The sequence below is a fragment of the Romboutsia sp. 1001216sp1 genome (assembly GCF_039841805.1).
In the GTDB taxonomy this organism is placed as follows: domain Bacteria; phylum Bacillota; class Clostridia; order Peptostreptococcales; family Peptostreptococcaceae; genus Romboutsia_C; species Romboutsia_C hominis.
The window spans coordinates 1-115,343 of record NZ_JBDPHA010000002.1 but is presented as its reverse complement, the minus strand read 5'-3'; the positions used below and the strand labels follow the sequence as shown (position 1 = coordinate 115,343).

At 25.8% G+C, this 115,343-nt stretch carries 107 protein-coding genes, 5 tRNA genes, 1 pseudogene and 3 riboswitches (1 of these 116 running past the window's edge); of the genes and pseudogenes, 20 read left to right on the top strand and 93 right to left on the bottom strand.

Features of this window, described 5'->3' with window-relative positions; genetic code table 11:
- Nucleotides 1–796: the 5' portion of an HAD family hydrolase gene (locus ABHC41_RS03715; RefSeq protein WP_092925350.1), read on the bottom strand. Its footprint begins 2 nt before the window's first position; only the first 796 of its 798 coding nucleotides appear in the window; the start codon lies at nt 794–796; the stop codon is cut by the window's left edge — 1 of its three bases falls inside, at nt 1.
- Nucleotides 797–892: 96 nt separating this feature from the next.
- Here ABHC41_RS03715 and ABHC41_RS03710 point away from each other — a divergent pair, with 96 nt between their 5' ends.
- On the top strand, nt 893–1,246 hold the full coding sequence (locus ABHC41_RS03710; RefSeq protein WP_166505583.1) for a hypothetical protein: 354 nt from the start codon (nt 893–895) through the stop codon (nt 1,244–1,246).
- A gap of 158 nt (nt 1,247–1,404) precedes the next feature.
- The gene (locus ABHC41_RS03705) at nt 1,405–1,608 is read left to right on the top strand and encodes a hypothetical protein (RefSeq protein ID WP_092925346.1); all 204 of its coding nucleotides are present in this window, start codon (nt 1,405–1,407) and stop codon (nt 1,606–1,608) included.
- Nucleotides 1,609–1,734: 126 nt separating this feature from the next.
- Here ABHC41_RS03705 and msrA read toward each other — a convergent pair whose 3' ends face one another.
- The 3 genes from msrA to ABHC41_RS03690 form a co-directional block, all read right to left on the bottom strand.
- Nucleotides 1,735–2,688: a peptide-methionine (S)-S-oxide reductase MsrA gene (gene msrA, locus ABHC41_RS03700; protein WP_271893460.1), complete on the bottom strand. Its 954-nt coding sequence runs from the start codon at nt 2,686–2,688 to the stop codon at nt 1,735–1,737.
- Nucleotides 2,689–2,810: 122 nt separating this feature from the next.
- Nucleotides 2,811–3,626: a CPBP family intramembrane glutamic endopeptidase gene (locus tag ABHC41_RS03695; protein WP_092925344.1), complete on the bottom strand. Its 816-nt coding sequence runs from the start codon at nt 3,624–3,626 to the stop codon at nt 2,811–2,813.
- Nucleotides 3,627–3,844: 218 nt separating this feature from the next.
- On the bottom strand, nt 3,845–5,038 hold the full coding sequence (locus ABHC41_RS03690) for a pyridoxal phosphate-dependent aminotransferase (protein WP_092925342.1): 1,194 nt from the start codon (nt 5,036–5,038) through the stop codon (nt 3,845–3,847).
- A gap of 248 nt (nt 5,039–5,286) precedes the next feature.
- On the opposite strand from ABHC41_RS03690, the gene ABHC41_RS03685 reads away from it, so the two are divergent.
- Nucleotides 5,287–6,129 carry a sulfurtransferase gene (locus ABHC41_RS03685; RefSeq protein WP_166505585.1) on the top strand — a complete coding sequence of 281 codons (843 nt, stop codon included), beginning with the start codon at nt 5,287–5,289 and terminating at the stop codon, nt 6,127–6,129.
- A 52-nt stretch (nt 6,130–6,181) separates the two neighbouring features.
- Here the strand turns inward: ABHC41_RS03685 and ABHC41_RS03680 are convergent, their stop codons facing one another.
- From ABHC41_RS03680 to ABHC41_RS03665, 4 genes are all read right to left on the bottom strand, one after another.
- The gene (locus ABHC41_RS03680) at nt 6,182–7,894 is read right to left on the bottom strand and encodes a GGDEF domain-containing protein (protein WP_166505586.1); all 1,713 of its coding nucleotides are present in this window, start codon (nt 7,892–7,894) and stop codon (nt 6,182–6,184) included.
- A 172-nt stretch (nt 7,895–8,066) separates the two neighbouring features.
- Nucleotides 8,067–9,968 (bottom strand): endonuclease MutS2, encoded by a 1,902-nt coding sequence (locus ABHC41_RS03675; RefSeq protein ID WP_166505587.1) that lies wholly within the window; start codon nt 9,966–9,968, stop codon nt 8,067–8,069.
- Nucleotides 9,969–10,269: 301 nt separating this feature from the next.
- The gene (locus ABHC41_RS03670; protein ID WP_092925334.1) at nt 10,270–10,995 is read right to left on the bottom strand and encodes a TIGR02206 family membrane protein; all 726 of its coding nucleotides are present in this window, start codon (nt 10,993–10,995) and stop codon (nt 10,270–10,272) included.
- A 112-nt stretch (nt 10,996–11,107) separates the two neighbouring features.
- The gene (locus tag ABHC41_RS03665; RefSeq protein WP_166505588.1) at nt 11,108–12,226 is read right to left on the bottom strand and encodes a 4-hydroxybutyrate dehydrogenase; all 1,119 of its coding nucleotides are present in this window, start codon (nt 12,224–12,226) and stop codon (nt 11,108–11,110) included.
- 394 nt (nt 12,227–12,620) lie between these two features.
- Here ABHC41_RS03665 and ABHC41_RS03660 point away from each other — a divergent pair, with 394 nt between their 5' ends.
- Nucleotides 12,621–13,112 carry a DUF308 domain-containing protein gene (locus ABHC41_RS03660; RefSeq protein ID WP_092925328.1) on the top strand — a complete coding sequence of 164 codons (492 nt, stop codon included), beginning with the start codon at nt 12,621–12,623 and terminating at the stop codon, nt 13,110–13,112.
- Between the two features lie 108 nt (nt 13,113–13,220).
- Entirely contained in the window at nt 13,221–13,550 is a 330-nt protein-coding gene (locus ABHC41_RS03655; protein WP_166505590.1) for a hypothetical protein, read from the top strand.
- A 289-nt stretch (nt 13,551–13,839) separates the two neighbouring features.
- Here ABHC41_RS03655 and ABHC41_RS03650 read toward each other — a convergent pair whose 3' ends face one another.
- From ABHC41_RS03650 to ABHC41_RS03640, 3 genes are all read right to left on the bottom strand, one after another.
- On the bottom strand, nt 13,840–15,078 hold the full coding sequence (locus tag ABHC41_RS03650) for a chloride channel protein (RefSeq protein WP_271893453.1): 1,239 nt from the start codon (nt 15,076–15,078) through the stop codon (nt 13,840–13,842).
- Nucleotides 15,079–15,317: 239 nt separating this feature from the next.
- Nucleotides 15,318–16,247 (bottom strand): LCP family protein, encoded by a 930-nt coding sequence (locus ABHC41_RS03645; RefSeq protein ID WP_166505593.1) that lies wholly within the window; start codon nt 16,245–16,247, stop codon nt 15,318–15,320.
- Between the two features lie 76 nt (nt 16,248–16,323).
- Nucleotides 16,324–16,956 (bottom strand): cyclase family protein, encoded by a 633-nt coding sequence (locus ABHC41_RS03640; protein WP_271893451.1) that lies wholly within the window; start codon nt 16,954–16,956, stop codon nt 16,324–16,326.
- Between the two features lie 200 nt (nt 16,957–17,156).
- Between ABHC41_RS03640 and grpE the strand changes: the two genes are divergently transcribed.
- Nucleotides 17,157–17,741 carry a nucleotide exchange factor GrpE gene (grpE, locus tag ABHC41_RS03635; protein WP_195238199.1) on the top strand — a complete coding sequence of 195 codons (585 nt, stop codon included), beginning with the start codon at nt 17,157–17,159 and terminating at the stop codon, nt 17,739–17,741.
- 35 nt (nt 17,742–17,776) lie between these two features.
- Here grpE and ABHC41_RS03630 read toward each other — a convergent pair whose 3' ends face one another.
- The 4 genes from ABHC41_RS03630 to ABHC41_RS03615 all read right to left on the bottom strand — a co-directional run bounded on the left by ABHC41_RS03630 (nt 17,777) and on the right by ABHC41_RS03615 (nt 20,643).
- Nucleotides 17,777–18,454, bottom strand: a complete 678-nt coding sequence (locus ABHC41_RS03630) for a DUF3298 and DUF4163 domain-containing protein (protein ID WP_195238200.1) — start codon at nt 18,452–18,454, stop codon at nt 17,777–17,779.
- A gap of 93 nt (nt 18,455–18,547) precedes the next feature.
- Entirely contained in the window at nt 18,548–19,396 is an 849-nt protein-coding gene (locus ABHC41_RS03625) for a hypothetical protein (protein WP_195238201.1), read from the bottom strand.
- Nucleotides 19,396–20,271, bottom strand: coding sequence for an ABC transporter ATP-binding protein (locus tag ABHC41_RS03620; protein WP_092925312.1), 876 nt, complete (start codon nt 20,269–20,271; stop codon nt 19,396–19,398). The genes ABHC41_RS03625 and ABHC41_RS03620 overlap by 1 nt, the downstream gene beginning before the upstream one ends.
- A complete protein-coding gene (locus ABHC41_RS03615) occupies nt 20,272–20,643 on the bottom strand; it encodes a GntR family transcriptional regulator (RefSeq protein ID WP_092925310.1) in 372 nt (123 codons plus the stop codon).
- Nucleotides 20,644–20,824: 181 nt separating this feature from the next.
- Here ABHC41_RS03615 and ABHC41_RS03610 point away from each other — a divergent pair, with 181 nt between their 5' ends.
- On the top strand, nt 20,825–21,241 hold the full coding sequence (locus tag ABHC41_RS03610; RefSeq protein ID WP_195238202.1) for a DUF3783 domain-containing protein: 417 nt from the start codon (nt 20,825–20,827) through the stop codon (nt 21,239–21,241).
- Between the two features lie 176 nt (nt 21,242–21,417).
- Here the strand turns inward: ABHC41_RS03610 and ABHC41_RS03605 are convergent, their stop codons facing one another.
- On the bottom strand, nt 21,418–22,302 hold the full coding sequence (locus ABHC41_RS03605) for a sigma-70 family RNA polymerase sigma factor (RefSeq protein WP_092925306.1): 885 nt from the start codon (nt 22,300–22,302) through the stop codon (nt 21,418–21,420).
- Between the two features lie 697 nt (nt 22,303–22,999).
- On the bottom strand, nt 23,000–23,503 hold the full coding sequence (locus ABHC41_RS03600) for a type I restriction enzyme HsdR N-terminal domain-containing protein (protein ID WP_092925304.1): 504 nt from the start codon (nt 23,501–23,503) through the stop codon (nt 23,000–23,002).
- 301 nt (nt 23,504–23,804) lie between these two features.
- On the opposite strand from ABHC41_RS03600, the gene ABHC41_RS03595 reads away from it, so the two are divergent.
- The 3 genes from ABHC41_RS03595 (at nt 23,805) to aspD (ending at nt 28,622) form a co-directional block, all read left to right on the top strand.
- Nucleotides 23,805–24,665, top strand: coding sequence for a CAP domain-containing protein (locus tag ABHC41_RS03595; RefSeq protein WP_271893445.1), 861 nt, complete (start codon nt 23,805–23,807; stop codon nt 24,663–24,665).
- Between the two features lie 206 nt (nt 24,666–24,871).
- Nucleotides 24,872–26,167, top strand: coding sequence for a DUF1002 domain-containing protein (locus ABHC41_RS03590; protein ID WP_195238205.1), 1,296 nt, complete (start codon nt 24,872–24,874; stop codon nt 26,165–26,167).
- Nucleotides 26,168–26,996: 829 nt separating this feature from the next.
- Nucleotides 26,997–28,622 carry an aspartate 4-decarboxylase gene (gene aspD, locus ABHC41_RS03585; RefSeq protein WP_195238206.1) on the top strand — a complete coding sequence of 542 codons (1,626 nt, stop codon included), beginning with the start codon at nt 26,997–26,999 and terminating at the stop codon, nt 28,620–28,622.
- A gap of 52 nt (nt 28,623–28,674) precedes the next feature.
- Here aspD and ABHC41_RS03580 read toward each other — a convergent pair whose 3' ends face one another.
- The 3 genes from ABHC41_RS03580 to ABHC41_RS03570 all read right to left on the bottom strand — a co-directional run bounded on the left by ABHC41_RS03580 (nt 28,675) and on the right by ABHC41_RS03570 (nt 32,478).
- Nucleotides 28,675–30,294: a hypothetical protein gene (locus tag ABHC41_RS03580; RefSeq protein WP_271893442.1), complete on the bottom strand. Its 1,620-nt coding sequence runs from the start codon at nt 30,292–30,294 to the stop codon at nt 28,675–28,677.
- 1 nt (nt 30,295) lies between these two features.
- Nucleotides 30,296–31,069, bottom strand: coding sequence for an ABC transporter ATP-binding protein (locus ABHC41_RS03575; RefSeq protein WP_092925294.1), 774 nt, complete (start codon nt 31,067–31,069; stop codon nt 30,296–30,298).
- A 143-nt stretch (nt 31,070–31,212) separates the two neighbouring features.
- Nucleotides 31,213–32,478 carry a SulP family inorganic anion transporter gene (locus ABHC41_RS03570; protein WP_330383727.1) on the bottom strand — a complete coding sequence of 422 codons (1,266 nt, stop codon included), beginning with the start codon at nt 32,476–32,478 and terminating at the stop codon, nt 31,213–31,215.
- Between the two features lie 186 nt (nt 32,479–32,664).
- Between ABHC41_RS03570 and ABHC41_RS03565 the strand changes: the two genes are divergently transcribed.
- Nucleotides 32,665–33,279 (top strand): hypothetical protein, encoded by a 615-nt coding sequence (locus ABHC41_RS03565; RefSeq protein ID WP_092925292.1) that lies wholly within the window; start codon nt 32,665–32,667, stop codon nt 33,277–33,279.
- A 135-nt stretch (nt 33,280–33,414) separates the two neighbouring features.
- On the opposite strand, the gene ABHC41_RS03560 is transcribed toward ABHC41_RS03565, so the two are convergent.
- The 13 genes and pseudogenes from ABHC41_RS03560 to ABHC41_RS03500 all read right to left on the bottom strand — a co-directional run bounded on the left by ABHC41_RS03560 (nt 33,415) and on the right by ABHC41_RS03500 (nt 48,270).
- Entirely contained in the window at nt 33,415–34,329 is a 915-nt protein-coding gene (locus tag ABHC41_RS03560) for a HAMP domain-containing sensor histidine kinase (protein WP_092925290.1), read from the bottom strand.
- A gap of 31 nt (nt 34,330–34,360) precedes the next feature.
- Nucleotides 34,361–35,158: a hypothetical protein gene (locus ABHC41_RS03555; protein ID WP_195238210.1), complete on the bottom strand. Its 798-nt coding sequence runs from the start codon at nt 35,156–35,158 to the stop codon at nt 34,361–34,363.
- Entirely contained in the window at nt 35,158–36,075 is a 918-nt protein-coding gene (locus ABHC41_RS03550; RefSeq protein WP_092925286.1) for an ATP-binding cassette domain-containing protein, read from the bottom strand. The genes ABHC41_RS03555 and ABHC41_RS03550 overlap by 1 nt, the downstream gene beginning before the upstream one ends.
- 77 nt (nt 36,076–36,152) lie before the next feature.
- Nucleotides 36,153–36,851, bottom strand: coding sequence for a response regulator transcription factor (locus ABHC41_RS03545; protein ID WP_092925284.1), 699 nt, complete (start codon nt 36,849–36,851; stop codon nt 36,153–36,155).
- Between the two features lie 52 nt (nt 36,852–36,903).
- Nucleotides 36,904–37,533, bottom strand: a complete 630-nt coding sequence (locus ABHC41_RS03540; protein WP_092925282.1) for a DNA-3-methyladenine glycosylase — start codon at nt 37,531–37,533, stop codon at nt 36,904–36,906.
- A 155-nt stretch (nt 37,534–37,688) separates the two neighbouring features.
- The gene (locus ABHC41_RS03535) at nt 37,689–38,387 is read right to left on the bottom strand and encodes a response regulator transcription factor (RefSeq protein WP_092925280.1); all 699 of its coding nucleotides are present in this window, start codon (nt 38,385–38,387) and stop codon (nt 37,689–37,691) included.
- 16 nt (nt 38,388–38,403) lie between these two features.
- Nucleotides 38,404–41,100 carry a sensor histidine kinase KdpD gene (locus ABHC41_RS03530; protein WP_195238214.1) on the bottom strand — a complete coding sequence of 899 codons (2,697 nt, stop codon included), beginning with the start codon at nt 41,098–41,100 and terminating at the stop codon, nt 38,404–38,406.
- Between the two features lie 14 nt (nt 41,101–41,114).
- Nucleotides 41,115–41,684: a potassium-transporting ATPase subunit KdpC gene (gene kdpC / locus ABHC41_RS03525; RefSeq protein WP_195238216.1), complete on the bottom strand. Its 570-nt coding sequence runs from the start codon at nt 41,682–41,684 to the stop codon at nt 41,115–41,117.
- A 20-nt stretch (nt 41,685–41,704) separates the two neighbouring features.
- Nucleotides 41,705–43,770: pseudogene (gene kdpB / locus ABHC41_RS03520) on the bottom strand (potassium-transporting ATPase subunit KdpB).
- Between the two features lie 17 nt (nt 43,771–43,787).
- Nucleotides 43,788–45,530 (bottom strand): potassium-transporting ATPase subunit KdpA, encoded by a 1,743-nt coding sequence (gene kdpA / locus ABHC41_RS03515; RefSeq protein ID WP_166505609.1) that lies wholly within the window; start codon nt 45,528–45,530, stop codon nt 43,788–43,790.
- A gap of 136 nt (nt 45,531–45,666) precedes the next feature.
- Entirely contained in the window at nt 45,667–45,831 is a 165-nt protein-coding gene (locus ABHC41_RS03510; protein ID WP_166505610.1) for a hypothetical protein, read from the bottom strand.
- 58 nt (nt 45,832–45,889) lie between these two features.
- A complete protein-coding gene (locus tag ABHC41_RS03505; protein ID WP_092925270.1) occupies nt 45,890–47,383 on the bottom strand; it encodes a BCCT family transporter in 1,494 nt (497 codons plus the stop codon).
- A gap of 188 nt (nt 47,384–47,571) precedes the next feature.
- On the bottom strand, nt 47,572–48,270 hold the full coding sequence (locus ABHC41_RS03500; RefSeq protein WP_195238218.1) for a hypothetical protein: 699 nt from the start codon (nt 48,268–48,270) through the stop codon (nt 47,572–47,574).
- Between the two features lie 360 nt (nt 48,271–48,630).
- On the opposite strand from ABHC41_RS03500, the gene ABHC41_RS03495 reads away from it, so the two are divergent.
- Nucleotides 48,631–49,215, top strand: a complete 585-nt coding sequence (locus ABHC41_RS03495; RefSeq protein ID WP_243240033.1) for a DUF3793 family protein — start codon at nt 48,631–48,633, stop codon at nt 49,213–49,215.
- Between the two features lie 214 nt (nt 49,216–49,429).
- On the opposite strand, the gene ABHC41_RS03490 is transcribed toward ABHC41_RS03495, so the two are convergent.
- From ABHC41_RS03490 to ABHC41_RS03445, 10 genes are all read right to left on the bottom strand, one after another.
- Entirely contained in the window at nt 49,430–51,538 is a 2,109-nt protein-coding gene (locus ABHC41_RS03490; RefSeq protein ID WP_195238228.1) for an adenosylcobalamin-dependent ribonucleoside-diphosphate reductase, read from the bottom strand.
- Between the two features lie 104 nt (nt 51,539–51,642).
- Entirely contained in the window at nt 51,643–53,625 is a 1,983-nt protein-coding gene (locus ABHC41_RS03485) for a penicillin-binding transpeptidase domain-containing protein (RefSeq protein ID WP_195238230.1), read from the bottom strand.
- Between the two features lie 11 nt (nt 53,626–53,636).
- Nucleotides 53,637–54,494: a DUF6241 domain-containing protein gene (locus ABHC41_RS03480; protein ID WP_195238232.1), complete on the bottom strand. Its 858-nt coding sequence runs from the start codon at nt 54,492–54,494 to the stop codon at nt 53,637–53,639.
- Nucleotides 54,487–55,014: a sigma-70 family RNA polymerase sigma factor gene (locus tag ABHC41_RS03475; protein ID WP_092925260.1), complete on the bottom strand. Its 528-nt coding sequence runs from the start codon at nt 55,012–55,014 to the stop codon at nt 54,487–54,489. The genes ABHC41_RS03480 and ABHC41_RS03475 overlap by 8 nt, the downstream gene beginning before the upstream one ends.
- Nucleotides 55,015–55,316: 302 nt before the next feature.
- Entirely contained in the window at nt 55,317–56,087 is a 771-nt protein-coding gene (gene fdhD, locus ABHC41_RS03470) for a formate dehydrogenase accessory sulfurtransferase FdhD (RefSeq protein WP_092925258.1), read from the bottom strand.
- A complete protein-coding gene (locus tag ABHC41_RS03465; protein ID WP_271893434.1) occupies nt 56,074–56,709 on the bottom strand; it encodes a molybdenum cofactor guanylyltransferase in 636 nt (211 codons plus the stop codon). Before ABHC41_RS03465 ends, fdhD begins: the two co-directional genes overlap by 14 nt.
- Nucleotides 56,710–56,784: 75 nt before the next feature.
- Complete coding sequence (gene fdhF / locus ABHC41_RS03460; protein WP_271893432.1) at nt 56,785–59,472, bottom strand: formate dehydrogenase subunit alpha; 2,688 nt, start codon at nt 59,470–59,472, stop codon at nt 56,785–56,787.
- 127 nt (nt 59,473–59,599) lie between these two features.
- Nucleotides 59,600–60,877 carry a VanW family protein gene (locus ABHC41_RS03455; RefSeq protein WP_195238234.1) on the bottom strand — a complete coding sequence of 426 codons (1,278 nt, stop codon included), beginning with the start codon at nt 60,875–60,877 and terminating at the stop codon, nt 59,600–59,602.
- A gap of 93 nt (nt 60,878–60,970) precedes the next feature.
- Entirely contained in the window at nt 60,971–61,603 is a 633-nt protein-coding gene (locus ABHC41_RS03450; RefSeq protein ID WP_195238236.1) for an endonuclease/exonuclease/phosphatase family protein, read from the bottom strand.
- 81 nt (nt 61,604–61,684) lie between these two features.
- Nucleotides 61,685–61,843 (bottom strand): hypothetical protein, encoded by a 159-nt coding sequence (locus ABHC41_RS03445; RefSeq protein ID WP_092925248.1) that lies wholly within the window; start codon nt 61,841–61,843, stop codon nt 61,685–61,687.
- A gap of 426 nt (nt 61,844–62,269) precedes the next feature.
- Between ABHC41_RS03445 and ABHC41_RS03440 the strand changes: the two genes are divergently transcribed.
- Nucleotides 62,270–62,800, top strand: a complete 531-nt coding sequence (locus tag ABHC41_RS03440) for a hypothetical protein (protein ID WP_092925246.1) — start codon at nt 62,270–62,272, stop codon at nt 62,798–62,800.
- Nucleotides 62,801–62,868: 68 nt separating this feature from the next.
- Here ABHC41_RS03440 and ABHC41_RS03435 read toward each other — a convergent pair whose 3' ends face one another.
- Genes ABHC41_RS03435 through ABHC41_RS03425 form a run of 3 tightly spaced genes read right to left on the bottom strand, consistent with a single transcriptional unit; the run spans nt 62,869 to nt 67,059 of the window.
- Nucleotides 62,869–64,767 (bottom strand): molybdopterin biosynthesis protein, encoded by a 1,899-nt coding sequence (locus ABHC41_RS03435; RefSeq protein WP_195238238.1) that lies wholly within the window; start codon nt 64,765–64,767, stop codon nt 62,869–62,871.
- A gap of 33 nt (nt 64,768–64,800) precedes the next feature.
- The gene (locus tag ABHC41_RS03430; RefSeq protein WP_195238240.1) at nt 64,801–66,021 is read right to left on the bottom strand and encodes a molybdopterin molybdotransferase MoeA; all 1,221 of its coding nucleotides are present in this window, start codon (nt 66,019–66,021) and stop codon (nt 64,801–64,803) included.
- A 21-nt stretch (nt 66,022–66,042) separates the two neighbouring features.
- The gene (locus ABHC41_RS03425; RefSeq protein WP_195238241.1) at nt 66,043–67,059 is read right to left on the bottom strand and encodes an aldehyde ferredoxin oxidoreductase N-terminal domain-containing protein; all 1,017 of its coding nucleotides are present in this window, start codon (nt 67,057–67,059) and stop codon (nt 66,043–66,045) included.
- A 167-nt stretch (nt 67,060–67,226) separates the two neighbouring features.
- On the opposite strand from ABHC41_RS03425, the gene ABHC41_RS03420 reads away from it, so the two are divergent.
- Nucleotides 67,227–67,676 (top strand): MarR family winged helix-turn-helix transcriptional regulator, encoded by a 450-nt coding sequence (locus ABHC41_RS03420; RefSeq protein ID WP_092925238.1) that lies wholly within the window; start codon nt 67,227–67,229, stop codon nt 67,674–67,676.
- A 30-nt stretch (nt 67,677–67,706) separates the two neighbouring features.
- Here ABHC41_RS03420 and ABHC41_RS03415 read toward each other — a convergent pair whose 3' ends face one another.
- The 21 genes from ABHC41_RS03415 to ABHC41_RS03315 form a co-directional block, all read right to left on the bottom strand.
- Complete coding sequence (locus ABHC41_RS03415; RefSeq protein ID WP_092925236.1) at nt 67,707–68,345, bottom strand: nitroreductase family protein; 639 nt, start codon at nt 68,343–68,345, stop codon at nt 67,707–67,709.
- A 257-nt stretch (nt 68,346–68,602) separates the two neighbouring features.
- Nucleotides 68,603–69,289 carry a HesA/MoeB/ThiF family protein gene (locus ABHC41_RS03410; protein ID WP_092925234.1) on the bottom strand — a complete coding sequence of 229 codons (687 nt, stop codon included), beginning with the start codon at nt 69,287–69,289 and terminating at the stop codon, nt 68,603–68,605.
- Nucleotides 69,289–69,513 (bottom strand): MoaD/ThiS family protein, encoded by a 225-nt coding sequence (locus tag ABHC41_RS03405; RefSeq protein WP_166505623.1) that lies wholly within the window; start codon nt 69,511–69,513, stop codon nt 69,289–69,291. The genes ABHC41_RS03410 and ABHC41_RS03405 overlap by 1 nt, the downstream gene beginning before the upstream one ends.
- A 25-nt stretch (nt 69,514–69,538) precedes the next feature.
- Nucleotides 69,539–71,368, bottom strand: a complete 1,830-nt coding sequence (locus ABHC41_RS03400; RefSeq protein ID WP_195238243.1) for an aldehyde ferredoxin oxidoreductase family protein — start codon at nt 71,366–71,368, stop codon at nt 69,539–69,541.
- A gap of 95 nt (nt 71,369–71,463) precedes the next feature.
- Nucleotides 71,464–71,579: riboswitch (molybdenum cofactor riboswitch) on the bottom strand.
- A 40-nt stretch (nt 71,580–71,619) separates the two neighbouring features.
- Nucleotides 71,620–72,009, bottom strand: a complete 390-nt coding sequence (locus ABHC41_RS03395) for a rhodanese-like domain-containing protein (protein WP_092925228.1) — start codon at nt 72,007–72,009, stop codon at nt 71,620–71,622.
- Nucleotides 72,010–72,165: 156 nt separating this feature from the next.
- A complete protein-coding gene (locus tag ABHC41_RS03390) occupies nt 72,166–72,372 on the bottom strand; it encodes a FeoB small GTPase domain-containing protein (protein WP_334292231.1) in 207 nt (68 codons plus the stop codon).
- A 41-nt stretch (nt 72,373–72,413) separates the two neighbouring features.
- Nucleotides 72,414–72,542: a FeoB small GTPase domain-containing protein gene (locus ABHC41_RS03385; protein ID WP_330383726.1), complete on the bottom strand. Its 129-nt coding sequence runs from the start codon at nt 72,540–72,542 to the stop codon at nt 72,414–72,416.
- A gap of 97 nt (nt 72,543–72,639) precedes the next feature.
- Nucleotides 72,640–72,978, bottom strand: a complete 339-nt coding sequence (locus ABHC41_RS03380; protein ID WP_092925226.1) for a DUF2325 domain-containing protein — start codon at nt 72,976–72,978, stop codon at nt 72,640–72,642.
- Between the two features lie 257 nt (nt 72,979–73,235).
- Complete coding sequence (locus ABHC41_RS03375; protein ID WP_240275741.1) at nt 73,236–73,457, bottom strand: hypothetical protein; 222 nt, start codon at nt 73,455–73,457, stop codon at nt 73,236–73,238.
- A gap of 116 nt (nt 73,458–73,573) precedes the next feature.
- The gene (gene trxA, locus ABHC41_RS03370; protein ID WP_195238244.1) at nt 73,574–73,900 is read right to left on the bottom strand and encodes a thioredoxin; all 327 of its coding nucleotides are present in this window, start codon (nt 73,898–73,900) and stop codon (nt 73,574–73,576) included.
- A 55-nt stretch (nt 73,901–73,955) separates the two neighbouring features.
- A complete protein-coding gene (locus ABHC41_RS03365; protein ID WP_092925220.1) occupies nt 73,956–74,159 on the bottom strand; it encodes a hypothetical protein in 204 nt (67 codons plus the stop codon).
- Nucleotides 74,160–74,423: 264 nt separating this feature from the next.
- Nucleotides 74,424–74,499: transfer RNA gene (locus ABHC41_RS03360), tRNA-Phe, on the bottom strand.
- 3 nt (nt 74,500–74,502) lie between these two features.
- A tRNA-Ser gene (locus ABHC41_RS03355) sits at nt 74,503–74,591 on the bottom strand.
- Between the two features lie 158 nt (nt 74,592–74,749).
- Entirely contained in the window at nt 74,750–75,364 is a 615-nt protein-coding gene (locus tag ABHC41_RS03350) for a methyltransferase (RefSeq protein WP_092925218.1), read from the bottom strand.
- Nucleotides 75,365–75,413: 49 nt separating this feature from the next.
- Nucleotides 75,414–76,454, bottom strand: coding sequence for a cellulase family glycosylhydrolase (locus ABHC41_RS03345; protein WP_271893420.1), 1,041 nt, complete (start codon nt 76,452–76,454; stop codon nt 75,414–75,416).
- Nucleotides 76,455–76,525: 71 nt separating this feature from the next.
- Nucleotides 76,526–78,583 (bottom strand): cellulose biosynthesis cyclic di-GMP-binding regulatory protein BcsB, encoded by a 2,058-nt coding sequence (locus tag ABHC41_RS03340; protein ID WP_092925214.1) that lies wholly within the window; start codon nt 78,581–78,583, stop codon nt 76,526–76,528.
- Between the two features lie 11 nt (nt 78,584–78,594).
- Complete coding sequence (locus ABHC41_RS03335) at nt 78,595–79,845, bottom strand: glycosyltransferase (protein ID WP_166505626.1); 1,251 nt, start codon at nt 79,843–79,845, stop codon at nt 78,595–78,597.
- Nucleotides 79,846–79,847: 2 nt separating this feature from the next.
- On the bottom strand, nt 79,848–81,464 hold the full coding sequence (locus tag ABHC41_RS03330; RefSeq protein WP_176698668.1) for a DUF2334 domain-containing protein: 1,617 nt from the start codon (nt 81,462–81,464) through the stop codon (nt 79,848–79,850).
- The gene (locus ABHC41_RS03325) at nt 81,454–82,302 is read right to left on the bottom strand and encodes a diguanylate cyclase (protein ID WP_092925208.1); all 849 of its coding nucleotides are present in this window, start codon (nt 82,300–82,302) and stop codon (nt 81,454–81,456) included. The genes ABHC41_RS03330 and ABHC41_RS03325 overlap by 11 nt, the downstream gene beginning before the upstream one ends.
- A gap of 39 nt (nt 82,303–82,341) precedes the next feature.
- Nucleotides 82,342–83,442 (bottom strand): UDP-N-acetylglucosamine 2-epimerase (non-hydrolyzing), encoded by a 1,101-nt coding sequence (gene wecB / locus ABHC41_RS03320; RefSeq protein ID WP_195238254.1) that lies wholly within the window; start codon nt 83,440–83,442, stop codon nt 82,342–82,344.
- Nucleotides 83,443–83,697: 255 nt separating this feature from the next.
- Entirely contained in the window at nt 83,698–84,318 is a 621-nt protein-coding gene (locus ABHC41_RS03315; protein WP_195238256.1) for a DUF4397 domain-containing protein, read from the bottom strand.
- Between the two features lie 170 nt (nt 84,319–84,488).
- Here ABHC41_RS03315 and ABHC41_RS03310 point away from each other — a divergent pair, with 170 nt between their 5' ends.
- Complete coding sequence (locus tag ABHC41_RS03310) at nt 84,489–85,331, top strand: carbon-nitrogen hydrolase family protein (RefSeq protein WP_195581602.1); 843 nt, start codon at nt 84,489–84,491, stop codon at nt 85,329–85,331.
- A 40-nt stretch (nt 85,332–85,371) separates the two neighbouring features.
- Here the strand turns inward: ABHC41_RS03310 and ABHC41_RS03305 are convergent, their stop codons facing one another.
- The 7 genes from ABHC41_RS03305 to ABHC41_RS03275 all read right to left on the bottom strand — a co-directional run bounded on the left by ABHC41_RS03305 (nt 85,372) and on the right by ABHC41_RS03275 (nt 89,728).
- On the bottom strand, nt 85,372–85,878 hold the full coding sequence (locus tag ABHC41_RS03305) for a hypothetical protein (RefSeq protein WP_195238258.1): 507 nt from the start codon (nt 85,876–85,878) through the stop codon (nt 85,372–85,374).
- Between the two features lie 218 nt (nt 85,879–86,096).
- Entirely contained in the window at nt 86,097–86,333 is a 237-nt protein-coding gene (locus ABHC41_RS03300; RefSeq protein ID WP_166505631.1) for a YgjV family protein, read from the bottom strand.
- A gap of 58 nt (nt 86,334–86,391) precedes the next feature.
- Nucleotides 86,392–86,850 (bottom strand): L,D-transpeptidase, encoded by a 459-nt coding sequence (locus ABHC41_RS03295; RefSeq protein ID WP_195238259.1) that lies wholly within the window; start codon nt 86,848–86,850, stop codon nt 86,392–86,394.
- A 232-nt stretch (nt 86,851–87,082) separates the two neighbouring features.
- Nucleotides 87,083–87,226, bottom strand: coding sequence for a hypothetical protein (locus ABHC41_RS03290; protein WP_166505632.1), 144 nt, complete (start codon nt 87,224–87,226; stop codon nt 87,083–87,085).
- A gap of 57 nt (nt 87,227–87,283) precedes the next feature.
- Nucleotides 87,284–88,603: a Na+/H+ antiporter NhaC family protein gene (locus ABHC41_RS03285; RefSeq protein WP_092925196.1), complete on the bottom strand. Its 1,320-nt coding sequence runs from the start codon at nt 88,601–88,603 to the stop codon at nt 87,284–87,286.
- Between the two features lie 120 nt (nt 88,604–88,723).
- Nucleotides 88,724–88,822: riboswitch (SAM riboswitch) on the bottom strand.
- Between the two features lie 181 nt (nt 88,823–89,003).
- Complete coding sequence (locus tag ABHC41_RS03280) at nt 89,004–89,339, bottom strand: hypothetical protein (RefSeq protein ID WP_092925194.1); 336 nt, start codon at nt 89,337–89,339, stop codon at nt 89,004–89,006.
- Nucleotides 89,340–89,359: 20 nt separating this feature from the next.
- Entirely contained in the window at nt 89,360–89,728 is a 369-nt protein-coding gene (locus ABHC41_RS03275) for a YtxH domain-containing protein (RefSeq protein WP_240275736.1), read from the bottom strand.
- Between the two features lie 221 nt (nt 89,729–89,949).
- On the opposite strand from ABHC41_RS03275, the gene ABHC41_RS03270 reads away from it, so the two are divergent.
- On the top strand, nt 89,950–90,498 hold the full coding sequence (locus ABHC41_RS03270) for a hypothetical protein (RefSeq protein ID WP_092925190.1): 549 nt from the start codon (nt 89,950–89,952) through the stop codon (nt 90,496–90,498).
- A gap of 170 nt (nt 90,499–90,668) precedes the next feature.
- Here the strand turns inward: ABHC41_RS03270 and ABHC41_RS03265 are convergent, their stop codons facing one another.
- The 5 genes from ABHC41_RS03265 to nrdE all read right to left on the bottom strand — a co-directional run bounded on the left by ABHC41_RS03265 (nt 90,669) and on the right by nrdE (nt 95,566).
- Nucleotides 90,669–91,205: a cytidine/deoxycytidylate deaminase family protein gene (locus ABHC41_RS03265; protein ID WP_092925188.1), complete on the bottom strand. Its 537-nt coding sequence runs from the start codon at nt 91,203–91,205 to the stop codon at nt 90,669–90,671.
- Between the two features lie 372 nt (nt 91,206–91,577).
- Nucleotides 91,578–91,949 carry a hypothetical protein gene (locus tag ABHC41_RS03260; RefSeq protein ID WP_092925186.1) on the bottom strand — a complete coding sequence of 124 codons (372 nt, stop codon included), beginning with the start codon at nt 91,947–91,949 and terminating at the stop codon, nt 91,578–91,580.
- Nucleotides 91,950–92,110: 161 nt separating this feature from the next.
- Nucleotides 92,111–92,335 (bottom strand): alpha/beta-type small acid-soluble spore protein, encoded by a 225-nt coding sequence (locus ABHC41_RS03255; protein ID WP_092925184.1) that lies wholly within the window; start codon nt 92,333–92,335, stop codon nt 92,111–92,113.
- 148 nt (nt 92,336–92,483) lie between these two features.
- Nucleotides 92,484–93,455, bottom strand: a complete 972-nt coding sequence (gene nrdF, locus ABHC41_RS03250; protein WP_271893409.1) for a class 1b ribonucleoside-diphosphate reductase subunit beta — start codon at nt 93,453–93,455, stop codon at nt 92,484–92,486.
- 11 nt (nt 93,456–93,466) lie between these two features.
- Nucleotides 93,467–95,566, bottom strand: a complete 2,100-nt coding sequence (nrdE, locus tag ABHC41_RS03245) for a class 1b ribonucleoside-diphosphate reductase subunit alpha (protein ID WP_271893407.1) — start codon at nt 95,564–95,566, stop codon at nt 93,467–93,469.
- A gap of 377 nt (nt 95,567–95,943) precedes the next feature.
- A riboswitch (TPP riboswitch) is annotated at nt 95,944–96,046 on the top strand.
- 110 nt (nt 96,047–96,156) lie between these two features.
- Here nrdE and thiC point away from each other — a divergent pair.
- Both thiC and ABHC41_RS03235 read left to right on the top strand, forming a co-directional pair.
- Nucleotides 96,157–97,470 carry a phosphomethylpyrimidine synthase ThiC gene (thiC, locus tag ABHC41_RS03240; protein ID WP_092925177.1) on the top strand — a complete coding sequence of 438 codons (1,314 nt, stop codon included), beginning with the start codon at nt 96,157–96,159 and terminating at the stop codon, nt 97,468–97,470.
- 138 nt (nt 97,471–97,608) lie between these two features.
- Nucleotides 97,609–98,565 carry a calcium/sodium antiporter gene (locus ABHC41_RS03235; protein ID WP_092925175.1) on the top strand — a complete coding sequence of 319 codons (957 nt, stop codon included), beginning with the start codon at nt 97,609–97,611 and terminating at the stop codon, nt 98,563–98,565.
- 36 nt (nt 98,566–98,601) lie between these two features.
- Here ABHC41_RS03235 and ABHC41_RS03230 read toward each other — a convergent pair whose 3' ends face one another.
- Nucleotides 98,602–99,771 carry an MFS transporter gene (locus ABHC41_RS03230; RefSeq protein WP_166505637.1) on the bottom strand — a complete coding sequence of 390 codons (1,170 nt, stop codon included), beginning with the start codon at nt 99,769–99,771 and terminating at the stop codon, nt 98,602–98,604.
- A 216-nt stretch (nt 99,772–99,987) separates the two neighbouring features.
- On the opposite strand from ABHC41_RS03230, the gene ABHC41_RS03225 reads away from it, so the two are divergent.
- Nucleotides 99,988–100,188 carry a cold-shock protein gene (locus ABHC41_RS03225; RefSeq protein WP_092925171.1) on the top strand — a complete coding sequence of 67 codons (201 nt, stop codon included), beginning with the start codon at nt 99,988–99,990 and terminating at the stop codon, nt 100,186–100,188.
- Nucleotides 100,189–100,363: 175 nt separating this feature from the next.
- Here the strand turns inward: ABHC41_RS03225 and ABHC41_RS03220 are convergent, their stop codons facing one another.
- The 4 genes from ABHC41_RS03220 to ABHC41_RS03205 all read right to left on the bottom strand — a co-directional run bounded on the left by ABHC41_RS03220 (nt 100,364) and on the right by ABHC41_RS03205 (nt 105,417).
- Entirely contained in the window at nt 100,364–101,722 is a 1,359-nt protein-coding gene (locus tag ABHC41_RS03220) for an MATE family efflux transporter (RefSeq protein ID WP_240276257.1), read from the bottom strand.
- A 181-nt stretch (nt 101,723–101,903) separates the two neighbouring features.
- On the bottom strand, nt 101,904–103,976 hold the full coding sequence (locus ABHC41_RS03215; RefSeq protein ID WP_271893403.1) for a DEAD/DEAH box helicase: 2,073 nt from the start codon (nt 103,974–103,976) through the stop codon (nt 101,904–101,906).
- 112 nt (nt 103,977–104,088) lie between these two features.
- Nucleotides 104,089–104,874 carry a PIG-L family deacetylase gene (locus ABHC41_RS03210; RefSeq protein WP_271893401.1) on the bottom strand — a complete coding sequence of 262 codons (786 nt, stop codon included), beginning with the start codon at nt 104,872–104,874 and terminating at the stop codon, nt 104,089–104,091.
- 282 nt (nt 104,875–105,156) lie between these two features.
- Nucleotides 105,157–105,417 (bottom strand): hypothetical protein, encoded by a 261-nt coding sequence (locus tag ABHC41_RS03205; RefSeq protein ID WP_092925163.1) that lies wholly within the window; start codon nt 105,415–105,417, stop codon nt 105,157–105,159.
- A gap of 193 nt (nt 105,418–105,610) precedes the next feature.
- On the opposite strand from ABHC41_RS03205, the gene ABHC41_RS03200 reads away from it, so the two are divergent.
- Nucleotides 105,611–106,477 carry an aldose 1-epimerase family protein gene (locus tag ABHC41_RS03200; RefSeq protein ID WP_092925161.1) on the top strand — a complete coding sequence of 289 codons (867 nt, stop codon included), beginning with the start codon at nt 105,611–105,613 and terminating at the stop codon, nt 106,475–106,477.
- A 26-nt stretch (nt 106,478–106,503) separates the two neighbouring features.
- On the opposite strand, the gene ABHC41_RS03195 is transcribed toward ABHC41_RS03200, so the two are convergent.
- The 9 genes from ABHC41_RS03195 to ABHC41_RS03155 all read right to left on the bottom strand — a co-directional run bounded on the left by ABHC41_RS03195 (nt 106,504) and on the right by ABHC41_RS03155 (nt 115,189).
- A complete protein-coding gene (locus tag ABHC41_RS03195; protein ID WP_092925159.1) occupies nt 106,504–106,866 on the bottom strand; it encodes a hypothetical protein in 363 nt (120 codons plus the stop codon).
- Nucleotides 106,867–106,977: 111 nt separating this feature from the next.
- Nucleotides 106,978–108,348, bottom strand: a complete 1,371-nt coding sequence (locus ABHC41_RS03190) for a GTP pyrophosphokinase (RefSeq protein WP_166505642.1) — start codon at nt 108,346–108,348, stop codon at nt 106,978–106,980.
- A gap of 142 nt (nt 108,349–108,490) precedes the next feature.
- A complete protein-coding gene (locus ABHC41_RS03185; RefSeq protein WP_240294368.1) occupies nt 108,491–112,057 on the bottom strand; it encodes an AAA family ATPase in 3,567 nt (1,188 codons plus the stop codon).
- A 131-nt stretch (nt 112,058–112,188) separates the two neighbouring features.
- Nucleotides 112,189–112,264 (bottom strand) — tRNA-Lys (locus ABHC41_RS03180).
- 81 nt (nt 112,265–112,345) lie between these two features.
- A tRNA-Val gene (locus ABHC41_RS03175) sits at nt 112,346–112,421 on the bottom strand.
- Between the two features lie 4 nt (nt 112,422–112,425).
- Nucleotides 112,426–112,501: transfer RNA gene (locus tag ABHC41_RS03170), tRNA-Lys, on the bottom strand.
- Nucleotides 112,502–112,683: 182 nt separating this feature from the next.
- Complete coding sequence (locus ABHC41_RS03165; protein ID WP_092925153.1) at nt 112,684–113,511, bottom strand: metal ABC transporter permease; 828 nt, start codon at nt 113,509–113,511, stop codon at nt 112,684–112,686.
- 17 nt (nt 113,512–113,528) lie between these two features.
- Nucleotides 113,529–114,251, bottom strand: a complete 723-nt coding sequence (locus tag ABHC41_RS03160; RefSeq protein WP_195238272.1) for a metal ABC transporter ATP-binding protein — start codon at nt 114,249–114,251, stop codon at nt 113,529–113,531.
- 8 nt (nt 114,252–114,259) lie between these two features.
- Entirely contained in the window at nt 114,260–115,189 is a 930-nt protein-coding gene (locus ABHC41_RS03155) for a zinc ABC transporter substrate-binding protein (RefSeq protein ID WP_271893395.1), read from the bottom strand.
- Nucleotides 115,190–115,343: the final 154 nt, after the last annotated feature.

Here is a 115,343-nt window from a genome sequence, read left to right as displayed (position 1 = left end):
AAGCAAAAGCTTCATTTCCTATAGCTAATTCTTTTATAGCTTCTATAACTCCATTTTCATCATTGGTTTTTGTTACAAACCTTGCTTTTTCTTTTATTTTATCCTCTGCGTTTCCCATTGCAAAACTATAGTAAGCCGATTCCATCATCTCTAAATCATTCATATGATCTCCAAATACCATAGTTTCTTCATATGATATATTAAATTTTTTTTGTATTACTTTTATAGCTTGCTTTTTATTTCCATTAGATTCACATATATCTAGACTATTAGGCCCAGACATAGATATACTTAAATCTTTCTTATAATCTTTAATATTTGTTAACACGTCTTTTATTATATTTTCATCTGCAAAAACACTAACCTTCATTATACTATCATTTATCTTGGTTATATCTTCTACAACCTCAACATCTGTATTCCATGCTTTACAAGCTATCTTAACCTTTAAACTTTCACTATATGTTTTTTCTTTTCCACAAAATATAGTATTATGATTAGCATATTTTCTTATAATGTTTGATATACTTTTTAATTTTTTCTTATCTATATAATTTTCATATAAAACTTCGCCCTTATAGACAACTAAATTTCCATTGTTAGGTGCAAGTATTATATTATCTATTATTTCTTTCTTAAATATATTAGTTAAAGACTGTATTTCCCTACCACTTACTGCTGCAAATAGTATGTTATTAGAATTAAGTTGTTCTAAAACTTCATAAAATTCTTTATCAACACATTTATTTGAGTCAAGTAGTGTCCCATCCATATCTGAACCGATTAATTTTATCATACCCTTTACTCCTTGCCATATATTTTGTAAATTTATTGTATATCACTTATACAACATTATATAATAATTATAAACTTTTAGAAAGGATTGTGCTTTATGAAAATAGTTTCATCAAAAAAAGATCTAGATATAGCCCTTAACGATAGCGAAAATAAAATTGTAGTTAGTAATTTTAAAATTGTAAATTCTTTAAAGTTGCTTAACAATATTAATATAACGCATGCACAACGAAACAGATGCAAATATACCCTAGAAAATAATATAGATGATTCGGCATTTTTAGGATTTATAGGTTTTGCACCAATAATATCTGAAATAGGAAACGTTTCATTCTTAAATTCTATGGGTATAATTTCTAGTGTAGGTTTACATCAAATACTTATAATATTAAGTCATTATACTATAAAATATGACGATAAAAACAATAATATTATATTAACTAAGATATAATAATTCATAATAAATTAATTTTAGGAGGGCTTATGATTATAAATATAACCGATTTAGCAAAAAATGCGTTAGATAATTTATTTATAGAGTATAATGTTGATTTAAAAAATATAAGACTTTATTTAAAAGAAATTGCATGACATGGACCTATATTTGACTTGGCTCTGGATGAGGCAAAAGAAAATGATAATATATTTAAAGTAGATGGGTATAATGTAATAATTGATAAGGATTTATCTACTAAATTTAGCGTTGTTAACATCTATTATAATTCATTTGAATATTATGGTAATTTTAAAATAACAACTGATTTTATATGGAAAGATGAATACCATTACTGCGATTGGTCTAAAAAATGGTAAAAAATACCCTAGCTTACTAGGGTATTTTTTATATTAGTCTTATGTCTTTATAAAATTTCTTGTTTATAAAAAGTTTAGTTAATATTTAATTTTGTTGTAATTTAAAATCCTTATTACCTAAGACTCTTATTCAAACAAGCTTAAATAGTCTTCATATCCTTCTTCTTTCATTTTCTCTTTAGGTATAAAGTTTAAGGATGCTGAATTTATGCAGTATCTAAGACCACCTTTTTCTTTAGGGCCATCATCAAATACATGACCTAAGTGAGAATTGGCCTTGCTACTTCTAACTTCTGTTCTGAACATACCATGAGAAAAATCACTTTTTTCCATTATAGAATTTTTATTTACTGGCTTTGTAAAACTTGGCCATCCACATCCTGAATCAAATTTATCTTTTGATGAAAATAAAACTTCATCACTTACTATATCTACATATATACCTTCTTCTTTATTATCAAAATACTTATTTTTAAATGCAGGTTCAGTCTTATCATTTTGTGTTACTTCAAATTGAATTGGAGTTAGTTTCTTTTTTAGTTCTTCTCTATTAAAATTATTTTTATCCCAATTTTCCTTTATAAACTTATATCTACCTGATCCTACATAATACATATAGTAATGATTTGGATTTTTCTTATAATAATCTTGATGATAGTCTTCCGCTTCGTAAAATTTAGTAGCTTCTCTTATCTCTGTAACTATTTCAGAATCAAATACCTTACTATTTTCTAGTTTTTTCTTTGATCTAGTAGCAATCTCTTTTTGCTCTTTATCATGATAAAATATTACAGTTTTATATTTTTCTCCTCTATCATTAAATTGACCATAACTATCTGTTGGGTCTATTTGTTTCCAATATATATCTAAAAGTTCATCATAACTTATTACTTCATCATCATAAGTAACTTCTATAGCCTCTATGTGGCCTGTTTTATCACTACAAACTTCTTCATATGTAGGATTTTTCGTGTGTCCTCCAGTATATCCTGATACAACTTTAAGTACTCCATCATATTTATCAAAAGGTTTTACCATACACCAAAAACATCCACCTGCAAAAGTTGCCTTTTTTATCAAACTTATCACTCCTTATAAAATGTATACGTTATTTATTCCCTTTTTCTACATTAGATAATCTCCTTTTTATATAGTCTTTTTCTAAAGATATTTTATAATCTTCATATATATTAGCACTATTATTATTTAATATATTTTTTATTTAGATTTATAAATCTTATGTAGTAGTATACAGAAAGTGTCGTTATGACCAATCCTAAAATCAAGTACATATGTATTGTTGATGTAGTCATATCTATATTTTTATTTATCTTAGATTCTTGTGGTAACTTTAAAACTATAGACATTGAGTTATTTATAATATGTAAAAAAATTGGAATTAAGATATTTTCATATTTTATATATAATATACAAAGCACCCCTCCAAACAAACTTGCAAGTATAGATTTATCTATGCTATGACCTATTCCGAATAAAATAGATGATATTAATATACCAATTTTATAATTATATTTTTTAGATATACTGATAAATAATACTTTCCTAAATATTATTTCTTCTAATATTGGTCCTATTATTGCTACACTTACTATCATTATAATAATATTTCCTGTATATATTGGATCACCTGATGATGTTAATAAGCTATTTTCATATGGTTTATAAGTTAACATAGCTATAGATATTAATAGCAATGTAACTCCTAAGCTTAACATAATGGAGTTTATATATCGTCCTATTATTTCTTTTATGTCTAATTTTTCTTTGAAATCTATGTAAGATTTTTTTATATCATCTATTGATATCCCTAAATATAATAATAAAATTATTATAGATATTACCTGAGTACAAATAATAAATACCTTATTTCTATCATCATATATAGATAGATTCATAAGAATACCTATATACTTATAATTAAAGGTTAGTACTATTAAAAATGATATTACTTGTATTAATATAAAATCTATTATTTTTATATCACTCTTTCTCCTCATAAAATGTCTCCTAGTTCATATATGATTTTTACATTTTAATACTTCCCTTTATATTATATCATTAGATATCAATTTTAAATTAATATTATTTATCATTAACTTAAAATAAAATATTACTATTGTTTATATACAAGCTACTTACCTAAATTTAAATGTATAACTTTATTTTAAATAAAAAAGAGCTTATATATTAATCTATATAAACCCTTTTTATTTATTTATTTATCAAGTTCTAAATATGCTTCTAATCCTTCTTTTAAAATTTTAGATGCCTTAGCTAAATCTTCTTTATTTAATATATATGCAAGTCTTATCTCATCTTTTCCAAGACCTTCTGTTGCATAAAATCCTTCAGCAGGACAAGGCATAACTGTTTCTCCATCTATATCAAAATCTTTCAATAACCATTTTACAAAATCATCAGCACTTTTAACTGGTAATTTAGCAACTATATAAAATGCACCAGTTGGTTTTTTACATATAACTCCAGGTACTTTTACAAGTTCATTATATAATACGTCTCTTCTTTCCTTATATTCTTTATTCACATCTTGTAGATAAGATTTATCAGTTTTATAAAGTTCTACAGCTCCTATTTGCTCTAAAGTAGGTACTGATAGCCTAGCTTGACATAATTTTAATATTTGTGCCATAAATTCTTTATTTTTAGATGCTAGTGATCCTATTCTAGCTCCACAAGCACTATATCTTTTAGATACACTGTCAACTATTATAACTCTATCTTCTACTTCTTTAACACTTCCTAAACTAGTATATTCTCCATCATATACAAACTCTCTATAAACTTCGTCTGCTATTATCCATAAATCATGTTCTTTAGCTATATCACTAATCATTTTTATTTCTTCCTTAGAGTAAACTACTCCTGTTGGATTGCCTGGGTTTGAGAATAATATAGCACGAGTTTTTGAGTCTATCTTTTCTACTATTTCTTCCTTTTTAGGTAAGTGGAAACCATTTTCTGCAAGTGTAGTTATTGGCTTGATCTCAACACCTACTGAATTTGCAAAACTATTGTAGTTTGAGTAAAATGGTTCTGGTATTAATATATTGTCTCCTTCATTACATAAAGCTATCATGCAGAAAAATAATGCTTCACTACCACCATTTAATATAAGTATATCTTCCTTTTCAAAATCTATATTATATTCATTATAGTATCTTTTTATAGCTTCTCTAAGTTCGTCTAACCCTTCTGATAAAGCATACTCTAATACATCTTCTTTGTTACTTGAAATAGCTTCAAAGAAACTTTTAGGTGTTATTATATCGGGTTGACCTATATTAAGATGATAAACCTTTTTTCCTTTTTTCTTGGCTTCTGCTGAATAAGTTAATAATTCCATTATAGTAGAAGCTGGTACTGATTTTATTCTTGAAGAAATATTCATAACGTTTGCCTCCTAATGATTCATTGTCAGTTATTTTATTTTTGATATCTAATTAACGTTTCATCTATATTCTAACATAAATATAATTTTTTTTTAATGTTTTTACATATTTACCCAAAAGTAATTATTTTCAATATATTAAGTAAATTTAGTAATATATTGAATTTTATTGTCTATATGTATATATTTATAAATGTAAGTGTAGTATTTAACTTAATAATTTTATATTAGTACTAGGAGGAATATTTATGACAAATTTAGTTAGCCCTAATTGGTTAAAAGAAAATATGGATAATAAAGACTTAGTTATAGTAGATTGTAGGTTTGACTTAATGGACAAAGAATACGGTAAAAAAAGCTACAATGAGAGCCATATAAAAAATGCAGTAAGAGTTGATATAGAAAATCAGCTATCTAGTGAGGTTAAAATCCATGGTGGTAGACATCCTCTTCCTAGTGTAGATGACCTAGTAAATACCTTTAAAAGTATAGGGATAGATAATAATTCTATAGTTGTAGCATATGATGAGGGTGATTTAGCAGGGCCTTCTAGATTATGGTGGATATTAAAGTATCTAGGTCATGATAAAGTTTATGTTTTAAACGGAGGTATAAATGAATTTAAAAGCATTGGTGGAGAAATTACTAATGAAATACCAAAAACTAAAATAGGTAACTTTAAAGCTACTGTAAACAATAATATGAGAGTTGATATGAATTATGTAAAAGAGAGATTATATAATAAGGATATTGCTATCATAGATTCCAGAGAATATAAAAGATACTTAGGTGAATTTGAGCCAGTAGATAAAAAAGCTGGACATATACCTAGTGCCAAGAACTATTTTTGGATGGATGTATTAAATAAGGACAATGAGTTTATAAACTTAAAATGTTTAGATGATTTAAAAAGACACTTTGAAAAGTTAAATGATTATAAGGAAATTATAGTTTATTGTGGTTCTGGTATAACAGCTTGTCCTAATAGTTTAGCTCTTAGTGAAGTTGGTATATGCCATAAAGTATATCCTGGAAGTTTTAGTGACTGGATAAGTTATGATGAAAATGAAGTTAGTACTTTAAGCGAATAAATTAAAAAGCATGTTAGGTAATATCAACTAACATGCTTTTTAATTTAAATTATTATTTCTTATCGTTATCCACAACAACTTTATTTTTTCCTGTATTTTTAGCTTTATACATATTTTCATCTGATTTTTTTAAGGTATTTTCATAATGTATATTTGAAAAAGCCACTCCTATACTTACAGTTGTTTTTATATCCTTGCTCCAACTTATACCTTCTACTGAAGACCTAATCATTTCAGCTAAAAGTAATACTTCTTCTTTTATTTTATAACAGGATATTATTACAAATTCTTCTCCACCATACCTACATAAATAAGTGTGTTCTTGCAATAATTTTTTTATGGTATTAGTTATAACTTTTAAAACTTCATCTCCAAATTGATGCCCATAAGTATCATTTATATATTTAAAATTATCTATATCTATCATTACTATAGAGAATTTTATATTTTTATCCAATAGCTCCTCATATTTACTATCAAAATAAGCTCTATTGTATGTATTTGTCAGTTTATCTTGTAATGTTAAATGTTTCATACTTATTAACCTATTTTTATTATACCTATGTATTACGACAAATATAATACTTCCAAATAGTATTATTATAAATAGAAACTTTATCATATTATTTTCCTTCTCTAACTTGTACTCTTTACTAGCTTGTTCTATTATATAATATGAATAATCTTTGTATTTATTGTCTTCAGATTCTTTTATTACCTCAAGTAACTTATCTGTATATAAATTCGCTTCATTATATTTTTTTTGTTCTTCTAATAATTTTATTAATCTTGTTAAGGCATACCTTATGTCCTGTTCTCTATTTTTTTCATATTCATCTTCTTTAAGTACTTCTTTATATGTATATACAGCACTATCAATATCTCCAATAGCCTCATAATATTTACCCGTAGCAAGTTGATATATAGTTTTTCTATTTCCCACCATTAACTTTTCATTATTTAACAGTTCTTTAGATTTATCTAAATATATCTTTGCTTGTTTTGAATTATTTTCTGATAAATAAATTGAAGATTTTATAGTATATATCAATATATTTAAATCATAATATTCATTTACATCTATATAATTACTATATTTTTCTACCTCTTCTATGTATTTTTTTGCATTACTATACTCATTGTTTTTTAAATATATTTCAGCTATGTTTAAATTTCCATACACTTGTATAAATTTATTTTTATATTCATCATTAATTTTTATATCAAGTCCATCTTTTATACTCTTTATTCCGGTGCTTTCACCTTCTATCTCCGAAAACAATACACCTAGATCTACTAAGCATTTAGCTTCATTAAATTTATCATTCATTTTTTTAGATAATATTAGCGTGTTTAATATATATCTAGATGCTTTTGCATAGTTTTGTTCTAGTAAATACGCACTTTGAAGTTTACTGGATACTATAAATTTAGAATTTATTGATAAATGCTTACTTTGTTCCATTGTAGTTAGTATGTTTATAACTTCTTTTAATCCTCTTTCTGTATTTCTAATATAATCAGTCATTTGAATTATATATTCACATACTATGTTGTAATCTTTAGGCTTTATTTTTGAAAATTCATTTTTTAAGATATCTATTGCTTTATTATATTGTTTATCATATGTATTTTTTTTAATTTTACTTTCTATTTGCATAATCTCATTTTTTATATTTTGTTTATGTGCCCCATATGATAATGATATACATGTAGCAATAGCTATGATTATATATATTATTTTTCTTATTTTTACTCCCCCCAAAATATATCCTTTCTTTTTTGTATAGATATTCCTAAACTTCTTACAGTTTATATTTTATCATATTTTTAAATTTTGTCATATTTTACATTTTTATTTAATTATTCTTTATATATCAAACTATCTTCATAGTTACTTTTATAATAAAAAACTCCCTATTTCTAGAGAGTTTTTGTTATAACCTATTATTTTTTATATCTTTTTGTATCTTCTTTAAAGCTTTTTTAGAGCCTCTTTTTATATCTTTCTCTAATTTTCTTTCCTTGTAACTTACAAATAAAGAATTTAAATCATAATCTCTAGGGTATAAATCAATAGCTTTTAGATTTAAGCTAATTCTTTTTATATTTACATCTATTATCTCTTCATTATACAATACCTTGACGTTGTTAAACTTATCTACACCTTCATATACTATAGCAAATTCATCTTCATCTAGTAATTTTACTCTATCTCCCATTTCATAATTAGGTATACCTTTTAATACTTCTAATGCTTCTTCTGTTTTATTAATTTTATTTCTATCTACTAAGTCAAGGTTGTAATTCTTACTTTCTATATATCTTTTCGCTCTACTTAGTACTTTATTTCTTATACCCATTTTCTTTGATATAAATAAAGCATTACTATCCTCTGATTTACCTATAGTAAGTTTATATAATGGTTCTAATGTATTTTTATCAAACATCATTCCTGCATTTTCAAACTCTGGATGCATTGTTGCAAAATGTTTAATCTCTGCATAATGAGTTGATGCTACAATTATAGATCCCATTTTATATAACTCTTCAAGTATTGATATTGCAAGACCCGCACCTTCATTAGGCTCAGTTCCTGACCCAATTTCATCAAATAATACTAATGTTGACTTATTTGACGCATTTATAATATTTGCTATATTTTGTATGTGAGATGAAAATGTACTTAAAGAATTCTCTATGCTTTGATTATCTCCTATATCAACAAATATCTTCTCAAATACGCTTATTTCAGTATTTTTATCTGCACATATATCAAATCCACATTGAGTCATAAGAGTTAAAATTCCAACTGTTTTTAAAGCTACAGTTTTCCCTCCTGCATTAGGTCCTGTTATAACTAAACTTCTATAATCCTTACCTATTACAAAATTAAGAGGAACCACATCACCTTTAAGTAGTGGATGTTTTCCATTTATTATATTTATATATCCATAGTTATTTAGTTTAGGTGTTATTCCTTTTATAGAATCGCTATATTTAGCTTTTGCAAATACCATATCATATTCTGCAATTATTTCTATATTTATTTTTATATTTTGTATTTTTTCATAAATAAGGTCTGTTAAATAAGAAAGTACCTTGTATTCTTCTATAGATTCTTCTGATTTTAAAGTTATAAGCTCTATACTAAATTTTGAGACACTATTAGGTTCTACAAAAACTGTATTTCCTTTTGATGATGTATCTAATACTACACCATCTACCTCATTTTTATATGATGCTTTAATAGGTATTACATACCTTTCATCTCTTTTACTTATTATAAATTCTTGTATATATTTTTTGTTTCCTGATGCTGTTAAAAACTTGTTTAATCTTTCTCTTATTTTTCCTTCAGCAACTTCAATATTTCTTCTAATTTTTTTTAATTCTTTACTAGCATTAGAATCTACTTTATTTCCTTTTATACAATACTTAATTTCTTCCTCTATACTTTTACACTCTGTTATATTAAGTGCATAAGAACTTAATGCAGGGGAATAAAATTCTTTATCTATCATAAAAGATTTTATCTTTTTACATCCTCTTAAAAAATCTTCAATACGTATAAGTTCTGTAGGCTCTAGTATCATTCCTTTTTCTACTTTTTCTATAATCGGCATTATATTAAAAAGTCCTTCTAAAGGTATATGATTGCTATTTTCTATTATTTTTCTAGCTTCATTATTTTCATTTAACCTTCTTTTAACTACTTTATAGCTACTACTTGGCATTAATTTATCTATAAGTTCTTTTCCAAGTGAGCTTACGCAATATATTTTAACTAACTCTTTAACTTCGTTTAATTGTAATTTTTCATATGTTTGTGTGTTCATTTTTATCTCCTTTATTTATCAGCTTTTATTCTTAAAAGGCTTCTTGATAAATAAGGACTTTTATTATTGCTCCTTATTTATCAAGAAGCTCACACACACTCTCAAAATATTTATTTTTTTTCAAAAAAATCCTCTCCTTCCTTAATACATTTTATTATCTCATATAAATAAGGTACTTTCAATATATCATAATCATTTATAATGTTTTTATATTAAAACATTATTTAATTAAATCAAATACTATTTTATTAATAAAAAAGTACTGGAAATTTTTAATTCCCAGTACTTTTGTTTAAAATATTTATGCAACCTCATAAAATTCTTCTACAGAGCTATCTTCTTTTTTATTTATAATTATATATTCTATACTTAAAACTATATTAAAAATCATCATAACTATAAATCCATATAAAAATGGGTTTAAATTATTGCCTATACCAATAGGTGATGATTTCATATATGCATAGTTAGCATTTATCGTTCTATCAACAAAAAATATTACTATATGATATAAATTTGTTGTAATAAGTATTTTCTTAAAATCATCTTTACTCATACCTATTTTCTTTACAAATAGTAAATAAACAGACCCCCAAAGTAATAGTATATGACCTATAAAATATGAGAATTGAGTTATATGAGGGAATGAAAAAGGATCTAGCCCTAAAAATATTAATGCTGATATTGAACCAAACATTCCCCAATAAGATCCCATTTTGCAAATGAAATCTTTCTTAAAAATCAATCCTATTGCCAACATAAGTATTGCTATCCTACAATGAAATAATGGTAGACCTTCTCTGATAAAATTATAGTTTCCAACAAAGTACCAAAGATATAATGTTAATTGTTGAACTAATAATATACTACCAGTAAAAACTTCAAATAATCTACTTTCCTTTTTTGATTTTATAATAAGTAAACTACCAAAAAAAGCTATCAATAATAATATTATGTGTATAATTCCAAAGTTAACAAAATTATTTTGTTCTGTAGATGTCCTAAAAAAATAATAAAATTTACCCATGTATGTCTCCTTAATTTGATTGTATACCTTCAATATTATAAATTGCTATAAGCTTTTTTGCAAATATTAAATTAGTCCAATTATTTTTAGGAGACTTTTAATTATATTTTGATTAATATAATTTAATATATATGTTTTTCATTTCTTCTTCACTTATCTTTACATAATTGTTTTGTAATAGTCTTTGTTGTGTATTTATAACACTTTGAGCAAATATACTTATTTCTTCTTCCTTCATTCCAAATTCTCTAAGTGGTTTTTTAGTTAATAAATTATTCAATAATTTTTCTATTTCAAAATAAACATTTTTTTCATCATCTAATCCTAAGGTTTGAGCTAATACCTTATTTACTTCTTTTATCTTTCCATTTGGATTTTTTTCATTATAAAGCTTAAATACTTCTGTAAACATATGGTAGTTAGCCTCTCCATGAGGAACATGATAAACTCCACCTAATGGGTAACTCATAGCATGAACTGCTCCCACTCCAGTATTACCAAATGCTATTCCTGCATAGTTACTAGCCAATAAAAATTCTTTTAATAAATTTTTTCTATACTCTTTTCCATTTTCAACAATTTCTTTGTATCCTTTAATGATTATCTCAATTGCTTTTATAGCAAATAACTCTGTAAATGAATTTGATTTTGGTGAAACAAAAGATTCTATAGCATGTATTAATGCATCTACTGAACTCGACATAAATACATTAAAAGGCAAGTTCTTCATTAATTCTGGTATTAAAACTGCATAATCTGGAATTAATTCATCACATGCTAAACCTAGCTTAGTGTTTTTAGATTTTATTTCTGCTATAGATATATTTGTAACTTCACTTCCAGTTCCACAAGTTGTTGGTATTATTATAAGTTCTTTTTCTTTTACAAGTTCTACTTTTCTTTCAAATAAGTCTACACAATCATCAACATCTTTAAATATTAGCAATTTAGCTATATCTATAACAGTTCCACCACCTATAGCTATAACTCTTTTATAATCTAAATCTTTTATATCTTTTATTATGCCATTTATCATTTCATCATTTGGTTCTCCATTGCCATATTCATTTTGCAAAACCAAATTACAATCTAAGTTTAAATCCTTTATAAATCCATTATATATAGAACTACGAGTTAATATTAAATCCTTCTTTTCTAATTTAAATTCATCCACAAACTCTTTGAAGTTTTCGAAAGAATGAATTTCTGTTAATAGTTTTAATTGTTTCATATAATTTTCTCCTTATGTATTATTAATCTAATCATTTTTAATTTCCATCATATATTACTCCCACTTAAAACTTTTCCCTAATTTTATCTTTAATTATATATATAATTAAGGATAAAATCCATAATATAACTTAAATATTTATATAAAAGAGGTCCTTTCAATCATTTTTAAATTTAAAAATTTACATTAATAACAATTCTAATTATTTAGAATATTACATTTACAAATATTTACAATTTTCTGTGTTATAATATAAAAAAGGACTTTTATATTATAACTATGGATCCATATATATAAAGCCCAAACAATATAAGTATAATTTTTTTATTAAGTATAAATAATTATTTATAATAATTTAATAAAAGAATAATACTATAAGAGGATGGTGTACTTTATGAAAAAACTTGAAGCTCTTCTTATTATAGAAGGTATATTACTTGGAATAATTGGTGTATTATTCTTTACTAATCCAATACAATCATACTTTAATTTCACAACTATTGCTGGAATAATGTTAATTGTATCAGGTATATTTACATTAATTAGAGCATTTAAGTCAACAGACAAATCTCACTATATTTTTAGTGGTATTATAAACGTATTATTTGGTCTTATATTATGGTTATTCCCTATATCTACTACAAGTTCATTAATATTTGTATATGGTATATGGGCACTTGTAAGAGGACTTTACCTATTTATAATATCATTTAAAAGAAAAACTTTTGGGTTTAATGCAAATACTTTATACAATATATGTCTTGTAATATTAGGTTTATTAATATTTATAAATCCTATACAGATATTACTTTATACTCCATTTATAATAGGAATTTATTTTATAATATCTGCTATATTTGAGATATACTTAGGTTTTAAATTATAGTAATTACTAAAAGCTAGTCAATTGACTAGCTTTTTTTGTATAAAAATATTATTATGTATGAGTTTTAATTAAAATGATAAACTAAATATATATAAAGGAGGGATGCTTGTGGATAAACTACTATGCTCTTTTAAATCTGTTATAAATTGTGATAATTTTTCTACTTGTAGTAACTGCATGTTTAATAAACATTTTGTGCATCATTCTAACATGTCAGTTTTTAATATAGATGCTCTATCATTTGATAAAAGTCTAGTTAATGATACTAATTCTTTAACTAACTTTTTGAGTAAATTTATATCTGCATTGGATGAAAATTATAATGGTATGGAAATTTCTGAAATTCACTTTAAAAAAGATAATAGAGAAAAAAATCATTATGAACTAAAAGTAGTAAGTTATCCTTTAAATCCTAAAAGCTACATAAATAAATCTTAAAATAGTGTAAAATTTATATACACTTTAAGACACTAAGTTATTTAATTATTTTTGCCTTCTTGATGAACCATTTTTATAAGTAAAAATCCTATTCAAAGTGTATTATATTTTAAAACTTTAAATTAAATTATTTTAGATATTCAAATTACAAATATATAAAAAAGGACAGTTTAATTTTTAAAATTATTCTGTCCTTTATATATATTTATAAATAAGATTATGTATAAAATATTTAATTAAATAAACTATACACATATTAATTTACATTAATAATTCTTTCATTATGTCATTAGTTCAATAAATTATTTTGTGTTGAATTGTACTTTTTTATAAGTTCAACACCTAATATTGCCGATATTATTATAAAAATAGCAAGATTTATTGGGAAAAATAACACAAGTAAAAATATTGCTACAATATAATTTTCCATTATCGCACTTAAAAAAGTAGTAGCAACTACGCATGCTGAGAATACTGGGTCTACTCCAAATATAATCGAGATAGCAAACCCCATAGTAATTCCAGAAAACATTATAGGGAAAAGATGCCCTCCAATCCATCCTGTTGAAATACATAACTCTGTTGCTAAAAGCTTGAAAAAGCATATTATAAGAAGCCATGCTAATCCTAGACTTTTCCAATTTAATATTATATCTTTTAACTCATGTTCTCCAGAGAAAAATATATAAGGTATTTTTATACCTAATATTGCTAATAATCCCCCTCCTAAAACTGCTTTTATTACTTTATAATCATCTAAAGGTTTTAGTATCTTATTTAATACACTTCCCATTTTTTTATAATACAATGTTAAAAGCAATCCTACTATTAAAAGAGGTATAAAAAATAATAGTTCCCTTTTGCCTATATTAGCCTTTGAAAATCTTGTTATAAATGATGCTCGATTATCAAGTTTTGATAATAAATCAAATACATAAAAACCTGAGGATATAGTTAATACATATACTATTGTCTTAGCTTTTTTTATTTTATCTTTATTACTTATTAAACTATAAAAACCATATAATGGAGCAGCAAATATGATACCTATAGTTGATTCTATACTTGATTCAATTAAAATTTCATTTAGATCATTTTCAATTTCTTTTCTTTTAAATCCATATTTAAGTAAATCACCGGATAAAGTAACTAATCCTCCTACAATTCCACTTAATGCTGCCTCTGGCCCAAGACTCGCTCCAAACCAAAGAATAATCAATGCTGATATTATTGACTTATGCAACGATTTATACTCAACTCTTTTGGTTTCTTTAAACTCCTTTAAAACAATTGACATTGTTTTTGGATATTTCCCAAAATATTTTTGACATAATCCTACCATAATGCCACCTAAAATACATACAAATAAAACTAAGTAGTTATTATTAATCTTAAATATAAAGTCATACCATATCAAGTTTATTCCACTAAATATTAAAGTTAAAAATAACCATGTGATAGCTCCAACACACGCTCCTATTAAGATGCTATAACTTCCAGCAACACACAAACTTAAAAATCTTTTCATTTGTTTTTCTTCCTTTGTTGTAAATTTTAAGATATATAATAAGAATACACTTTGTTTTATATCTTACTTCTTATTTTTATATTTTATATAATCTAACTATTTTTGTCTAACCCCTAAATCTTCTTATATGTTAACCGGTATGTTATTTTTTATTTATATTCCAATATTTATGCTAATTGTAAGTATATAATATATATTTATAAAAAACCCTACGTCAATTTTTCAGACGTAGGGTCTTTTTACTTAATATATTCATGTAAAGCTTTTATATTATCCTCCATATTAGCTTCTATACACCACATTCCTTTATAAGTAGTACTCTTAAAGCTACCCTCATAAGGAATCATATTCTGACTTACTTTGAAGTTTATATTTTCATTAATAATACTTTTAAGCTTTTTAATATCATTTATAGGTATATTAGTACTAACTTTTCCTATAATTGCCATAGCCATTTCAAATTGCTCATCCTTTTCTTTTTCTTCATACTTTTTTAAAAGTCCTTTTAACACATTTCTTTGTCTTTCAGTTCTTTCATAATCTCCATTACCTTTTTTTCTTATTCGAGAATAGGCTACAGCTTGGCGACCATTTAAAGTCTTAATTCCACTTCCTTTTATGTAATCAGCTTTTTTATCTAGTTCTTCTATTTTATTTAATTCTACTAGATTTTTATTTATCTCTTCAACTTCATAATCTTTTAAATCTATATCAACTCCACCTATAATATCTATAACCTTAGCTAGGCTATAAAAATCCACGGCCAAGTACTTATCTATATCTAAATCAAAGTTTTTATTTATAGTATCAAGTGCAAGTTTTGCACCTCCATATGCATAAGCATGATTTAATTTATCTTTTTTGTGACCTTTTATATCTACTAAGGTATCTCTTAAAAGCGATACTAAATTAACTTCTTTGTTTTTTAAATCAATACTTGCTATTATAATAGAATCAGAACGAGCTGGTTCATTATCTTTTCTTCTATCTAATCCAAATAATGCTATATTTATATTCTTATTACTTTTAATATCTTCTTCTATATTTTGTGGCTTTATAGTTATTTTTTTATTATTTTGTGATTTATTTATTAGCCCTACTAATAATAATATTGGTATTATGATTATTATTAATGCTACCAATATACTTCTTTTCTTAAAGATCTTCAATTTTTCACATCCTTTTAATTTTCCTTTGATTTTTCACTTTTTTGATTTACTTTATAGTTATAATACTTCTTATTTTTTAATAATTAACTATACCTATAGCTCTTACCTGTGAACCATCTGCATTATCATATTTTAAAGGTGCAGCTATAAATAGAAATTTTTCTGGTAAACTTTCTAAATTAGTTAAATTTTCTACTATTACTTTACTTTTTTCAAATAGTATAGTGTGAATTTCAAAATCATTTGATTCATAAGTATCTACTGATAGCATGTCTATCCCTATACCTTTTATAGATGTATTTGCTAAATAAATTGCACACTCTTTAGTTAGTGTAGGATAGTTTTTATAATATAAATCTTTATTAAAATATTTACTCCATCCTGATTTAAATATTATAAAATCACTTTCTAATATATCCTTTTCAAAATTTTTAATATAATCTAGTTCTATTTTTTTCATATTATTTACATCTATAAGCAAAGCATTTCCTAGGAAATTATTTATTTCCATCTCATCTAAACTTTTTCCCTTGCTATTCATATGCTTAGGTGCATCTATATGAGTTCCATTATGAGAATACATACTTATTAAAGTTTCTTCATATCCATCCTTCTCTATATTTGCTACTTTTTTTATATTTGGACATGTTCCTTTCGAATATACTAACATATCATCATGTAATTTTTGAGTTAAATCATATACCTTCATATCTATTCACTCCTAATTTTATATTTTCCTCAATATAATTAATATGATTATAGCACATACATTTACCATAAAGTACATGTTTTATTTTTGTATATTTTTTTACATAATAATTTAATTTTTAGCACAAAATTTTCTTTTATTTCATATATAAGATTAAAGGGGTTTACTCTTACTAAATTTAAAAGGTTGGTGTTTTGATTATGATTTGTAAAAAATTTAATAGATGTAATAACTGTAATAATAGATGTAATTGTAATTGCACGAATAATAATTGCAATCATCATTGGACAAATCCAAACCATATTTGCGGATGTAATAATGGAGGAGGTTCTAGACCAAAGGTTTGCCAAGATGAAATAAGAAGAACTAACAACTTGATAGATCAAATAGATAATAAAAATGAAGAAGCTATAGATAACTTAGAAAATGCCTTAGATAATTTTGATAATGTTAATTTATTAGCATTAAGAGATGATGTAGCTAACGCAAAATGTCAGCTTGATAAATTGACTAACTGCTTAATGGATATAATAGATAATTTAGGTGATGTTGTAGACGAATTTAATGATGAAGCTATACCTAATCAAGTTAAAGGTATAAAAAATGTTTTAAAAGCTTTAGATGATCAAGATGATATAGCAGACTTAATAGAAGATTTAGAAGATGCTTTTGATGATACAGTAGACTGTTTTAGAGAAAATTGTAGAAGAAATTCAGATGACGATAATCATCATCATGATCATGATTGTCACTGTAAATGTGAGTGTAAAAAATGCAGAGATTAATATAAAAAATCTAGCCCTAAATTAGGCTAGATTTTTTATTTGTACTTTAAGTATTTTTTATAATCTTTAAATTTCAATTTAAACTTTGGTATACCTACATAATATGGTGATATTTCATAAAGTGGGAAATATATAACTATTCCATCTTCATCTATATAAAAACTTTGATCTTCACTTATACCTTTAAATCCATAATCATCTTTAAAATATTTTTCAGGTTCTTTCATAATTTCTTCTCTTATAAAATCATTTATAAGCTTTTTATAATCTATACCTTCTCCAAATAAATCTTTAAGCTTTAAAATTTTACCTGTTAATAAATCATAATTGTAGCTTTCTAAGTAAGTCATTCCATGTGCTCCACCACTAAATTTATATTTAGTCATAGGTATACTTATTATTCTATTTCTATCATAAGTTGCTTCGTAGTTAATATATACTTCATATTTATACTTTACACATTCCTTACATTCTTTACTTATCTTAGTATCATACAGTTTCTTATACTCTTTCGCCTCTAGTTTTGTATTATTTTTAAAATCTAATACATCTTTATATATCTTATTGTTTATTTCGTTTATTATATATAAGTCAAATTTTTCTTGACAAATACATTCTTCTTTAAGTTTTATAATAGGATAATTTATATCATATATAAAAAATTCACTATCCCTACTTATATTAATTTTAGATATATACAAGCAATTTTCCATTTAATCACCTCTTTAAATTAACATCTATATACTTATATATATGACTTTATGTATTTGTATAATATTAATTTAATTTAAATTGGTGTTAAAATTCTATATTAAATCATGAGCATATTCTTTTATCGGTGCTTTTATTAGTAATAATATAGCACCAATTATAAATATTGTTGCTATTAATACTTTTATGAATATATTTTGACAAGTAGATATTATATGACCTAAATTTGACCAATAAGTCCATATATACTTTTCTACAAAATCATATTTATCTTTAGAAAACTCTACTAACAAATATATAACATAGAGTAAAGGTATTCCTGAAAATAAAAATACAGTGGTTATTTTTTTTAGCCTATAAACTAATGCTCCTATAAAAAGACCTAGAGCGCTAAATATAAAATTGTTTATAAATGTATTTATAATCATATCTAATATAGATAATAATGTGTCATCTTGAATTACAAATGATAGTTTTGTAAACAACTTAGATCCTGTTATATTTTCATGTATTTTATTTAATACCTCGCTTACCTCCCAAAATATAGACCTATTATATATTGATACCTCATATCCACTAATTCCTTCTAATATAATCTTTTGTAGAAACTCTACACCAACACCAATTATAGTAGATACAAAGCACAAGCAAAGGATATATAAAATCATACTTTTTAAATAACTTTTTCTATCACCTTTTATACTTATAGCAATACTAAAGTCCTTTTGTGAAATACAAACTGAATATACAAACATCATAAGTCCTAATATATAATAAATTTCACTTTTAAATATTAGAAAATTCTCTTCTATTGTATAATTTTTAGTATATATGACACCTATTAAATTCATTCCATCTATGCTAATAATTAATAGTAAAAGAATAAGTATATATATATATGTATTTTTATTTAACATCTTTAAGTATGGTTTTAATTCTTTCATTATTTTATCTCCTCTTTAGAAATACTTATAAACATATCCTGAAGGCTCATTGCCTCTATATCTAAACTTAACTCTTTAATTTTGTTTAATTCCTCTTTACTTAACTTTTCATAATATGCATAAGTTTCATTATTTCTAAAGGTTTTAATAGGCTTTTTATTTTTAACTATGTCTAACTTATTTAGATCTTCTTTGTTTCCACTAATATATACTGAGTTCTCCTTTAAATTTTCTATACTATCATTAAAAACTACTTTTTTATTATTTATTATTACTACCTCTTCCAATAGATTTTCAACTTCATCTATTAAATGTGTTGCTATTATTATAGTTTTAGGGTAATTTATATAATTATCTAGTAATAAATCATAAAACTCTACTCTATTTAATGCATCAAGGCCTATAGTTGGTTCATCAAATATTACTATATCGGCATTAGAACATATTCCGATTATATTAAATACTAATGTTTTTAATCCTCTTGACAGATTTTTGTACCTCTTTTTTGTATCTATATTAAATTTTTTACAAAGCTTATGTTGAAGTTTTTTATCGTAGTTTTTGTAAAAATAAAAATATATATCAAATATGTCTTTTATCTTGGCATCTTCATTTAAATATTCTTTTTCTCTAACTATACATATATTTTCTAATATACTTGGATTTTTTCTTGCCTCTACCCCCTTTATATATATTTTACCCTCTTTTGATAATAGTTGATTAGTTATTATATTTAAAAGTGTAGTTTTCCCTGCCCCATTTTTACCTAAAAGACCATATATTTTATTTTCATGAAAATCTATATTTATATCGTCTAATATTTTTTGATTTTTGAAACTATAACTTAAATTCTCTACTTTAACCCCTATATTCATTTACTCCACCTCTTTGTAACATTTAATCATATCTATTAATTCTTGTTTTTCTATTTGAAGTTTTTTAGCTTCTATCAATAATTCCCTTATAAAGATATTCTTAAAGTTTTCTTTTCTAAAATTTCTTATAATTTCTTTAGCACCCTCATTTACAAACATACCAATTCCTCGTTTTTTATAAACTACATCTTTATCTACCAACGTATTTATCCCCTTTAATACTGTTGCTGGGTTGATTTTATAAAGCTTTGATATTTCAGTAGTTGATGGTATTTGTTCATGTTCTTTTATTTCATCTATTAGTATTTCATCTTCTATAGCTTTTGCTATTTGAATAAATATTGGTTCTTCTTCATTTAGTGTAAGCTTCATGCAACCTCCTTACCTAAATGGTTAGTTAATATAGTAACTAACCTATTTTTTAAAAATGGTAATACATTTTATACTAAATAGCAAGTTAATTTTATTATTTGATAATTATTTTTAAAATATATTTAAATGTTAATGACAATGGGTAATAATAATTACTATAATTAAAATATAGGAGGATTTTATGAGTTTTAAAAGAATAAACAGCTTATGCACTACAAATAATGAGAGAAGTTTTGTTATAGTTTATAACTTTAATGCAAAAGATACTTTAATGATTAAAAACATATTAAAATTATTAGGAATAAAAGATGTTTGCACTTTAAATAAAGATAATGCAAACTCTAAAATAGAGGACATAATAAAAGGTAATATAGATGACACTTGTGTCCAAGGTATAAATCAAAGGGCTGTTATATTTAATAATATAGCACATACTAAGATAAGTGGATTTTCTGATAACTTAAGAAAATTTAAAATAAATAGACCTTTAATGGCTGTAGTTACAGAAGACAATATTTCCTGGTCATTAAATACTTTAATAAACAATTTAATTAATGAAAGAAATGCAATAAATAGTGGCAATACTTTAAATCACTAATTTATATCTGCATTTTTTCCTAAATATTATCAATATTTAGATGTTTTATTGATTATTTTGTGCTATGATTTAAGTAAGTAAACTAACTTTGATTATAAAAGAAAATATAGACCTTTGTTATTTATTTAAGTTATATATTATCTAAAAAAATAAGTAGGAGGTATCTCCTACTTATACTAATAAAAATATTTCAGTTGTTTAATTCTACTTGGGTGTCTTAACTTTCTTATGGCCTTAGCTTCGATTTGTCTAATTCTTTCTCTAGTTACACCAAAAACTTTACCTATTTCTTCTAAAGTTTTTGGGATATCATCATCAAGACCAAATCTCATTCTAAGTACCCTTTGTTCTTGTTCAGTAAGACCTGTTAATAGTTCTTCTATCTTTTCTCTTAGGTTATTTTTTTCAACCTCATGCATAACTACATCACCAAAATTAGCATCCGATGGTATAAATTCAACTAAACTACTATCTTCATCTTCTTTTATAGGTGTATCTAATGATACTACATTTTTATCCCTTTTTAGTATATCTATCACTTTTTCTACTTCTAACTCACATATTTCTGCCAATTCTTCAATTTTTGGATCTCTTTGTAATATGTTTGCAAGTTCTTGCTTTTTTCTTTTTACAAAATTTATTCTTTGATGAAGATGTACCGGTATTCTAATAGTATTTTCACAGTCATCTATGTACCTTGTTATACTTTGCTTGATCCACCAAGTAGCATAAGTACTAAATTTATATCCCTTTGTATAGTCATATTTTTCAACAGCTTTAATTAAACCAATATTTCCAGCTTGAATTAGGTCTAGCATATCTACATTTTCTTTTCTATATTTTTTTGCTATACTAACAACTAATCTGTAATTTGCATTAATAAATTTTTCCTTAGCTTCTAATGAAGAGTTAGTTATTTCCTTAGCAAGTTCTACTTCTTCACCTGCAGATAGCATTTTGTACTCCTCTATTTCCTTTAAGTACATTTTCATTGCATTTGATCCACCTGATGAGTCTGAATAAATATAATTTTCGTAAGTGTTTTCAGTTTTAGCCCCCATAATCTAACCCCTTTTGCATATAGTTCAGTAATTAATATATTAAATTACCTTTACCTAATTTTATAATATGATTACTAATATTAAAAAATTCCTTTTAAGATACTTTTATAGCACATAAAAAATTATAATTCTTTAAATAATTTAATATATAATTTTATCCATGTACTTTAAAAGAATCCTCCTTTAATTATATTTGATAAAAGACATGTTTATATCTTTTAGTCAATAGATTTATTATTCTACTATTCTCTCTTACTTACCAAATTTCCTTCTTTTTTTTATTTTTTTTTAATTTTTTTGAATATATCAAATAAATTACTAAGCTATCTAAAATGTATATATGATTTTAAATTAAGTAAAGCTTTAGTTCTTATTCAAAGTAAAGTTAAATAATTATTATAAAAAATTTATTTCAAAAAGAAAAAAAAGACTGCTTTATAGCAATCTTTTTTTCCCGAACGACTTTAATAAGTCCCCTATTAATAAATCCTTAGCGTTTGCCCCAACACTTGCGGTTTTATAGTTATTTTTTAACTATTTAATAATACCATCATTAAAAAATCTAGTCAAGCAAATATACATTCTACTTACTTAAAGAGTTTTATTTAATAAGTTTTTAGTTTTATTAGCTTAATATATTTGTAATAAAAAATCCTCTTAAGTAAGAGGATTTTTTGTACTTATATATGTATGTTTATTAGTGTTTGCAACCACAATCATCTCCACAGCCACATTCATGACCTTCTTCATGAGAACAACCGCATCCTTCGTGATTATGAGCCTCTTCATGTTTTTTAGCTATTTCTTCCATTTCAAAGAATTCTTTAACCATTTGTTCATATGTTGGAAGTGAAGCTTCTGTATCATACTCTTCTCCAGTCCAATCAGCATACATCATAGAATCTCCATTAGTTAATACTAATCTTCCTGCCATAGTCATATTGTCAACATCTTCTAAGAAATCTATTTGCTTTTGAACTACTTCACCTTCTAGTTCTATATCTTCATCCATACAAGTTACTATCATAACTGGTGCATAGTAATCTTCTTCATCTTTAACGTTAACTACTATATCTAATGTTCCTTCTGCTCCTTCTTCAAATTCAGCTAAAGGTACATCTGTATCTATCATATCATGTGGAACTAATAAATCTTCCATTAAATATTTTATAACTCTTTCTTTTACTAATTGTTTTGACATGTTAATATCTCCTTTCTTATTAAAGCTTTTATAGTAAAACTTTACCTTTTTATAGTATACCACATTTGTTTATTTTTCAATCTTTAATAGCTAAAATTTCACTTACATTATAAATTTATAATGTCTTTCCTTCAAGATTTTATCTATATTTCGACATTTTTAGATAATCATTTACATATCTTTACAGTATATTTTTTGTTATTTTGTATGTTATTATTATTCACGAGGGGATCCCCCCTAATCTAAAGGTTACAAATCAGTAACATTTTAAAAATATTCAATCAAAGAGGTGTATTATTTTATGAAATTAAATAAAAAGATAAAAACTTTATTAGCTTTAGGTGTAATAAGTGTTACAACTGCATCTTCAATGATCCCAGTTAATGCTTTATCTAAAGATACTATTAAATCTAATTGTGAGAAAAAATCTATATATGTATGTATAAATGGAGTTGACTTTAAACTTCCATTAGACGTACTATGTCCTATAAAAGCAAATGTACCTAAATTTTCATTTGATTTAAAAAATAACTCTGTAACAGCTTTAAATCCTGATAAAAATTCTGAAGCATGTAAAAAACCTTCTACTTCTAACAATAATACTAATGTAGATAATAAACCTTCTACTCCTAACAATAGTACTAATGTAGATAATAAACCTTCTACTCCTAATAATAACACTAATGTAGATAATAAACCTTCTACTCCTAGCAATAACACTAATGTAGATAATAAACCTTCTACTCCTGACAACTCAACTGCTCAAAGTGGTAATTTCTCATCTTATCAAAGAGAAATTGTAAATATAGTAAATGCTGAAAGAAGTAAAAGAGGTTTAGCTCCACTTACACTTGATAGCTCATTATCAAATGTTGCTACTAAAAAATCACAAGATATGATAAATAGAGGATATTTTGATCATAATTCACCAACTTACGGTTCTCCATTTGATATGATGAAGCAATTTGGTATAAGCTACAAAGCTGCTGGAGAAAACATCGCTATGGGACAAAAAGATCCACAAGATGTTATGAATTCATGGATGAACTCAGATGGCCACAGAAAAAATATATTAAGTCCTAACTTTACTCATATAGGTGTTGGTATTGCCAAAGCTAGTAATGGACAACTTTACTGGACACAAATGTTTATCGGAAAATAATAAATCAAATAAAAAGGTAGTCATAAAAAATGACTACCTTTTTATTTTGCTTAATTTATATACTAAATTTTTATCAAACAGAAATCATACTATTTATTAAGATTTTATTACAATCTTGTAATCCACTTTATACTAAAAATAGTTTATAGTATACTATATTGGAAATGTATTATGGTTAACTTTAAAAGTTGAAAGGAATGAAATTTATGAATAAAGGATTTAAGAATTTTAAGAAAAAGGCTATAGGTTTGTCTCTTGCACTTTGCTTAACAATAGCAAACTTAGGAGTAGCATTTGCTGATGGTTCACGTGTTGTTACACTAGGTGCTAACTTAAACCCTTCTCAAAGAGAACAAATGTTAAAATACTTTGGTGTTAATGAAAATCAGGCAGTTATAATAGAAGTTAACAACAAGGAAGAAAGAGAATACTTACAAGGAGTTGCAACTGAAGAACAATTAGGTAAAGTTACTATGTCTTGTTCTTATGTTGAGCCAACTAAAAAAGGAAATGGAATAAATGTTAAAACTGCAAACTTAACTTGGGTAACTAGTGCAATGATAGCCACTACTTTATCTACTGCAGGAATAGAAAATGCTAACGTAATAGCAGCAGCTCCATTCCCTGTATCTGGTACTGGTGCATTAACAGGTGTTATGAAGGCATTTGAGGATGCTACAGGTAAGTCACTTTCAGAAGAAAAAAAGGAATTAGCTACAGAAGAGTTAGTTACAACTGGTGATTTAGGTGATTCAATAGGTCAGGATAAAGCTACTGGTGTTATAAATGATATAAAAACAGAAATCATAAAAAATAACACTAAGGATACAGTTCAAATTGCTGATACTATAAACAATATAACTAATAACTATAATGTTAATCTATCTGATGAGCAATTTAAACAAATAGAATCTTTAATGTCAAAGATAGCTAGCCAAGACTACAATTACAATGACATGAAAGATACTTTAGAAAATGTATCTAATGTTGTTGAAAATAACTTAAAAGATCTTGGTGAAAGTATACAAAACTCTGGAATACTTGATACTATAAAAGGATGGTTTGAAGGTATTGGAGATTGGTTTGGTAATTTATTCAGTAAAGATCAAAATAAGGATCTAGGTATACTTGAAAATACTAATGACCAAATGTTAGGTGAAAATGCTACTATAAATGCTACAGATGATAAAGCTGTTAATTTACCATCTAGTGAAGAAGTTGAAGGATTCTTTGCTAAAGTATGGAACTGGCTTACAGGATTATTTACATCTGATGAAAAAGCTCCAACTAAAGAATCAACGCCAAATAATACAACAACTACAAATGATGGCAGTTCAAATGTAGAAAATACTACTAATGAAGGTAAAGATATACCAGTATCAAATGAAGAAAATAATAATTCACAAGATACTACAAATAGTGAGAATAACTCTACTGAAATGCCATCACAAAATACAAACCAAAATGATAGTTCAAACGCAGAGATACCCCCTGCACAGTAAAATTAATTAAAAAATGTCTATAAATTAAAAGGTATCAGATTAGAATCTGATACCTTTTTTGTATTATAATTTATTCTTCTATTCACTATATCTTACTCTATCTATTAATGACTCTTTGTTAAATAACTTATTTATAAATTTTCCTATAAATGAACTAAAACATTGCTATTACAGGAATTTATAAACTACATAGTACACCCCACTATTTTTCATAACTTTATATACTATATATCCAATAACAATCCCTACACTAAATGATAAAATTAGAGTAATAAATGTGTAAAATGACCCTTCTAACTTTAGCATTTTAAGTAATTATTTATCACTCATGCCTATAGCTTAAAGTATACCTATTTCTCTTTTTCTAGATATAATACTAGTTATAATAGTATTTATAATATTTGCTAAACTTATAGCTCCTATAACACTTAACTTCTTATTATAATTATTTATTTAACTTAGTCAACAATTTAGACAATTTTATGACTTTTCAGATTTTTCGCATTTCATTTATTTAGTTATATTAATTAATTAAATAAGATATTATATTAATAAAACCATTTATAAACTTTAATATTTTTAGTATATACATACTTTTTATTTATATTTTAAGCAGTTTATATGTATTATATTGTCTTTTTAAAGCAATTTTATTATAATTATCTTAAATAAGAAAGCCTTTTTTAAAATTTTATATTTTATAAATGAAAACTTTCTAAAAGTGCATGTACAAAGATTTTATCTAATCTAAACTTTAAAATGATTATAATTTCTAATGTGCTATAAAAAAGAGATAAATGTCATATAATTAAATTAAGGAGATACTATCATGGAACCGATTAATATTAAGAGACAAGAACTAGAAAACATCTATGGAAAAATCAGTCCATTTGAATTTAAAAACAAACTTTTAGAATTAGCAACTAATCCTTCTAAGAAAAGTACACGTACATTACTTGATGCGGGAAGAGGTAATCCTAACTGGATAGCACATGCTCCTCGTAACGCATTTTTCACTTTTGGGCATTTTGCTATTGAAGAAAGTAAACACACTTGGAATAATGGACCTTTATCTGGTATGCCAAGAAAAAAAGATATATCTAAAAGATTTTTTACATATCTAGATAATAACCCTAATCTTCCAGAAGTAGATTTTCTACGTAAAATGGTTGAGTTTTGCGTATACGAATTAGGATTTAATTCTGATGATTTTTTACATGAAATAACTGATGCAATAATTGGGGATAACTACCCATTTCCAGATAGAATGCTTATTCATATAGAAAAAATAGTTAAGGCTTATTTAACTAAAGAGCTTAAATACGATACTTTAAAAGGTGGAGATTTTGACATTTTTGCTGTTGAGGGTGCTACTGCTGCAATGTGTTATGTATTTGACTCATTAATAGCTAATAATCTACTTTTAAAAGGAGATAAAATAGCTATAATGACACCAGTATTTACTCCATATTTAGAAATACCTCATCTACCAAGATATGAATTTGATGTTGTATATATAAATGCAGATGAGAAAACGCCTGATGGAAAACATACATGGCAATGCACTGATAAAGAACTTGAAAAGCTTTGTGATAAAGATATAAAAGCTCTATTTGTTGTAAATCCTAGTAATCCACCATCAATGGCTATATCTCCTGAAAGTACTAGTAAAATAGTAAATATAGTTAAAAATTATAATCCTGATTTAATGATTATATCTGATGATGTTTATGGAACTTTTGTCCATGGATTTAAGTCTTTAATGTCGGAATTACCATACAATACAATAGGTGCTTATTCATATTCTAAATATTTTGGTGTAACAGGTTGGAGATTAGGTACTTTAGCACTGCATCACAACAATGTATTTGATAAACTTATAAATGAACTTCCATACTCTATAAGAAAAAGAACTAATAAAAGATATGCTGATATGAATACTAATCCAGAAAAAGTGCCATTTATAGATAGATTAGTCGCAGATAGTAGACAAGTTGCACTAAACCATACTGCTGGTCTTTCTACTCCGCAACAAGTTCAAATGGCATTTTTATCATTAGTATCTCTTATGGATAATGACGATTCATACAAAAACCTTACAATAGACATATGTAGAACTCGTAAAAAGTTATTATTTGATAGTCTTGGTATGGATTTAGAATTTGATAAAAATGATGCATCATACTATACTCAATTTGATGTATTAGATTTAGCTAAAGACTACTATGGAGAAGATTTTTCTTATTACTTAGAGATTAATTACAATCCTGTGGATATATTATTTGATTTAGCAGAGGAATCATCAATAGTTTTACTAGGTGGAGGTGGATTTGCTGGACCTAAGTGGTCTATAAGAATATCACTTGCTAATCTATTTGATGATGCCTATTCTGAAATAGGTCACTCTCTTAAAAAAGTACTAGATAACTACTTTAATGAATATAAAAAAGCCTAAAAACAAAAAGAGTAATCTTAATTTATTAAGATTACTCTTTTTATATAATTATTTATACTTCAAATACTTTATTCCATATTAACCTAACTAAAATTACTAAGCCTATTAAATAAGTTATTTTTAAAAATATGCTACTACTAAGTAAGAAATGGCCTAATGCTATTACACCAACAAACACCATGGATTTTATCATAGTTCCTATGTTTGATGCTGTATTAGTATTTTGATATTCACAAGTAAATGGCATATGCTTTTCATTTAATTTAAAAGTAATCATTGATGATAATACAGTAGCTACAAATCCTATTGCTAAATCTACTATAACTTTTGGTGATAATATTATTATAAATCCTATACTCATTAATATAAATAAAGGAAGTACTAAAAGATATATACTAGCTTTAAAAGCTGCTGTATATATATTTTTCTTATTATTTATCGGAAGTATATCATATATCCAACTAGCTTCATATTCTTTAGAAAATTTCAGAGTTGTTAATATACTTTGGCTCATAAGCACAAAAAAGTACATTAATAGATATACTGGCTCAGATCTTAGTTCTGTTAAAAAATTATTATCACTCCTAAAGCTACTAATCATCATTAAAAATGGCATAAATGCCCCCATAACTAATGATGGATATACTTTTGTTTTAAACTCTCTATCTTTTTTAAGAACATCATATACAAAGTTAAAGAATGCTCTTTCTTCTTTATCTTTACATATTAGTTTGCTAACTTTTATACTTAATTTTTCTTTAAATTTTTTATTGACATAAGTATTATCATTTAATTTTTGAAGGTTATATTCAAATCTTGGTATTAGCTTTACATATACGAATATAGATACTATAGGAACTACAATAGCTAATCCACTCATGATTATAATTAAATTATTTACATCTATATTATATAAAAGATTAAAGCTTGAACCAAACCACATAGGAGGAAGTAGTAAATTCCAAAACTTTGGTTCATATACAAATTGTAAATCTACAAAGGTAAATGCTCTTGCCACAACTTGATATCCTAGTATAAATACCAATATAAATAAAGCTTGAAAAGCATTTAAGGCATCCTTTAGCCTTTCTCCGCTAAATAACTTTAATATGACAAAATACATTATGGCAGTAACTATAATCATAAATACATTTATTAAAAATATATTTAGTATAAATAATAATATAAACTTAATACCATATCTAATACTACAAAGTATAGCTGCTATACTTATTGATAAGCTAAGTAATGTCATATATATGAATATATGTGTAAATTTAGCTGCATTTAGAGTTTTTACATCTACGCCTTTAGTTTCTAATATATCTTTATCATTTATATCAAGTATTACACTTGAAAAATCTGATACAAATACACTTAAGATCATAACCATAAAAAAACTAAAATATAAACTCATTTTTACAATAGGGTTAATATCTAGTGTTATAATAGGTGCTGATGCTAACCCAACAATTGCATATATTATTAAGCTTATATAAAAGTTATTTTTATCTTTACCTTCTTCATTGCTACTTATATTGCGTTGCCCACGTCTACCATCCATTATAAGTTTATGCTTAACTATAAGTCGCATTAAACTATAATTTACACCAGCTTTAGTATATAAATATTTAAATATATCTAGTATTTTTAAAATAAAAGAGTCTTTCATGCTACACCTCTTTTAATACTTTTATAAATTCATCAGACAAATTTGAATGTTCCTCAAATCCTGTTAGCTGGTTAAATATCTCTTCTAAAGAACCTTCAAAATTAGTATTTTTTATTTGTTCAAAGTTACCATCTGCTACAATATTTCCTTTATCTAGAAGTATTATTCTATCGCTTATTTTTTCAACAACTTCCATTATGTGAGATGAGTAAAATATAGTCTTTCCTTCTTGCTTTAATTTGTGTAGTATTTCTTTTATTAAAAGTACACTATTAGCATCAAGTCCACTTAATGGTTCATCTAAAAATAATATGTCTGGATTGTGAAGCATTGAACTTATTATAACTACCTTTTGCTTCATTCCTTTTGAAAATGATGATAGTCTAGACTCATAAGCATGTTCTATTTTAAGTATTTCCATAAGCCTTCTAGCTTTTTTATCACTCTTTTCATAACTTAGCCCATACACTTGGCCAATAAAAGTTAAGTATTCTCTAGCTGTTAAACTTTCATAGACTTTGGCTACTTCAGGAACATAACCTATTTTATTTTTATATTTATTATTAATATCTTCTATATCATTCCCAAATATATATACGCTACCGCTATATCCCTTAACTAATCCCAGTAGTATTTTTATAGTAGTACTTTTACCTGCTCCATTTGATCCTATATACCCTATAATATTTCCCCTATCTATATTTAGATTGATCCCCTTTAAAACTTCTTTTTGACCGTAATTCATCCTTAGGTCTTTTATTTCTATAACATTCATATTCTACCTCCCTGAATACGTTTTACATCTAATTATAACATAGGTATATCTATCTAACAAACTAAGTTAAACTCACGATTTTAAAAATATTTAATCTCTTAGTAAACAAAAATACTACCTAATTAGGTAGTATTTTTTATAATTTATGCTACATCTTCTATCTCACTATCAACTTTATTCTTAAGTACTATGTTAGCTACTATATGTATAGTCATTCCAACTGCTATAGCGATAACTAAGTCAAATACTATAGTTAATATAAATGTAGCTAAAAGAACTACTACATCTTTTTTAGGTAAGCTCATCATTTCTTTCATTTCTTTCCACTCACCCATATTATAAGATACTATTATTAATATCGCAGATAAAACTGTCATAGGTATCATTTTTGCAAGTGGCATTAAAACTACCATTATTAAAAGAAGAGTTATTGCATGTACCATACCTGATATAGGACTTTTCCCACCATTTTTTACATTCGCTGCTGTTCTTGCTATTGCTCCAGTTGCTGGTATCCCACCAAATAGTGCTGATGCTATGTTTCCAAGTCCTTGTGCTACAAGCTCCATATTAGAATCATGTTTGTCATTTATCATATTATCTGATACTACACAAGAAAGAAGTGATTCTATCCCAGCTAATACTGCTATAGTTATAGCTGGTTGTATTAAGGATACTATTTTATCTATACTAAAACTTGGCACACTTGGCATTGGTATGCTTGCTGATATGTTAGTATATACACTTCCTATAGTGTCTACATTTAAGCTAAAAACATTTACAACTACTGTTGAAAGTATTAATGCTATTATAGATGCTGGTACAGTTTTATTTATTTTTGGCCAGTATATCATAATTAATATACATGCTATACCCACTATGAAAGTCATCATATCAAATGTATTTATATTATGTATGTAGCTTTCTATTTTTCCTATAGCTTCTGCTGGAACATCATTTATTTTAAGACCTAGTAAATCTTTGATTTGAGTTATAAGTAAAGTTACTGCTATACCACTAGTAAATCCTACTGTAACAGTATGAGGAACATATTCTATAAGATTTCCAAATTTTAAAAGACCCATTATTACAAGAAGTATACCTGCCATAATAGTTGCTGTTATAAGACCATCCATACCGTACATTTTCACAATACCATAGACTATTACAACAAAGGCTCCTGTTGGCCCTCCAATTTGAACTTTACTTCCTCCAAGGAAAGATATGATAAATCCTGCAAATATTGCAGTAATAAGACCTTTTTCTGGTGATACACCTGAAGATATAGCAAGAGCTATTGATAATGGTAATGCTATAATTGCTACTATAAATCCTGCTACTATATCTTTTCTCACTTGCTCACCACTTAATTCATTTTGCTTAAACATTGTAAATAACTTTGGCGACATATTCTGTTTTTCCCTCCAATAAATTTCATCCTTATACATAATACTCCTACTTTACAATAAAGTCAAAAAAATTTCTTATATTTATTTTAAAAATTTTATACATCCCTATTTATTAGTTTTCAAATTATGTTTTTATAATTTTTAGTGGTATAATATGCTTATGATAATTTTGTGGAGGTGTCTATTTTGACTAAAATATTTAGACGATTATTTATATTCTTATTCATATTTTTCATATCATCTATAATGATACAGAATATAACTATTTTTATAATTCCAATAATTTGTGTTAATCTATTTGCTATATATTATTCTATAAAAGTGCCTATTAATAGAAATCATTCTAAAAAACAAGTTACTCATATAATAAATGTTGACTGTAAAGAAATTACAGATTATTCTTTTTTAGCACTTTTACTTATATTTTATATACTACCTGCATTAAATGATTTTAGATTTAGTACATTATATAACTTTTTTAATGTTTCTTTTAAGCAACAATTTATATTTTTAAGTTTGTTAACTTTTATATTAATATCTTTACTACTTTTATTTGTGTCTATACTTGAACATAATAATACTAAAAATAAAGTATTTGATGAAGGCATAATATTTAATGATGGAGTTTTACATTCTTGGGATGAACTTACTGGTTATAAGTTTGGTTATTTAGTGGCTGGTTCTAAATATGTAGATCTTACACTATACTATGGTAGTATATCTAAGACTCTTAGAATAAATAAAAAAGACCTTCACATATATGAAGATTTAATGAATAAAAAATATTTTAAAATTGCTTAAATTAATGTGTTTTTATATGAAAAGAGTACATTCATAGATTTTAATTTTAATCTATGAATGTACTCTTTTTCGTTGTTTTAAATAAGTTAGGTTATATTTAAATTTTTAAAGATATACTTCTAAATTAATATTTGCTTAATCTTTATCATGTTTTTTAGTATTTAAATTTAACTTACAGCTTATTACTAAATCATAATTTCTAAGAGTAGCATTTATATCACCATTCATTTTTTGCATTAAACTTTTGGCTATATAAAGTCCTAGACCTGTACTATCATTATTTCTTGTTTTATCTTTTTTGTAAAATCTATTAAACATGTTATCTATATCTTCACTATTAAGATTAGTATTATATTCTATAAACTTAACTATAGCAAACTCTTTTTCTTTTTTTATTATTATATCTATATCTGACTTAGAATACTTAAGACTATTAGATATTACATTTTCTATAACTCTAGTAAAAGCATTACTATCTATACTTACAATTATGTCTTTTTCTTCTACATATATATTTGGCTTTATATTTTTATTTGTAAAATCTTCATAGAAACTAGCTATTATATTATATATAATATTATTTAAATTATCCTTTTTTATATTCAATTTATAACTATCCAGTTCTATAAGTGATAGTTTAAAAAACTCATCAAGTAATATTTCAAGTCGCTTTGAACGTTCTTGAATCGTATTTATATATTCATTCTTACTTTCCTCATTTACTTTATCACTCTTTAGCATTTGAACATACCCAAGTATAGATGTTAAAGGTGTTCTCAAATCATGAGATATACTTGCTATTGACTGCTTTAAATTTTCTTCTCTTAGTTTTTTATTTATATTTGTAGCTTCTATTATATCTATTTGATTATTGATATTATAAGCCAACATTTCTAGATCTTTATCTATTAACTTTATATCTATCTTTTTATTAGTTTTATTTTCATTATAGTATTTCAGCTGTTTTGTAATGTTTCTTATTTCCTTTTTTATAGAAAATAAATAGATGAGTAATATTATAATAATTACTCCAAAGAATATTGCTATCATAATTTACTCATTCTCCTTTTCTATCATAAATTTATTTAATATCTTGTTTATTTATTAATATACATCCAAGTGTAGATGTTATTATTATAACTATTATAGCATTTAATCCTAAACTTACCATAACCTCATTACTTGGATATTTTCCACAAATATCAAGTAATCCACCATATGGAATATATTTAGTTAAATACAATACATTTTTTTCTGTCAAAAATGCTGGTAAAAGTAGGATTAATACTCCAAATCCCATAAGTTCTGATTTTATCTTCATTATACTAGCTAAAAGTACATAAAAACTTGTAGATGCGTATAATAGTAGCATATATAAAGTTAAAAACTTTGATATTTTTAAAATATCAAAATTTCCAAATTCATACATTAATCCGCCTATTAATGTATTGAGTATTATTGGAAATAAAGCTATAATACTTACCCCTATAAATGAAACTATTAACTTTGATATATATATACTCGTTCTGCTATATCCATAGTTTATCTTATGCATTATAGTTTTATCTACGTATTCATCTACAAGTATATTTCCTACAAAATATACTAAAATCATATATGTAACAGCTGTAAATCCTATTGCTGAGAATAAAAAATCTTGAGCACTTAAATTTTTTATATTGCTAAAATCATTCATAGTAAATCCATATTTTCTGTTATTTATAAAAGTTACTATTAAGCTAAGAATTTCATCTCCTTGAGGCTTAAATATGTGAAGACCTAATCCTAATAATAATGGAATTAGAGTTATTAGTAGCATTTTTATAAAAACTTTACTTTTTCTTAGCTTGTACAGTTCTGACTTAATTAAATTTTCCATTATAATCTACCTCCTATTAAGTTCATAAAGTAATCTTCTAAATCATCTCCAATAGATACAATTTCTTCAGTTATTACATTAGAACTAATAAGAGCTTTAGATACTTCTATTTGGTTATCTATATAATCATATAATTTTATAGTATTATTTTTTAATACTTTAAAATTAGTAGTTTTTAATACAGATTCTAAACAAACTACAGCTTTGTTTATATCATCTACCTTTATTCTAAGAGCCTTTTTACATTTATCATATAACTCCTTTTGGCTTATTTCTTCTATTAATTTTCCATTATTTATTATCCCATAGCAAGTTGCTACTTGATTTAACTCGCTTAATAAATGACTCGATATAATTATTGTCATATTCTTTTCTTTATTTAATTTTTTTAATAAATCTCTTATTTCAACTATTCCCTTAGGATCTAGTCCATTTACAGGTTCATCAAGTATTAAAATTTCAGGATCAGATAGTAATGCCATAGCTATTCCTAGTCTTTGTTTCATTCCTAATGAAAACTGCTTAACTTTCTTTTTGCCTGTATTTTCTAATCCTACCATCTTTAACTTTTCATTTACACAACTACTTCCTGGTATTCCTTTTTGTATTCTTAATACTTCTAAATTTTCACTAGCACTCATATCTAAATATAAAGCTGGTGTTTCTATAAGTGCTCCTAATCTTTTTCTTTCTTTATTTATTTTATTTTTCTCTACTTCTTTAAATATTTCTATATATCCTTCGCTAGGATTGACTAATCCCGTTATCATTTTCATTATAGTAGTTTTACCAGCTCCATTTTGACCGATAAATCCATATATATCCCCTCTTTTTACAGATATACTTACATTATCTACGACTAAGTTTTTCTTATATTTCTTACTTATATTGTAAGTTTTTAGTATATATTCTTTCATGGCCCCTTCTCCTTCCTTTATACCTATATATTAAGATTTAAGTTCTAATAAAGCATAAAGAAATTATTAAGAAAGTATTAATTTTTATCTATTAGCTTATATCCTATTCCCCATACAGTTTGTATGTATTCTTTATGTATTCCATATTTAGATAGTTTATTTCTAATATTACTAATATGTACTGTTATAGTATTGTCATCTCCTAAAAATTCATCTTCCCAAACACTTTCAAATAAATTAGCTTTTGTAAATACCTTATTTGGATTTTTTATAAATATATTTAAAATTTTATATTCTATATTAGTAAATTCTATTAATTTATCATTAACGGTTACTTCTCTTTGTATATTATTCATTTTTATATCTTTAAAGCTTATTACATCTTCATTTATAGTATTTTTACCTATTTTATATCGTCTTAAATTCGTTTCTATTCTAGCTAGCACCTCATCTATATCAAAAGGCTTTGTTATATAATCATCCGCTCCCATTTTTAGTATTTTTACCTTTAAATCTATCTCCTCTCTAGCAGATATAACTATTGTAGGTATATCCATTTCTTTTCTTATATAAGAAAGTACATCTTCTCCATTTTTTCCTGGTAGCATTATATCTAAAAGTACCATAGATATATTTTCATACTTTATATTTATAATAGCCTCTGTACCTGAAAAGGCAGATATTATATCATATCCATTTTGCCTTAGCATATCACATAAGAGCTTATTTATGCTTATATCATCTTCAACCACTAATATTTTTGTATTTTTCCTCATAATATCCCCTTTATTAATTTGTTATTTATATAATTGTACCATAAACTCACATTTATTTAACAGAGACGAATTTATTGTCTTTTATATAAAATCTCCATAAATAATCTTTAGCTTCTTTAGCGTAATCTATATTAACTCTTTTACTATTTATTATTTCAAAATCATTACTACTATATATTTTCTTATTTCCTTCATAATAAAAATCACTTATAAAAAGTTCTTCACCTAGTATACTTTTACTATTTAAATCTCTACCTATATTAAGTGCCATACAAAGCTTCCCTGGTCCATTAGTTATATTTTTTTTCTGATATGAATTTAAGTCTTTATAATGTTTTTTATATCTATTAAAAGATATCTCATCTATTTCTTTAATAGGTTCTACTGCTCTTATAAGTACACATTCTGGTATATTTTCCTTGTTTGCAGATATATTTAAACAATTGTACATACCATATATTAAGTATACATATATATGACCGCCTTCTAAATAAAGAGGTGCTGTTCTATTGCTTTTTTTATCATTATATACATGTGATGCTTTATCATCTTTTCCCATGTAGCTTTCAGTTTCTACGATTTTTGTTACTATGGTTTCATTGTTGTATTTTCTTATTAAATATTTACCTAATATACCTTTAGCCACTTCTATACCATCTTTATTAAAAAAATCTTTATTCAAATATTATACCTCCTTGTTTTTTATATATTTTAATGTCATATGATTAGTATGTATCAAATTGAATAAATTTAATATCTATATTAGATACATTTAATTTTACTATAAAAAAAGAGTACTATTCTATTTAGACTAAGTACTCTTTTTTATTATTCTTTTTATAATTCATCATTTAACTTATATCCTATACCTATTTCAGTTATTATATATTCTGGATTTGCTGGTTCTTTTTCAATTTTTCTTCTTATCGTTGCCATAAATACTCTTAATGATTTTATTTCACCTCCAAGCGTACTTCCCCATATTTCTTTTGCAATAAACTTGTGTGTAAGAACTTTACCATGATATCTTACAAGTAAAGATAATATATCATATTCAATAGGAGTTAGATGTATTTCTTCATTTTTAATTGTTACCTTCCTTTTGTCAAAATCTATATATAAATCTTTATAATCAAAATTATTTTTAATTATAGCCTTAGGCTTATTTTTTTGCGAATGTCTAATAGCTACTCTAACCCTAGCTAATAGTTCAGCTACAGAAAATGGCTTTGTTATATAATCATCTGCTCCCATATCAAAAGCTTCTACTTTTTCTCTATCTTGTTCTCTTGCTGATACTACTATTATAGGTACATCACTCAAATTTCTTATATTTTTTATGACCTCTATACCATCTATATCTTCAAGACCTAAATCTAGTAATATGACATCTGGAGAGTAAGACATACAAAGAGATATACCTTCTTTACCAGTTGTTGCTTCTTTAACCATATAGTCTTGTGTTGTTAGTGATGCATTTATAAATTTTCTTATTGTACTGTCATCTTCTATAATTAATATAAGATATTTACTCATTTTATTTCCCCTCTGTCTAGTCTTCTTTTGGAAGTATGAATTTAAATGTTGCTCCTTTGTCTTTATTATTTTTTACACTTATATCACCTTTATGGGCATTTATTATAGACTTACATATGGAAAGACCTAGCCCAACTCCTTTTCTAGAATCGCTGTATTTTATTTCACCAGTAAAAAATCTATCAAAAATATTATCTATAACATTTTCACAAACACCCGGTCCATTGTCTTTTACCTCAAAAGCAATATATTCTCCCTCCTCATAAACCTTTATATTTATTTCACACTCCTCTTTAGAATATTTTATAGCATTATCTATTAAATTTATTAATACTTGTTCTATAAGTTTAGCATCCATAGGAACAAACAGTATTTCATTTGGTATATCTATCTTAAGTTTTATATATTGTATCCTCTTTTTTATATGGGATAAAGCCTCTGATATAACTTCTTCTATCATTTCTGGATTTTTCTTAACTTCAAGCTTTCCTTCATCTATCCTTGTCATACTAAGTAGGTTTTCAACTAACCTTATTAACCATTGAGTATCTTCAAATACTCCATGTAACAACTCATCTATTATACTTTCATTTATTGCATCTTTATTTTTTATGATAGTACTAACTGCACCACTTATTCCTGCAAGTGGTGTTCTTAAATCGTGGGATATTGCTCTTAATAGGCTACTTCTTAATCTTTCACTTTCAATTTCAAGGCTAGCTTCTTTTTGCACTTCTGCTAATATCTCTCTGTCTATAGATATAGCCATTTGTGCTATTACCGCTTCTATTAGGCATATATCCTCATTATCTATCTTTTTACCTAAAGAAGAAATACCTATAACACCTAAAGTCTCATTCATACCAATTATAGGCATATAAAAACCTCTAGATCCTGGTAATGTAGCTGTACCATTTCCGGCAATAGTACTATTGTTAAATACCCATTTAGCTACTGCCTTTTCAGACTCTGATATAAAAATCTCTTCATTTTCTTTATTTTTTATATTCTTATATAATTTTAATTCTTTTTGCTTCTTATCCTTTATATAACATACTACATTTTTATCAAGACCTACCGAAAGTAATTCTAATCCTTTTTTTATAATTTCTTCTTTATTCGATAATCTCAAGAAGCTTCTATTTATTTCATATAACATATGAGTATTTTGTTCTCTTTTTGAATATATTTCAACTTGCTGTTGTATTATTGATGTAAGTGTTGATGTTATTATACCTACTATACAAAATACAACTAGTGTTATTATATGATTTGGATCATCAATATCTAAAGTATAAAAAGGTTCTGTAAATAAGTAATTTAAAAGGATTACATTTATAACTGAGCTTATTATTCCCGCTGTATATCCTTTTGTAATAACAGATACTAAAGCAACACCTAGTATATAAATTAAATATATATTTTCTTGTATAAATCCCATATATTTTAATACAGAAGATATTACCGTAACTACTATTGTTATGCATAATAATTTTATTATATCAAGACTACTTACTTTAATCTTTGATATTAAACTACTTTCATTTTTAGTTATATATCTATTACTGCTTCTTCCTTTATAAGGTATTACATGTATATCTATGTAGTCAGCTTCATCTATTAATTTATCTACTATATCTTTTTTAACAAATTTAGAAAATATACTATGAGTTCTATGATTTCTACCTATTATAATTTTGGTTACATTTCTCATTTTTGCAAATCTTAAAATATCTTCCACCATATTATCGCCATGTAAAAGCACAATCTCAGCACCTAGTTTTTTTGCAAGTTCTAGGTTATTTTCTAACTGTTTTTTTGCTTCTTTTGACATTTCTTTCTGGCTTGGATTTTTTATATGTATAGCTATTAATTTTGATAACGATGCTTGTGATATTCTAGATGCAGTTCTAAGTATTTTTTGAGATGATGGCGATGGTGAAACACATGCAAGTATTGTTTCTGAGGTTGGGATTACTATTTCTTTTCCTTTTGATAGTCTAGTTATTTCAACCTCTTTATTTACCTTTTGTGCTGTTTTTCTAAGTGCCAATTCTCTTAGTGCTATTAAATTATCTTTAGTAAAAAAATTTTCTTGTGCCCTTATTGCTTGTTCTTTTTTGTATATTTTACCTTGATTAAATCTCTCTAACAACACATCCGGTTCTACATCTATTAACTCAAGTTGTGATGATAAATCTATTATTTTATCTGGGATAGTTTCTTTTACACATACATTGGTAACAATTTCAATTATATCATTTAAACTTTCTAAGTGCTGTACATTTACTGTAGTATATACATCAATTCCTGCCATTAGAAGTTCCTCTATATCTTGCCATCTTTTAGCATGTCTGCATCCTTTAGCGTTTGTATGTGCCAACTCATCTACTAATATTACTTCTGGGTTTCTTTTAAGAGCTAAATCTAAATTAAATTCCTTTAAAACTATATTTTTATACTTTACTTCTTTTATGTCTAAAACCTCTAGTCCATCTATTAAAGCCAGAGTTTCTTTTCTTGAATGTTGTTCTACATATCCTACTACTACATCTACTCCATTTTCTTTTAGAGTATGTGCAGATTCAAGCATGGAGTAGGTTTTACCTACTCCTGCTGCATACCCAAAGAATATTTTCAATTTACCTCTTTTTGACTTTTCTTCTTCACTATTTAATTTTGATAATAAACTTTCTGGATCTGGTCTATTCATATTTCCCCCATTAACTATTTGATTTTTTCTAAATCTAAGTTAAGATTTAATACATTAACTTTATCTTCTCCAAATATACCCATAAATTTCTTTTCTGTATTGTTATCTATTAATTCTAATAATTTTTCTTTCGAAACTTTACTATATTTTGCTATACGATCTACTTGATATATTGCTCCTTTTAATGATATATGTGGGTCTAATCCACTTCCTGATGCTGTAACTAAATCAACAGGTATTTTCTTATCACTATTTTCTTCATACTTTTTATATAATTTTACTCTTTCATCTATTACTTTTTCAAAATCTTCTCCTGTTGGGGACATATTACTTCCAGCAGAACTTAATCCATTATATGGATAGTCTGAAGTTGCTGATGGTCTTGACCAAAAGTAATCTGGGCTAGTAAAGTTTTGTCCTAATATTTCTGAACCTATGCTTTTACCATCTTCTTTTATTATACTACCATTTGCCTTGTACGGTACAAATATTTGTGCAAAAGCTGTTACTGTAACTGGATACAAAATTCCTGTTATTACTGTCATTATTATAAATATTAAAGATGCTTTTTTTATATATTCCATATTAAACTCTCCTTATTTAACTATATAAACATAATCATGCTTATAAGCATATCTATTAATTTTATAAATATAAATGGTGTGATAATGCCTCCGACACCATATATCATTAAGTTTTTTGATAATAACTTACTAGCAGGAAGCTCTATGTATTTAACTCCCTTTAAAGCAAGAGGAACTAACGCTATAATTACAAGTGCATTGTATATAACAGCACTCATTATTGCACTTTCTGGGCTAGATAGATTCATTATATTCAATTTATCAAGTTGAGGATATATACCTATAAATAGGGGTGGTATTATAGCAAAATATTTTGCTATGTCATTTGCTATACTAAAAGTTGTAAGAGCTCCTCTAGTCATTAATAGCTGTTTACCTATTTTTACAATCTCTATTAACTTTGTTGGACTTGAGTCTAAGTCTACCATATTACCAGCCTCTTTAGCAGCTTGAGTTCCTGTATTCATTGCAACTGCAACATCTGCTTGTGCAAGTGCCGGAGCATCATTACTTCCATCTCCTGTCATTGCTACTAAATGCCCTTTTCTTTGATATTCATGTATTAAATCAAGCTTAGCTTTAGGAGTTGCTTCTGCTAAAAAATCATCTACTCCAGCTTCTGCTGCAATAGCTGCTGCTGTTAATGGATTATCACCCGTTATCATAATAGTCTTTATTCCCATTTTTCTTAAATCGTTAAATTTTTCAGATACACCTTTTTTTAGTATATCTTTTAGATATATTACGCCTAATACTTTTTCATTTTTACAAACTACTAAAGGAGTTCCTCCCTTTTTAGATATTGACTCTACTATCTCATCACATTCCTTTGGATAATTACCTCCCATATTTTCTACAAATTCTTTAATAGCACTTGCTGCCCCTTTTCTTATCTTGTCTTGACCTATATTAGTACCACTCATTCTAGTTTTTGCAGAAAATGGAACAAATTCAGGATTTTTAACATCTAAGTAGTTTCCATTTATTGCCTTCTTCTTTTTTGCAAGTATTACTATACTTCTTCCTTCTGGAGTTTCATCTAGTGTAGAACTTAATTCAGTATAATAAACAAACTCCTCCATATCTACATTTTTAAGAGGTATAAATTCACTTGCCTGTCTATTTCCATAAGTTATAGTACCTGTTTTATCTAGAAGTAAAATGTCTACATCGCCTGCTGCCTCTATAGCTCTTCCTGATGTTGCTAATACATTTTTATTATTTAATCTGCTCATTCCTGCAATACCGATTGAGGAAAGTAGTGCTCCTATTGTAGTAGGTGCTAGACAAACTAATAAGGCTACTAAAGATGTTATAGAAACTACACTTCCTACTCCATTTTGATTTACAGCAAATCTACTAAATGGATATAGTGTAATTGTAACTACTAAAAATATTGCTGTTAACGCTATTAGTAAAGTTTGAAGAGCTATTTCATTTGGAGTTTTTTTTCTTTGTGCCCCTTCAACCATAGCAATCATTTTATCTAAGAAACTTTCACCTGCATTTGATGTAACTTTTACTATTAAGTAGTCTGATACCACCGTTGTTCCACCGGTTACTGCGCATCTATCTCCACCAGATTCTCTTATAACTGGTGCACTCTCACCTGTTATGGCACTTTCATCAACAGATGCCACTCCTTCTATAACATCTCCATCTGCTGGTATTTGGTTATTTGCTTCTACTAAAACTATATCTCCTTTTTTAGTAAATTAGATGGAATCATTTCAAATTCACTATCTATATTACACTCTTTGAGCTTTTTAGCTAAAACGTCCTTTTTAGCAGCTCTTAAGCTACTTGCTTGTGCTTTTCCTCTACCTTCTGCTATTGCTTCTGCAAAATTTGCAAATAACACTGTTGACCATAAAAATATACTAATTGTTATAGTAAATGGTGTATTGTCATTTGTTATGTTAAAAATAGATAAAACACTTATAATACTAGTTATTATGGAACCTACATAAACTATAAACATTACCGGATTTTTTAGTTGATTCTTGAAATCTAATTTTTTTATAGAATCTTTAGTAGCCCCTTTTAAAATATCTTTATTTATGAAAGTCTTATTTAAATCACCCATAATCTTATCTCCTTATATTAAAATATCATGCTCAAGTGTTCTGCTATTGGTCCAAGTGCTAAAGATGGTAAGAAACTTAATGCACCTATCATAAGTACTACTCCTACCAATAAAAATACGAATAGTGTATTGTTAGTGGCTAATGTACCCGAACTTTGTGGAACTATTTTTTTGCTAGCTAAAGACTCTGCTATATTTATTATTAATATTATAGGTATAAAGCGAGCAAGTAACATTACTATACCTGTTAATAAATTTACGAATATATTATTTGCACCAAATCCTGCGAATGCACTACCATTATTGTTTCCTGTAGAGCTTAATGCATATAATATTTCTGAAAATCCATGAGCCCCACTATTGTTTAATAAATCACTTGCATTTGGTAACATACAAACCATAGCAGTTCCAACTAAAACCAAGACTGGAGTAGTTATTATTAAAATAGATGCCATCTTCATTTCAAAAGGTTCTATTTTCTTTCCTAGATACTCAGGAGTTCTACCTACCATAAGACCTGATATAAATACTGTTAATATTACAAACGCTAACATGCCATATAGTCCACAACCAACTCCTCCAAATACTACTTCACCTAGTTGCATAAGTAGTGTTAAAATCATTCCTCCTATTGGTGTGAAAGAGTCATGCATAGAATTTACAGAACCATTAGATGCTGATGTTGTTGTTACCCCCCATATAGCAGAATTCGTAACTCCGAATCTAACCTCTTTTCCTTCCATATTTCCTCCAGACTGATTATCATCTATCTCACTGTATATATATGGATTATTTACTAATTCTGGAGTTGACTTGTATTCATAATACATAGTTGTTGCCATAGCTATTACAAATATTACTATCATTGCAGATAAAAGTGTGGTTCCTTGTTTTTTATCTTTTACCATGTCACCAAATGTAAAGCATAATGCTGCTGGTATTAATATAATTGATACTACTTGAGCTATATTTGATAATAATGTTGGGTTTTCAAGTGGATGTGCTGAATTCGTTCCAAAGAATCCTCCTCCATTTGTTCCTAATTGTTTTATTGCTATTTGGCTTGCTGCAGGACCTCCTGGAATAATCTGAGTATCTACTGTACTTTTATCATCTAAAACTATTTCTTCTACTAAGCTTACTTCTTGATAAGGTTTAAAGTTTTGCACTACTCCTTGAGTTGTTAAGAATATTGCAAGTACCATAGATAAAGGTATCAGCACATATAAAGTCGATTTTATTAAATCTACCCAGAAGTTTCCTAGTTTAGAACATTTAGTTCTCTTAAATCCTCTTATTAAAACCATAAGTACACTTATCCCAACTGCTGCTGATACAAAGTTTTGAACTGTTAGACCTAACATTTGAGACATATAGCTTAATGTAGTCTCTCCACTATATGCTTGCCAATTTGTATTAGTTATAAAGCTTGCTGCTGTATTAAAAGCTAAATCCCAATTTACATTACTTAATTTTTCAGGATTTAGTGGTAATATATACTGAATCATTTGTAAAAACATAACAAATAATAAACTAATGACACTAAATGCCATTAAACTTAAAATATATTCTTTACCTGACATTTCTTCATTTTCATTTATTTTAAGAACTTTATATATCCATTTTTCTATAGGTTTTATTACTTTACTTAGAAATACTCTTTTACCTTTAAATACCTTAGATATATAAATTCCCAAAGGTTTTGCTAGCAATAAAACTATTGCTATAAAAAATATTACTTGAATTACAATGCTACTCATTTTTTCTCCTCCTAATTTTTGTATATGATTATTCTATTATTTTTTATATAAAATGAATGTTAATATAATTCTATATACATTAAGATTGTATAAAGATTAAATAAAAAAGTACCTAGATTAATCTAGGTACTTTTTGCTATTTTTTATCATTATATATTTTACTACTATCAGAAACATTTTTTAAAGTTGACGTCCACTCATTATTAGTAGCGTCTTTTTTATTTCTATTAGCTTTATTAGTTACACATTCATTAGAACCTGACCATTGGTTATTTCCTTCACATTTTTTGTTATTATTCATAATGTCACTCCTTAAAAGTAATATCGTTTATATTTTTTCTTATTTGTATATTTTAATACTAGTGCTTTTTAGGGTGCTTTGGTATTTTATATATTTTTTCTTTCCTAAGTTCCATTATAAAAGATAGCATCATAAGTACTAATATTATACTAAATGGAAGTGCCGTAACTATTGACATTGTTTGAAGTCCTTGAAGTCCTCCACTAAGAAGTAGTGCTACTGCAACTAATGCCTGAAGTATTCCCCAGACTAATTTTACCTTATTAGTTGGTTCCATAGAACCTTTAGCACTAAACATACCTAATACAAAAGTTGCTGAATCTGCCGATGATACGAAAAAAGTAAGTATAAGTATCGTTGCTATTATGCTTATAATATATCCAAATGGCAAACTCTCTAACATTACAAATAAAGTTGAACTCATATCTACTTTTAATGCTTCAAGTAGTGCTAGATTGGTATTTATCTCTAAGCTTAATGCAGTTCCTCCAAATACAGCAAACCATATACAACTAAATAAAGATGGTACTAATAATACTCCTATTATAAATTCTCTTATGGTTCTTCCTTTAGATACCCTTGCTATAAATACACCAACAAAAGGTGACCAAGCTATCCACCATGCCCAGTAAAATAATGTCCAATTGGCTATCCAATTTGATTCTTCAAATGGTGTTAATCTCAAACTCATAGATATAATATTTTGAAGATAATTTCCTAAATTATTAGTAAATACCTCAAGTATATTTGCTGTTGGTCCTAGTATAAATACAAATATTAAAAGTAATACAGCTATACCTACATTTATATTACTAAGTATTTTAATTCCTTTTTCAAGTCCAGTTGTTGAAGATATTAAAAATAATATAGTAGATATTATTATTATTATTATCTGATTAAATATATTTATATTTATTCCAAATAAATTGTTAAGTCCTCCGTTTATTTGCATGGCTCCAAGACCTAAAGATGTAGCAACTCCAAATGCCGTTGCTATTATTGCAAGAATATCTATAAACTTAGATTGTGGAGAATTCAAATCACCTCCTATAATTGGAGATAGAGTCTGACTTATAAGTAACTTTTTGTCCTTTCTAAATCTAAAATAAGCTATAGTAAGTCCTACTAAAGAGTATATAGCCCATGCATGAAGTCCCCAATGAAAAAATGAAAAAGTTATAGCAGCATTAGCAGCTTCAGGTGTAAGTTTTGGTATTCCTGATAAAGGATAAATATAATGATCTAAAGGTTCTGCTACTCCCCAAAACACAAGACCTATACCCATTCCTGCGCTAAATAGCATTCCAAACCAAGTTATATTGCTAAATTCAGGTCTATCATCCTCATGCCCAAGTCTTAGTCTACCGTATTTACTAAAGGCTAATGCAATCATAAATACTAATACTAAAAATGTAATTATAAGAAACATCCATCCAAATTTATCTGTTGTAAAAGCTAACGCAAGTGTAGCTGTACTTGCTAAAGAATTTGGAGATATAAGTCCCCACAATACAAATAACCCAATTATTGCTACGGATATATAAAAAACCATATGAAAAACTCCTTATCAAATGTATTTCTGATTTAGTTTCTCTTAAATCTATATTTTGTATACTGATTTTTATAAAAAAGAGTACTTCTAAGAAGTACTCTTTTACTCTATCCGAAAAATTAATTATATAAATTTATATGTATTAATAAAAAAACATCTATAAAGATTTATAGATGTTTTTATTAAAATTACTTTTTAACATTATCATTTTTATTAATATTGTTATTGTTATTATTATTGTTGTTATTATTAGTATTGTTATTATTAGTATTGTTATATTTACTAGTATCTATTCCTAATGATCTATTCATATCTTCTAATAATTTTTCAAATTGGTTTTTTTCACCTTTATCTGTTTTTGTTGCTTCATCTACAACTCTCATAAAGTCTTCTTTTGACTTACTTAAATCTTCTTTTGATATTTTATCTAAATTTTTTAATTTTGTATCTATATTATCTATAGTTTTTTCGCCTTCTCTTATAAGATCTTTATTCATTTTATCTAATTCTTTATCATCTGTTTTTACATCATTTTTTAAATTATTTACAAAAGCTTGAGTTTTATCTCTTGCATCTTTATATGCTTCTTTTACATTAGATAAATATTTTTCATTTCCTGGGTACTCATTTGTTTCATAGTACTTAGATACACTTTGTGGAGATAAGTAAACTTTATAATTATTTAAATCATTCATATAATCTCCATAAAATCTTGAGTACTGAGTTACATAATCATTATCTCTTACAGAAGTATTATCTCCTGTTGGAGTCTCTACTTTTGTACCTTTTGTATTTTCGTTCGCATTTTTTCCATTGTTATTACATGCTACTACTCCAAGTGATAACATTAATGAAAGTCCTATTGTCATAAGTTTTTTTAGTTTCATATTTTACCTCCAATTTTTCTTTATGTAATTATTTACTCTACTATTATTTACTAAATCTTAAATATTATTATAAAAAATTTAACATTTTAAATTTCTTATTTTACCATAATTGCCATAAAAATTAATCTATATTTCTGTATTATTTTTATAATTTTTGAACAAACTTTTAGTAAGAATATTGTAATAAAATTTGCATTTAATTTAAGTTATATAACGATAATAAAATGTTTATACCTAATACTAAACGTGATATTTTCAATACTAAAAATTATTAATTAATAAAATTTATCATTGAAATTGATTATCATTTATTCTATAATATAATTAATTGATAATAATTTTCATTAGGAGTTGATAGTTTTGAACTGTTATTCATGTAAAACTAATATAAATTCATCATATATAAAATGGTTATTAGAAATACTAGGTCCTGTACTTATGGGTTCTAAGCCTTGTGAAATACTTAGTATACCTAGTTTTGATAAAAATAAAGATAATAAAATAAACGATATAAAAAATCACTTTAAATTATGTAAAAAAATTAATTATATAATAATAGATAAAAAAGAAAAGGGACTTAAACTATTATTTATAAATAAAGACTCCTTATCTACTCAATTAAATAATAAAAAAATCCATAACTTTTTAAAATATTTAGGTTATCCATCTAATTTAGATACAGATTTATACCTTAATCACTTGATAAACAAATTAGAGGGAGATGATTTCCCAGATGAAATAGGTATATTTTTAGGATATCCACTTAAAGATGTAGTAGGATTTATGGGTTATGGTAGTTATAAGTTTCATAACACTAAATATTGGAGAGTATATGGTGATCCTAAACCTTCAGAAGACTTGTACTTTAAATTTCTAAGCCATAGAGAAAAGTTAAGAGATATGTTAAAGTCTCAAAGTGTAAAATATATACTTTCATCTCTTTAAAATAGTTAACCAGAAATACATAAATATACAACAAAAAAAGAGCTATCTTTATATAAAGATAGCTCTTTTTTTATATTTCATCTGCTATATCCCAACATTTGCCCACGCATAAACCCATCTACTATTTCTTTAATAAATTTTAACATGGAATCTCCCCCTATATCTCCTCGTTATTTATTTTATAATTATATTTATTTGCTAAAATTTCTTTTTATTAGTTACACTTACTATACCCACATTGCAAACATACCCCGCATCCACCTGATGGTATTATAGATTCACTTTTACACTCTGGACATATAAATTTTTCATTTTCTATTGTATCTGCATATAAATTTTCTTTTTTATCATCTTTTGGCTTTTCATTAACCAATATCCCACTTCTCTTACAACCATCTCTGTATATAGTTATCCCTTTTAAATTATTTTTCCAAGCACTCATATAAATATTGTACACATCATCTACAGTAGCTTCATGAAATAGATTTATTGTAGATGATATAGATGCATCTATATGTTTTTGCCATGCGTTTTGCATTCTTATTCTATCCTCTGGATTTAACTTCATAGCGGTTACAAATATGTTTGGTAAATCTTTTTCATTTACTATATTATATTCATCCATATACTCTTTTACTATAGGAGTATATACCTTGTAATATACATCCTCATCATGCAAGCTTTCTGTTTTTCTTATGTATGATAAGTTAAATATTGGCTCTATACCACCACTTATACCAAGCATAGTTGATATAGAGCCTGTAGGTGGTATTGTCAATAATTGAGAGTTTCTAAGCCCATATTTCCTAATTAAATTCTTAACATCATCATCAACATTTTCTTTGAAGAAATTAGAACTAAAAACTGCTTCTTCATCATATTTTTCATAACTTCCATAATCCCTTGAAAGAATTGCTGATTGCTTTAAGGCCTCATTTAACATAATCTTTGATAACCTTTCACATAAGTTTATAGAATTTTCACTTCCATATACTAAATTTAACTTTATAAGCATATCCGCTATTCCCATAACACCTAAACCTATTTGTCTATAATTTTTTACACTCTCTTTTTGTATATCTAGAGGATGAAGATTAAGACCTTCTTCTAACACTTCATTTAATCCTACAACACAATCACGTACAGTTGACTTAAATTTATTAAAATCAAAAACTGCTTTTTTTGTAAATGGCTCAACTACAAACTCAGCTAAATTTATAGAACCTAGTAAACAGCTTCCTCCAGCTGGTAATGGCTCTTCTGCACAGGGATTTACACCTTCATATCTAAAATTTTTATCTTCACTTAGTAAGTGATTTTTATTAATATTATCCCAAAATAAGATACCTGGCTCTGCATAATCCCAATTATTTTGTATGAGTTTCATAAATAAACTATATGCATCTACTTCTTTATTTATAACTTCATCAGTTTCCTTTACTAAAAATTTACAAATAAACTTTTCTTTATTTTCTACAGCTCTCATAAACTCATCATTTATTCTAACTGATATATTTGCTTTAGTAATTTTTTCTAAATTTGTTTTTATATCTATAAACTCTTCTATATCAGGATGATTAACATCCATTGATATCATAAGAGCTCCTCTTCTTCCCCTTTGGCCTATAAGACCAGTTGTCATAGAGTAAAGATCCATAAATGATACAGCCCCTGTAGTAGTCTTTGCTGCATTATATACCCTTGATCCTCTTGGTCTTAAATTTGATATATCAATTCCTACTCCTCCTCCATAACTAAATGTTCTAGCTAAATATTTTGCAGTATCGAATATAGACTCTATATTGTCTTTTGGTCTAGATAATACATAACAATTAGAGTAGGTTACTTTTATACCATACTTATTAAGACCTCTATTTGCAAGTATTCTTCCTGCAAATAAAAACTTCTTTTCTCTTATAAGCTTTTCTATTTTTTTATTTCCTCCAGATACTCTTACTAGCCACTCATCAAAGCTTTCATTATTATATTGATATTTGTTTGACCATATAGACTTTTGAAGCTCTTCCATTTTCCACTTAGAATATCTTATATTTGCTCTTTTTTCTCTATATAATATGTACTTTTTAGCTACATCTTTTCTATTTGATTCCATAAGATATAACTCTACCATATCTTGTATTTCTTCTACGTTTATAGGTTTATTTGTATTAATTAAACTTTTTTCTATCTTGTTAGCTATATCTATAGCTAACTCTTTATCTTCATCAAACTTGCTATTTATAGTTGATTTATAAATAGCATTATATATCTTACTTTTATCAAAGCTCTCTTTTGTTCCATCTCTTTTTATTATATTTATCATTAGCTAATCCCTCATATTAATATTTTATATTTTGATTATTAATATCTTTCCTTAATCTAGTTTAAATTATTAATATAAAAAACTAATTAATTTTATATATACTTTTAGTTTAAGTAATAATTTAGTATATTCTTAACCTTAGGTACTACATATTCACTAGTAGATTTATTTATATTCTCTACTATCATAGATATAGCTATTTTGGGGTCATCTTCATTTACTGCAACAAACCATCCATTATTAATACCGCTATTATCATCTTTACTATTTTTAATTTCAGCAGTTCCAGTTTTCCCCATTATATTTTTACCTTCTATTTTAGCAAGATATCCAGTTGAATCTTCATCGTTTATAGCACCTTTAAAGCATTTTTTTAATTCTTCTATATATTTCTTATCTATAGCATTTTTATATACTTTACTTTCTTTGTTTTCACTTATAACAAGTCTTGGTATCATTATATTTCCATCATTAACTAAAGCACTATAAGAAAGTACAACATCTAGTGGTGTCATTAAAATTTCCCCTTGACCATATCCTGTATCTCCTAAAAGAATTTCATTGTCTAATTTCCCATTATTAGATATTTGAGAGTTTTGCATAGGATATTCAAAAGTAATTTTTTCTCCTATTCCAAATTTTTTAAGACCTTTTATATAATCTTCTTCTCCTAATTTTATAGCCTTATCTGCAAAGTATATATTATCAGAATATTTTACTGCATCGTATAGATTAACAGGTCTTTTTGTATCTTTTACTCTTGTTACGCTATAATTCCCCCAACTACTATCCTTTTGCCAACTCTCCCCCTTTATATCCATGTATTCGTTAGGATTTATAACTCCACTTTCTAATCCAATACTAGATGTAATTAGTTTTATAGTTGACCCTGGAGAGTATGAATCATTAGCTCGATTTTCAAACTGTATATTATTTTGATTTTCCCACTTATTAGCTATTTCTTTAGTCTTGTATGTAACCAGTGTATTAGAATTATAAGATGGAGAACTTACCATAGCTAATACTTCTCCATTTAGAGGATTAATTGCTATAGAAGCTCCTTTATCTCCTTTTAATTCATTGTATATACTATCTTGAAGTTTAGAGTCTATAGATAACTTTATATCTTCTCCATTTCTTTGATTTACTTTGCCTATTTCTATTTTCTCATTTCCTCTTTTTAGATAAGCCTCTACTCCATCAATTGCTCTTAGTCTATCTTCATATATTTGTTCTAATCCTGCTTTTCCAATCTTACTAGTCTGTGAATATCCTTTACTTTTTTCTAATTCTTCTTTTGTTATATTTCCTATATATCCAATTAAATTTCCCAAAGCTTCACTATTTTTATATACTCTAGACACTTCTTCTTTTATACTAATGCCTTCTATTAATTTCAAATTATTTATTCTATCATTTTCGTACGGTGATACATTTAATAAATGTACTAACTGGCTACTTGGCTTATCTTTTATTGTATCTTCTATATATTCTTTGCTTATATCTAGTATTGTTGCTACCTTGTCTATATTTTCTATTTTGTTTTTATTAAATACTTCTGGATGTATATAAACTGAATTTACATTAGAGTCAATTGCTAGTTCTTCGTCGTTTCTATCTAATATTTTTCCCCTAGTGGCCTTTTTGGTTTCTACTCTTACTAAATCTCCTTTTTTCATATTAGGTAGTATTAAACTTTCATCCCATAGTATTTTATATCTATCATCTTCCTTAACTAAATTTATATTTAAATTATCATAATCTAATTTGCCTACGATAGTGTTTATACTCATAGATGCTAATATTTTTAAATCTTTATCAATCTCTTTTATTTTTATATTTATATCTCTTGCGTTTATTGAGCCATAAATTTTTTCATATCTATTTGTAAATTCTTCATAGGATATCTCCTTCTTGGATTTAATAGATATATTTTCATATAATTTATCAAACTTTCTATCGTTTAAATCCTTAGTAAAACTATCTATAATTTGTTTTACTTCACTTTCATTACTACATCCTACAAACAATAATGTAATCATAATAATTACCCCTAATAATATAAGTATTTTTTTTAATCCCCCCATAAAAATCCCCCCTATTTAAAATATTTAGATTTTATTTTATTTACCTCATCATGCTTTATAGCTATTGCCTTTCCAACCTCTCCTCCTAGTATATTCCATACATAGTTATGAACTTCTACTGCATTATCAAAATCACCTTTTTTCCAATTTAATAATTGTCTATTTAGATATTCCTTAACACCATTATCTTTTATATATCCTAAAGAAGTTATGGCTATATCTACACTTTCAGGTGTTATCTCTACCATCCCATACTTTCTATCATCTATAGCTTTTATAATACTATTTGCCATTTCATGTATAAACTGTATGCTTTGATATTCACTATTTGGCATATATAAATTATTTACTTGTACGTTATCTTCCTCTTTTATATCTTCATTTTTTTCTTTATCTGAAATTTTAAGTTCTTTATTTAAGTCTTCATCTGTTTTATTTACCTTGTACTCTGTAGTTTCTACTACTTCAAACTTTATACTACCATTTTCATCTAACTTAGCTTTTGGTATATATTTATCTACTCCTATAAAAGATGCAATTTCATCTACTTGTAAAGTGTCATTTATAGTTTGGAAGAAATTTTTAACTGGTGGTAACTTGTGTGCAAGCACAGGGTTATATATACCAACAGATAATATAATCCCTAGGCTTGCGGCTATATACATAAATTTCCTTTTGATTTTTTTTATCTTAATATCTTTTTCTGCATTATTTATGGCATTTTTTATTAAAATATTTAAGTCACTTGGAACTTCAATTGACTCTATTTTTTCTTTATCTATGTAAAAATCATTAATTTCTTTATCTATGTCTTTTATATCTATATCTATATCAATTAAATTATCTTCAACTTTATTTTTTTTACTCATTCCCATAGCCCTCCTTTAATATACTTTTCATATCTTTTATTGCTTTTCTTAGATGAGTTTTTATAGTATTAATAGGACGGTCTAGTATATTTGATATTTCTTCTACCTTTAAATCTTCTATATATCTAAGTATAATTGCATCTTTATATTTATCTTCTAATTCATCTATAGCATTGTATAAATCTATTTTTGTTTCAATCTTATCATCTATTAAAACTTCTTTTGTATATGAATTTTCATTATGTCCTAAATCTATCATCCCATTTTTTCTTAAATAATCATTTGTTGTGTTTATAAGTATTTTACTTATCCAAGTTTTAAAATACTTAGGCTCTTTTAATTTTTGTATATTCTTGTATGCTTTATATACTGTTTCTTGAAATATTTCCTTTGCATCTTCCTCATATTTACACCTTATATATATTTCCTTGTATAGTCTTTTTGAGTATATATTTATCAATTTCTCAAAAGCTTCTTTATCACCTTTTATTGCCTTTTCGGCTAGTATTACTTCATCCACTTTTTTACTCCCTTCTTACTTTCATTTCTGATTACATTTATTAGACTCTGGGTTTTAGTAAAAAGTTTTAACTTTTTTATAAAAATATAAAAAATACTAGAAAATTTTATTCTAGTATTTTCAGCAAATATTTTAAGTTTACCTTTTATATTTTTATACCATATACTGTAGTTATAATAATGTTATAATTTTTATATATATTTTTTAAGTCAATAAATTTAAAATATTATTAATACCTTTATTATATCAATATACTTATTTTTTCAAAAAACGGTATTAATAAAGCATATATAATAATGTTACTAATCATTATATATATTCATTTTTTCTCCCCTTGCAAAGCCTATTACTTTAATACCTAATTCTTTTGATAATTTCATAGCCATATCAGTTATAGCTGATCTTGATACTATATATTTTAAATTTAAATTAAAGCATTTTAATATTATTTCAGATGTTATTCTTCCACTTGTAAGTATTAATTTATTATTTATATCTATATTATCTACTAAACACTTCCCTATTACCTTGTCTAATGCATTATGTCTTCCTATGTCTTCTTTAAAAAATAATATCTCTTTAAAATTACTAAGAGCTACACTATGTACCCCACCAGTATTTTTAAATACTTCTGATTTTTCATTAAATTTATTTATAAGCTTATTTATATTTTTATAATCTAACTTATCTATATTTAAAGTATCATCAAGTTTTATTTTTAACTTTTTTAAAGACTTATAATATATACTCCCTTTACCACAACCACTAGTTATAGCTCTTTTTTCATTTAACTTATTATTTATATTGTTTTTATTAACTATTTTTATATCTACATATCCTTCTTTTTCAAATACATTAATGCTATTAATATCATTATATGAAGTTATTATCTCATCTGAATACAAAAATCCTACTGCTAAATGTAGTAATGAACTTGGAGTACATATTAGTGTTATATATTCATATTCGTTTATATATATAGTAAATAAATACTCTACCACTATATCATCATCAACTTCTATTAATTCCCCATTTATGTATCTTTTTATTTTATATTTTTTAACCACATCCATAGCTATATATTTCCTTTTTATAAGAATCTAGTTCTTCTCTTGTATTTAAGTTTGTAAACATATTTTCATTAAATTTATTATTTTTAAATTCATCTTCTTTAACATAATACACATTTTTATTATTTCTTTCAAAAAAGCTTATTATAGATTTTCTATTTGAGTTTAATATATAATCTTTCATTTCATATCCTAATTTTTTTTTATAAGCACCATGAAAAAGCTGTATTTTATCATTTAATATAGATATATAAATATGAGATTCCTTTTTATCTTTTATGTCTTTATTGACCATTGCTTTAATGTATTTTATATAATTATCATCTAAGACAGGCATATCACAAGCTATTATATAAGCATATAAACTACTACTATTTTTAAGCCCTACACTTATTCCTGCCAGTGGTCCCATACCCTTTATTTCATCCTCTACAACTTTGTACCCTAAATCTTTATAATACTCTTTTTTATTAGTCACTATTATTATTTCTTTAAAGTGTTTTTTAAGCTTTTTAGCAATATCTAATATTAATCTCTTTTCATTGATTACTAAAAATTGCTTATCAAACCCCATTCTACTACTTTTTCCGCCAGCTAGTATCATAGCTGTATTTAGATTATCCATATTAATCACCTTTATATTAAAGTAGTGTTTTAAAAATAAGGATATAAATTAATTTATATCCTTATTTACTATATTTTAAGCATGTGCTAATTCTTTATTTCTTATTTTTTCTACTTTTATAGCACATACCTTTAAATCTGGTACTTTACTCACCTTATCTAATGTAGTATTAGTAAGATAATTTGCAGCTCCATCAGCAAAGTGGAAAGGCATAAAAAATACATCTTCATCAACTATATCAGTTATTCTTACATAAGTTTCTATTTCTCCACGCTTTGAAGATACCTTTATTTTTTCATTTTCTTTAAATCCTAGCTTATTGGCTGTTATTGGATTTACTTCTATATATGAATGTGGTGCCTTTTCATTAAGACCCTCTACCTTACCTGTCATTGTTCTGGTATGATAATGATATAATATCCTTCCATTAACTAATGTATATGGATACTCTTCACTTAAACCTTCAAAACTTAATGTATAATCACAAGGAACAAATGTTGCTTTACCTTTTGCAAATTTATCTGTATGTAATATTTTAGTGCCCTCATGATTAATGTTGGTACATGGCCACTGTAATCCTTTCATTTCTATTCTTTCATAAGTTATTCCAGCGTATGATGGTGTTAATTCACTAATCTCTTTCATTATTTCTTTTGGAGATTCATAGGTTTTATCATATCCTAATTTATTCATGATCTCCATCAATATAACCCAATCAGGTTTTGAATTATATACAGGCTTTATAGCTTCCCTTATTCTTTGAACTCTTCTATCCGTATTTGTAAATGTTCCATCTTTCTCTGCAAAAGATGCAGCAGGTAAAACTACATCTGCAAGTTCTGCTGTTTCAGTTAAGAATATATCTTGTACAACCAAGAAATCTAGTTTTTCTAGAGCCTTTTTTATATGATTTATATCTGGGTCTGATATCATAGGATTTTCACCCATTATATATAAAAACCTTATATCGCCATGTCCTATAGCATTAGTTATCTCTGGAACTGTTAAACCTACCTTATTAGGCAATTTTACTCCCCATGCATTTTCAAATTTTTTAACAATATCTTCATTTAATACACTTTGATATCCTGTAAATATATTCGGTAAAGCTCCCATATCACATGCACCTTGCACATTGTTTTGGCCTCTAAGTGGATTTACTCCAGTATATTCTTTTCCTAAATTACCGCATAAAAGTGCTAAATTTGATATACTCATTACATTTTGGGTTCCTGTTGAATGTTGAGTTATACCCATAGAGTAAAATGTTGCACTGTCATTAGTTGCATATATTCTAGCAGCTTTTATAATATCATCTTTATCTACTCCACATATTCTAGCACCTTCCTCAGGTGTATAATCTTTAACTAATTCTTTTAAAGCTTCATAGTTTTCAGTTCTTTCTTTTATATATTCATCATCTTGTAAATTTTCAGATATTATAACATTCATCATAGTGTTTAATAAGGCTACATTTGTTCCAGGATTTATCTGTAAAAATACATCAGCTCTTTTAGCTAGCTCTATTTTTCTTGGGTCTGCTACGATTAATTTCGCTCCTTTACTTACTGCTTGTTTTATTTTCGCTCCTATAACAGGATGATTTTCTGTTGTATTAGAGCCTATTACAAATATAGATTCTAAATTACTTACCTCTTCAATGCTATTTGTCATAGCACCACTACCTAATGTAGTTGCAAGACCTGCAACTGTTGAGGAATGTCAGAGTCGAGCACAATGGTCTACATTATTAGTTCCCATTACTCCTCTTATCATTTTTTGGAATAAATAGTTTTCTTCATTACTACATCTTGCTGAAGATAGCCCTGCAAAAGCATCACTACCATAAACTTTCTTCGTTTTATTAAAGTTTTCTAATATGTAGTCATATGCTTTCTCCCAAGTAACTTCTTCAAATTTTTCACCAACTTTTATTAGTGGATTTTTAAGTCTATCTTCATGATTTATAAATTTGTATCCAAATTTACCTTTAACACACAGTAGTCCATCATTTACTTCACCAAATACTGGTTGAGATCCTACTACCTTATCATCTTTAACTTGTAACTCTAATTGACATCCCACTCCACAATAAGAACAAGTAGTCTTCACTTTTTTAGTGTTGTAAAAATCTGCATTTTTAGGAACTAGTGCTCCTACTGGACAAATTGATACACAATTACCACAAGATACACAACTTGATTCATTTAAATTTTCTCTAAAGAATGGAGTAATTTCAGTTTCATAACCTCTATCAACTGAACTTATAGCACTCACTTCTTGTAATTCTTCACATACTCTTACGCATTTTTTACAAAGAATACATTTATTTGGGTCATAATAAAAAAATGGATTACTGTCATCAATAGGCAATTTCTTAGGCTGGTTGTCATATTTAGGTTTGAAATTATTTAGATATATACTTGAATAGTCTTGTAATTTACATGAACCTGATCTTGCACATGTTGTGCACTCTAATGGATGGTCTGATATCATAAGTTCTAATATTTCTTTTCTTGCGCTTTGTACTTTCTTGCTATTTGTTAATATTTCCATTCCTTCTTTTACTATTTTTCCACAAGCTACTTCTAAATTTTTACTTCCTTTAATCTCTACTACACACATTCTACATAGTCCGCTTGGATTTAATCTTTCATCATTACAAAAGTTAGGCAATTCTATTCCTATACTTTTACAAGCATTAAAAATTGTGGTTCCTTTTTTAACACTAACTTTAGTATCATTTATAATTATATTTACCAAAGTATTACCCCCTATTAAAATTTAACTGTTTTAATATTTTCAACCATATATACTTCTATTCCTTCTATAATATTATATTTTATATTAACTTATGAAAAAAAAGCCTATGAAAATACATAGGCTTTTTTTATTTATTAGGTTTTTTATATACACTTTTATGAATGTACTCTGTATCTATTACATTTCCATTTGAATCTTTATATTTTCTATAAGTTTTTGATGCATCTAAACCATTTTGTTTAAATGCCTCTACATATATTTCTATATTTTTTTTATCACTATCATTTCCATATATCCTACAAGTTAAAGTACCATTTCCTACTACGGTTTTCACATATACAGGATGGTTATATTGATTTTTAAATCTAAAATCAGTTCCACCGTCATTTACCATAGCATCTCTACCTATTGGAACATAAGTTGATAATAAGGAATGATTAGTTATTGAAATTAGCTTAAGCCCAGATTCTAAAACTGCATTATATAAAGTAGTAGAAACTTGACATACGCCTCCACCTAATCCATCTTCTAGCTTTCCATTTATAATAACAGGTGCATCCTTATATCCATTAGCCTTATTTCTCACCCCTGTATATTCATTATATGAGTATTCTTCACCAGGCATTAAAAGTACATCACTACTTTTATTTCCCGCTACTCTTATATTTTGTACTCTCCCAGTTAAAGATGTAGAAAACTTAGTTGTAAATTCTCCTAATAAAGTATTTACACTTTTAGCATCTTCAGTTTTAACATGAGGTTTTTTTATATTTACCTTTAAATTTATATCACTATAGTTTTTATTCTTTATATTATTTAATATTACATCTTTAGTGTTTGCTATGTCTAATTCTTTACCAATTGTTGATGGTGATGTACTAATTCCTCCATAATTTGATATATAAACTTTCGCATTAATCATATCAACATTTATATCTTTTGATATATTTTGTATTTTTTCACTAAGCTTAGCCTCATTGTAATTAGAATTTATATTGAACTCTTTTTTATCCTTTCTAAGTGATAAATATCGTTTTATGTTTTCTATGTAACTATCAGTTTTAGTATAGTTATAAGCTTTATCAATTACATTTTTTGTATCATAAGTTAGATCTATATCATTTGGAGATATCTTATATGATTTATCTTCATACAAAAGATTTATGTCACGTGGTGATATATTTTCATCTACAACTTTAATAGCTTCTTCTTTTGTCATATTAGATACATCTACATTTTCTATATATATGTTTTTTGCTATTTTATCATTATAAATACAATTTTTATTAAAATAATTAATCATAATTCCAAGTATAAATATTAACCCTATACTAGATATAATAGATGTCTTTCTTTTATTCTCTTTAAGTCTATAAGACCTAGATGACTTTTTTTCTTTACTCATTACTCCACCTCATTTTAAATTGTAATTAAATTATATTTGATTAAATTTTTTCAAACAAGATTAGAATAAAATGTGTAACTTTATTGTTACATTTTATCTGAATTTACAGATTATTGGATAATGATCTGAATAGTCTATCTTATCTATATAATAATCATCTATAGTTATTAGTTTGTCTGAGAATATATAATCTATTCTAGCATCATTTTTTATAAATGTTCCTTTTTGGAAATTTCCTGTATAAATAGCTACATCATTATACGTATTTATACTTAAATTTTTCTCATTTAAATCTCCGCATATTATAATCTTATTCGGTAGTTTATTTGAGTAATTTAATATCTCATTTATCTGAATATACCTTTCGTTTTTATCTAATCCTAAGTGGGTATTTATAATATTAAACTTTCCATTTTTAGAAAATACGTTTGTATATAAAAATCCTCTTTGTTCTTTTTTACTAGTTAGCAACACGTGTTCGTGTACGTCTATTTCATATTTTGAAAAAGTGCATATACCATACATCATATTTTGATTTATAATATTTGCACAAAATACTCCATCCATATTTAAGTTTTGTTTTAACTTCGCAAACTGTGGATACAAAACTTCTTGTAGGCAAATAACATCAAATTCTTTGCTCTTTAAGTATTTAGTTATCTTATTTAAAGTGTTTTTATTATTTAAATCACTAGCCTTATGTATATTATATGTTACCATTTTCATACCAAAGCCTCCTTAATTACACTTATTTATAAAATATTAAAACCTAGCTTAGACATGTTATCAGCTAAGCTAGGTTATTTTTTAATGCTTAATTTCCTTTTGAATTTTTGTAAACCTTCCCTTACTACCTATAAATATAAATCCTGTTCTATTATACAATTCATTTAACTCACTTAAACTTACTTCCCCATTTTTTAAATTAGATAATGTTATCTCCTTTATATTTCTAGTAGTTATCATCCTTAGTAACACTCCTTTTTAAAATCTTTATATCTCATTATATTTTTAAACTTTTTTAAATATTACTATTTTTTAAATTATTTATATATTTTAATTTTAAAACAATCGTTCCTTTACTTTTCTTACATTTTAGATTATATACCAAACAACCGTTCTTAGCAATAGCAAATATACATTTTTTGATATTAATATTATTTTTTATTTTTCTATGTATATTTTGTTCTGTTTTTTATAATTTATTTAAATACTATATTTTGTCTAATCTTTATGTATTTTTTAAAAATATTTGAATTTTAAGGATTATCATTGTTGCAATTTGAGGAAAACTATTCATGTTTGTAATATTATCTTGCCTTTATTTTATTGTTTATTTCTTCTCCAAGTACTACTATTATATTGAGGGGATATAAAAAAAGGGGGATGAATGTGAAAACTACAGTTAATAAGACCATTCCATTTAAGCAAAGAGATAATGATAAAAACAATAATATAAAGCCTGATAATAAGTCTAATGTCTATGGTAAAGTCATTCCTTATCCTAGGTTTAAAAAGAAAAAAGAAAAAAGTGTTAATTTTATCAAGAATAATAAAATATTTTTCATTATACTTTCTATAGTATTATTCTTTAGTTTGATATTTTTTATAGATACAACTCTTTTAAAAGGTAAGATCGGTCCAACTGGAAGACCTTTATCAATTAATAAACAAACTAATATTGCTGTTTCTGATAAAGAATTCAAAACTTATTCTGAAATTCTAGAAAAAGATATAGTTAGTGTATTATCTATAAACAGCAAGTATAATATATCCCCTAATTCTATGCATAAAAATGGAGATAGAGTGTATGTTCAAGGTGATATACACATAAACGGCAAAAATAGCCAACCTTTTGATGCAATACTCGATAATAGCAATACTAGCTCGATTGTTATAAATGGAGATGAATATGTAAAGTAAAATATAAATATATAATCTTTAAAGTAAAAAAATAGGTAAAAAGCAATTAATTGCTTTTTACCTATTTTTTATAAACTTATTATTTCACCTGTATTATTAGTATTATATCCGCCTAAACTTTTAACATTTTTTAAAAATTTATTGTCTTTTATTACTTCGAGTAGATTTTTTATAAACTCAAGTTCTAGGTATTCAGTTTTAATAAGTAAATCATATTCTTCTTCACATATAGGTATAAAATCTAAATCAAATACTTTAGCTGCTGAATATACACCTAATCCACAATCACAATCATCATTTTGTATTGCTTTGGCTAGTGACATATGAGTTAATTCTTCCCTTTCATATCCTTTTATATCACTCTTTTTTATGTTTTCTTTTTTTAGTAAATAATCAAATAACACTCTAGTTCCAGAACCTTTTTGTCTATTTATATATCGTATATTAACCAAATCTTTAATTCCTTTTATATTAAGTGGATTCCCTTTCTTAACTATTAAACCTTGTGTTCTATTTACAAGTTTTATTATAGATACATCTTCATCTATATATTTCTTTACATAAGATTTATTATAAGTTTCACAGTCTACATCAAATAAATGTATTGGAGCTATATGGCACTCATCCTTTTTTATAGACAATATTCCTTGAAAACTACCAACATGAGTTGAACTAAGCTTAAATTTTCCTTCAGTTTTTTTAGTCAACTCATTATTTATTAGATCCATAACTATATCATGACTTCCTATAGATACTATTGTTTTTTCTATTTTGCTTATATCATTCAATAGTTGTACATCTACATAGCTACCTTCTTCTATTCCTTCTATATTTTGAGGTATTGTTATAACTCCATCAGCATGTACTAAGCTAGTTACAGTTCCCGCTCCTCTTTTTATAGGCGTAGCGACATATTCATTATTTATATTTCCTACTTTAACTCTTACAAATTCTTTATACTTTAATGAACTCATTATTCTCTTTGTAAGTCTTGCCCTTATAACATTCCTTTTTTCTATCTCTTTATGTGTAAGTTTTGATATTACTTCTTTTACTATGTTTTCCATTACAACCCATCCAGATACAGGATATCCCGGTATTCCTATTATAGGTTTATTTTGACCATATCCAAGTATTGCAGGTTTTCCAGGTTTTATAGCTATTCCATGTATCACTACTTTTCCTAATTCTTCTATTATGTCATATGTATAATCTTCTCTACCTTGTGATGAGCCTGCGTTTATAAGTACCATATCGCACTCACTTAGTGCTAATAGCACACTTTGCTTTATTTTATAATAATTATCTTCTACTATTGGATAAACAACAGGTGTTGCTCCATACTCTAGTATAAGCCCTTCAAATAATTTAGAGTTAAATTCTATAATATCTCCGATTTCAGGTGTTTTATATCTATCTATTAATTCTGTTCCTGTTGGTATAATTCCTACCTTAAAATCTTTAAATACTTTTACTTTATCTACCTTTGCACTTATCATAGATGCTATATCTTGAGGTCTTATTTTATGAAAGCTTGGAACTATCATCTCTGTTTCAACTATATCTTCCCCTAAGCATCTTATATGCTGCCAAGGAATTGCCGGTTTATAAATTTTTATTTGTCCATCCTTTTTCTCTAATAAATCCTCTACCATTATAACTGCATCAAATTCCTTAGGTATAGGATCTCCTGTATCTACTTCTATATATTCTTTATCCTCTTTTAAAGTTATTATATTTTGTTCATTAGCCATAAATGTAAGTTTTGATTTCACTGCTACTCCATCCATTGCAGAACAGTTATAAAATGGAGATGATAACTTTGCAAAAACAGCATCACTTGTAACTTTGTTTAAACATTTATCTACATCTATAAATTTAGTATCTATTTTTTTTAGACTTAATATTTCATTAATATATTTTTTTAATCCTTCTTCTAATGAAATATTAGATAGATATCCCTTCATATCCTTCCCCCTATATTTACTATGATTAAATCTTTAAAAAGTATATACTTTAACTATATCTCCATTTTTTATACCTTCTAATTCTCTATCGATTTTTACATATCCATCACACTTTGCAAACTGCTTTATAGTACTTGATTTTGAAAATATAGGTACACATACTAGCCTATTGTCTTTTTTCTCTATATTTACACCTAAATATTCTTCTCGTCCTTTAGCCTTATGATAGTTGTATGTAAATTCACAAAGTGTATATTCTTCCTTATCTATATTATATAAACTTTTTATATATTTCTTAAATATTGCCTCTATTACAAAGGCACAAGATAAAGGATGACCTGGAAGTCCCATTACCAATTTATTACATATACTTGCTATTATAGTTGGCTTTCCTGGTTTTATAGCTATACCTTCTACTAAGACTTCACTATTTTCAAAGCTTTCTATTGCTTTTAATGTTTCGTCTTTTTTACCTACAGAGCTTCCTCCCGATATTAAAATTATGTCACATTCATTGAGAGCTTTTTGGATTAAATTTATTATGTCATTAAGATTATCTTTTGCTGATGGGTATATGATAGGATTTAAATTTATGTTTTTTAATTGACCATATAGTATGTATGCATTTATATCTTTTATCTTAGCTTCTTTTATATCTTCACTTATATCTAATATTTCATCTCCCGTTGATATTATACCAACAGTAAGTTTTTCATAAACATCTACTTCTTTTATATTAGCTCCTGCTAATACTCCAATATCTCTTTCATTTATAAGATGTCCTTTTTCATATAATACTTCATTTTCTTTTATGTCTTCTCCGACCTCTACTATATTTTCATTAAATGATATAGAATTTTGTATGAGTATATCTTTTTCATTTAACACTTCACAATATTCTATCATTACAACTCCCTGTGAATTTTTTGGTACCATAGCACCTGTTGGAGTATACACACAAGTTTCTTCTTCTAATAAAGTATTACAAATTTTTCCCATATAACTTTCGTCTATTTTTTTTAAGCATACAGGATTTGATTCACTAGCTAAAAATACATCATTAAATAATACTGAATATCCATCTACTAATGATTTTCTAAAGTGAGGTACATTTATATTTGATTTAATATCATCTGATATATATCTATTTAAGCCATCTATTAAACTTACTTTCTCAGAAATTATATCTTTTTTAAATTTATTTTTCATTATTTCTAATACTTTATCTACTGTTGTTACATCAAATAATTTCATAACTATCCCCTTTTAATAACATTAAATAGCAATACTAACTCCAAGTATTGATTTTGCTAGTATTTTTTTATCTTTATCATTTAAAATATCTTTTTCCATTAAAAGTTTGCAAAAACCTAGCTTTTCACATTCTTGTAATGTTTTATTTTTCTTAAAAAATTTACCTTCATTTATAAATAATGGTTTATAATACGAATAGTTATTTATAATATCTTCAATAAAATTTTCTAAATCTACTATTTCTGTATCAAAAGTCTTTTTGTATGTGTCTATTCCTCTAGCTAATGTTATACTGTCTAATCCATAAAAGTTTGATATATTATTTATATCGCTTGCTTCTTTTTCGCTAAATCCGTATCCTTTTATTTTGCTCAAAGATGTATTTTTACAATTTAGACAACATCCATAACAAGTATTATTCTCATCATACCAATTAATATTTGACTTATTAGTTATTTTTCTAGCTATAGAATCATTATATTTTTTTAATGTTGATATATCGTATGGTATTAAATTTTCTTGTTTCTTTAGTACTATAGCTTTTATATTTTTATCTGCCATTAATTTTCCTAATCCATTTTTTCCACAAGATTTATTATTTCTAAATATTATTTTAGAGAAATCTATTTTTTTAACTGATGCCAATCCTATTGATGCGATTTCTAATTCATTAGTACTTAATTCTTCTTTTATAGACTCAACAACTTTATCATAATCTTTATCTATTAGGTGACTTGCTTCTTTTATTTTTACACTTTCCTTATCTATATATAAATATATAGGTGTATCACTTTCTCCTTCAAACACTAAAAAATCATACCCATTACATTTCATAAAATGTGCAAAATGACCTCCAGTTTGAGATAAAGAATTTTTATCATATACCTTAAGTTTGTTGAGTCCAACTACACCATAACCTGCTAAAGATGGAGCTTCAAATACTAAATTATTATTACTTAAATTTATTTTGTGTTCGTCATACTGATGCACTGACTTTACCTTTTCGTTTTTTAAGTTTATGTATAGAATTTTTCTCATCAGTTACCCCCTCCCCTAATGTTAATTATATCACTGTAGAATTAAATATTATGTCATTTTTTAGACTATATATTGTAAAATTCTATGTTTTATAAAAAAATATGGGTAAATATGATATTATATATAAATAGAGATTATTATAATTTCCTCTAGATTGGAGAACTAAAATGAAAGATAAATACATTATTTATTTTATTAGTAGAACAAAAGCTAATATGATAAAATTCATAGAAAATAAATTAAAAGAAAATGACTTAACTGACTTAATACCAACTCATGGCAATATACTAACTGCGCTTTATGAAAGTGATAAAAAGCTCACTATGAAAGAAATTTCAAAAAAAATTGGTAAAGATAAGTCAACAGTTACTTCTTTAGTAAATAAACTTATAGATTTAGGATATGTAAAAAAAGAAAAATGTACTAAGGATAAGCGCGTTACTTATATAAGTTTGACTCAAAAAGCAAAAAATATTGAAGATAAATTTAACTTTATATCATCTCAAGTTAAAGAAACTGCTTATAAAGACTTTACAAAAGAAGAAAAAGAAGAATTTCTTAGATTACTTAGAAAACTTAGTTCTAATTTTAAAATTGAAAATGATAAGTATATATAAAAAGTGCCTCTATAAGAGACACTTTTTTAATTAGTCTATAAATGTAACTACTTCTTCAAGTGGTTTACGAGGTGGCTTAGGAGGTGTATTTTCTTCAGCTACACCTAAAGATATCATAGACATTAATTCAAATCCTGGTTTATCAAATCCTATTAACTTTTCTATTTCAGTTTTTGCATGAGTAGGTCCTGTCATATAGCAAGTTCCATATCCCATTTCTGTTGCTGCTAATAGGAAGTTTTCAACTGCTGCACCTATTCCTTGAGCTGCTGATTGAGGAGATACTAAAACATCTAACACTTCTTGAGGTGCGTTATTTTCTTTTAATATTTTATATTCTATCATTTTATATTCTGATCCATATACCATTATTACTACTGGAGCATTTTTAAAGCATGTATAATATTTAATTACACTCATATGTATTTTTCTATCTTTTTCAGTTTTTGCTAATTCACCTATTTTTTCATGGCTTTTAGTTACTATATCAGCCATTTCATTTATTACTTCACGGTTAGTAAGTACTACAAAGTGCCAGTTTTGTTGATGCTTTGGAGATGGGGCTTCTGTTGCTGCTTCTAGCATTTTTAATATGTCTTCTTTTGGTACTTCTTCATCTTTAAATTTTCTTACACTCTTACGATTGTATATAAGGTCTAAATTTGCCATTTTACTTCTCCTTTTGATGTTTTATATAATTATACTATATACATATGTTATAGTATTATCACTAATTTAAATATAATTGCTTATTATTTATAAATAGTTTGTCATCAAACTAATTGTATACTAAAAAATAGTTTTATGTCAAACTTTTTTATATTTTATATAAAAATATCCTATAAAATGAAATTTTTTAATTCAATTTACAGGATATTTTCTTTTTCATTATTTAATTTTAATATTTATATTTACAAATATTTAATCTAATATGTTTTATCTATCTCTATAATATTATATTCGCCATATAATAAGTCTATAAAAAGTACTTTGTTTCTTAATATTTCACCTTTATTAAGTAACACCTTTATAGCTTCACTAACTTGTATAGATGCCACTAGACCTGGGGTAAAAGAAGGATTGCTTAATTTATTATCTGTTTCTTTTTTATATTTATATATATAATCTAGATTATTATCTCCTGGATATATAGTACTAACTTGACCATACCATCCACTTATAGCACCATGAATTAGTGGTATATTTAAGGCTTCACAATATCTTTGAAGTATAAATCTAGTGCTTATATTATCTAATGCATCTATAACTACATGACAATTATTTATAATCTTTTCACAGTTATTACTATCTAAATGCTCACTAACTATATCTATGTTTACATTATTATTAATTAATTTTATTCTTTCTTTAGCCTCTATAGCCTTATTTTTCCCAATATTATTTTCATTACACAAGATTTGCCTATTTAAATTGCTTATATCAAATGAATCTTCATCTACTAATTTTAAATAACCTATACCTATCCTTGATAGCATTTCTATTACATATCCACCTAAGCCACCGCATCCTACTATACAAATTTTAAAATTTTTTAATTTATCATTTTCAACCTTAGTTAAAGTTCCTATATTTCTTTCATATCTTTTATTCATCAACCACCACCAACTGGCGGGAATATAGATAAAATATCCCCGTCCTTAAGTTTTCTATCAAATCCTCCATCCATACCATTTAGTAAAAGTATGGATACTTCTTCTTTGTCTATATTTAAAATTTTTAGTATATCAATTATATTCATATCCTCTGCAATTTCTAATACTTGTTTTTTCTCTCTTCCTTCTCTAAATGTTGCAAATAACCTTATCTCTATTTTCATGCTATCCCCTTAATAAATTTATATATTAATTTTTTGCAAATATATTTCCTATATACTCTTCAAGACCTAGTGCTTTTAATGTTTCATCTAATGGTATCCCATTTTCATCCCAACCCCTAACTTCATAATATTTAGGAAGTAGTTCATCTAACCTATGAACATGACCTTTAGTTGGTCCATTTGGAATTGGATCATATATTAGCCTATCTGGTAAAGTATCTTGACTACTATCTATTCCTGCTTTTAAATTAAATATTTTTTCTAAAGTCCATATTCTATCGCCTGCTTGAAGTAATGTTTCAGGTGTATATATTTCTCCACATACTGCATTATACATATCTACATAATCATCAAGTCCTAGTCCAAAGGTAGTAAATACACAAAGTCCTAACGAGTCTATAACAGCAGTCAAATCATGAAATACCTTTGCATAAGCTGGTTTGCCTTCTACTTCTAGTTTATTTAATTTTTCAGGTACTCCTAGTATCTCTGGATTTATCATATATCCTTTTATATGACACCCTCCTCTGTTATTAACTGCATAAGTTATACCATGACCTTGTATTCCTCTTGGGTCATATGCTGGCAATTCTTGTTTTTTGACAGTCATAGAATACTGAGTTGCATCATACTTTTCACACAATCTATATGCACCATCTGCTAATAAATCTCCAAATCCTTCTCTTTTAGCCATTTTTTCAGTCCACTTAACTACAGCTTCAACATCACCCCAGTTAAGGGATAGTTTGTCATCTTTGATTTCTTCGTCTTTTATATATCCTCTTTGATAAAGCTCCATAGCCGTTGCGATAGTTGCTCCTGCTGATATAGTATCTAATCCATATTCATTACAAAGCATATTTGCTTCATTTATAGCATGTAAATCATATACATCACAATCTGACCCATAAGACCAAAGGGTTTCATACTCTGGTCCTCCTACCTCTTTACCATTTTTAAGTTTAACTACTCTACCACAAGCTATAGGACATCTATAGCAAGCGTGTTTTTTAACTAATGTATTTTCAGTCATTATCTCTCCACTAATTAAATCCGCCTTATCAGTGTATGATTCTTGAAAGTTTTTAACTGGATGAACTCCATTCTCATTTATTATATTAACTAAAATTGCAGTACCATAAGTTGGAAGCCCCCCTCCAGCAACCGGATTATTTCTAAGTATATTTACCTTTTCAGCATTTACCCTCTTAACTAATTCTTCATTAGCTACATTTACCTTTTTGCTACCTTTTACAACAATAGCTTTTAAATTTTTAAAACCCATTACAGCTCCTACTCCACCTCTACCTGCAGCTCTATCTACATCATTCATAATTGCTGATATAAGAGATAAATTTTCTCCTGCTGGTCCTATGCAAAGTACATTAGCTTTATTATGCTTTTTAGATAATTTTTCAGTTATTTCACTAGATACCATTCCCCAATAATCACTAGCATCTTTTATCTCTACTTTATCATCTTCTATATATAAGTATACTTTATCATCAGATTTACCTTCTATTATTAACATATCATACCCTGCATTTTTAAGCTTAGTTCCCCACTTTCCACCTGAGTTTGATATAGCTATTGTTCCTGTAAGTGGAGATTTTGTTACTACCATATATCTTCCACTTGTAGGCATAGGTGATGCTGTTAATGGGCCTGTAGCTATTATAAGCTTATTTTCAGAACTTAATGGTTCTACCATAGGATCTACTTCATCAATAAAAGTTTTTACACCAAGACCTCTAGCCCCTATATATTTTTTAGCTAATTTTAAATCTAAATTTTCTACCTCAATAGTCTTTTCACTTAAATTTACTCTTAATACTTTTCCATTATATCCATACATAAATTTCTCCTCCTATTTTTATTTATAGTAACCAAAAAAGCCTATCTAAAAGTAACCATACTTTTAGATAGGCTAAAAATCCGCATAAAAAGGAAAGGTTACTACACTTTTCTCCTTTCCAACAGGAGGCATAAACATTTCTATTTATACCCTACCGTTTTATTAACCATAGCATAGCCTTAGGTTAACAAAATCGGAGAATTTATATTTAATTAAATAGTAGTATTTAAATTGATAAATGTCAAATACAATCATATGCTAAACCATTTTTTTATTCCTTTTTTAACTGGCTTAAAATATTGTTTTATCCCCCCTTCTAATATCTTAGTGTCTATACCTAAACACCTTGAATAAAAAGCTACTATTGGACTTCTAAGTCTTCCCTGAGAACATCCTAAAACTATTGTTTTTTCTTTGTTATTAGATAACCTAAGTAAATCTCTTTTAATATTTTTTCTATTTTTTATAAGCCCTATTAGTATTATAGGAAAAGCTATCATAATATATTTTTTTAATAGTTTATGATCTTTTTCATCTATAACAGGTACATTATATTTAAACAATGGCATTTTTTCAAATTCTTCTTTTGATCGTACATCTATTGTTACCTCATCTTTTATATCTTCTAATTTAATATACATTCCACCTCAACCACTTTTTAACTTTTCTGTATTATACCACAATAATAGATTATTGTCCTTACTATATACTATTATCTAGTATAGACTATAGTGCTTCTTTTATTACGGCAAAAGGTCGTATAAAATACTTTATACGACCTTTATATTATCTATTTTTCATAAATCTATCTCTATTCCTATATTTTTAGCCATGTCAATCATGTTAACTATTAATATTATAGGCTTTTTATATTTCATAAGTTGAGTTGTTAAATAAAGATTTCTAGATAAATTTGATGCATGTACTATATTTACTATTACACCTGCATTATCATTTTCTAAGTATTCTTTTGAAATTTTCTCTTCATTAGAAAAAGTATCCATTGCATAAATTCCAGGCAAGTCAACAATTTTTATATTATCATTTATATTCCCCTATTTTTTTCTATAGTTACACCTGGCCAGTTGCCTACACGTTGTTTAAGACCTGTTAATCCATTAAATAAAGTAGTCTTACCAACATTAGGATTTCCTAATAATGCCACACTAATCATAATTTTCCCCATTTTGTTGATTTTAATATTTATTATCATTTAATTAATATTATTCATTACTTAAAGTTATTAACTGATAATATATAATTAAAATTATCTAACTTTTATTTTGTTTTAGTAGCTTATTACACTTACATTCATTACAGTTTCCTAAACACTCATCCACCATCTCTAAACATTCTAAAAATGCACATTTGCTACTGTTTTTATGTCTAATTATCGGTATATTTTTCTTTTTTGCATGCTTTTGTACTACATCTATCATTTTATGAGATACTACTGATGTGAATATTACAAGAGCATCTGGACTTCCGATTGATTTATTTAACTTACTTGACATGTTCAAGTAAACTTTAGTTTTATGACCTTTTTCTTTTGCTAAATTTATGTAATCTTTTTTTAACTTTTCATTACCTCCAACTATTACTAAGTTCACAATATTTCACCTCTCATACTTCTATACTTAAATAATAGTACTTTGATTATTGATAGTCAATACTTATTGATATTTATTTTCATTTATCATTTGTATATTTATTTTTACATAAACTATATAATAACTATTTAATTAAATATAATAAGAAAAGCTATAAAATATATATTTAAGTCTATATTTTATAGCTTTTCTTATTCATACTTATTTTTAAAACTTTAATTTAGTAATTTATAAATTTTATTATTATAAAATACTACCTATTTTTTTATACTATCCTTTAATGCTTTACCTACATTCTTTCCAGTATTTAATGTTTCTTTTCCTACATTATATCCTGTTTTAATAGCTTCTTTTCCTACATTTAAAGTTCCGCCAACAGCTTCTTTAGCAACATTTCCTACGCCATTTATAACTTCTTTACCTATATCTCCAACTGGCTTTGTTACTTTCTTTACAGTCTTGTCTAATTTATTTGCCAATCTTCTCAACTCCATAAAATATATTAAGGGAATTCCCTTAATATATTTTATGACTTATATTGGCACATTGTTACAACCCTATATTATTCACTTCTTCTACTTTATATATTTAAATATTAAAAATTAGAATTTATCTTTTCTATTATTTGTTGTTTTGGCATAAAACCTACCATCTTATCAACTGGCTTTCCATCTTTAAATATCATAACTGTAGGTACAGTACTTACACCATATTTTCTAGCTAATTCTAAACATTGGTCTATATCTACTTTACTAAAGCTAGCTTTATTTCCTACATCCTTTGCAGCTTCCTCAAAAACTGGTGCCAACATCTTACATGGGCCACACCAAGTAGCAAAAAAATCTACTACAGCTATCCCTGATCCATTTTCTATTTTAGAGTTAAACTCTTCGTCATTTATTATTTTTACGAATTCTTCCATACTAATTTATACTTAACTTTATTAAGTATATCTCCTTTCTATTTTTATTTTAATTTTATTTATATTTTGTATTATATGGTTGCATTTCATCATATGTCAAAGCTTTAGGCTTTTGTTTATAATGTATTTTCTTACTAACTGATTCATTTTCATTTTCTATAGCATTTCTTATATCTGTATATGTTTGTGCATGATTAACTAAATCAGTTAACTGTGGATTTTCATCTAATATTCTTTTACTGTTATTTACTTTTCTCATATAAACATCCCTTTCTTTTCTTTTTATTAGATTTCCACCTATGTTTTTTTTAATGCATACTTTAAACCAATTGTGGCTTAGTAATAAATGTATTAAAAAACGCATAAATCCAAATTAATGGATTTATGCGTTTTAATTTCCAATAAAAATTTCATATATAATATCTAAAGTACATAGTCATTATTTTTAATTTAAGTATCTATCAGTAGATTTATAATTAATTTAAAATTTATAAAAAAAGCATCTATATTCTAGATGCCTTACTGGTGCCCAGAGGCGGAATCGAACCACCGACACGGGGATTTTCAGTCCCCTGCTCTACCGACTGAGCTATCTGGGCATATGGCGGAGAGGGTGGGATTCGAACCCACGGTGCCGTTAAGCATCACTGGTTTTCAAGACCAGCTCCTTAAACCACTCGGACACCTCTCCAATGATTTTTATCTCTTATATTTATTAATATATCATAAATTTTTACATTTTTCAATAATTTTTATATTTTTCCTTTTATTTCAAAAACTATATAAAATAGAAATGAGCATTTCAAATACTTATTTCTATTTTATATAGTATCTTTTAATCTCATTATATTATGCATAATATGGTATATTATAAACTAAGAATCTTTCATTAACATCTTTCTTATATAACTTTTCTAACTGTATTTCTTCTTTTAGCATAAATGGTGTCTCATTTTCTATATAATATATATAATCATCACTAGGATAATACAATATTAACTCAATATACCTTTCACTTTTATATACTGAATCTAATATATTTTCTACTATCTTCCTAAATATCTGTACTGAAAATGGATTAAAAAAATAAAATCTATTATCTTTACTTTTTATTTCATAATCTTGTGCATAGCAACATTTAAATTCTATTTTTTCTTTACCTTTCTTATGTTCACTTACATACGCTTCTTTATTTTTAATACATTCTTTATAATACTTTTCCTCCATTTCTATTCCAACTACATTAGAATTAAATCTATAATTTATATAAAAGTTTAGCCTACCTTTCCCACATCCAAAATCAACTATAAAATCATCTTCATTTAAGCTGTATATTTTAAATAATTCGTCTAAACATTCATATGATGTAGCTTGATATGGATGATAATGCCTTACTTTTTCACTCCATAATTCTTCTCCTAAAGTATCTATATTTAATAATTTTTCATATTCTTTTTCTGTCATTTATTTCATTTCCTATCTAAATATATTTTTTATTGAAACTCTATTCAGATTAGTAATACCATTTAAATATAATTTCTATACTTTCCTTTGATGGATAAAAATTTTTATCTTTTCCCTTTTTTCCTACTGCAAATATAGAAAATCCTTTTATGTAGTCTTTATCTTCAAATACAATTTTATAAGCGTTAAAACATCTAGCTTGTTCTTTTCCATTTTCTACATTGGACACTTCACTATTCCATGGATGTGTTGCTGCATTATCTTTTTTAGGAAATCCTAATTCAGCAAAGTAGATAGGCTTATTATATTTTTCATAGAATCTATATATTTCTTCGACCACATTTTGATTTCTATTATATATAGTAGTAGAGTTTAAAGCATTTACTAATTCTTTTACTGTATTTTCTTTTTTATCACTAAGTTCAAAATAAGCTGCTATAGATATAAAATCTACTTTAGAAAATATTTTATTATTTAATTTTTTGTAATAATCCTCATTACTCTTTCTATCCCAACTAGCTGTATACCACCATGTAGTCTTATATGTTACTTCTCCCTTAAATCGCCCTTTAACAAAATTAACTATATCACACCAGTTATCTTCATACATCTCTAACTTTGAGAAATTTGATGCTATAATCATTATATCTACATCGTACTTATTTGCTATATCCTTAATTAAAATATTTAATATATTTTTCCAATCTTCAAAGAATTTTTCCTTATTTACGGGGTTATAATCAGTTTCATATTTACTTCCATTAGCTATCCACGGATATGCTTCTAATATAATATTTATACCTTTTGATTTCAGTATTTTTATTAATCTTATGGCTTTTTCTTTACTATAAGAATTTATTTTCATATTATTTGAGTCTAAATCTGGTATTTCTATAACTATAGGTACATTAACAGTATTCACTTTCAAATCATCTATATCCTTTAAAGCTTGTTCTATTTCATAATCAGTTGATAAGTTAACAGATTTTATCTTTTCTGTTATAGTATTATTTTTGTTAGTACTTTTAATAGCAAAAATAACGCTTAGTATTACTAATGAAGTAATTATTATTAATATTTTTTTTCTCATAGCTCTCCTATCTTTTTTAAATATAAAATACTAAGCATTAGTTATAAAGCTTAGTATTTTATATTTATATATTATTTTTTATATTTTAAAGCTAATAAAACTGTTGCTGATATAACCATTAAAAGTAATACTGATGCAACTATTATAAACTGTTTACTTTTATTATCTAGTTTATTTACTTCTTTAGTCTCTTTATTTTCATCTACATCATCTAACTTATAATTTAAATCTTTTATATTTCCTTCTCTATCAATTACTATAGTATCGCCTTTTAATGACTTTGTGAGATCTAAATCATTTAAATATCTAGTACTTAATGCTAAATCCTTCATTTCTGTTGATGCAATAACCATCATACCCTTATCTTTATTATATGGCGATTTTGTAAGTTGTATAGATGATAGTTGTTTTGAATAATCTCCTATGAATTTTATCTTTTCGTTGCTTTCAAATCCTAAATAATCTTTATTAAATTTTAAATTTAGATATTTATTAACATCTTTTATAGTTAAATTATTAGTTGGAGTTCCTATTATTATTAAATTACTTTTTTTATCATCTGATTTTAAATCACTTGATTTTATAAATCTTATATCTCCATTGTTATATTTAATACTATGACCTATATAGGATATTATACTACCTATTTGCGTTAATGCTGTTGAGTCTAATTTATCGGGTACTACAACTACTGTATCATTAACTTTATCATCCTTAACAAATGGATACGGATAATTTTTCATAGTTAAATTATTGGTATCATTGTAATCAAATTCTATATATGATTCATTTGATATATATGCAAATGGATTATCAGTATCTCTAGTTACACAAGCTAAATCTAATAGTTCTAAATTAAATACAATTTTGATTTGATAATAATTTTGATTTAAAGTTTCTTTTGGAAGGTTAAGCTCTACGGTATCATTATTGGCATTTTCCTTTGTTAGTTTCTTGCTTCCTATAGGTATATTATTTACATATATAGTTACTAAAGATCTTTCAAAATCTAAATTCTCACCATATCTAATATTTAAATTTATTTTACTACCTTCTTTAACTTCTTTGCTTTTAGGTATACTTATATCTATTATTGATTCTTGTGTAAATGGTCCTTTCAATGTAATATTATCATAACCTAAATCTTTAAAATTCAATCTATTTTTATTTTTATAATTATATATGTCATCTACATCCGTACCTTCATTTATAATTATGCTATCTTTGTTTAATTCATTTATTAAATCTTTACTATTTATAAGTTTGCTAGCTTTTTTAAGTAGTTCTTCATTATTGGATATTATGATAAGCATTTTTTTATTTTTATCAAATATTGAATTTGTATTTTTTATAATACAATTTTTATCCAAATCTTCTTTTTCTTTTGCAGTTAATAAATTAAGTATTTCACTTGAAGTATTACTTTTATTGCCTATATATATAACATTTTTATCCTTGTTTTTAAATTGAGAGTATAGATTTATATCAAAATTAACATTATCATTTATTATTTTTTCTCCAAAACCACTACTAAGTATCATAGCCGAAGTTAATTCTTCACTTGAATAATTATCTGGTATTAATATACTAGTTTCTAATTCATTTCTTCCATTTTCATTTATATAAGTATCTTTGTACTCGCTTATCAAATTAGATGTTGGCTTATAATTATAGGATACACTTATATTTGATTCCTTATGTACTACTAACCAGTTAGCTGTATTTGAGTCATCTCTACAAACCTTATCAGAAATAGTTTTATAAGCTTTTATCTCTACTTTATTATAACCTGTCTTTATTAAATCTTTTGGTATATCTATATTTATTTCTTTTTTATATTCCTTATTTCCATCTAATCGTTCTGAATGGATTGGCACATCATTTACAATTATTGTTATTGTAGAATAATTCACATCTAATAGTTCACTTTTTGTAAATACTAAGTTAATCTTAGTTTTTTCAACTAAAGCATTTTTAGGAACTTCAAAATATTTATTAGTACTACTTATAACCCCATTCATAGTTATGTCATTTTTAAATTTGTAATTTTTTACATTTTGCTGTGCAAAAACTATATCACAGCTTGTAAAACTAATAATTAATGATATCATTATTGCTATTAATCTCATTTTATTTTCTCCTAAAATCGTTCGGTTTTATACCACTTAACTTCTCTTTTGTGTATAGCGTCAGAAAAATACCCAACCATTCCTTTTATAGCAACAAATAGCCACATTTGAGAATATGTAAAATACATAAGCCCAACTAAAAATATATTGCTTAAATTACTCTCTCCCTTTTCCATACTAAGTGTTATAGATACCTGTATTACAAATAGTATATATGATAGTATCCATATAGTAAAAAAATCAAATGGGATATTTATAGTTACTATTTTAAATATTCCTAAAATAAATATTATATCTGATAATACAACAGATGTTAAAAATAGAAAATATACTGAAAAGAAGTATAGTATATCAAACAGCACTCTATTTTGTTTGCCCTTAAATAAATTAGTAATATACTTAACTAATACATATATATTTCCCTTTACCCATCTTGTTCGTTGCTTTATCCATACATTTACAGTTTCTGGTTCTTGCTCCCAGGTTACTGATTGAGGGACATATGTTATTCTTTGTCCCATTTTATAAATCCTAAAACTTATTTCTGTATCCTCTGCTATTGCCTTTGTGTCCCATCCTCCTAATTTTTCTATAGTACTTCTTCTAAGTACAAAATTAGTGCCTGGTATAGTACAAAGACCTAATAATTGTTTTCTACCTGCTTGAGCTATCCATTGAAAACTTAGAGTTTCTATATTTATAAACTTAGTTAATATGTTTTTATGCTTGTTTCTAGTTCTAAATTTTCCTATAACAGCCCCTAGTTTTTCATCTTTAACTATGGTCTGTATCAAATATCTTAGTGCAGTTTTTTCTGGTGTATTGTCAGCATCATATATTGCAATATATTCTCCCTTAGATATTTGATATCCTATATTTAGTGCATTTGATTTTCCTTTACCACCTGTTATATTATCCGTATTTATGATGGTAAAATTATAATTTCTATATCTATTTTTTATATTTTCTAATATTTCCTTGGAATTATCACTAGAATTATCATTTATAACGATAAGTTCCATTTTATCTATAGGATAATCTAGTAGTAATAAAGATTCTACAGTTTTACCAATTACCTTGCCTTCATTATGTGCTGGTACTAGTATTGATACAAAAGGGAACTCTTTTAATTTTTCATCTTTAAATTTAAGACTCTTTAAATAATATATATATCCACTTATAGCTAGTATTATATTTGTTAAGAGTATAGCCCATATAGATGATAAGGAAATTAAAAATATATAATCTACTAAACCTATCATAATTATCTCCTTGTAAACTTTCGTCTATTTATAATCTTAAATACTATAAAGATTAATATAAATATTAGCAATACTACAACAACAAACTTTACAACTATATCATTTAACTTATTTATAGACTTATTAAACACTAAATCATTGTGTTTTCTTATAGATTTATACTTATCATAACTTGTTATTATATTCTTGTTATTTGATTCTATTTTTATATCATCTATATTTATATAGTTGTTTTCTTTTTTTAAATCTAAAAAGCTTACATTTTTAGATTTAAGATATTCTATACACTCTTTTAAATAGTTTGTGTCTACATCAGTATGGAAAAAAAATCCTCCAGTATGACCTCTTACCATAGATAGTTTATAATAATTATATTTTATTTTATCTACCGCTAATTTGTCATCTTTAGCTATATATCCTAAATTTTCCGGTATTAGTGTATTAAAATTTTTACTATCTTTTATTATATATGGAAATGTACTCATATTAAAAATTTCACTATTATTTTGGTATCTCCCCATATATGTAGATATGTATTTTTTGATTTCTTTATACCCATCTTGAATCATAGCATATTTTTGTGCTTCAAATCCCAATGGGTATATATCATTTTCTATACATAATCTTAGTCCACTTAATAACCTATTTTTAATATATATATTTATATCTTCACTTTTACTATTTAATATCTCTTTATTAAAAAATTCATACTCATCTTCATCTGATTTTTCTTTTCTATTATGATAGTATCCATTTAATATAACACTACCACCTTTATCTTGCATATATTTTATAGTATTTATAAAATTTTCATCTAGAGTGATTAATTCTTTAATACTCTTATCTCGATAAGTAGGTGTTAAAGATATTATGAATGGTATATTTTCTTCATATAAATAATTAGCTAAATCCTCTAATTTTTTTGTGTCACTAAGAGGATTTACATCTTCTATTTTTACAAATATTTTACTTTCTTCAAAAGAAGTTCGTTCAAAGAAATCATTTAACGTATCTTCAAATATATAAGATTCATACATGTTCCAATCAGATATATAATACAAATTTTTATCTTGCAATATATATGGGTATGTGTTATATCCATCACTCATAGTAGCAATAATATTACTTTTACTACTTGGTTGTATTATGTTGTAATCACTTTCATTTTCTAATACTATATCGTCTCCTTTATAGTTTAATCTTGTTATATTATTATTTTTATATATGTACTTTATTGAATATTTATTATTATACTCTAGTAAATTTGCAATTTTATCCCCTATCCAGTATATACGTTTATTGTAATTATTAATATCTTCTAAAAATATTTTATTCTCTATATTATTGTTTATATTTATAACAAAGACATAGTCATAATTGTTTAAACATCCTTTTTTATAATCATTTATATTAATATTGTCCACTTTATTATTAAATACGTATAGTAGCTCATTAAGGTGATTTACTGTATTAACATTAGACTTAAATTTAGTTTTAGTTTCATAAACTATAAGAGATTTTTTATTGCTATTATTTTCACTATAAATTCCACTTGAACTTGCTAAAATTATACTAATTATAATAGTTATTTCTATTATAAATTTTTTTTTAAACATCATATTGTAATTCCTCTTGTACATATGTTTTATATTCAATAGGAGACTTTATATTTTTTTTATACTCTACTGCTGCTATTTTTGTGTCTATATTTATGTAATTTTTATTATTTTTCAAGCTTAGACTAAGTTCATCTATACCTGTTTTTATTCTTTCTTTTACTATATTAGCACCAAATTCATCTGTATTTGGCATTATTATAGCTATAGTATCATTTTCTATTGTGTATCTTTCATCTTCTATTCTTGTAGACTTTACAACTATATTGCTTATATCTTTCATTAGTTTGTTAGTTTTAACTTCCCCAAGTATGTTCTTTATTTCTTTATAGTATGGTAAGTTTATAAGCATTAAAGATAATTGAGTTTCATGCCTTTTAGCCTTACTCATCTCTCTTTCTAGATTCATATAAAATGCTTTTATATTAAATAATCCTGTATCCTCATGTATAGTAACCAAATTTTTATATTCATTTTCTAGCTTAAGATTTGATTGTTGAAGATTATTTATACTATTTGTAAACTTTCCTGTTGTATAAGATATTATTGGCATAAATATCATCCATATATAAGACATATATGTTATTTCTACATTTTTCGTTAGATTTATATAAAATATATATGCTGCATATATAAATATAGAAACTGATGTTGCTATAAGCCCTATAATTATTCCCCCTGTGTAAGTCATAATTATAGTAAAAAATGTTATACAAAACATTATAAAACTTAAATTTTGTGTTTGAAATTTAATATCAAATACAAATAACATGGTGATTATAAATAACTCTAATATTAGTCCTAAAAAATATCCATCTATCTTTTTGGAAATTCTATTCATATTTTCACTACTTTCTTTTATTCATTCTTCTGATTAAATTTAATTTTGATATATTTTTTCAATAATATCGACAATGTATTTGCTTGCAAGCCCATCTCCATAAGGATTTGAAGCCTTTGACATCTCATTATATAATTTTTTGTTAGTTAGTAATTCCTTTGTGTATTTATATATGTTATCTTCATTTGTACCTACTAATTTTAAAGTTTTAGCCTTAATCCCTTCTGGTCTTTCGGTAGTTTCTCTCAATACAAGAACTGGCTTCCCAAGAAATGGAGCTTCTTCTTGTATGCCTCCACTATCTGTTAGTATTAGATATGACTTATTTAATAAATTATGAAATTCAACTACACTTAAAGGTTCTATTACATGTACCTTTTTATTACCTTTGAATTCTTCTTTAACTAAATCTCTTATTTGAGGATTAAAATGTATTGGATACACTATTTCTACATCATCAAATTCCATAGATATTTTATTTACTGCTTTAAATATATTCTTCATATTGCTACCTAGATTTTCTCTTCTGTGGCATGTTAAAAGTATCATTCTGTTTTTTCCTATTTTGTCAGTTATTTCACTTTTGTATTCCTTATCTATAGTGGTTTTTAATGCATCTATTGCAGTATTTCCAGTTATATATATTTTTTCAGGATTTTTTCCTTCTTTTATCAAATTATCCTTTGATTTTTCTGTTGGTGCAAAGTGTATATCAGCTATAACAGATGTTAACTGTCTATTTAACTCTTCTGGAAAAGGAGAATATTTATTATAGGTTCTTAAACCTGCCTCTACATGACCTACTTTAACTTGATTATAAAAAGCAACTAAGGATGATATAAACGTTGTAGTTGTATCTCCATGTACAAGTATTATATCTGGCTTTACTTCTTTTATAACTTTATCTAACCCATTCATTATATTCGTGCTTATTTGAGACAAAGATTGATTTGACTTCATAATATTTAAATCATAATTAACCTTTATGTTAAATACGTCTAGTACTTGATCTAACATTTCTCTATGTTGTGCTGTTACACAAACTATAGACTCTATATTATCTCTAGACTCCAACTCTTTAACTAAAGGTGCCATTTTTATGGCTTCAGGCCTAGTCCCAAATACTGTCATTATTTTCATTTACTTCACCCCTGTATATTATTCCATAATAATTTTTATCTATATTATTATCTCTCAATATATTACATTAACTACAATATGATGTCAAAATTTATTGTTATTTATTATTTTTTTGTAGATTATATTTTTATTTTGATATTATTTATTATATTTTTTATTACTAAATTTATTCTATCAATTATAAATTAAGCATACCATTAAACTGTTAATATGTTCAAAGGTATGCTTCTCTTATATTTTAGTGTTTAATATAAATTAAGCTTCTTTACATAAATAAGTATTCCCATCAACTGATTGTATAACACCTAAACTACCTAATTGACCAATTGCATATATAGTATATATTCTATCTGGATTTAATTTAACCCTTAACGGAAAAACTACATCTTTACTTTCACTTACTACTAATTTTACATTATACGTTCCTGGGTTTACATCTACATAACTAGTTCCCTCTCTAAATCCGATATCTTCAAAGAATGTCTCTCCATTTACTAGTATATCTACTGCTGGTGCATTTGGTGATAAATGTATAACTCTAAATGTAGAATATTCGCTTGATGGTTGTTTTTCTGAATAGTCTTTTATAACTAATAAAGATAAATCCCCTATATTCCCTGTCACTGCTACGGTATACATTTGCCCTTCATCTACTTCAAGCATTTGATTTATAACTGGATTTTCAGTAGTTCCAGATAAGTATATACCTACTGTATGTTCTCCTTCTTCTAACTCTAAATACTCTGTAAATTCCATAAAATCTAATCCGCTAAATACAAGTGCCCCATCAATATAAATGTCTACTTTACCGATTTGTGGAGCGGCCTGAAATACTCTAACTAAAGATTTTCCTTCTTTTATTTGTAAACAATCCATTTTAAATCCCCCTTGATGACAATGTTCATTCTTTATATAATATGTGTCCATTATTTTATTTGTTACTTTATAAGTTGATTTCATATATTTTCATTTTTTTAATGCAATGTTTGTATAGATAAACTACTATTAAAATATAAATATCTTATACTAGATTTAATTAAATTGAGGTGATTTTTATAAAAACTTTAGTTATACAAATAGATGTTAATTCTAATAAATTAAAGAATATATCCACTATAGAGAGATATATAAATTTAGCCATTAATAAATCTAAAATAGATTTAGTTATACTTCCAGAAATGTTTTGCTGCCCTTATGATAATAAGAATTTTCCTGTTTATTGTGAGGTAGAAGGAGGAAATCTTTATAATATTTTATCTGATATAGCTAAAAAATATAATATATATTTGGTAGCTGGATCCATTCCTGAAAAAGATAATAGTAAAATATATAATACTTCTTATGTTTTTGATCGATGTGGAAATAAGATAGCAAAACATAGAAAAATACATCTATTTGATATTTCTATAGATGCTGGCCAAAAATTTTTAGAATCTGATACATTATCATCTGGAAATGATGTTACAGTATTTGATACTGAATTTGGAAAAATTGGTCTTTGTATTTGCTATGATTTTAGATTTTTTGAGATATGCAAAATAATGGTTGATAAAGGCGCTAAGGCTATAATAGTTCCTGCATCATTCAACATGACTACAGGACCTATTCATTGGGAGCTACTATTTAAATCTAGAGCTGTTGATAATCAAGTTTATACAATAGGATGTTCTTCTTCCCGAAACAATAATTCTTCTTATATATCTTATGGAAACTCTATTTTAGTTTCTCCATTTGGGGAAGTATTAAATAGATTAGATGAAAAAGAGGGCTACTTTATAGCAGATATCGACTTTTCATATGTTGAAAAAATAAGAAATCAACTACCTTTATTAAAGCATCGTAGAAATGATTTGTATAATGTATCATATACAGATAATTCTAAAGTATAAATTTATTTTAATATATTATCTTAGTTTAATTTATTTGTAATTATTGAACTAAGTTTTTAGCTTTGTCAAAATCTAATACATAGTTAATAATAGATATCAACTTACTCCCTACTTCTATATCTTCATCACTTGCTAACCTTATATATATTCTTAACTCTTCCCAAAGCTTTTCTTTACCTAGATCTTCATTGCTTATATTATGAAGATCTCTTATTACTTCTATAAGATTTATTTTTTTACTTTTATTTAGTGTATCATGATTTTTAATATAATCTATTGAAGAATCTACTAATTTAGTTAATTCCTTTTTATATTCTCTTATACTTAATTCTTTTTTGTATCCTAATAATTCTTTCATTAATTTTTCTAAATCAGATTTTGAGTAATTCCATACTCTACCATCATATTTTTTTATATTTTCTATACATGAATTATATTTATCTATTAGTTCTTCTAATCCTATAACTATTTCTAAATAGTTATTTTCTTCAATTAAGTTTTTACATCTATTTATATCCTTATCAATCTCTCTTATTGTTTTATTCACATTTAGTCCTCTTTTCTATTTTAATTATAATTTTTATTATTATATATAATATATCAATTTACTTAGTTAATAAACATATTTTATCTCACTATTGTTATTTAAAATATTATACCTTTTTAATATTTTAGTTTATCTAATCTATTAATATAGAAAATATTTACTTTTAACAAAAAATAGCATAGATAAAATATCTACGCTATTAAATAATATTTTGTAATTTAATTTTTTTCTTTATATTTATAAATATTATATAAATTATATATATTTATAATAATTATAAGCGCATTAGATATGGCAACAGGATATGCTTTTACATATAATCCGTAAACTACAAATAAAAAACATCCTATAGAATTTATAATTCTAAGCTTTACTATAGATGTCATCGTTAATGATATAACTATAAATAAGGATGCTGAATATCCAATCCATTCAATAGGGTCAAAGCTAATCATAAAATTATCTCCTTTTTATTTCTTATAACTATTATTTGATATTTATATTTTTATATAACTATTTTATTATTATAGTAGTATTAATAGGTATATTATCATACATCCATCTAGCATTTTCTGTAGCTAATCTTATACATCCCATACTTATAGCTACTCCAAGTCTATCATCTATTACATAAAGTCCCTTAGGATCATATAGTATTGAGTGGTAATAGTAATCATCTACTATATTCATTGCATATTTTGCTGAACTTTTTTCTCCCCCTATAGCAGGATACTTTATACCTGACTTAAATATACCCTTTATTGTAGGAGTTGAGCTTTTTCCTACAGTGCTACTCCAAACGTGCAGTACCTTAAATCTATCATCTACTTTTTTTAATATATAGGTAAGTTTATCTTTAGTAGATGTAATTATAATATAGCCTGTATCACTTTTTATATGATTCTCATTTACAAACTCTTCCATATTTTTATCAAATTTGCTGTAATCTATCTGTCTATAGTATCTATTCATAAATAATATTTCACCTTCTCATAATAATATTTATTATAATTATGCTAATTATAAACTTTATGTGATATTTCAGTTAATTTAACTATTATTGTACGAATGTAAAAATATTAAGTTTATTTTTTACACTCGCTAAACTGATTGGTATTACTTAACTGTAATAATTATCTACTAATTTTTGAAATATCATAATTTCCTTAAGCGTAAAAAAAGTGAAGTTTTAAAACTTCACTTTTTAAGTATTATTATGTTTCATATACTTATATGATTTAACTATACATCGAGCTTGATTTATAGTATATATTGATATTTCATAGGATGATGTTATTATAAAAGTCGATACTACTCCTACTAAGAAATCATAGTCACCTAATGCCATAATCTCCTCCAGTATTGCTTTTATTATATTATATGAAACTAAAATTTTATAGTTACATTAAGCTACTTCTTTTTTCCTTTTATTAACTTTATTTAAGTTTGGAATACCAAATGTTATAGCTATTATTCCACAAGCTAACATTAACCAAGGATAATGTAGATATTTAATTAATTCAACAGGAGATATTCCTACCATCCCTGCAGCTGTTAATACTTGTGCACCATATGGAACTATGCCTTGCCAACAAGATGAGAATATATCTAATATACTTGCAGTTTTTCTATTATCTATATCAAATTTTGTAGCTATATCTTTTGCAAGTGGCCCTGCTGTTACTATTGCTATAGTGTTGTTTGCTGTACATAAATCTACTATACTTACTAATGCTGCTATACCAAACTCTGCACCTTTTTTAGTTTTTATTTTACTACTTATAAAATTAAGTATAAAGTCTATTCCACCATTTAATTTTATAAGTTCTACAAGTCCTCCGATTATTATAACAAGTAGACATAATTCATACATTCCTGATATACCACCTGATATAGCTTCTATAAATCCAAATAACCCAAATGAATTTGTAAATAGTCCTATTGCACCTGCAAATACTACTCCAAAACTAAGTAAAACAAATACATTTACTCCACATAAAGCTCCTAATAACACTCCTAAATATGGTAAAACTTTTATAAAATCATATCTATAGCTTGTGCTACCACCTAAACTATACCCTGATGTTATAGTAGCTAATAATATAGCAGTTATAATAGCTGCTGGTAAAACTATTAAGAAATTTACTCTAAATTTATCTTTTAATTCACATCCTTGAGTTTTGGTTGCTGCTATTGTAGTGTCTGATATCATAGATAAATTATCTCCAAACATAGCTCCACCTACAACAGCTCCTATTACTAATGGTGCTGGTATTCCTGTTTTAGCTGCAATTCCTATGCCTATTGGCCCAAGTGCTGCTATTGTTCCCATTGATGTTCCCATAGATATAGATATAAAACATCCTATTACAAATAACCCTGATACTAAAAGATTAGGAGGAAGAATTGATAAACTTAAATTAACAGTTGAGTCAACACCTCCCATTGCCTTAGCTACACTTGAAAAAGAACCTGCAAGTATAAATATCATAATCATAGATATTATATCTATATTACCTGCACCTTTACAAAATACTTCTATCTTTTCTCCTAAACTAACTTTTCTATTAAGAGAAAATCCTACTATAGTTGCGATTATAAATGCTACTATTGCTGGCATTTTATAAAAATCCCCAGTTATTACCCCGCTACCTAAAAATACTATTAAAAATACACCCAGTGGTAATAATCCTAATATACTACCTTTTTTTGCTTCTTCTTTCATAATATACCTCCCTTTATATTAAAACTTCTAAAGAGTATAATTTTAATTTATTTAAATATACCTGATATTTTTTAATAAAAAAAACCTGAGATAACTCAGGCTTTGACAGCAAAAATTATACTCTCATCTTTCAGCTTATGCTGCAGGATTTAGCACCCGTATAATAATACTGGTTGCTGGGCTTCGTCGGGCCAGTCCCTCCGCCACTCTTGATAAGAATTATTTAATTATTTATATAATAGTTAATTTTCACAATTTTGTCAATATTATTTTTTAATTATTCTAATAAATCTACTTATAAATTATATATATTAATTTTTTATACATCTTAATTTATTATGATATATTAGCAAATAAAAAAAGTCATAATTAAATTATGATTTAATTATGACTTTTATGACTATTTATTAATAAATACAGATTTTAATATATTTAATATTTCAGTAAATATCTCAACATTAGATTTTACATTTTCTTTAGCCACTACTATATCTGCTGTTACATCTGTTGCAACTTCCGCAACGTCTTTTACATTTTCACTAATATCGCTGATATTATCAACTAAATTAGGTAATTTACCTACTACTGTATGTATGTCATCAGAATTTGTTGATACCACTGTATTGATATTTTTAATAAATTCATTAATATTTTTTAAAGTTATTATTAAAAATATTAATGCACCTATACCTAATAATGCTAGTATTATATATATTACATTTAAATCTATGTACATAATGTTATTCTCCATAGCAATTATTCTTTATCCTTAGCTTCTTGTGGAGCTTGTAATAATTCTACAACATTAGTATCTACTACGTCTTCATTTTCTTTCTTTTTACTATCTAAATACTCTTTTATTCTTCTCTTAGATTCATTTACATTTGTAGTTAATTTTTCTTTTGTTTTGGCAGCCTTTTCACTTACATTTGTGTTTATATCTTTAGCTGTATTTTTTATATCTTCTCTAGTTTCTTTTCCTGACTTAGGAGCTAATAAAACCCCACCTAGTATTCCTGTTATAGCACCTGTTGCAACACCTAGTGTAGCTATTTTTATCTTTTTATTTCTTTCTTTTGCTTTTTTAGCTTTTTTCTTTTGTTCTATTTTTTTTGCTAAACTCATGCTCATCACTCCTATTGTTAATTTGTATTATACTATTTTTTACTATTTTTCTAATATTTCTAATACATATATACCCAAATTAGTAAGTTTTAAAACAAAATAATTTATTTTTCTATTTATTTTTTTATATTTCAGCTAAATTAAATTATATAAATTAAACTTACATTTTATTTATACGTATGCACATAATAATATAATAATTATGGAAGGTAGGAATTGCTATGAAACATAAAGATATTAAGAAATTTAGTATATTACTTTACATTATTTATATTTTATCTATAATATTTTTTCTATTTAACAAAGAATTTGGAAAAAGCGTAATTAGCTTAATTTCGCTTATAATTACTTTTGTGCTTACTAAAGCTTATTTAAAAAACTTAGCTATACTTGACTACCCATTGTACATAATTGGAAACATTTTTATATTATCTTCTTTTTTACTAGGTTCATGTTATGGACTTTACGATATAATCCCATTTTATGATGATTTTCTTCATTTTTGGTCTGGATTTATATCTGTTAAAATTGGATTTAATATACTAAAAAATATTAGTAGTAAAAATAATAAACTTTTAATATGTATGATTCTTTTCTTCTTTGCAATGGGCATATCAGCAATTTGTGAAATATGTGAATATTTACTAGATGTCTTATTTAAGATGAATACGCAATCTGGCGGTTTAAAAGATACCATGATGGATTTAATAGATGCTTCATGTGGTGCTTTTTTTATGATTGTATATTACTATAGAAAGTATTTAAGGTAAAATATTATATTAAACTCAACACTATTAAATATAAACAAAGCTACTTAACATATGTTAAGTAGCTTTGTTTATATTTAATATATCTTTTTACAGTAATCATTGTTGAATATAAATAAACAATGAATTATTATATATTTTTCTATAAAAGCTAAATTGTTTAGCCTAGCCTTTTAATAGCTCCTTGGCTTACTTAAGAATTCTTGAACACGTTTCTTCTCTTTCTCACGTTTAGCTTCTTGTTCTTCTTGCTCTTGTTTTAATGCATCTTCATATTTAATGTATTCTATTCCAGCTTCTTCAAATAGCTGCTGGCCTAAGCCTGTAGGATACTCTCCTTTAAATATTACTTTTTTTATTCCTGCTTGAATAATAGATATTGAGCAAAATACACAAGGTTGAGTAGTAGCATACAATGTAGCTCCTTCACAGCTTATTCCATGTTTAGCACATTGTATTATAGCATTTGCTTCAGCATGCCCAGCTCGACATAGTTCTAAGCCTTGTCCTGAAGGTATACCTCTTTTTTTTCTCTCGCAATAGCCAATATCTGAACAATGAATAGTTCCAGCAGGACTTCCATTATAACCTGTAGCTATAATTTGCTTTCCTTTTATAATTACAGCTCCTACTTGTCTTGAAACACACGTACTTCTAACTTTACTATCTTCGGCTATATCCATCGCCCACTCTGTAAATAATTTTCTCATATGATATGCTCCTTCTGTTCATTTATTATTTATAAATATCTTTATATGTCAAAATCCCTATAACCTTAGTTAAATCTAATCATTATACCCGCATCTATAATCTTATTTTTTATTTTCTTAAAATCATCTTAACTCACACGTCATTATTTTTTCAAGAGTTATTATAAATTTGTAATATTTAACTACTTATTTAACATAAATGTATATAATATATTTTTTTAGTAATAATATTACTATCCCTTTAATCATGCTCCTTAGTCATTAATTTTATATAGCTTTATTTTTCAGTTTATTATTAAAAAAAGACAGAAATAAATTCTGTCTTTTTTTAATAATAGCCCTTAAGCATCTACTTAAAGGCATAATATATATTTATATAACATAAAGTTTTGAAATTATCTTATCATATTTACCTCTAGCCAAGCAAATACCACCTGCATACTTTATATATTCTTCTTCACTAAGTTTTCCTTCTTCAACTTCACTAAATCTATCAATAATATTAGAATTATCTAAAAAATCTTCTACACTTTCTAATATACAAATTAAATTTATCTTAAACCCATCTGAATTTAACTTTCTTTCTTGTTTTTCTTCTTTTAAATACACTACTTCATGTTCTTTGTCTAACGTAACCTTTACGAAATCTGAAAGCCTCTTTTCTGTTGGTAATAATACTGAATATTTTTCCATATCTAAAAATATTTCATACAATTCTTTTAGTCTTGCTAACTCTGAACTCATCCTTAATCTCCTTTATATAGCCTACCTATTAATCGTGGTTATACTTTGTACTTTCATTATAATTTCATCTACTTAATTCGTCAACTTTTTACACTAAAATGGTTTTAATTACTAAAAAAAGCATTGAGTTGTTTACTGACTTTCAACTCAATGCCTGTTAATTATTTATTTTTTTTATTATATTCTCTTAGTAGCTGTTCTTCACCCATTTCTACTAATCTTCTACTCATCACACCACCTAAGTTTCCACCTATATGTCCATTTTTATATGATGTATCATTAGATCCATCTATATGACTATTTGATATTCCTAGTTCATTTGCTATTTCTAGTTTCATTTGATTTAGAGCTTGTTTAGCATTACTTATTGCTGGTTTTTTAGACATTTTAATACCTCCTTAAACTTTCTTATATATTTTTATCAAATTTAAATGATATTATTATGTATTTTTGATTTATAAGATTATTAAAATGCTTTTACCTAATATAAAACATTAAACTAAAAAATCACTTGGTTTTATCCAAGTGATTTTTTTATATTAAGAAATCTTCATCTTTTAATTCTTCATATACACCTTTTTGATATCCATTACCTTTAGTCGAGAAAAAGTCGTGATTTTTGGTTTCTGTACTTAGCCCATTTAGTACTATTGGGTTTATTTCACTTACTTTATAGTATTCATTAAACCCTAAATTCTCTAATGCCCTATTAGCATTGTATTTTAAGAAATTTATAACTTCACTTTCAAGACCGCTATCTTTGTATATAGTGTTTGTATAGTTTATTTCATTTTCCATTAAATCTTCAAGTATTTTGTACATTCTATCTTTTAATTCTTCTTTTTTAGCTTCTTCAAACTTTTCATATATTTCTTGAGAAAGAAGTCCTATATACTTTCCATGTAGTGATTCATCTCTAAGTATAAGAGATATTATTTCTCCACTTGCAACCATTTTACCTTGGCCTGCTAGATATAGTGGATAGAAAAAACCTGAGTAGAATAAAAAGCTTTCTAAGAATACACTTGTTACCATAGATAAATATAAACTTTCTTCATCTTTTGTATTTTTATATTGGGCTAGTACTAAGTCCGCCTTTTTCTGAAGTGTTTCTTCACTTTCTATCCATTTAAATAATTCTTCAATTTCATCATTAGAAAGCAGTGTCATAAATATAGATGAGTAACTTTTAGCATGTATTTCTTCCATAGTTCCCATAAATGATAATACTGCTTTTCTTTGAAGGTTATCTGTAAGGCTCATCATAGATGGTACCCCATCATTTCCTTGCTTAGTGTCTAGTAATGTAAGTCCACCTAATACTTTTTTATATAATTCTTTTTCTTTTTCATTTAATTCATTAAATACTTTTAAATCTTTTGAAACTGATATTTCCTCTGGTAACCAAAATTGTTTTACATTTTGTTCCCAAAAGGCTTGAGTAAATCCATCATCTTCTTTATTCCAGTTTACTGCTTTGTGTATTTTTTCTAATTTAAATATCATAGTACTCCCCCTTATACTGAACACATAAGACACTCATTGTTGTCTCTAGTCATTTTAGTTCTTGTGTAGTAAAGACTTTTTAGTCCTTTTTTGTAAGCATATATATATAATCTAGCTATATCTCTAGTTGTTTTATCATCTGTTACAAATAATGTTGTTGATATACCTTGGTCAACATGATTTTGGACTGTTGAAACTATATCTATAACTTTTCTCATATCCATTCTATATGCAGATTGGTAATAAAGCATGTTTTCATTAGTTAAAAATGGCATAGGATATATAGTTGTAGAATCACCATATGTTCTAACTTCAACCGGCTCTGTAATTGGCATTATACTTGATGTTGCATTTTGAACATAACTAATACTTTGAGTTGGTGCTATTGCTGTTAAGTATGCATTATATAATCCATGTACTTTTACTTCATCTAATAAAGCTTCCCATTCTTTAGTTGTAGGTATATGTATACCTTCAAACAATTTTTTTACTTTATCTGTCTTAGGTAAGTATGAATTTTTATAATATTTTTTTAATACATTACTATCTTTTCCTTTTGCATATTCTGATTTTTCAAACCCAACAAATGTTTTATTTCTCTCTTTAGCTATATTCATAGATGACTTTATAGCAAAATGTCTAACTATTGCAAAAAATACATTACAAAAGTCTATTGCTTCTTCTGATGTATATAGTATATTTTCTCTTACTAAGTATCCATGTAAATTCATAGCTCCAAGACCTACTGCATGTGACGAATCATTTCCATTTTTTATTGTTGGCACTTCATTTATACTAGTGTTATCAGAAACAAAAGTTAATGCTCTTATTGCAGTATCAATCGTATTTTCTATATCTTTATTATCCATTACATTAGCAATGTTTAAAGAACCTAAATTGCAACTTATATCTTGTCCCCATATATTTTCTCCAGCATATCCTTTTATATTTGATGGTGTTTGGTATTGAAATATTTCACAACATAAATTAGACATTTTGATTTTACCAACGTCTTTTAGTATATGTTCTCTATTTGCAGTATCTAAAAATACAACATATGGGTATCCACTTTCTTGTTGCATCTGTGCTATCTTTGTTAGCATTTTTCTAGGATTTATTTCTTTTTTTCGTATATCTTCATCATTTTTTAAAATATCATACCATTTTTCCATATCCATCTCATCAAGATTTATATTATATTTTTTATAAACAGAATGAGGATAAAATGCATAAGCCACCTCATTTTTCTCTGCCAATTCCATAAATTTATCTGGTATTAATGCCCCTAAAGATAATGATGCTAATCTTATTTTTTCATCTGCATTTATCTTTTTGGTATCCATAAGTAATTCAAAATCTGGATGAAATACACTTAAATATACAGCCCCGGCACCTTGTCTTGCACCCATTTGGTTAAAGTAGGTAAATGACTGTTCTAGCATTTTAGCAACTCCTACCACACCGCCTGCTGCTCCTTCTATGTCTTTAATAGGGTCTCCTGAAGCTCTTAACCTTGATAGATTAAGTGCTACCCCACCACCTATTTTAGACAAATGATTTGCTGATGAAATTGCATATGATATACCTTCTGTACTATCTTCTATAGATATCAAAAAGCACGATACCATTTCTCCTGCTCTAGCTCTACCTGCATTTAAAAATGTAGGTGTTGCTGGTTGAAATTCTTGTTTTACTAGTTTCTCTGCTAATTTTCTTACTAAATTTTTATCACCATTTCCAAGTGCTAAAGATACTATAAGAACTTTATCATTATAGCTTTCTAATATTTCTTTATTGTCATTAGTCTTAAGTGCATAGTTTTGATAAAACTTATTTGCACTCATATATGAATTAAATTTAAATCCATAATTTTTTATGATTCTTTCTACTTCTTTTATAAAGTCTATATCATATCTTTCTATTACTTCTTTAGAATAGTAATTATTATCTATTAAATATGATAGCCTTTCTTCAAGACTATTAAATACCTTTGTTCTAGGTTTTATATATTCATTTATATAACTGTATAATGCTTCTTTATCTTTTTCTAATTGATATTTTCCTTCTTTATTTTTTATTATGACTTGATTATTTAGTTCTATCCAGTTCATTTTTCCCACCTTTTATTTAATGTTTTACTAATCATTATCTACCACTTATAGATATAATATTTAAACCAAATACTATATATTGTATATACACCAATAAAAGTATTCTTAATCTATTATTATATTTTATTTTTTTTATTCTTTTTAATATATAGTTTTTTCAACACATAAGGCATTGATAATTTTTTATAATTGCTTTTTTTATTTACAAATAATATTCATTATGATATTCTTAAGTTAAGTGGGAACTTATATTTTATATAAGTATTACGCTAGCCCAAATAAAGGCACTTATCTTTTGATAGGTGCCTTTCCGTTTTTATAAGTACAAAAAATTTCTTTACAATACATAAATAAAGAACTACAATGTTTTTGAAAAGATATCTAACTAGGGGTGCCTTTTAGGCTGAGAAATGATAAATTCATTAACCCTTCGAACCTGATGTAGTTTATACTACCGTAGGAAAGTTACTTTTGTGTTTATTAATAGCTATAAAACAAATATAGTCTATTTATTAATACATATTTTGAGAAGCTTTGCCTTATGGTAAGGCTTTTTTTATTTATTAAAATATAATAAGGGGGATTTTAATATGATGTATACTACTCAAATGGATGCTGCTAAAAAGGGGATAATTACTAAAGAAATGGAAATAGTAGCAAAAAAAGAAAATATGGATGTTAATATTTTGAGAGAGCTAATATCTAAAGGTAAAGTAGCAATACCTGCTAATAAAAATCATAAATCTTTAAATCCTGAAGGTGTAGGCGAAAATCTAAGAACCAAAATAAATGTAAATTTAGGTATATCAAAAGATTGTTGTGATATTGATGAAGAGATGAAAAAGGTTAATTTGGCATTAGATATGAAAGCCGAAGCTATAATGGATTTAAGTTCTTTTGGTAAAACCAAAGAATTTAGAAAAAAACTTATATCATCTTCTAATGCTATGATAGGAACTGTTCCTATATACGATGCTGTTGGTTTTTACGATAAAGAATTAAAAGATATAACTGCTAAAGAATTTTTAGATGTAGTAAGAAATCATGCAAATGATGGTGTAGACTTCGTTACTGTACATGCTGGTATAAACAAAGAAACTGCATCTGTTTTTAAAAGAAACAAAAGACTTACTAATATAGTATCTAGAGGCGGTTCTTTAATGTATGCTTGGATGGAGCTTAACCAACGTGAGAACCCTTTTTATGAATACTTTGATGAATTACTTGATATATGCGAAGAATATGACTTAACATTAAGCCTTGGAGATGCTCTAAGACCTGGGTCTATAAATGACTCTTCAGATGCTTGTCAAATAAAAGAATTAATGATATTAGGTGAACTTACTCTAAGAGCGTGGAAACGAAATGTTCAAGTAATAATAGAAGGTCCTGGACATATGTCATTAGATGAAATTGAGTCTAATATGTTACTTGAAAAGAAACTTTGTCATGGTGCACCATTTTATGTGCTAGGTCCTATAGTTACAGATATAGCCCCTGGATATGATCATATAACAAGTGCTATTGGAGGTGCCTTAGCTGCTAGTTATGGAGCTGACTTTTTATGTTATGTAACCCCAGCAGAACATTTAAGACTACCTAACTTAGATGATGTTAAAGAAGGTATTATAGCTACTAAAATAGCTGCTCATGCTGCAGATATCGCAAAGAAAATTCCTAAATCTAGAGATATAGATAATCAAATGAGTAAAGCTAGACAAGAACTTGATTGGGAAAAAATGTTTGAACTTGCTATTGACCCACAAAAAGCTAGAAGATATAGAAAAGAGTCAACTCCTAAACATGATGATAGCTGTACAATGTGCGGTAAGATGTGTTCTATGAGAAATATGAATAAAATAATGAGTGGTAAAGACTTAAATTTATTAAGAGCAGATAATTAGTTACATACTTAATTTAATATTATAAATATCTATTATATTCTTTGCATAACTAAGTTTCATCATATTTTAATGATTTACAAAAGAATACATAAAGTGGTATACTGTCCTTTATAAATATATATTTTTGGAGGAATATTAATGGCATTTATAATATTAATATTAGGTTTTATTTTCCTTATAAAGGGTGCTGACATATTTGTCGATGGTGCTGCTTCAATTGCTAGAAAATTTAATGTTCCAGCTATGGTTATAGGTCTTACTATAGTAGCTATGGGTACATCTGCACCTGAAGCCGCAGTAAGTATTACATCTTCATTAGCAGGACAAAATGATATGAGTGTTGCTAACATCGTAGGCTCTAACTTTTTTAACATACTTGTAGTGTTAGGTGTATCTGCAATAATTGCAAAGTTACCAGTTCAAAAAGATACTATAAAAAAAGATACTCCATTTTTAATAGGTATAAGCTTTATGTTGTTACTATTTTCACTTGATTTACATATAAATAGATTTGAAGGTATTTTTTTCTTATTAGTATTTGCCTACTTCTTAATAAATACTGTAAAAAGTGCTAAAAACTCTAATAATGAAGAAGACTTATCTGGTGGTGAAAGTGCTATAGCTATAGAAGCTGAAGTAAGTGAAGATGTTCCTATGTTTAAAACAATTATATTAAGTTTAATTGGTATAGCAGGAATTATTGTTGGTGGAGATATGGTTGTTGATTCTGCCACGACTATTGCAACATCATTTGGTATGAGTGCAAACTTAGTTGGACTTACAATAGTTGCAGTTGGTACTTCACTTCCTGAATTTGTTACTTCTATTATGGCTATAAAAAAGGGTGAAACTGAAATAGCTATAGGTAATGTAATAGGCTCAAACGTATTTAATATACTTTTAGTTTTAGGTTTAGCTACAACTATAAGTCCGATATCTATAAGTACATTTGCTCTTATAGATATAATATTTATGACATTTATAACAGTTTTACTTTATATCTTTATGAAAAAAGATAATTGTCTTGTAAAAAAACAAGGTTTTATATTAATAGCTTTATATATAGTATATATGATATATACTATAGTTAGGTAATCTAAAAAAGGAAGAACATAATTATGTTCTTCCTTTTTATTCGCTTATTATATTTGTATTATTTATATTCTTATATTCTAATTTATTTATTGCAAATATAATTCCAAAACTTATGATAGAAATTATTATTGAGCATATAAATATGGCTTTCATTCCATATAAGTCTATTATATTTCCATATATAAGTTTTATAACTGATGACCCAATTCCTATACAAAAAGTGTATATAGTCATGGCTGTAGTGTATAATTTTTTTTCTACTACGTTTCCTATAAAGTCAAAAACAGTTATAGTCATTATAGCTATTGCTACACCATGAGAAGCTGATGCTAATATAAATAATGCTATATTATTTGTAAATGTATATATTATCCATCTAATAAAAAGTGCAATTGCACTTACAGTAATCATTTTTGTATTTCCATATTTTTTTAAAAGATCTTTGGTCTTAACCATAAAATAAAGTTCTGGAGCTACCATAAACACAGTCAACATTCCTACAAGTTCCTTGCCTGCTCCTAAGTTTAATAAATGTATACCTTGGTAGGCGCTTACCCCATCACTTAAGGCAACAATACTTATACTTGCTAAAAGTATTAACACATATTGTTTATTAGTAAATAATTTTTTTATATCTACTTTTAAATTTAACTTTTCTTTAGACTCCATTTCTTTAGGTGTATTTAAATATGGAGTTATAAATAAACATAGTAGCATACTAAACATAAACATGTAGAAAAATGCCAAATCATTTCCTGTTAAATTCATTATATGACCACAAATAAAAGCAGATAGTGCATATCCTATAGAACCTAATACCCTTACTTTTCCATAATTTTTATTTTGTTCTTTACAATATGAAGTTGTTATAGTATCTGCAAGTGGCAATAATGAATTTCTAAACATTTCAAAAAATATCGCTACTATAAATATCGGTATAAAAGACGTTGTTTTTGAATATAAATATCCCAGTAAAAATGCTACTAATACATTTATCCATAATATAAGCTTTTGTTTTTTTATAATATCACTTATAATCCCCCATATAGGTACAAGTGCTATACCAATTATAGATGGTATTGATACTATAATCCCTATTTGCGATGGACTAAAGTTTAATGTTTTTTCTAAGTATACAGGTAAATAAGTCATAAATGACCCCAATCCTATAAACATACATAAGTATTTTATATAAAATTTAGACATAATATTCCTCCTCTTATAAGAATATACCATAATATTGTTAGTTTTTGTACAATCATTTTTTTTATATTTTTTAGAAAATTTAGGTATATTTATTAGTATTTAAGGTAATTATTTAAATAAATAAAAAAAGTGTGTACATTTGCTTAAATAAGTGTTACACTTAAATTACAGTAAATCAAGAAATAATCTTGATGTAGGTTTATAGGAGAATTGAAAATGATTCAAGGAATAGTAAAATGGTTCAATAGTGAAAAAGGATTTGGATTTATATCTGTAGAAGGTGGAGATGATGTATTCGCTCATTTCTCAGCTATACAAGTTGATGGATTCAAAACTTTAGAAGAAGGTCAAAAAGTAAGCTTTAATATAGTTGAAGGTGCTAGAGGTCCTCAAGCTGAAAACATAACTATATTATAATCATATAGATACGTTTTAAAGACTCAAATTTATTTGAGTCTTTTTTATTTATTAATTTTAATAATCATAAATTTTCTGAATATAGCAACAATTAAAAATGTCTATGTGATTTTTTACATAGACATTTTTAGAAATACAAAAGTATTTATAGATACAATGTTTTATAGTATATAATTTACATATCTTTTTTATCTCGAGTTACATCATTTATCCAATTGCCACTTTTAACTCTTATAAATCCAACTATACCTTTTAATATTTCATCACTTTTTAATAGAAAAAATACAATAGGTATTGGTAAATTAAATATAAATGCACCTATAAATCCAAGTGGTATAGATAATCCCCACATAAATATCATTTCATATTTAAATACATACTTATTATCTCCTCCTCCTCTTAAAACACCCATCATAAGATTTGAAGATAAAGACCTAAACAATGCTACTATAGCTGTTGCTGTCATTATTTCTTTTGATATTAATTTCGTTTCTTGTGATATATTATAAAATCCTAATATCACATCTTTACATAAATAAATCATTAAAGCTGATATAACTCCAACTATTATGCTTAGTATGATTATAGTGTTTGCATATTCTTTTACTTTTTCATAGTTTCCTTTACCTATAGCATTACCTATTATAACTGATGAAGCACTAGATAATCCTTGTATAAATAAAGTTGCAAATTGATTTACTACATTATTTATGCTATTTGCTGCAACTACACTAGTCCCCATCCTACCAACTATTATAGATATCATAGACGATCCTACTGACCAACATAGTTCATTAAAAAATATGGGATATGTTACTTTTACATAATCATTAAATATTATTTTATCTATTTTCAAAATATAATTTAACCTATATTTTATTTTACTTTCTTTAAAAATTATATATGCAAATATTATAAAAAATTCTATTATCCTAGATATAACAGTTGCAATAGCTGCTCCTTTAATTCCTAATGGACTTATCCCAAACCTTCCAAATATTAATATATAATTTAAAAATATATTTATAAATAAAGATATACTATGTATGATCATAGGTATTTTAACAGTTTTAATGGACCTAAGTACACCGACAGTAGAAACTGTTAATGAATAGAATACATAACTTATACTAACTATCCTTATATACTTCTCCCCCATTGATATAACTGATATATCATCTGTAAATAGCTTCATAAATGCACCTGGCATAACCATAGCCACTAATACAAATAATATTGATAGTGCTATACTTAGCCAGTATGTAATAGTAATTACCTTGTGTATTGATTTTATATCTTTTTTCCCATAGTATTGAGAGCACATAACGTTAGAGCCTCCAGAAATCCCAAACATTAATATCATCAATATAAAAAAAAGATGATTAGCTATAGCTGCTGATGATAACTCTACTTCGCCTAGTCTACCTAACATAACAGTGTCTGCCATATTAACAGATACTGTTATTAAATTTTGTATAGCTATTGGTATTGATATATCTATTATACTTTTATAAAACGATTTATCTTTTGTCATATACACTTATATTCATTCCTTTCACAAGTACATATATATCTTTTGTATTATTTAAAAGTTAATACATGTACTTATTTACTATTTATGTATATAAAAAAGACTAAGATTTAATCCTAGCCTTTTTATGATTAATCACATCTATATGTAGTTTTTCGTATTTTTGATTTTATATTCTAATTTTTTAGTCAAACATTATATCTATTATATCATCTACTGACATTTTACTAAGAAAATTTCCACTATCTGTATTACTATCTATAAGCTCTTTTACTAATTCTTTTTTCATTTCTTGTAATCTTATAATTTTTTCTTCTACTGTATCTTTAGATATTAGTTTTATAACATTAACAACATTTTTTTGCCCTATTCTATGAGCTCTATCACTTGCTTGATTCTCTACTGCAGGATTAAACCATGGGTCAAAGTGTATAACTATAGATGCACTAGTTAAATTTAAACCTGTACCTCCTGCTTTTAACGATATTAAAAACACATTATCATTATTTTTATTGAAATCTTTAACTAAATTAACTCTATCTTTTGGGTTAGTTTTTCCATCTAAATAGCTATAGCTTATATTTTCATAGTCTAATCTATCTTTTATTTTCTCTAATACTTTTGTAAACTGTGAAAATACTAATATTTTTTTGTCTTTATTTTCTTTTAACAATTTTACAAGCACCTCTAATTTAGAGTTTTTTATCTCATAGTTTTTAACCATTAATTCAGGGGCTATCGCTAACTGTCTAAGCTTAGTTAAATAAGATAATACAGACATATTATCATTTATTTGAATTTTATTTTTAGCTAAACTAAGTAAACCTAAGTATGCCTTTTTATGTTCTTTGTTAAGCTCTACATAATACTTTTGCTCAATTTTTTCTGGTAATTCATTTATAACTTCTTTTTTTGTTCTTCTTAATAAAAATGGTTTTATAAGCTTTTTTAAATCGTCTATATTACCTTTGTCTAAAAATATTTTTTTAAACTTTGATTTATCATATAAATATCCTGGCATTACAAAGTCAAATATAGACCATAACTCTATTAAGTTATTTTCTATTGGAGTTCCAGTTAGCGCAAACTTAACTTTTGCATTAATTTTTTTTACAGACTTAGCTATTATAGAATCTGGATTTTTTATATTCTGGGCTTCATCTATTATACAGTAATCAAATTTTATATTTTTATATTTTTCTGTATCGTTTTTGTAGGTTGTATAAGTTGTAAGTATTACATCATAATTATCTATATGGTTTATAACATCCTCTCTTTTAGACTTATAAGCTAGACCTATTTTTAGATTAGGAGAAAATCTTTTAAATTCTTCAAGCCAATTATAAATAAGTGATGTTGGTGTTAATACAATAGCTTTTTTATTTTCATTAGATTGTAAAAAAGCTATTATTTGTATTGTTTTACCTAACCCCATCTCATCTGCTAAAATTCCTCCAAACTCATATCTAGACAAAGTTTTTAAAAATTCATATCCTTTAATCTGATACTCTCTAAGTTTTGCATTTATATTAGGCTGATCAATTTTTAAATTTTCTACTTTTTTAAAGTTCTCGACTATATTGTCTATATGATGACTTCCTTTTATAATAGAACTATCATTATCTTCTATATATTTTTTTAGATATAGTGATTTATTATTGTCTATTTTCATAGAAGTAAGATTTTCATACATCCCCAAAGTATCTATTAGTTCTAATGATTCTTTTAAATTCTTCTCACTTAAATCCAAGTAATTTCCACTTTTAAGTCTATATAATTTATTGTTTTCTTTATATGCATTGTATATATTTTTATATTCACCTTCACTTATTCCATCTATTTCTAGTCTTGCATTCATATAACCATCTTTTGATGATAATATATTAAATGTTATATTTGGATTTAACTTTGCGCCTTCTTTACTTTCATATTCTTTATCGTTATTTAAATCTTCTATACCCTTTAGTACTATCGCTACTATGTGAGAGCATAAATTATTAGATTTTATACTTTGTGACTCTGAAAAACAATCACAACTTACATTTGATATTTCTCTAGTTTTAGTATTTATACTTATCATTGATGTATAATCTCTTCTTCTTTGTTCATCTAACACAGTTCCATAAAATATACATTTACTGCCATTTTGTTTAGCATAATTGTTTAAAATTACTCCATTTTTGTATATATAATGTCCTGAATTGTATCTACTTCTATCTGTATATGTTTTTAAAATTTCTTCTAAATTTATATTCATTTTATCCACCTTATTTAATTTTTTGTAAGTCTAATTTATCACTATAAAAAATTAAAAGCTACCCTTTTTTATAAAAAATAAGTGTAGAATATATTCTACACTTATTTTTTACTTAATATATACTTAAAACTGATGTTAAACTAGGATCATTTAATAAATAATCAAAGTAACTATGAGCTGAAGTATATCCAATTCCATACTTTTCATTTTTATTATCTACATTTTTATATTCTTCTAAAGCACTCTTTACTGTATTATAGTCCTTCATATTATTAACTTTGTATATATCTCTTTTATCGTTAGGTATATTTGATACATAGTTAGGCTTCATAAAATATCTTGCATCATCTACTTTATGTTCATCACTAAGCTTTTTTAATACTTGTCCATTTCTTCTATGCATTATATGATCATCATATCTATAGTGATGTGCTATATGTGTAACGCTTCCTAACTTTTTTTCAAAGTTTAGTATAGTCTTTTCCATTAGATCATAATGAGTTCCTGGTTTTTTAGCTTCATCTGCTAGTATTATTACATTATCTTTTTTTACTCCTAGTTTATTTAGACATGCTTTAAACTCATTGTTTCTTAGTCTTTCTTTTTCTTTTCTATCTATACCCTTAAATTTTGGGTTATTTTTAAACACATTAACTCCCGACCCATCTGATACTAAAGTTACATATACATTGTCCGTTCCACATTCTTTAATAGCATCTACTATAGCAGTTCCTCCCCATAAAACCTCATCATCTTGATGTTGTGGGTAAAATACCACATGATCTTTAAATCTTTTAATATTGCCATTATTATACTGAGAGTATGCTGTATGTACACCAAATATTACTAACACAACTATTATTATCCCCATTATTTTTTTATCTTTTTTGTCTTTCATTTTCACACCACCTACTATTTTTATTTATATGTCGAAAATAGTCGTCTTTAAGCTTATTTTATATTAGCATACTTTACATCTAAATTATATGAAATTTAATATATTGAAATTTTTTTGTTACCGTTTTGAAATTTTTTTGTTACTTTTTAAATGTTTTTTATATAAATTAAGCTTTATACCCTTAATAATTTTAATAATTGAAAAGAAATAGGGGATAATTAGCCATATCACTATTTATCCCCTATTTCTTTTACTCTATTTAATAAAAACTTACATTTTTTATTACTCTGCATCAAAATCTATATGAAACTTTCCTTCTGGTGAATTTATATCTAAATAAGATAAATTAAAATTTTCATCCATTACGTCTATTTTATATTCAAATAAAACATCATCTTCTTTCTTAGACATAAATATGTAGCTACCATTATCTTTATCTTCTATTTCATCACATATTTCTTCATATATTTCTTCACCACTTACACTTCTTTGGTATCCAGAATTTTTTATTTTCTCTTCTATTAATCTGTATATTTCTTCCATGTTAAACTTCCTTTCTAGTTAAACTACTATATATTATATACTTACATAGTATTTGTTAATTCATAATTATATCATTTAAATATACAGCATAACAATATTTATAAAGTTATTTTCTCTAATATAAGTTTATTTAACCTTTACATATATTGCGAAATTATATTATATATAATATGCTTATCTAAGAGGTGATAATATGAATATATTAGAAAATGATAAACTTATAATAGAATCTAAAAATAGTGGTGCTGAACTAACTAGAATATACTCTAAAGATCTAAAAAAGGAAATACTATGGAATGGAGATAGCACTCATTGGTCAAGACACTCTCCTATATTATTTCCTATAGTCGGTAGATTAAAAGACAACAAAACTTATATAGAAGATAAGTTCTATAATATGAGTCAACATGGATTTGCTAGAGATATGGATTTTGAAATTATTTATAATGATAATACCTCAATAACTTATAGATTAATATCTAGTGATGAAACTAAAAAACTATATCCTTATTCTTTTGAACTTTTAATAAAATATACTATTATTAATAATAGCATAAATACTAATTGGATTGTTTTAAACAAAGATACAAAAGATATGTATTTTTCAATAGGAGCACACCCGGCATTTAATATATATGATGATTTGTGCAATTACTACCTAGAGTTTAAATCTAGAGATATAGTAAAAAGAATAAACTTAGAGGGTCCTTATTTTAATAGTGTAAAAGAAGTTTATAATTTAAATAATTTAAGATTAGAACCTAAGATTTTTGAAAAGGATGCATTAATATATACTAATATAGATAGTATTAACTTAAAATCTAATAAATCTAAAGATTACATAAACATTAATTTTAAAGATTTTCCACTAGTTGGAATATGGACTCCTTACTACAAAGATACAAACTCTACTGCTCCATTTGTATGTATTGAACCATGGTTTGGACTAGCTGACAGTGTAAATTCGGATAAAATATATACTAACAAAGCTTATATAAATAAACTTAAACCTTTAGAGTCATTTAATAGTTTATATACTATAACTATAGAAAAAGAGTAAGGATTAACTTACTCTTTTTCTATATGTTAATTATCTTTATTAATTAATTTTTTATATGGTTTTTGTATAATTATATCTACAACTTCGCCTATTGCTATGTAAATTAATATTTTTGGTTCTGTAAAAGTTATATAAATAAATATACCTATTATAATGACTATTAATCCTATAATTTTTATTAAAATCTTTTTATTGTCTTCATCATAGTCTAAATCGTCTAAGCATCTGTCAAAATCTTCTTTAGCTCCTAAGCTATAAAGTCTTTCACATACAAAAGCTACCCAAAATAGTGGCATATTTACATCATAAAACAATTTATATGCAACTAGAGCTAATATAGAAAATAATAAAGATGAAATAACTACATTATCCTTACTCTTAGCTTTCACTTAAATCATCCTTTCCATATATAAAATATCATACAATATTACTTTTTTCTACATAATTTCTAATTTATATTATAAAAATAAAGAGCTGCCTTATAAAGCAACTCTTTATTTTTATCCAATTATAGCATCTTTAATTTTTCTATTTATGTTATCCATATACTTATCTCGTTTTATTTTGTATTCATTATAAGAGTCTATATTTCTACATATGCTATTTATTTCATTTCTAACTACATTATTTATACTATCTAAACTTTGTTCATATAATATCTCTATAGAATCTATTTGTATTAATGTACTTGCTACCTCCATATATATATCATGTAATATATATTTACTATCTGATTTAAAATTAAGCTCTAGTTTACCTTGATGTTTTATAGGGACTATTTTTTCTTTTATAAATAATATAAAGTTTTCGAAATCCTTTTTATTATTAAGAGGCTCTACTTCAAATAGTATCCTAAAGAATAAGTTCCATATAAATTCACAGTTTAGCTTGCTCATTATAAAGCTACCTAGTTTTTCACAAAATTCATCTTCAAATTCAGGGCTTTTACCAAATTTTATTTTCGAGTTAAAGTCTATATCTTTCTTAGCTATCTCATTTAGCCTCATAAGACCTTGTATTGTTGTATCTTCACTTATATCTAAGCCATCTTTATTCTTATTAAATGAATAGTTTATAATAGTTTCACAAGGCTTTTTAAAATCTACTATAAATCCTATATCTTTTTCCATTTTTTCAGCAAAAGTATCATATGCAATTTTAGCTAAAAACTTTTCCATAGACTTTTGCTTTAATGTTTTATCTTTTGAAGTGTTTTCATTAAAAGATTTATAAACAGATAAAAGCTGGTTGTCTATCATTGCTAGATTATTTTTTATTGATGCCATAACATCACTTAAAAATTTATCTACCATTACATAAGTATTATTTTTATATATAACTTGATGTTCTATATCACTCCAAAATATATTTACCATGGATTTTATCTGTATTTCAAAATTTATTTTGTTTTTTCCATATGTAAATAAACCATTTATTCTATATATTTCAAATCCATTTTTTTGTTTTCGTGGCTGCTCTTTATCTAGCCTTATCTTAACCTTGTCATTACTTTTATTATAAAAATATATATTATCATCTGTAGTATCAAAATAAGACTTTAATACTTTATATATTAATTTCTCTTCTTCTATAAATCTACACTCTAGTCTTACACCTATTAAGTCTGATAGATTATGTATAAGCTCTTGTGGTGTCTCATATCTTTTTAAATATCTATTTCTTATTATTTTTTCTCTTAAACTATATTCTGTTTTTACTCTTGAATTAACATTTAAATATTCTTGGTCACTAGATTCAAGTATATTTTCAAAATAGTTCTCTAGTTCTTTTGATAGCATATTTAATGTAGGTGTTAAGGAGTTTAATAAATCAATTGACTCGTCTATAAATTCAAATTCTTTAAGGCTCATAATATTCTCCTATTTCTTTTTAGTACTTAAATTTTACACAAAAAAGGGACATTTATCAAATGTCCTTTTTAAATTTTACTGTATACTTATACCAAAATGAGTATTTTAAATAAATTTAGTAAATACTCATTTTTAGCATACATTATATATTATTTATTATTTTTCCCTTAAGTATTTTAAATTCTACTTCATCTATTACACCTAAGTCGTATAAATTTTTTATCTTTAATAATTCATTTTCTACATCATAGGATAAATTTTCATTAGAGTTATTAATTTTATAATTCTCTTTTAAATTATTATCAGCAATTGGCTCTACATTATTACTTATAAATGTATTTTCATTTACAAATATTTCTTTGCTACTTATTATGTCTTCTACTTCTATATTATTTATATCTCTTTGTAATATATTGTTGTCATATACCCTTACACTTTGAACTCTTACTAATTTTTCTATATAATTTTTTATCATAAGACTATTTCTAAGCTTTAAATTATCATTTTCGTAAAGACTATAGATCACTTCTTTTAAGCTGTCTTTTGATTCTTTACTTAATATAAATCCTTTATTAGTTAATATGTCTAGGCATATTTCATATAATTCAATATTTGTATAGTCCTCAAAGTCTAACCATATAGGGAATCTATAATTTAAAGACTCATTTAATAAAACTAATTCTTTCATTTTATCTTTTTGGCCAGATAAAACTATTTTTATTTTATTTTTATTGTTATCTATAAATTTTAAAAGTATAGAAATTATTTCTTTGTAATTATTAATATCTAATAATAAGTGAGCCTTATCTATTAATACTATTTTACCTAAAGATTTATTTAGTATATCTTCTAATTTTAAGCCACTATTTATTTCACCTATTATTTCTCTTATATCAATTTCTACTATATTCTTAGACTTTATCATATCCCTTGAGTAATACATTTCTGCTAATATGTTTAAAATAGATTTTTTACCTGTTCCTACATTTCCTGTAAATACTATGTTACTATACTTATTTCTATTATTTTTTTTGCCTAGTTTTACTCTCTTTTCTTGTATTTTAATAAGTTTGTATTCATTTCTTAAAAATTCTTTTGCTTTTTCATTTCCTTTAAGAGATTTAAGTTTTTCTTCTAAATCAAACTCATACTCTGATACTTTAATTTTTTCTATATCTTTAGTTGTAATTAGATTCATTTCATAGGTGCTTATGTTTTCTTCTGCTATTCTTATGCTTTGATTTCTTATTAGATTTTCTACATAATTTCTAACCATTCTACCATTTCCTGATGTAGAATCTGATTCTTCATATATATCTTCAAAGCTTTTTTTAAGAGATACATATGCATTTTTAGATAATTTGAATCCTGTTGAATCTATTAAATTAATAGCCATTTCTAATAGTTCATTTGGGTTGTAATCTTCAAAAGTTGTCCAAATTGGGAATCTTGATTTTAATCCTATATTAACATCAAAGAAATCTTCCATCTCTTCTTCATATCCTGCAAGTATTACTACAACCTCTTTAGAATAGTCTTCTATAAGCTTAAGAAGTGTTTCTGTAGCCTCTCTACCTAATGAATCATTAGCTAATGTATAGGCCTCATCTATAAATAAAACTCCTCCTATAGCCTCTTTAAACTTTTCTTCAGTCTTTTTACTAGTTTCACCTGGTACCTCTGATATAAAACTTGATCTATCCGTTTCTATCATCTGACCTACCTTTAAAAGACCCATGCTATTTAGCATTTCTGATACTAATCTTGCTATACTAGTTTTACCTGTTCCTGGATTACCTACAAACACCATATTTAAGTTTTGCTCTATTTTAGTATCTATTCCCGCTGCTTTTCTCTTCTCTTGTGCAACTATAAGCTTATATTGGTTTCTAAGTAAGCTTTTAACTTCATTTAAACCTACTATTTGGCTTAGTCTTTCTTCTAAATTAAATTTTGCTTTTGCTTTAAAGTTGAAATTGTCTCTTTCTAGCAAATCTATTTCCTTACTTTTATCATTTATATACTTTTTAGATGCATCTAATATAGCATTTTCAACTATATTTCTTACAAATCTAGCATTACCTAAATCATTTTTACCACTTATTTGATTTTTCGCAAATAAGTCTATTAATTCATTTTTAACGTTTTTTGCTATTCTATATCCTTTTGATTTTGCAATATTTAAAGCTATCTCATACATTTCATACGGAGTATAATCTTCAAAATGTATAGTGTTTAAAAATCTTGATTTAAGACCTGGATTAAATGCTAAAAATTCATCCATATCTTTTTCATATCCTGCAAGTATTACAACTAAATCATCTCTATTATCTTCTATACCTTTTAATAATGCATCTATTATTTCTTTTCCTACTTTATCATCATCACTTTCACATAGTGAGTATGCTTCATCTATAAATAATACTCCTCCCATAGCAGAATTTATTATATCTATAGTTCTTTTAGCTGTTTCTGCTGGGTTTTCTGTTACAAAATCAGCTTTACTAACTTCCCTATATATACCTTTAGATAATATATTTAGTGCATTTAAATATTCAAAAGTTACTCTAGCTGCATTAGTTTTACCTGTTCCTGCATTACCTGCAAATATCATATTTAATGATATATTAGATGTTTTTAGTCCAAGTCTTTCCCTAATTTTTTGTACTTTGTAGTTGTTTTTAACGCTTGTTAAAAATTCTTTTAAATCTTTCATTCCTATAATAGAATTTAATTTGTATTCAACTTCTTCTAATGTAGGTGTTGAATAATCACTAAGTGAGAATATTTCATTTTTTATGTTGCAATATATTTCGTCATTATCTACATATATTAATATTGTACTATTTTCTTTAATATTTTCTTTTAAAATCAAGTTTGTTAAGGGTTTACATAGCTTGTAAGATACATATTCACTAATTCCAAAATTTGAATCTTTTTTATATGTTTCTTGTAAGTATTTGCAAATTCCAAAGTATTCATCGCTTTGATCATCTTCTTTAATATCTAATACTATTTTTACGTTGTGATTTTCTTCTTTTATTTTTATAGTTTCTAGAACTTCTCTTTTTACTATTTTATTTCTTTCCTCCTTATTAAGAGGCTTAGTATATAATACTTTATCTATGTTATTGCTAAATGACTTAGTAAAGTGTTCTTCTATATTAAACTTCTCATCATTAGTTGTATATACTAAGAACTTATTATGACAAACTATATTGTTTATAGTATCCTCATCTTCATCATTTGCTTGTATTAAAAATTTATTTTTTATTATGTAATTATTGTCTAAGTTTAAGCAAGTATTTGGATATACATTTGATAATACATTTAGCATATCTTCACTAGCTTTTTCACTATTTTTAAATAGTATACAAGAAGAATCACTACTTAGTTTTTCATATAAATCTGTTAAAAATGCGCTATATCCTAAATTAAAATTATATGATGCTAAATCTATTTCTTGTATATGTGTATTATCTATAAAATCTGAATTATTTAGGTATTCAAATATCCTTCTTACACTAGTTTTTTTAGCAGTTTCTTTATCCCCTATTAAAAATAATATTCCTTTTTCTTTGTTTATAAATTTTTCTTCAAAATACTCACATATTTCCTTGATAAATTTTTTTTGCCCTATAAGCTCTCTATTTAATTTTCTTTCTATATAACTAAATTTTTGTTTTATAAAGTCTTGTTCATTCTCCATATGATTCACCCTTCAATGTTTTATTATTTTTTATAGCCTTAAGATATTCTTACCCCAAAAATTATATTTTATATATATAATATAATTTTTTTTACAAAAAAACCTCATAGATATCTATGAGGTTTCAAAACTGGTGACCCATCCGCGACTCGAACGCGGGACACCCTGATTAAAAGTCAGGTGCTCTACCGACTGAGCTAATGGGTCTTATATAATTTAATAACATAAGCTTACAGCAACTTACTCATTGCAAGTTATCTGCTCTACTATCTAAATAACTATAAGTTTTGGTGGGATTAACAGGGCTCGAACCTGTGACCCCCTGCTTGTAAGGCAGGTGCTCTCCCAGCTGAGCTATAATCCCAAAGTGGTGACCCATCCGCGACTCGAACGCGGGACACCCTGATTAAAAGTCAGGTGCTCTACCGACTGAGCTAATGGGTCATTTGTTTTGTTTACTTCTCTCAACCACAAATATTATTATATTCGTTTTTTTTTGTTTCGTCAACACTTTTTGTATATTTTTTCAAATTATATTTTATTTTTTTCTATATCTGTTGATTTTTCTACTTTTTTAGAATTATTTTAAATTTAAAAATTAAAAAGAGTAGTAACCTACTCTTTTATTATTTGTTTAATACTATTTTTTTATGTTTAGAATTTATTAACTTTGAAAATACAGTTACTCCTAAAAGCTCTAATACACTTATTATAACAATAGTTCCTCCTGGTGCTATGTCTAAATAAAAAGATATTAATACCCCACTTATTATAGCTATCTCACCAAATAATACTGAATAAAATATTGATTGTTTAAAACTTTTTGCTACTTTTAAGCTTGTAGCTACTGGTATTGAAATAAGGGATGATACTAATAATACCCCAACTATTCTAAGTGTTATTGTTATGCTTGCTGCAACTAATATCATAAATATTGTGTTAATAAGTTTTACAGGTATTTTAGAAAATTTTGCATTTTCCTCATCAAATGTTATATATAATAATTCTTTAAATAATAAACTTACAAATAAAATAATTATAATTGCTACCATAATGATTATTTTTATATCTTCACTACTTACTGTAGCTATACTTCCATACATAAATGAGAATAAATCAAAGTTTGTATTTGATATACTTATAAGTATACCTGATATTCCAACTCCTAAAGCCATTATTATAGCTATTGACAAATCAGCATATTCCTTTAAATAAGTTCTTAATCTATCTATTATTATAGCTGCTATACTTGATGCTACTAAAGATCCTATTAAAGGATTTACACCTACTATAGTAGCTGATGCTATACCTGATAGTGCTATATGTGACAGACTATCTCCTATTAACGATAATTTTTTAAATACTATAAACATTCCCATTAATGGACATATAAGCCCAACTATTAAGGAAGCTGTAAGTGCCCTTACCATAAAATCATATTGAAAAATTTCCAAAATATTGCCTCCCCACTTTAACTACTAAATAAATTAAGCATTATAGATTCATCTATATCTTTTTTGCTATTTTCTATTAATTCTATTTTTTTATTTTTTATTAATGCTAATTTTTTAACTTCTTCTTTTACTATAAATAAATCATGAGATACTATTATTATAGTTAAATTTAATTTTTCATTTAACTCTTTTAGTATTTTATAAAATTCTTTTTGTCCGTTTACATCTATTCCAACTGTTGGTTCATCTAAAAATAGTATTTCAGGTGATTTTACAAGTTCTCTAGCTATAAATACTTTTTGTTGTTGACCTCCGGATAAACTTCCTATTAGTCTATCTTTATACTCATACATTCCTACTAATTTTAAAACTTCATCAACTTCTTTTTTGTATTTTTTACTTACTCTTTTAAACAAACCTACCTTAGATACTAAACTTAATGATACTACTTCTTCTACTGTTATAGGAAATGAACTAGAAAATGAATTTGATTTTTGGTCTACATAACCAATTTTATTCCATTCATCAAAGTTATTTATATTTTTATTAAGTAAGTCAATACTTCCTTTAACTGGTTTTAATTTATTTATCATAAGCTTAAGCAAAGTACTTTTACCAACACCATTTTGCCCTATAATACCTATGTAATCACCTTTATTTATATTTAAGTTTATATTATCTAATATAACTTTATCTTCATATCCAAAGCTTACATCGTTAAATTTAATTACTTTATCCATATTTATCCCTACTTTAAAACTAAATTTAGTGTTTCTAAGTTTTTATTCATTAAAGATATGTAATCTTTATTATTGTCAAAATCCTTTTTACTTATATTGTCTATTGAATATAGCACTGTTGTTTTTATATTAGCCTCATCTGCTATAGTTTTTGCTACATTTGGATTTACAAGACCATCAAATAGTATGTATTTTATATTATTCTTTTTTGCATAGTTAGCTATTTCACTTATTTTGCTAAGAGATGGTTCTTGATTTGGACTAATTCCTGTTATAGATATTTGATTTATTTTATATTCATCACATAAATATCCATAAGCGCCATGAGATACTATTATACTCTTATTTTTTTTGTCTTTTAAATTTTCATCATAATTACTTTTTAGCTTTTTTAACTTTTCTATATATTCATTATAATTTTTTTCATAATAGTCTTTGTTTTTTTCGTCTGCTTTGATTAAAGCATTTTTTATGTTTTCACATTCTTTCATAGCTAAATCTACATTTAACCATACATGAGGATCATACTGCCCGTGATTATGAGATTCATGATTCTCTTTTTCGTGATTTTGTTCTTCATCATAAGTAAGTGGTTTTATACCTTCACTTGCATCTACTATCTGTAGTTTATTTTCACTTTTTATTTTATCTGCAAAGCTATCTAATCCTAATCCATTTTTTATAAGTAAATCAGCATTTTGAATATCTTTCATAAGCTTTGGCGTTATTTCATAGTCATGAGGTTCTACTCCTGGTGGAATTACATAATTTATATTTATCTTATCTTTTCCTATATTTCTTGTAAAATCGTATATAGGAAATACTGTTGTGTAAACATTTATTTTCCCATTGTCTTTAGCTGTATTATTACCACTAGAACAAGCTACAGCACTTATCATTGTTATTACTGATAATAATGCTAGTAATATTTTTTTCATATATTTCTCCTTCCATATGTAAATCTTTATAATTATATCCAAAATATTATTTATTTAATCTATACCATTTTTAATTGATAATAAATATCATTATCGAATATTTTATAACTTTTTACTCATTTAGTCAATATATTACATTTTATGTTATTTATAA

Bases quoted from the DNA above. Each gene is read 5' to 3' on its own strand.
- kdpC (WP_195238216.1), bottom strand. From the start codon at position 41,684: ATGGAATATATAAAAAAAGCATCTTTAATATTTATAATAATGACAGTA.
- ABHC41_RS03275 (WP_240275736.1), bottom strand. From the start codon at position 89,728: ATGAGTTTAGCAAAAAAAATAGAACAAAAGAAAAAAGCTAAAAAAGCA.
- ABHC41_RS03260 (WP_092925186.1), bottom strand. From the start codon at position 91,949: ATGAGTTCAGAGTTAGCAAGACTAAAAGAATTGTATGAAATATTTTTA.
- ABHC41_RS03500 (WP_195238218.1), bottom strand. From the start codon at position 48,270: ATGAAACTAAAAAAACTTATGACAATAGGACTTTCATTAATGTTATCA.
- ABHC41_RS03345 (WP_271893420.1), bottom strand. From the start codon at position 76,454: ATGAGAAAAAAAATATTAATAATAATTACTTCATTAGTAATACTAAGC.
- grpE (WP_195238199.1), top strand. From the start codon at position 17,157: ATGATTTGTAAAAAATTTAATAGATGTAATAACTGTAATAATAGATGT.
- ABHC41_RS03695 (WP_092925344.1), bottom strand. From the start codon at position 3,626: ATGAGGAGAAAGAGTGATATAAAAATAATAGATTTTATATTAATACAA.
- ABHC41_RS03435 (WP_195238238.1), bottom strand. From the start codon at position 64,767: ATGAAGGGATATCTATCTAATATTTCATTAGAAGAAGGATTAAAAAAA.
- ABHC41_RS03685 (WP_166505585.1), top strand. From the start codon at position 5,287: ATGACAAATTTAGTTAGCCCTAATTGGTTAAAAGAAAATATGGATAAT.
- ABHC41_RS03530 (WP_195238214.1), bottom strand. From the start codon at position 41,100: ATGAATAGACCAGATCCAGAAAGTTTATTATCAAAATTAAATAGTGAA.
- ABHC41_RS03625 (WP_195238201.1), bottom strand. From the start codon at position 19,396: ATGAAAGAATTAAAACCATACTTAAAGATGTTAAATAAAAATACATAT.
- ABHC41_RS03405 (WP_166505623.1), bottom strand. From the start codon at position 69,513: ATGAAAATAGAGATAAGGTTATTTGCAACATTTAGAGAAGGAAGAGAG.
- ABHC41_RS03535 (WP_092925280.1), bottom strand. From the start codon at position 38,387: ATGAGTAAATATCTTATATTAATTATAGAAGATGACAGTACAATAAGA.
- ABHC41_RS03330 (WP_176698668.1), bottom strand. From the start codon at position 81,464: ATGATGTTTAAAAAAAAATTTATAATAGAAATAACTATTATAATTAGT.
- ABHC41_RS03430 (WP_195238240.1), bottom strand. From the start codon at position 66,021: ATGAAATTATTTGATGTAACAACAGTAGATAAAGTATTAGAAATAATG.
- ABHC41_RS03230 (WP_166505637.1), bottom strand. From the start codon at position 99,771: ATGTCTAAATTTTATATAAAATACTTATGTATGTTTATAGGATTGGGG.
- ABHC41_RS03580 (WP_271893442.1), bottom strand. From the start codon at position 30,294: ATGAAAGACTCTTTTATTTTAAAAATACTAGATATATTTAAATATTTA.
- wecB (WP_195238254.1), bottom strand. From the start codon at position 83,442: ATGAAAATAATGACAGTATTTGGGACTAGGCCTGAAGCCATAAAAATG.
- ABHC41_RS03425 (WP_195238241.1), bottom strand. From the start codon at position 67,059: ATGAGAAAAATTCTATACATAAACTTAAAAAACGAAAAGGTAAAGTCA.
- ABHC41_RS03235 (WP_092925175.1), top strand. From the start codon at position 97,609: ATGGCATTTATAATATTAATATTAGGTTTTATTTTCCTTATAAAGGGT.
- ABHC41_RS03185 (WP_240294368.1), bottom strand. From the start codon at position 112,057: ATGGAGAATGAACAAGACTTTATAAAACAAAAATTTAGTTATATAGAA.
- nrdE (WP_271893407.1), bottom strand. From the start codon at position 95,566: ATGAACTGGATAGAACTAAATAATCAAGTCATAATAAAAAATAAAGAA.
- ABHC41_RS03190 (WP_166505642.1), bottom strand. From the start codon at position 108,348: ATGAGCCTTAAAGAATTTGAATTTATAGACGAGTCAATTGATTTATTA.
- trxA (WP_195238244.1), bottom strand. From the start codon at position 73,900: ATGGAAGAATTCGTAAAAATAATAAATGACGAAGAGTTTAACTCTAAA.
- ABHC41_RS03480 (WP_195238232.1), bottom strand. From the start codon at position 54,494: ATGAGTAAAAAAAATAAAGTTGAAGATAATTTAATTGATATAGATATA.
- ABHC41_RS03575 (WP_092925294.1), bottom strand. From the start codon at position 31,069: ATGAATGTTATAGAAATAAAAGACCTAAGGATGAATTACGGTCAAAAA.
- ABHC41_RS03505 (WP_092925270.1), bottom strand. From the start codon at position 47,383: ATGGTTTTTTATATATCCGTAGCAATAATTGGGTTATTTGTATTGTGG.
- ABHC41_RS03390 (WP_334292231.1), bottom strand. From the start codon at position 72,372: ATGGATACTTTTTCTAATGAAGAGAAAATTTCAAAAGAATACTTAGAA.
- ABHC41_RS03295 (WP_195238259.1), bottom strand. From the start codon at position 86,850: ATGAATAGATACTATAGACAGATAGATTACAGCAAATTTGATAAAAAT.
- ABHC41_RS03450 (WP_195238236.1), bottom strand. From the start codon at position 61,603: ATGAAAATGGTAACATATAATATACATAAGGCTAGTGATTTAAATAAT.
- ABHC41_RS03265 (WP_092925188.1), bottom strand. From the start codon at position 91,205: ATGAGAAAATTATTTACAGAGTGGGCGATGGATATAGCCGAAGATAGT.
- ABHC41_RS03690 (WP_092925342.1), bottom strand. From the start codon at position 5,038: ATGAATATTTCTTCAAGAATAAAATCAGTACCAGCTTCTACTATAATG.
- ABHC41_RS03555 (WP_195238210.1), bottom strand. From the start codon at position 35,158: ATGGAAAATTTAATTAAGTCAGAACTGTACAAGCTAAGAAAAAGTAAA.
- ABHC41_RS03205 (WP_092925163.1), bottom strand. From the start codon at position 105,417: ATGGAAGAAATATACAGATTAATAGAAGAGAAAATAAAAAATTCTGGA.
- ABHC41_RS03455 (WP_195238234.1), bottom strand. From the start codon at position 60,877: ATGAGTAAAGAAAAAAAGTCATCTAGGTCTTATAGACTTAAAGAGAAT.
- ABHC41_RS03340 (WP_092925214.1), bottom strand. From the start codon at position 78,583: ATGAGATTAATAGCAATAATGATATCATTAATTATTAGTTTTACAAGC.
- ABHC41_RS03210 (WP_271893401.1), bottom strand. From the start codon at position 104,874: ATGAAAGACAAAAAAGATAAAAAAATAATGGGGATAATAATAGTTGTG.
- ABHC41_RS03710 (WP_166505583.1), top strand. From the start codon at position 893: ATGAAAATAGTTTCATCAAAAAAAGATCTAGATATAGCCCTTAACGAT.
- nrdF (WP_271893409.1), bottom strand. From the start codon at position 93,455: ATGATATTTAAATTAGAAAAAATACACAAAGCAGTAAACTGGAATAAA.
- ABHC41_RS03545 (WP_092925284.1), bottom strand. From the start codon at position 36,851: ATGAGGAAAAATACAAAAATATTAGTGGTTGAAGATGATATAAGCATA.
- ABHC41_RS03325 (WP_092925208.1), bottom strand. From the start codon at position 82,302: ATGAATAGAATTTCCAAAAAGATAGATGGATATTTTTTAGGACTAATA.
- ABHC41_RS03665 (WP_166505588.1), bottom strand. From the start codon at position 12,226: ATGAAACAATTAAAACTATTAACAGAAATTCATTCTTTCGAAAACTTC.
- ABHC41_RS03590 (WP_195238205.1), top strand. From the start codon at position 24,872: ATGAATAAAGGATTTAAGAATTTTAAGAAAAAGGCTATAGGTTTGTCT.
- ABHC41_RS03615 (WP_092925310.1), bottom strand. From the start codon at position 20,643: ATGAAGCTTACACTAAATGAAGAAGAACCAATATTTATTCAAATAGCA.
- ABHC41_RS03385 (WP_330383726.1), bottom strand. From the start codon at position 72,542: ATGATTAGTGTGGCATTATTAGGAAATCCTAATGTTGGTAAGACTACT.
- ABHC41_RS03605 (WP_092925306.1), bottom strand. From the start codon at position 22,302: ATGGGGGCTAAAACTGAAAACACTTACGAAAATTATATTTATTCAGAC.
- ABHC41_RS03285 (WP_092925196.1), bottom strand. From the start codon at position 88,603: ATGAAAGAAGAAGCAAAAAAAGGTAGTATATTAGGATTATTACCACTG.
- ABHC41_RS03280 (WP_092925194.1), bottom strand. From the start codon at position 89,339: ATGTACATAGATTTAAATGTAATATATATAATACTAGCATTATTAGGT.
- ABHC41_RS03270 (WP_092925190.1), top strand. From the start codon at position 89,950: ATGAAACATAAAGATATTAAGAAATTTAGTATATTACTTTACATTATT.
- fdhD (WP_092925258.1), bottom strand. From the start codon at position 56,087: ATGGATGTGGTTAAAAAATATAAAATAAAAAGATACATAAATGGGGAA.
- ABHC41_RS03290 (WP_166505632.1), bottom strand. From the start codon at position 87,226: ATGGCATTAGGTGACTATGATTTCTTAGTAGGAGTAGTATCGACTTTT.
- ABHC41_RS03630 (WP_195238200.1), bottom strand. From the start codon at position 18,454: ATGGAAAATTGCTTGTATATATCTAAAATTAATATAAGTAGGGATAGT.
- ABHC41_RS03560 (WP_092925290.1), bottom strand. From the start codon at position 34,329: ATGATAGCAATATTCTTTGGAGTAATTATTATAATATTACTCATCTAT.
- kdpA (WP_166505609.1), bottom strand. From the start codon at position 45,530: ATGAGTAGCATTGTAATTCAAGTAATATTTTTTATAGCAATAGTTTTA.
- ABHC41_RS03315 (WP_195238256.1), bottom strand. From the start codon at position 84,318: ATGGATTGTTTACAAATAAAAGAAGGAAAATCTTTAGTTAGAGTATTT.
- ABHC41_RS03445 (WP_092925248.1), bottom strand. From the start codon at position 61,843: ATGATAACTACTAGAAATATAAAGGAGATAACATTATCTAATTTAAAA.
- ABHC41_RS03675 (WP_166505587.1), bottom strand. From the start codon at position 9,968: ATGAACACACAAACATATGAAAAATTACAATTAAACGAAGTTAAAGAG.
- thiC (WP_092925177.1), top strand. From the start codon at position 96,157: ATGATGTATACTACTCAAATGGATGCTGCTAAAAAGGGGATAATTACT.
- ABHC41_RS03220 (WP_240276257.1), bottom strand. From the start codon at position 101,722: ATGACAAAAGATAAATCGTTTTATAAAAGTATAATAGATATATCAATA.
- ABHC41_RS03395 (WP_092925228.1), bottom strand. From the start codon at position 72,009: ATGTATATTAAATTAGAAGATATAAAAGATGAGGTAACAATAGATGTA.
- ABHC41_RS03670 (WP_092925334.1), bottom strand. From the start codon at position 10,995: ATGGGTAAATTTTATTATTTTTTTAGGACATCTACAGAACAAAATAAT.
- ABHC41_RS03365 (WP_092925220.1), bottom strand. From the start codon at position 74,159: ATGAGAAAAGTAAATAACAGTAAAAGAATATTAGATGAAAATCCACAG.
- ABHC41_RS03600 (WP_092925304.1), bottom strand. From the start codon at position 23,503: ATGTCAAAACAATTAGTAAAAGAAAGAGTTATAAAATATTTAATGGAA.
- ABHC41_RS03465 (WP_271893434.1), bottom strand. From the start codon at position 56,709: ATGGATAATCTAAATACAGCTATGATACTAGCTGGCGGAAAAAGTAGT.
- ABHC41_RS03410 (WP_092925234.1), bottom strand. From the start codon at position 69,289: ATGAATAAAAGATATGAAAGAAATATAGGAACTTTAACTAAGGTTGAA.
- ABHC41_RS03255 (WP_092925184.1), bottom strand. From the start codon at position 92,335: ATGTCTAAAAAACCAGCAATAAGTAATGCTAAACAAGCTCTAAATCAA.
- ABHC41_RS03650 (WP_271893453.1), bottom strand. From the start codon at position 15,078: ATGAAAAGATTTTTAAGTTTGTGTGTTGCTGGAAGTTATAGCATCTTA.
- ABHC41_RS03155 (WP_271893395.1), bottom strand. From the start codon at position 115,189: ATGAAAAAAATATTACTAGCATTATTATCAGTAATAACAATGATAAGT.
- ABHC41_RS03610 (WP_195238202.1), top strand. From the start codon at position 20,825: ATGAGTTTTAAAAGAATAAACAGCTTATGCACTACAAATAATGAGAGA.
- ABHC41_RS03350 (WP_092925218.1), bottom strand. From the start codon at position 75,364: ATGACAGAAAAAGAATATGAAAAATTATTAAATATAGATACTTTAGGA.
- ABHC41_RS03660 (WP_092925328.1), top strand. From the start codon at position 12,621: ATGAAAAAACTTGAAGCTCTTCTTATTATAGAAGGTATATTACTTGGA.
- aspD (WP_195238206.1), top strand. From the start codon at position 26,997: ATGGAACCGATTAATATTAAGAGACAAGAACTAGAAAACATCTATGGA.
- ABHC41_RS03550 (WP_092925286.1), bottom strand. From the start codon at position 36,075: ATGAAAGAATATATACTAAAAACTTACAATATAAGTAAGAAATATAAG.
- ABHC41_RS03595 (WP_271893445.1), top strand. From the start codon at position 23,805: ATGAAATTAAATAAAAAGATAAAAACTTTATTAGCTTTAGGTGTAATA.
- ABHC41_RS03300 (WP_166505631.1), bottom strand. From the start codon at position 86,333: ATGATTAGCTTTGACCCTATTGAATGGATTGGATATTCAGCATCCTTA.
- ABHC41_RS03620 (WP_092925312.1), bottom strand. From the start codon at position 20,271: ATGAATATAGGGGTTAAAGTAGAGAATTTAAGTTATAGTTTCAAAAAT.
- ABHC41_RS03225 (WP_092925171.1), top strand. From the start codon at position 99,988: ATGATTCAAGGAATAGTAAAATGGTTCAATAGTGAAAAAGGATTTGGA.
- ABHC41_RS03160 (WP_195238272.1), bottom strand. From the start codon at position 114,251: ATGGATAAAGTAATTAAATTTAACGATGTAAGCTTTGGATATGAAGAT.
- ABHC41_RS03485 (WP_195238230.1), bottom strand. From the start codon at position 53,625: ATGGGGGGATTAAAAAAAATACTTATATTATTAGGGGTAATTATTATG.
- ABHC41_RS03490 (WP_195238228.1), bottom strand. From the start codon at position 51,538: ATGATAAATATAATAAAAAGAGATGGAACAAAAGAGAGCTTTGATAAA.
- ABHC41_RS03335 (WP_166505626.1), bottom strand. From the start codon at position 79,845: ATGATAGGTTTAGTAGATTATATATTTTTAATTTCCTTATCATCTATA.
- ABHC41_RS03570 (WP_330383727.1), bottom strand. From the start codon at position 32,478: ATGTCGCCAAAGTTATTTACAATGTTTAAGCAAAATGAATTAAGTGGT.
- ABHC41_RS03415 (WP_092925236.1), bottom strand. From the start codon at position 68,345: ATGGCAAATTTAGACCTTATATACAATCGTAAGAGTGTAAGAAAATTT.
- ABHC41_RS03400 (WP_195238243.1), bottom strand. From the start codon at position 71,368: ATGTATGGATATAATGGAAAAGTATTAAGAGTAAATTTAAGTGAAAAG.
- ABHC41_RS03420 (WP_092925238.1), top strand. From the start codon at position 67,227: ATGAAAGATAAATACATTATTTATTTTATTAGTAGAACAAAAGCTAAT.
- ABHC41_RS03200 (WP_092925161.1), top strand. From the start codon at position 105,611: ATGAATATATTAGAAAATGATAAACTTATAATAGAATCTAAAAATAGT.
- ABHC41_RS03640 (WP_271893451.1), bottom strand. From the start codon at position 16,956: ATGAAGGTATATGATTTAACTCAAAAATTACATGATGATATGTTAGTA.
- ABHC41_RS03510 (WP_166505610.1), bottom strand. From the start codon at position 45,831: ATGAATAATAACAAAAAATGTGAAGGAAATAACCAATGGTCAGGTTCT.
- ABHC41_RS03215 (WP_271893403.1), bottom strand. From the start codon at position 103,976: ATGAATATAAATTTAGAAGAAATTTTAAAAACATATACAGATAGAAGT.